Below are 115,343 nucleotides of genomic sequence, written 5' to 3' on the forward strand. Positions count from 1 at the left end.
ACATGGTCGGACTCGATAGGGTCAGTCTGTTGAGTAAATCCCATCTTAACCGGGTAAACTGTTATTCGGAAATCACCCTATCGCCTGGAGTCCGTGCGGAGCTAATTCAGTTCAGATGTACACTTTCGATTCAACCCAGTCATCGATTCAAACCGACCTCAAGGCGGCGCTGCCGCCCGCTGAGGTCATCGCCGCTCAGGTGAGCGCGGCGCTTGCCGAAGACCTTGGGGACGGCGACTTGACCGCCCAGCTGTTGCCGGTGGGTCAGCGCTCGCGCGCCGAACTCATCACGCGCGAGGATGCTGTCCTTGCCGGCTGCGCTTGGGCTGAGGCGGTGTGTTACGCCTTGGATCCAGATGCCCGGATCCGCTGGGAGGCCTGCGACGGTGAGCCTGTCGCCGCGGGTCAGCGGCTCTGCGTCATCGAGGGGCGGTCGCGAGCCCTATTGAGTGCCGAGCGCACGGCGATGAATTATCTGCAGACGCTCTCAGGGACGGCGACGCGCGCGCGGCGCTACGCCGACGCGGTCGCCGGCTTGCCGGTGGAGGTGCTGGATACGCGCAAGACGCTGCCCGGACTGCGGCTGCAGCAGAAGTACGCCGTGCTTTGCGGCGGCTGCCACAATCACCGCCAGGGGCTCTTCGACGCCATCCTCATCAAGGAGAATCATATCCTTGCGGCTGGCTCCATTCCCGCGGCGCTGCAGGCGGCCCGGGAGATCGGCGGCGGGGTTCCGGTCGAGATCGAGGTGGAATCGCTCGCAGAGCTTAAGACCGCCTTGGATGCCGGGGCGCGCGTGGTCCTGCTCGACAATTTCTCGCTCGAGCGCCTGCGTGAGGCCGTGGCCGCGAACGCGGGCCGCGCCCGTCTCGAGGCTTCCGGCGGCGTGACCCTGGAGACGATCCGGCCGATCGCGGAGACCGGAGTCGACCGGATCTCTGTGGGCGATTTGACCAAGGACGTGATCGCCGTCGACCTCTCGATGCGCTTCGTCGTGGTTTGAGCTGGGTCGCCTCGAGCCGCTGGCGGCGCGGATTAGATGCCGAGGTGCGCGCGGGGGTTGAATGCTAGCTTCTCGGCCATTTGCCGATAGAACTCCCGCGCCGTCTCCGTGTTGGCGGGCGGTGCGACGATCTCCAGCACCACGATCTCGTCGCCCGCTGGGGAGCCGGGCAGGCCTCTGCCCTTGAGGCGCAGCTTCTTTCCGGATTGGGAGCCAGACGGGACCTTCACGCTCACCGAGCCGCCGAGGGTAGGGACCCTGATGGTCGCGCCCAGCGCGGCCTCCCAGGGCGCGATGGGAAGTCGGAGCTGGATGTCCTTACCCTCGGGCGTGAAGTGGGCGTGTGGTTCGAGGTCGATCTCCAGATAGAGGTCGCCCGCAGGGCCACTGTGACGCCCTGGCGAACCTTGCCCGGTCAGTCGGATCTGGCGCCCCTGGGTGACGCCGGCCGGGATGCGTACGTTCAGGGTCTTGGAGCGCTGCGACGGTTGTCCCTGTGCGCCATGCTCCGGAACCTCTACCTTGATCTGGCGCGTCGCGCCTTGGAAGGCGTCTTCGAGGCTGATGGTCAGCTTGATGCTATGGTCGCCGCCGCGCTGCCGCTTCGCTTCTCGGCCCTCGCCACCAAAGGCTCGGCCGAAGATGCTGGAGAAGAAGTCGCTGAAATCGCCCGCCTGGCCGCTATTGAAGTTGAAGTCTCGATAGGCGTCAGCCCCAGGCGGCGGGCGAAAGTCGTCACCGGCGCGCCAGTTGCTGCCGAGCGCGTCGTAGGCGGAACGCTTTTGAGGGTCACGCAGGACTTCGTTTGCCTCGTTGATCTCCTTGAAGCGGACTTCGGCGTTGGGCTCTTTGCTGACGTCTGGATGATACTTGCGCGCGAGCTTGCGATAGGCGCGCTTGATCTGCTCCTGGCTCGCGTCGCGCGCCACGCCGAGCATCTTGTAGTAGTCCTTGTATTGCATTGATGTGTCTTGGGTCCTGCCCTTTGAGCATGCGGATCTGGTTGTGCGTGCGACATTTGGGGGCGCAAGTGCTGGATTGCATGCGCCGCTCTGCCGCCATGGTCATGCGATTGTATTGGAAGTGCGGCTTGCAGGGGTGGTCGGCGGCCGTAGCGTGAGCGGGTGCCGTCGCCGTGGGAGCTTTGACAGATCCCGTAGGATGGGCAAAGCCCTGGCGATGCGCTTCTTTCGGAGTGCCGAGGGTCGCGGGGCGTGCCCATCATCCCCGCTCAGCGCTTTGAAAGTGTCCATCAATTGTTTCCCGATGCGAGCGATGCCGCCCGAAATCCCCCTAGCCCCCCTTTGCGAAAGGGGGGAAGTTGTTGATGGACAGTTCCTTTGCAGGATGGGCACGTCCGCCCAGCGCCGAGGTGACGCTCAAGCCCCGAGTGCGGACTTTGCCCATCCTACTGACCCGCGCCTTTTGGGTAGGGTCATTTCCGGAGTTCGCCTTATAGCGTCGCGCCGCTCGACGCGGTGGCATGCGCCGGGACGGTGCGCTCGCTCGCCCAGGCGCGGAGTCTCTGGATCTGAGCGTCCATGACGACGGAGAGTGGCTGCGTGCTCGCCATCTCGGCGAGCAGTGTCTCGGTGGAGACTGTGCTGTTCTCGCCGGAGTCGGCAAAGAGCGCGGAGACCACGGCTTGCTCGATGCCGGCCCCGGTGAAGCCGTCGCTCGCCTCGGCGAGGGCGTCCAGATCGAAGGCTTGGGTGTCGAGATTGCGCTGCCGTAGATGAATGGCGAAGATATCACGCCGTACGGCCTTGGGGGGCAGGTCGACGAAGAAGAGTTCGTCGATGCGGCCCTTGCGGATCAACTCTGGCGGCAGCCGCGAGATGTCGTTTGCGGTTGCGGCCAGGAAGACGCGCGTCTTGCGCTCCGCCATCCAGGTCAGCAGTGTGCCGAGGACGCGTCGGCCGACACCGTCGTCCTCTGAGCCCGTGGCAATGCCTTTCTCGATCTCGTCGACCCAGAGCACGCAAGGGGACATGAGATCTGCGGTCTCGAGTGCCTTGCGCAGGTTCTTCTCGGTCTCGCCAATGTACTTGTCGTAGAGGGCGCCGAAGTCGAGCCTGAGCAGCGGTACGCCGAGTCGGCCCGCGACCGCCTTGGCTGCGAGACTCTTGCCGCCGCCTTGGACCCCGAGCAAGAGGATGCCGCGCGGATGGTCGCGGTCGCGCTGCGGGTCGAGAAAGGCGTCGCGGCGACGGTCGATCCAGGCCTTGAGGTTCGAGAGGCCGGCGACGTCGGCAAAGGAGCGGGTGTCGTATTCGAAGCTGATGACGCCTTCCGGGCTCAGCAGCTCGTACTTGGCGCGCTTGACGGACTCGACGTCGTTCTTGGTAATGGCGCCATCGTTGCGGATGGCGTTGCGAATCAGGCGCCGCGCGTCCGACTCGGTGATGCCGAGGAGATTGTCCGCGAGCTGGTTGAGCGAGTCGCGACTTGTGCGCACACTGCCCTGTCCGCCGACCTGCTGCCACAGTTTGGCCTCCTCGCGGATGAGCGCCATGAGACGAGTGCGGTCTGGCATGCGCAGGGAGAAGCGCACGCTGAGATGACGTAGCTCAGGGGGGACCTCAAGCGCATGGCTGACGAAGATGAGGGTGCGGGGAAGACCGACGTAGCTCTGGGCAATCTCCTTGATGAGTCGCACGTGCAGCGGCTTATCCAAGTAAGGATGGAAGTCGAGCATGAGGTAGATGCCGCGCTGCGTCGTCAGGCGGATATGGCGCAGCACCTCGGTTGGCTCCGCCAGCATGCTCTGGGGCTCCGTGTCATACTCGATGCGAGCAAGCCCGTCCGTGACCGTCCAGCGAAAGGCGGGCTCGGTGAGCCGCAGGGCGAGTCGAGAAAAGAGTTCGATGACACGCATCTCCTCGATCGACTCGATGAGGACGATCGGCGTGTCAGAGCGTAGCAGCAGCTCGAGGTCGTGGAGGTCCGGTGTCATCGCCTGGGCATCTTGTCCTGCAGTGCGACCAGGAGTATCAAGAATCGATGACCGGCTCAAGGAGCGGCGGGCGATTCTGTGAACGCCATTGTCAATTGCCTTGTCCGCTCAGCCAGGGTCTGGATCGCCTAGAATCCTCGAGGGCGCAAAATGCTTGCAGATGAGTCAAATTTCGATGAAGCGTCCGACTATCCAAGGCCGTCGGTATCGGTATCGGTATCGGTATCGGTATCGGTATCGAGCCGACGATGGCGATACCGATTCCGATAGCGATCCCGATGGCATGACGTGTCGGTCTGAGGCGAAGCCTCGCTAGAATAACGCGCGGGATTCTATCGGCACTCAACTGCGCGCGCGCGCCCCGGGCGCTCGGCCAGCAAAGTCCGGCTCGTGCGGTGAAATCCTGTCCATTCCGTCCCTTTATACTTGGGGTGCCGCGCACGGCCCCAGATCGAGGCGGGGCGATCCCCGCGCCTGTCCAGCGTCCCGATTCGCTTACACGAGATCATCCATGACTGTAAAAGACCACCTCATCATCTTCGACACCACACTGCGCGATGGCGAACAGAGCCCGGGCGCCTCCATGACGCGCGACGAGAAGGTTCGCATCGCCAAGGCGCTGGAGCGGATGCGTGTGGATGTGATCGAGGCCGGGTTCCCCATCGCCAGCCCAGGCGACTTCGAGGCCGTCAAGGCCGTGGCGGCGGCGGTGAAAGAGAGCAGGGTCTGCGGCCTGGCCCGCGCGCTCGACAAAGACCTGGACCGCGCCGGCGAGGCGCTCAAGGGCGCGAATGCGGGGCGCATTCACACCTTCATCGCGACCTCTCCCATTCATATGGAGAAGAAGCTGCGCATGTCGCCCGACCAGGTGCTGGAGCAGGCCGTCTATGCCGTGAAGCGCGCCCGTCGGTACACGGACGACGTCGAGTTCTCGCCGGAGGACGCGGGACGCTCCGACCTGGACTTTCTCTGCCGTGTGCTGGAGGCGGTGATCGATGCCGGCGCCAGCACGCTCAATATCCCGGACACGGTCGGCTACAACATCCCGGATCAGTTCGGCAGCCTCATTGCCAACCTGCGCGAGCGCATTCCGAATTCGGACAAGGCCATCTTCTCTGTCCACTGTCACAACGATCTGGGCTTGGCGGTCGCGAACTCCCTGGCTGCGGTGCGCAATGGCGCGCGTCAGGTCGAGTGCACCATCAACGGCCTGGGTGAGCGCGCCGGCAACGCCGCGCTGGAGGAGATCGTGATGACGGTGCGCACGCGCCAGGATCTCTTCGAGTGTGAGACGACGCTCGACACCACGCAGATCATGAATTGCTCGCGCCTGGTCTCCGGGATCACGGGCTTCGCCGTTCAGCCCAACAAGGCCGTGGTCGGCGCCAATGCCTTTGCGCACGAGTCCGGCATTCACCAGGACGGCGTGCTCAAGAACCGCGAGACCTACGAGATCATGCGCGCCCAGGATGTCGGCTGGAGCGAGAACCGCATGGTCTTGGGTAAGCACTCCGGCCGCAATGCCTTCAGGGCGCGGCTGCAGGAGCTGGGCATCGAGCTGGGCTCGGAGGAAGAACTCAACTCAACCTTCTCGCGTTTCAAGGACCTGGCGGACAAGAAGCACGAGATCTTCGACGAGGATCTGCAGGCGCTGGTGACGGATACGACGCTGGATGCGGCCAACGAGCGGGTCAAGTTGATCTCGATGCAGGTGTGCTCGGAGACGGGTGAGACACCGACCGCCAATCTGGTGCTCTCTCTCGACGGTTCCGAGCGCAGCGGCACGGCGACCGGCGGTGGTCCGGTGGATGCGACCTTCAAGGCCATCGAGACCATCGTGCAGAGCGATACCACGCTCAAGCTCTACTCGGTCAATGCCATCACCAGCGGAACGGACGCCCAGGGTGAGGTGACCGTACGCCTGGAGAAGGGCGGGCGCATCGTCAATGGCCAAGGCGCGGATACCGACATCCTCATCGCCTCGGCCAAGGCCTATATCAACGCCTGCAACAAGGTCATGCACCCGGCAGAGCGCGCGCACCCGCAGACCAGCGACGTCTGAGGGCGTGCAGATGCAGGAATGGCGCCGCCGCGCCTATCTCGAGGCCATGGGCGTCAGCCTCTGGGAGCCGCGGGACAGCGAGGCCAAGGGGGGCGAGGCAGCCGCAGAGCGCCCTTCCGTCCCTGAATTGGCGATGGCATCCACGCAGACCGAGCCCGTCGCTCCCGATCCGAGCGCTTCGCGAAAGGCCAAGGTCCCGGCAGCTGGCGCGCCGCAGCCTGCGGTTGCGCGCGATGAACGTCCTCCGCTCGACGACTTGCTGGACTCCGACCCGACCACGGGTGACTGGGTGATGGAGCGTCATGACGTGGGGGCGGTTGACCTGGTTCCGCCCAGCGCCGTCGCGCCGCAGCCGGCCCAGGACGTATCGAACGAGGTGGCGCAGATGGACTGGGCGGCGCTCGCGCGTGCCGTCGTCGAATGCCGCGCCTGCGGCCTCTGCGAGACACGCACCCAGACTGTCTTCGGCGTCGGGGATCGGCAGGCGGAACTGATGATCGTCGGCGAAGCGCCCGGAGCTGACGAGGATCGCCTTGGCGAGCCCTTTGTGGGGCGTGCCGGCCAGTTGCTGACGCGCATGCTGGCGGCCATCGGCCTCGCGCGCGAGCAGGTCTATATTGCCAATGTGCTCAAGTGTCGGCCGCCAGGGAATCGCAATCCCACGTCGGAAGAGGCCTTGCAGTGCGAGCCCTTCCTGCTGCGGCAGATGGCGCTGATCCAGCCCAAGCTGATCTTGTCGGTCGGGAGTGTCTCCGCGCAACATCTGCTGCGAACGGACACCAGCGTGGGCCGGCTGCGCGGGCGCTGGCTGGATTTTGGGGAGCCTGGCATTCCATTGCGAGTCACCTATCATCCCGCCTACTTGCTGCGCTCGCCAGCGCAGAAGGCCAAGGCTTGGGAGGATCTGACGGAGGTACGCCGCCGCCTTGACGCCCTCCGCGCGCGCCGCTAGACAGTGGCGCAGATGCCCGAATTGAGTGGTTTTACGGATTCTTGGGGTAAGGTCGGTTTGGTTAGCTTTAGGGGCGAAACAGGTCATGACGCTGTTTGAACCTGAATCCGGAAGGTGGAACCGCAAAGGCTCGAGCGGCGCGAAGAAAAGCCAAGGGCCTGTTCCGCATGGGCGCTTCACCCAGTGGGCGAGCCCCCGAGTGCCGGGATTCGACATCGAGAGCCTTCGTGCGCTTGGCGGTTCAACGGGTCTTTTTGGTTGAAGGCTTTTGACGCACATCCTCTCAATCGGCTCCGTGGCAGCCGCGTCCAGATTGAGATGGCGTCTGGGTGAATCAGTCGCCGATAGGGAGGGGCGATTGGTCAGAGGGTAATGATAGCTAGCTTTAGTTTGCTATTTAATTATTTTCTAATATAATCCTCCCCGTGGTCGCAAGAAACGGCCACGCTTGCTGCCAACAATACAAACGATCTGGAGAAAACAGATGAAGAAACTTGCTACTGCTGCCGCTGTTGCCGCGCTTCTGGGTGCTTCCGCTACCGCTTCCGCATGGTGGGGTCCGGGCTGGGGTGGTCCTGGCTACGGCTCCGGCATGGGCGATTTCATGGATGACTTCTTCGGCGACGGCTACGGCGACTTCAACATGAGCATGAGCGGTGGTGGTCGCGGTTACGGTCGTGGCTATGGCCGCGGCTATGGTAACGGCTACGGCTATGGCTACCCCTACGGCGGTTACGGCTACCCCTACGGCGGCTACGGCTACCCCTACGGCGGTTACGGTGCCATGCCTTACGCCATGCCTTATGGTGCTCCTTACGGCGCGATGCCAGCGGCTCCGGCAGCTCCTGCGCAGTCCGAGTCCAAGTAAGATCGGATCTCTTTCCGATAAAAAAGCCAGGCCCAGTGCCTGGCTTTTTTTATGCGTGGATTTCGGCCATGTTGCCGTCAACCGACCAAAGCCCGGTTCTGAGATTCGGCGTTGGACGCAATCGCAATGGCTATTGTGCCGAATGCCAGCTGGTCGTTCTCTGGAGCCTGTGGCAGGAGGTTACCGCTTAATCGCTACAAGGCCGAGCAACCACTGTGCAACCTGTGTTACCCCCCGCTCATTAAGAAAGCGTCCATCAACAACTTCCCCCCTTTCGCAAAGGGGGGCTAGGGGGGATTTCTGGCGGCATCGCTCGCATCGGGAAACAATTGATGGACACTTGCTAAGGTCACAAGAGACCTTGATATCCGGCCTTGATCATCGTGGCCCAGCTGCTGGCCATCCCTGCGTAGTCAGGGCTTCCAGCCCTGATTCTGTCAGGCCAAGATGGCCTGACTACAGCGGTCCCCGCTAACTTTAAAATACTTTTATTATCAGTTGCTTGGAAATTATATTTTCGCAGGCCCTTAGGATTAATATAATTTAAAATTCAATGGTTTATCTGTTTTCTGAGCGGGAATAGTACGGTTGATTGCAAATGGTCGAACCATTGATGCCCTCTAAGCCGAAGTTCCAGAACCGATTTTCGGAAAACCAAGCCATGAATCAGCATTTAACGCTAGGTTTTGCTGCATCCGTCTGGCTAATGTCGCCATAAATCGGTCGATTTCTGACCAACGCTGGGTTTATGGTTTGAAACGCGGATCAACGACTTACATGGTGCCCAGGCGAATAGGCGATATAATTTTCTAAATCTTCTGATTCGGATGTGCTTTTCTTGATTACACCCTGGGCCTTCGGTTTAAGGCGTTGATGACGGCCGAGCCCAGCGTCGTCGAGCGGTGTCTGCGCGAGGAAGACGCTAAGTTGGGGGGCGTGGATCATGGTTGATCTGAGCCGAACAGAACCTCAGCTTCGCTCAAAGCCAGCCGCTTGAGCCTCGGCTTCAACCCATGCAGAGTGATTTGCCGTGCGCTGCTTGGCTGTTGGGGGAGTCGGATTTCCCTCGAGCCTGTGTCGGGGGCATCCATGCCCGCCGCCGCTTGGCAAGATCAGCCGTCGTCTCTGGGCTTGGTGCAAGATGCCGCGATCTGCTTTTTCGGCAATGACGTTTTTTCGTAGTAATTGACGATTTCCGCCTTCATCACCCGAGCTGGTGATGTGCCGCAAACCTCCGCCGCTTGCTTGTCGAACAGCTCGCAGCTGAACATTTGTTTCTTGTCACCTGGATTGGCGGCAGATGGTACCGGATAGTAGTTGAAGCTCTTGCACCGAGTGATGTCGATCGCCTGACAGGCGAAGGCGCAGGCTCCGATGGTGGTGTTGTAGAGCGTCTTGTAGGGCGAGGCGTTGCGCAGCGCTGCGTTATTGGTCATACGAAAGAACTGGTCTGGAAACGCCTTGGAGCCCGGAATGTCGAACATCGTCGCCGGCTCGCCCTCCTCGTAGGTCGGCCCCCAGACCGTGCCTCCAAGCTCGAGCTTGCGGTAGTGAGAGGGTGCGCCAACGTAGAACACCTCTTTCACGTCTGGGATTGCGAGCGTTGGGGCTCCACCGGCCGCAGCGCCAGCCGTTCCGGCGATGGCGCTGGCGATGACCCCGCACCCGGTCCCCGCGGTGCCGACACAGATTGCAGCTCCCGCCACTGCACCGACGCCGGCCGCGGCGATCTTCGTCGTCCAGTCAGCGATATCACCACCGACGACGCGGACGAGGGCCGTCCGCGTCACGGTCGCATCATCACCACAACTCTCTTGGCCGACCGCGATCTTTTCGCTCTTGACCGGGGCTTTGGTGCTCCCCTCAACCTCGAAATCTCCAGTCACATTGTTGATGCCACCGACCACGCTCCCGTACTCGTACCAATCAACCTTGGCCACATAGCCGATTCCGAATGCCGCCTTGACGCACTGTCTCGCTTGTGCGTCATTGCTGCTCAGGTCGGCCCCAAGTACAACGCCAAGACCGACGAACGCCGTCCACAGATGTCTCTCTCGCTTCGTCATCGCTTACCCCCCCAGTGCGCAAAGTGCGCGTGAGTTGAATTCGGCCAAGCTTCGGATGGCCAGGCAGCAACGCTGAATCAGCGCTTGCCCTTTTCAACGGCCGCTGCGATTGCACGGCCAGCGAAACACCGAACAGAGAGCCTGGGCGACGTGATCGGCGATCGCATACAAGACTGCTCTGAATGCCCCCCGCGATGGTGGGCGTCGCAACTCAACCAAGTAAACCCGATGGCTAAGGGCCCAGAAGAAGGGGTCATCGTCCGCAATGCAGCCGCGAGCGGCGCGGCATTTCAGTGCGGGGCGAACTCCCTTTTACCTGACTCTGTTGGTATGTTATTCGAGCCTTCCCGGGAAATCAAAGTCCTTCGGCATCAGGTCAGGGGGCTCGATTGCCAGAGCAGGTTGCTAGAAAGGCCGCAATCGCCTTGGATTCAGAGGGGGGAAGCGCGATGCTCGGGCCGCCGGCGGCGCGCAAGTAAACCTCGTCGCCACGCTGTAGCGTCCACCAAATGGGATGGCCGAGGCCGACCTGCGAACGGACACCCGGATAGGTCTCGCGCCCCCTCGACACTTCACCCGAAATCCGCAGATTGATCGCGCCGCTTTCGACCAGGAGATCGATCGTCTCGGCTTCTGCGCGGTCGCCGATATCCACGACAGCGACCAGCGTGACGGACTGCTCTGGGCGATCTTCCTCGCACGTCGCTTGCAGGGCGACGGCATCGGTCTCGGGGATTCCGAACGTCAAGCGCGTCAAGCGATCGGGGCTGTCTCGGTCCGCGGGCGGTGTGACGTACCATTGCGCACCGTCATCCCTGGGGAGCACTTGTGGCCCCGACTTTGGCTTGGGGGCGGCATCGTTGATCGCTAGGTTTCGTTCGCCATCATCTGACTGGGCTTGATGCGGATGCCAGTGGCATGCGCGATCGAAGCCCTCCAAGGCCGCTGCGAACCCTTGTAGGCCGATCGTCGTGATGATATCGCCGAAAGTCACCTTGACCGCCGTCCCTCGCCGAAGGGCGGCAAGCAATGGGTCTCCAGGCCCTAGCTCGAGCTGGGGGACTTGGCCGAACTGACCGAAATACATGGTCTCGGCCATGCGCGAAAAGACTTGACCCGAGACCTCGAAGACGACTGGTCCAGCAATGCGCTGGTCTGAGTCGACAGCAGCCCAGTAAAGGCTGGCGAGTGCGGGCTTGCCGCGCGCTTGGCATTCCAGCAGCAGGCCGATGTCGTCGCCGCAGTCCTCGCAGTCCAGCAGCGCGATGAAGTCGCTGTGCCGGGACAGACTCCACTGGCGTCCTGGCTCCGCAGGTGGTGCGGGAACGGGCGAAGCGGCATCCGCCTGTGGAGCTTGAGCGATGTCGATAGCCAGCTGTGCGTCGGCGGTCGCCGCATGGGGCGCCGCAACGATCGCCGCTAAGAGTAAGGCTCGAATGCTTGCTGAGCGATGCTGTGAAGCACTGTCAAGGCGGAGTGCGTTGGACATAAGCAGTGAGACCTCAAGCGTTGCGAAAGATATGTTTCGACGGGGTCGACTTTATCATCGCAGGATCATTCACCGTGGTGGACCCGCGTCAACAGTGATCAAGCGCGATCTCACCACCTATCGGTTTCCCGAAATCAACCGGAACAGCCGCTCCAAGCCTGCGTAGCCAGGCCATCCTGGCCTGGTTTGCCAGGGCTGGAAGCCCTGGCTACATAAAACCGATAGGTGTTGAGAAGCGCGACAGTTCGGGTTGACAGGTGAGCGACCGAGGATGGCGGGCCATCAAGCCGCCGTTGCCCGAGTCGCCGCTGGCTCAATCGCTCACCGCGTCTCAGCAAGGGTTGTCGAGCGTCTGATGCCGACTACCCAAACCTGAACACCTCTGGCGATGCTCAAGCTGATGGCCAACCGACTGCTTTGAATTCCAGGGTTTCAAGCCGCTTCTTAGGTGATTTCAGGGAACGAACAGACCCGCAGTTCCGATCCCGATGGGCAAAGCCCTGGCGATGCGCATCTTTCGGAGTGCCGAGGGTCGCGGGGCGTGCCCATCATCCCAGCGCAGCGCTTGGCAGGATGGGCACGTCCGTCCAGCGCCGCGGTGACGCTCAAGCCCCGAGTGCGGACTTTGCCCATCCTACCGCCCCGCGCCTCTTGGGTAAGGGGATGTCCGGAGTTCGCCTTAGACGAGGACTGAGATCCCGGCGTAGGCGAGGCCCAGGCCGATGAGGATGGCGACGAGCACGTCGCTGGGATAGTGCAGGCCGAGAACGATTCTGGAGCTGGCGACCAGGGTCGTGAAGGGTACGAGCAGCCAGGCTAGCTCGGGAAAGTAGTGGATGGCCACGGTCGAGAAACTGACCGCATGGAGGGTGTGTCCGGATGGGAAACTGTAGTGGTCCAGCGGCGGTACCAGCGCAGGCAGGTCTTGGGCGTGGTGACAAGGCCGCTCGCGTCGCGTGAAGCCCTTGAGCGATTTGTAGAGGATAAGTGCCGCCCCGCCCGTGGCGAGCATGTGCAGACCGGCCTTGAGTCCGGTGACGCCGTAGATCAAGGGTAGAAGCGCGATCAGGCTATACCAGAAGACCCCGTCTCCAAGCCGGCTGACGATGGCGAAGCCGCGCTGGATCCAGTGTCTTTCGCGGGAAAGCCGGCCCCAAGCGTGGCAGATGGATACCTCGAACTCATTTAGATGATGTAGCCATGGCTGCATGACAAGCCTCCGTTCCGCGCCGTCGCGCGATCACTTCGAAGAGACGCTGTTCGACTTTGCCTAGAACCCGCTCCCAACTGATGCCCTCTGCGGTTGACCTCGCCGCGGCGCCCATGCGCCGCAGAGACTCAATGTCCGACGCGGCGTTGCGGGTTGCCTCAATGTAGCCGTTGCGGTCGTCTAGCGGAATGGCGATTCCATTGACCCCTGATTCTACGTGCGTGTGGGCAGCTGCGTAATCAAAGGCGATGACCGGAAGTCCGCTCGCCATCGCTTCGGTGACGACATTGCCAAAGGTCTCGGTCAGGCTCGGAAAAAGGAATAGATCCCCTGAAGCATAGTGCGCGGACAGTTCCGCGCCGACTTTTGCGCCCGTAAAGATAAAGTCGGGCCGCTCACGGTGCATCTGGGTGAGTTCGGGGCCATCGCCAACCAGGACGAGCTTTGCCCTGATGCCTAGGCTTTCGATGGCCTCGAAGGCATCACGTGCGAGGTCGAGGTTCTTCTCTGCGGCGATGCGTCCAACATAGAGTGCGACCAAGTCAGTCTCATGGCAGCCCCAGCTCCGTCGCAGGTCCGGGCTGCGCCATCGCGGCGAGAAGCGCTCGACGTCGACGCCGCGTCCAAAGACATGCAGGTTTTCGAAGCCATCGGCGGAGAGCTGGGACTTGAGGTCTGCGGTGGGCACCAGGGTCGCATCTGACCTGTTATGGAAGTGGCGCAGCGTCTCGGCAATCTTGTGCGAGAGGATACCGAGCCCGTAATGCTGACAGTACTGATGGAACTGCGTGTGGAAACCAGTGACCGTCGGGATCTTCAAGGCGCGGGCAGCGGAGAGCGCGGCATGGCCGAGTGGTCCCTGAGTCGCGATATAGATCAGATCCGGCTTGCTGCGATGCCAAATGCGTCGCAGCCGCCAATACACGGGAAGTCCAAACCTCAGTCCACGGTACCCCGGAATTGGTAGTCCAGGCACCAAGCAAAGGTCGATCGGGCCGGCTTGGATGTCGCCTTGGTCGGCCTGCTGCCGAGGTCTGACCAGCTGAACCTCATGGCCTCTGTCTTGAAGCCCTTCGGTTAGGTGGATCATGGTGTTAGCGACACCATTGATCTCCGGAGGATAGGTTTCAGTGACGATCGCGATCTTGATCGCCGCGCGCGCGTCCTGCGCGGGCGCTGCGTCTTTGTGCAGATTGCTCATGATGCGCGGGCCGGGTTTGGATCAGGTTGCGGCGCGTTGCGCCGGGTCTGCTTTGCCGCCAAGGGTGGTTCCTTGGTGGAGACGCACTGCGGCTCGGGCGGCAGGTCGAGCGCTGCGAGCACGGCGGCGCGCGCCCGCTCGGCGAGGACGCGACGCTGCTCGCCTTCCCTGTGCCGGATGGGCGGCAGAAAGCGGATTCTTGCGACCAGCGCCGGATGGCGCATGAGACGCCAAAGATTGGCGATCAGGGTGTCTTCGCCGATGTAGGGGACGTCTTGGTCCGGGCGTGGATCCGTGCCCTTGTGGTAGCTGATGGCGATGGGCTGGAGATCAGCCCCGGCTCCTTGTGCGGCGGCCAGCAACCTGGGATGGAAGCGCTTCACGGCGCGTCCGTCGGTGGTCGTGCCCTCGGGGAAGATCATGATGGCGCGGCCCTGCGCGAGTTCAGTGCGCAGATTCTCGAGCACCTGATCGGATTGATTGCCGCCGCGCTCGATGAAGCAGGTTCCGGCCACTGCTGCCATCCAGCCGATCAAGGGCCACTTGCGCACCTCGGCCTTGGAGAGGAAGCCGATCTCTGCCTGAGCGCCGATTGCCGGGATGTCCAGCCAGGAAATGTGGTTGCCGACGAGCAGGCATCTTGGGGCGAGGCTGCCTTGGACCTCGAGCCTGACGCCCAAGGCGCGACAGAGGCGTGCATGCCACCAGCGCACCAAGGCCGACCGCCATTCAGGCGCCGCCCCACTGCCATATCTGGCGCGGATGTAAAGCGCGACCACGGCGCCTGTCATCAAGTGCTCCGCGACCCTCAAGCCACGGTAAATCACAGCTGCGGTCATGGGTGCGCAGTCAGCTCGAGATGCGATCGAGAAAATGCCGCGAATAGGCGGGGCTGAGCGCGTCGACATCCAGCAGCATGAGCACGTCGGCGACGCCGAAATCCGGGTCTCGACACGGCTCACCGCACGCCTTGGCGCCGAGGCGCACATAGGCGCGTACCAAGGGCGGCAGCGGTGCATCCAAGACGTCACCGGACAGCTGTGCGGTCAGCAGGGGTGCCCGAGGCGTCACGCGCAGCGACTGCGGTGCCATGGCCTGTCGTCTGAGCCGGTTCATGATGGCCGCAGCCTGAAGGTCTTGCTCGCCGAGTGGGACGCTCGCGCAGCCGAAGAGGTAGTCGAAGCCATGTATCTGGACGAAGCCGGCCAGTCCGGACCAAAGCACCGCGATGGCGGAGCCGGAGCGGAATTCCGGTGCGATGCAGGTGCGCCCGACCTCAAGGCGGCGGCCCGGGAGTTGCTTGATGGCGGCAAGCTCGAACTCGCCCTCCGAATAGAAGCGACCGAGCCGCGCGGCGCTGTCATCGGTGAGGATGCGGGTGCACCCGACGACCTGGCCTGACTTCGACTCACGGACCAAGAGGTGATGGCAGTGGTCGTCGAGTTCGTCGCTGTCCAAGCCTTCGGCGCCTTCGAGCTTGGCTCCCATCTCCAGGCCAAAGACGCGGTACCTGAGTCGTTGGGCCTCGCGCACTTCCTGCGCGGATGTTGCGATCTCGACGAACAGGCGCTCGCCGCGCTTGGCGGTCGAGGCAGAAGCAGACGCGACCATTGCATTCCCTCTGAGCGAGTTGGTGTGTAGAGGGCTATGGTATTTCGCGTGTGTTGCGGGCTAATGTGGACATGATGACGGCACCATGACCGTCTCTGGCTGGTGCCGCTAATCGCGCAGCGAGATGACTGGCCAACCGCGCGCATCGGCGGTCTGGCGCAGCCGGCTGTCGGGGTCGACCGCGACTGGGCGATCGACGCGCTCAAGCAGCGGAATATCGTTGTGAGAGTCGCTGTAGAAGGTGCTGTCGTCAAGGGTCATGCCTTGGTTCGTGAGCCATGCCTCCAGCCGAATCACCTTGCCCTCGCGGAACGAAGGTACGCCCGATACCTCTCCCGTGTAGACGCCATCCCGCTCCTCCGGCAAGGTCGCGATCAGGTGCGGGACTCCAAAGCGCGCCGCGATGGGGGCGGTGACGAAGGCGTTCGTGGCGGTGATGATGAGCAGCGTCTCTCCGCACGCCTTGTGCCTTGCGATCAGGTCACGCGCGGCTGGCAGCATGATGGGCTCGATCTGCTCCGCAAGGAACCGCTCGCGGAGCGCTTCCATTTGGCTGCGCGGATGCTCACGCAAGGGTGCCAGTGAAAAGCGCAGGAACTCATTGATATCCAAGGTTCCTGCCTGATACTCGCGATAGAAACGCTCATTCTCGCGCTCGTAGACTGCGCCATCGACGATGCCGCAGCTCGCGAGGAACCGCCCCCACAAGTGGTCGGAGTCCCCATCCAGTAGGGTGTTGTCGAGATCGAAAATTGCGAGTGCCATGCGGGGCTCCGGGGAGTGGGGCTTGGGGTGAACGACGGGTAGCGGCTTGTCGCGCCGACTGCAACGAAAATGGTCTGGTATTGTAGCGAGGCTTTCAAGTCAGGCTTTCAAGTCGACCGCCTGTCAGCGAGGGCGCGCAGGCCCGTCATGCTTCCTGAGCTTCAGGTGTTGTGACCAAGCTGTTGATTGGAAATCCCTTATGGACTGAGGCTGGCTTGCCGCAAACGCGTAGTCTATGGAAAAATGCCGCAGGCCACGCCAATGGGATGAGTATCCTTGATCGACCGTGACGGTTTTCGACCCAATGTCGGCATTATCCTGAGCAATCAGAATCGTCGCCTATTCTGGGGGCGCCGCGTTGGTCAGAACGCATGGCAGTTTCCGCAGGGCGGTATCAATCCCAGCGAGACACCGGAAGAGGCGATGTATCGGGAGCTCGAGGAAGAGGTTGGCCTCAAAGCGTGCCAAGTAACCATCCTCGGCTCGACACGCGGTTGGCTACGCTACCATCTTCCCAAACGCTATATCCGCCGCCATTGCGGCCCGACCTGCATCGGTCAAAAGCAGATCTGGTTCATGCTGCGCGTGGATTGCGGCGAAGACGCCTTCTGCCTCGACCACACGGATAAGCCGGAGTTCGACGCCTGGCGCTGGGTGCTTTATTGGCAGCCCTTGCACGAGGTCGTCTATTTCAAGCGCCATGTCTATCAGCAGGCCCTGGAGGAGCTGGCTCCGGTGCTTTATCCGGAAGGCGTCCCGGAGCGCGTGCAGCCCTACCGGGATTCCTCACGGATGTTGCGTCAGCGCTACCCATGAAGGCCGCACGCCTTCGTTGGGATGCGGGCGCCACTGGCGGCGATGACAATGTGCGCTCGTCGCCGCAAGCATGAGTCGCCGGCATGCCGATCGACGGGCCTGCGTCGGAGCGCTGCTCACTGGCGCATCGGCGCGCCAGCGTGCCGCGCGCAAAGCCGCGTCTCTCATTGTCGTTCTGACGACGCCGTTCCGAGCAGGTGGCCCAGATCAAAGATCGAAAGCTCGAAAGACAAGTTTCAGGCGCGCGAGTGTCGGACCTTCCTCCCAACCCCGTCGAGGTCCCCTCCTTGGATATGCTTGATGCGCTGAGGCGCATCGTCCAAGAGGTCAACAACGCTTCTGACCTGGAGCAGGCGCTGACGATTATCGTACGGCGTGTCAAGCAGGCGGTCGGCGCGGACGTCTGCTCGGTCTACCTCAATGATTTCGACAATCGTCGGCACGTCCTCCATGCCACCGAGGGATTGCGCAAGGAGGCCGTGGGGCGGGTTCGTCTGGAGCTTGGTCGCGGCCTAATCGGATTGGTGAGCGAGCGGGCCGAGCCGATCAACCTCGACAACGCCTCCGCGCATCCGCGCTACGAATGCATCATCGATAGCGGCGAGGAGCTCTTTCAGGGCTTTCTCGGCGCGCCCATCATCCAGAATCGCACTGTGCTTGGCGTGCTGGTGCTGCGGCAGCGCCAACGGCGTCACTTCGGGGAAGATGAAGTCACCTTCGTGATGACGCTGGCCTCGCAGCTGGCGGGTGCAATCACCTTCGCGCGCACCAGCGGCGAGCTGGCGCGCCTTCAGCACGACGGGATCCCGCAGCGCTTTTTGCCCGGCTTGGCGGCCTCGCCGGGTATCGGGATCGGGACGGCGGTTGTGGTTTATCCGCCGGCGGATCTGGATGCGGTCCCGGACCGCCAGCCGGAAGACCTTGACGCTGAGGTCGCGGACTTCAAACGCGCAGTCAAGAATGTTGCGAACGATCTGGGGCGTTTCGCCGCGCGCACTCAGGCCCATTTGAGCGCCGAGGACATGGCGCTCTTCGATGCTTGGCGGTTGATGCTCGAGAGTGACACCCTGATCGACGGGACGCTGTCGCGAATACGCGCGGGGAACTGGTCGCAGGGGGCCTTGCGCGACACCATCGCCGAGCACGCCAAGGTCTTCGACAACATGGACGATGCCTATCTGCGCGAGCGCGCCTCGGACGTGCGCGACCTCGGGCGCTGCATCCTCATGCATTTGCAGAATCAGTCCGCAGCGCCCATCCAATACCCGGCTGATACCATCCTGGTGGGTGAGGAGATCAGCGCGATGCAGATTGCCGATGTGCCGCGCGAGAGCCTCATGGGCCTGGTCTCGACGACCGGGTCCGGATCCTCGCATGTGGGTATTTTGGCGCGTGGCATGGGGGTTCCTGCCGCCATGGGCGTTTCTGATCTGCCGGTCAGCCGCGTTGAGGGTCGCGAGATTGTCGTCGATGGCTACCGGGGCCGCGTCTACGTCTCGCCGGGCCCTGCGGTGCGCTCCGAGTATCAGCGGCTCGCGGCGGATGATGCGGCGCTGACCAGTGAGCTTCAGGCCCTGCGCCATTTGCCCGCCGAGACCACGGACGGCTATCTGATTCCGCTCTATCTCAATACAGGCTTGGTCTCGGAGACCCGGCCGCTCGGCATCGAGGAGTCAGCGGGCGTTGGTCTCTATCGGACAGAGCTGCCGTTCATCGTGCGTGACAGCTTTCCGGGCGAGGGCGCGCAGATGGCGAATTACCGGCGTGTGCTGGAGCTTTTCGCGCCGCGTCCGGTGACCATCCGCACGCTTGACATCGGTGGGGATAAGCCCCTGCCGTATTTTCCGATGCACGAGGCCAACCCCTTTCTTGGATGGCGCGGTATCCGCATCACCCTGGACCATCCCGAGATCTTCCTGACCCAGGTTCGCGCCATTCTGCGCGCCGCCATTGGGCTCGACAATTTGCAATTGCTGCTGCCCATGATCAGCACGGTCAGCGAGGTCGATGACGCCATACAGCTGATCCAGCGGGCTCATGACGAGCTGCTCGAGGAAGGTTATCAGGTTCGTATGCCTCCTATTGGCGCGATGATCGAGGTCCCGGCCGCCGTCTATCAGGCGGAGGCGCTGGCGCGACGGGTCGATTTTCTCTCCGTCGGGACGAACGACCTCACGCAGTACCTGCTCGCCGTCGATCGCAACAATCCCCACGTGGCCAAGCTCTACAACGAGTATCACCCGGCGGTGCTGCGGGCCCTGTTGCAGATCCTCACGGGTGCCAGGCTGCATGGCAAGGAGGTCAGTGTCTGTGGCGAGATGGCCGGCGATCCCTTGGCGACCTTCTTGCTGCTTGGCATGGGTGTTCACAGTCTGAGCATGGGCGCGGGTAGCCTGCTGCGCGTGAAGAAGGTCATTCGCAGCATTAGCCGGGCGCGGGCCCGCGAGGTGCTCAAGGTCGCGCTGCAATGCGAGGAGGCCGATGCCGTGCGGCGCTTGCTGCTAGATGCGCTCGAGGCCGTGGGGCTTGGTGCCCTGGTGCGTCCTGGGCGCTAGATGGGCCTCAGCGCGGCATTGGCAAGGATTTTCCTGGGCTCAGGATGCCTTTGGGGTCGAAGCGGCCTCTGATCTCGTGCATGAGTCTGAGTGCCACCGGGTCCAGCTCGCGATCCACGAAGTCCCGTTTCTCGAGGCCGACACCGTGCTCGCCCGAGAGGCTTCCATCCAGCCGCAGCACCAGCGAAAAGACTGCATCCAGGCACTCGGCCGCCCGCGCCACCTCTGCGGCGTCGTCTGGGTTGATCAGCAGATTGACGTGGATGTTGCCATTGCCGGCGTGGCCGAAGTTGACGATGCGGATGCCGGTTTCCCGCGAGAGGCCCTCGAGTGCATTGATGAACTCGCCCATCCGTGAGACGGGCACTACGACATCCTCGTTGATCTTCTTGGGCGCAATATGGCGCAGTGCGGGAGAGAGCGCCTTGCGGGTCTTCCAGAGGGCTGCGACTTCTGCGGCGCTTTGGGCGAGCCGAAGCTCGAGCAAGCCCTCTCCGCGCGCGGCTTCGCCCACGGCGGCCTGCGCCTCATGGATACAGGCCGCTGGGCCGTCGACCTCGATCATCAGCAGTGCGCCAGCGCCCTTGGGCAGGTCGAGCCCGGCATAGCGGCTCACCATGTCGATCGCCGAGCTGTCCATGAACTCCAAGGCGCAGGGCGTGACCGGCTGGGCCATGATCGCGGAGACCGCCTTGGCGGCGGCGTGGATGTCGGCGTAGGTCGCGCGCAGGGTGCGTTTGGCCTCGGGGAGCGGTGTGAGCTTGAGCGTGGCCTCGGTGACCAGCGCGAGGGTGCCTTCCGAGCCGATGATGAGCCGTGTGAGATCGTAGCCGACGACGCCCTTGGTGGTTTGCACGCCGGTTTTGAAGATCTCGCCAGTGCCGCTGACCGCCCGCAGACCGAGCGTGTTGTCGCGCGGCGTTCCATACTTCACCGCACGTGGGCCAGCGGAGTTGTAGGCGAGATTGCCGCCGATGGTGCAGGTTGCGGCGCTGGTGGGATCGGGCGGCCAGAAGAAGCCGGCTGTCTGGGCCGCCTTTTGCAGTGTCGCGTTGATGACACCCGGCTGGACCACCGCGAGCCGATCACCGGGGGCGACGCGGAGGATGCGATCCATGCGCTCGAAGGAGAGGACAATCCCACCGCGGTCCGGGACAGTGGCGCCCGTGGTCCCGGTGCCGAGGCCGCGTGCCGTGAGCGGGACCTCGGCGTCGGCGCAGAGGCGCACCAGGGCGCTGACCTGCTCCTCGCTCGTCGCGAAGACGACGGCTTGGGGCAGCGCCTGACGTCTCGAGTTGTCGTAGCCGTATGGCCAGCAGTCACCGGGATCGGTCAAGAGACTGCCGTTGCCCGCGACCTTTGTCAGGCGCTTCAGAAAGCCCTTGTTGAGCTCAGGTGCTTGCGGGATCGTATTCAAAGAGTTTGACCACTTGCTGGACGCCCGGGACATAGCTGATCTGCTCGGCGGCCGCGGCGGCCTCTGCGGGGGTGACGAGCCCCATGAGATAGACAGTGGCGTCTTCCGTGACCACTTTGACCCGAGTTGGGTTGAAGCCTGGGAGTTCAACCTTGGTCAGCGCGAGCTTTGCGCGTGAGGTAATGAGCGCGTCCTCGGATTCCTGGCCGAGCGAAATCGGTGGGCCAATGCGGATCTCGTCAACGACACGCTCAACCTTGGGAAGGCGGCTGACCAGATCCGCCGCGCGGGCCGCGACTGCCTCGGGGTCTGCCTGACCGGTCAAGAGCAGGGTGCGGTTGTAGCTGGTCGCCGAGATCCGCGAGCTCGGCCCGACGATCGCGTCTTGCGCCAAGGTGTGCATGGCTGCCAGCTCGATCTGCTGATCATCAATGACGGTCTCATAGTGGCGGCGGTCGTAGGCCGCCGATGCGCCAGCAATGGTGCCGCCGACGAGGATGGGCACACAGCCGCTGAGGCCGCTGGTTCCCATGATCGCGAGTCCGAGCAGGATCGTCAGGCTCGTGCGATTTGAGTCGGCAGGGCGTGGTGATAGGTCCCGGCGGATTTCGCAGCGGTGCTGATCAGAACGTCTCAAGAGCGAAGGCATGACGAATCCAATTGATGTGATCCTCTCCATTGATGGCGACCACGTCGAACCGGCAGGGTAGCATGGTGGGGGTGCGCTGCAGATAGTGGCGGGCGGTCTTGATGAGTCGTTGCTGTTTTCGTGCATCGACTGTCTCCGCCGCCGTGCCGAATCTCTCGTTGCGGCGGTAGCGGACCTCGATAAAGACCAGGGTGTCGCCGTCGAACATGACGAGATCGATCTCGCCGAATCGGCAGCGATGGTTGCGCGCCTGAAGCTTGAGTCCCTGGCTGACCAAGAACTTCTCGGCGAGACGCTCCTTGTCTCGGCCGATCGCGGTAGTCTCTTTGGTGGTCGCTGGGGTTTTCACCTTAGGTGTTCGTCCGTCCATGGATAGAAGCGGCCCGTCTTAGCGGCTCTTGGCCTCCACTGCGAATGGATCGGCGAGACGGGGACCATCCGCGGTGAACTGGCCGAGATTCAGCTGGCGCGTCACGCGACCCAGCGAGTCGATCGCAAGACCCCCGGTCTGGCCGGGATAGTAGGCGCCTGGGTTTTTCGCCAGCGTGCTCAAACGGGGTGCCAATCGATAAGCGTCGATTCCCATGGCGTAGAGTCGCCCCAAGGGGCTGGATGCGGATGCACCCTTCATGGCGCGCCGTGATAATGGGCCCGAGCTGTCAGCATCCAGTATCCAGGGGATGTCGACAAAATAGAGGCCCTCCAGGACTTTGTCCGCGGGCTTGAAACTGCCCGCGTAGACATGGGAGGTCGAGATGATGGGCGCTGGCTTGGATGCCGTGCTCGTGATCTGCGGATAGATCTTCCTTGCCATGGTGTTGGTCGCGACAAAGAACACCAGGTCGTAGTCGGCGCCACCGAAGAGTTCATTGAGCGTCTTGTCGTAGGTTGACCAGGCTGGATCGAAGGTTGCCTGTCCGGCGACGGTGCCGCCGAGATTGCGCCACTGACGCTGGAATGCTTTTGCGAGGCGATCACCCCAAGCGCCTTTGGGAGAGAGGATGAGGGCGCGCTTCGCGCCCATTGCCGCGCCCTTGCTCGCGACCTCTGCGGCCTCGTTCTCAGGCGAGAGCGAGAATTGGTAGAGGTTGACCGCGCGATTGTCCCGCGTTGCTTCGTTTAGGGCCAAGGTTGGGATTGGCAGGCTCCCCGCTGAGACCAGCTTGTCGACCGCAGGCTTTTCCAGGGGTCCGATGGCGTACATGGCTCCATTTTTTGCTGCCGTGGAATGCAGGGTGCGCACGCGTCCCGCATTGGTGCTGTCCACGAAGCTCAGCCTTGGCCGCTTGTCGCCGGAGTCCACGCGGCTGGCTGCTTCGATGCCATCTCGGATAACCTTGGCGGCCGCGGCAAAGCGTCCGCTGCGTGGGAGTAGGACTGCAAGCTTGTCGCCCGCGGCATAGCCGCCGGAGAGGGTTTCGGCATAGGCGCGGCCGAGATCGGGAAGCGCTGGGTGTCCGCCATGGCCTTGTTTCCATTGGCGGTAGCGACCCTCGAGCTGTGTGGGGTCGGCGCCGAGAGACTGCGTCAGCAGTGTGACCTCGGCCCAGCCTTTCATGTCGCTTCGGCCTTGGCGGGATAGCTGCTGGAGCTGGGATTGGCTGACCAGACTCAGGGTGGAGATGAGCGAGACCTGGTTGTCGAGACGGGCCTCAGGATCGCTCAGTAGACGATCCAGCTCGCTGAGCGTCTCGGCGGCGGCGATCGGGTCGCTTTCGAGGCGCTGCGCCGAGGCTAGCATACCAAGGCGCTGTGCCTTGAGATCCTGCGTTAGGCCGCCCGCGCGCATGCGCTCGAGGTAATCGATGGCGGCCTTGGGGCGATTCGTCGCCAGCGCCAGCTCGGCTTGCGTCAACAGAAGTAGCTGCTGTTGACCAGAGGTTAGACTTGGCTGCGCGATGGCGCCAATGCTGCGATTCGCCTCTGCTGGTTGGCCTGCAGCCAGGTAGGCTTGTGCGGCCTTCATTTGAAGCTGCGCCTTTGCGGGAGGCTGCGCCTGAGTGGCGAGTGTCGTATAGATCTTCGCAGCGTCAGCCGGTTTGCCCTTGCTTTCCAAGTCCTTGGCGCGAGCGAGTTCGGTGCTCGAAACGGGCGCGAGAATGACGGACTCGTCTTGGATCTGAGTGACCGCGCACCCGGATAGGCCAATGGCTATCAAGAGTGGCGCGAGGATCAACCGCTTGAGCGAGCGGCGAAGGTGTCTGTGAGGCTTAATCATGATTCCGTTCCCTAGCTGCGGGCTGACGGGGGAGAAGATGCTGAGCGAAGCCGGGATACTATACGTGGTCGCCACGCCGATCGGCAATCTAGGCGATATCACTGAGCGCGCGCGTAAGCTGTTGACTGAGGTTGACTTGATCGCTGCCGAAGACACGCGTGAGACGCTCAAGCTGCTCAGGCACTTCGGCATAACGGCCAAGCTTGTTGCTTACCATGATCACAACGAAGAGGCCATGGCAGCGCGGCTGGTCGGCGATCTGGAGGCCGGGCGTAGCATTGCGCTGGTGTCGGATGCCGGTACCCCCTTGATTAGCGATCCGGGCTACAGGCTGGTCGCAGCGGCGCGCGCGCATGGGCTGGCTGTGGTCCCGATTCCAGGTGTCAGTGCCCTCATCTGCGCGCTCTCCGCGTCGGGTCTCCCGAGTGATCGCTTCCTCTTTCTGGGCTTTCCTCCACGCGGCGGAAAGCAGCGTCGCGCCCTGCTCGAATCCATTGCCCATGAGCCCGGGACCCTGGGCTTCTACGAGAGCGGCAAGCGCATCATCGCGACCCTCAATGATCTTCGCGACACCCTCGGTGCCGGGCGGCGTGCTGTCATCGCGCGCGAGCTGACCAAGCGCTTCGAGACCTTTCTTAGCGGATCTGCGGGCGAGCTGATCGAGCGGTTGGAAGCGGATGCGGCTCAGCGCCTGGGCGAGATGGTGCTTCTGGTCGAGGGTCATCAAGCAGCTGTCGACTTGGATGGGCGTGTCGAATCGGAGCGGGTGCTGGGCATTCTGTGCGACGCACTGCCGTTGAGTCAGGCGGCGGCGGTTGCAGCCCGCCTGACTGGCGCCAAGAAAAATCAGCTCTACCGGCTTGGTCTCGAGCTGGGGTTGGGACAGATTCGTGAGAATGACAATCGCCTCGAGTAGGGGCCTGTCCGACTTGGGGGGATCGAAGCGAGGAAGTGGGAGAGCGAGGCCATTTCGTTCCGGTTTTGAGGCGCATAGTGGTTATATGTAACGAAAAAGCGGGGCGAAAGGGACCCTTCTCCCGATTCCGCAGCCGATTCATCCTAAGAAAGTGTCCATCAATTGTTTCCCGATGCGAGCGATGCCGCCCGAAATCCCCCCTAGCCCCCCTTTGCGAAAGGGGGGAAGTTGTTGATGGACGCTTTCTAAGTCGGACAGGCTCCTAGGGGATTACGCGAGACAGAGGCCCCTCTTCTTAGTATGATCCCCAATCAGGAGTCAGCCAGGCAGTCGCTTCTTCTCGAACGGGAAGAGGAGGAAAGTCCGGGCTCCATCGGGCAGGGTGCCAGGTAACGCCTGGGGGACGCGAGTCCACGGAAAGTGCCACAGAAAAGATACCGCCAACCCCGTCCTCGTGACGGGCGGTAAGGGTGAAATGGTGTGGTAAGAGCGCACCGCGCTGGTGGCAACATCAGTGGCAGGGTAAACCCCACCCGGAGCAAGACCAAGTAGGGGGCTTGCGGTCTCGACCGCAGCGCGCGGCCCGCGCGTGTCCCTGGGTAGGTCGCTTGAGTCGCGCGGCGACGCGCGACCTAGATGAATGACTGTCCTCGACAGAACCCGGCTTATCGGCTGACTCCTTCCTATCCCGCCGCGTTTTCTAGGCCCCTCTCGGGCCACCTCTGATTCAATATATTTTTTGTCGACTTACGGTACTTTCCTAAGCTGGCTTGTGAGCTTTTGCTCTGACCGGGCTGATTGAGCTTGTCTTTTTGCCAGCTTTCCCGTTAGGCCAACTTTGGTCTGTAAGTTGCTGACTATCAAGAATAAAGCGCGAGGATTTCTTGACGTTGGCGTAAGCTCTCTCTAACATGAGGCTCAAGTGGGGAAGAGTGGGGAGTCAGGGGGCTTTTTGCCAAAGGCGGGCGGCAGAGGGGTGCGCCGGTGTTTCGGGGGGTTTCCATTGTCAATCTGGATGCCAAGGGGCGGCTCGCGATTCCATCCAAGCATCGCGAGCGCTTGCAGGAGATGTGCGACTCCCATTTGGTCGTAACCGTCGACCGGGACCGTTGTCTGCTTCTGTATCCAGAGCCTGAGTGGGAAATCATCGAGCGCAAGTTCTCTGCGCTCCCCTCTCTCGATCCCACCGCGCGTGCGCTGCAGCGTCTCTACGTCGGGAACGCACAAGAAGTGGACGTCGACGCTCAGGGCCGAATCCTTCTGCCGCAGTATCTGCGCGAATTCGCTTCACTGGAAAAACGTGTCGCTTGTGTTGGGCAGGGCATCAAGTTCGAGCTCTGGGACGAGGACGCCTGGCATGCCCGTAACGAAGCGGCCTTGAATGATGCGGCGATTGGTGAATTGGCGCTTGAGGCGGGGCTTGGGTCTCTCACCCTCTAGCGTCGATGGACGTCTGGGGTTCGTGCCCTGCCTTATTGGTCCCTGGGTTGAGATGCGGCAAGTCTTTCCGGAAGCCTTCGGAGTGGCCCGGTTTGCTGCGAAATCATAAATAGAGAGCACTTGCTTGCAGCATCGGTCAGTTCTTCTGGAGGAAAGCGTGTCTGCCTTAGTGGTCCGTCCCAACGGAATCTATGTCGATGGCACCTTCGGCCGAGGTGGGCATAGTCGCGCCATCCTGGCGCGCTTGGGTGCTGGCGGGCGCTTGATTGGCATGGATCGGGATCCACAAGCCGTCACCCTGGGCGCTGCCCTTGAAGGGGAGGATGCGCGCTTCTCCGTCTTGCACACCTCCTTCGAGGCGATCGGTGATGTGCTGCTCAAGGCTGGTGTCCTTGGCCGGGTCAACGGGATCTTGCTGGACCTCGGGGTTTCTTCGCCTCAGCTGGATCAGCCTGAGCGTGGATTCAGCTTCAACGCCGACGGGCCCTTGGACATGCGCATGAATCCTCGAGCAGGCATGACTGCGGCGGCCTGGCTCGCATCGGCAAGTCAGGAAGAGATCGAGGTCGTGCTGCGCGATTATGGCGAAGAACGCTTCGCCAAGCGCATCGCTCGGGCGATCGTCAAGGCGAGGGCCGAGCGGCCCCTTGAGACGACATCTCAGCTTGCCGAGCTGGTATCACGTGCCATCCCGACCCGCGAGCCGGGCAAGCATCCGGCTACCCGGACGTTTCAAGCCGTGCGGATCCAGGTCAACGATGAGTTGGGCTCCTTGCGCCGCTGCCTCGATCAAGTCTGTGGGTTGTTGGATACCGCCGGGCGTTTGGTGGTCATCAGCTTCCACTCTTTGGAAGATCGCATCGTCAAACGCTTCATCCGTGACGAGGCGCGCGGGCCTCTCCTGCCGAAGGGCCTGCCTGTCCAGGCGTCGCAGACCCAAGGGCGCTTGCGGGCTCTGGGCAAGGCGCTGCGACCGGCAGCCGACGAGATTCGCAGCAATCCGAGGTCGCGGAGCGCCGTGATGCGCGTGGCGGAGAGGCTGCCATGACACGCAGCAATATCGTGACGCTCGCCGGACTCACCTGCGCCGTTCTGCTCACGGCGATTGGTGTCGTGCACACCAAGTACCTGACGAGAATCCATTTCGCTCAACTGCAGGACCTGAGGTCTCAGCGTGACGCCATTGATGTCGAATGGAATCGCTTGCGCCTCGAAGAGGCTGCTCTTTCCACGCATGCGCGCGTCGAGCGTAAGGCTCGGCGCGAGCTCGGTATGTTCGCTCCGAGGGTCGGTGACGTACTGCTGATTGAGGAGACTGGTCATGGCCACCCATAGCCGTCGCGGACGACGAGTCGCGAGTCGGAGGTCGAAGCCAAACCTGGTGCTGAGGCGCAGGGTTCTGACGGCCGCGTTGTCATTGGCCTTCGTGTCCTTGTCTGCCGGAGTCTTCTACCGCCAGATCATCGAGACCGATTTCCTCCAGGAGCAAGGTGCGCTGCGCTATCTCCGGGCCGCGGAGATCGCCGCCCGGCGCGGCATGATCACGGACCGCAATGGCGAGCCCCTGGCTGTCAGCACGCCTGTCGAGACGGTGTCGGCGAATCCAGGCAAGCTGCTCGATGATTCGGCCGCTGTTTCTGCCTTGGCGGGAGCCTTGGACATGGATGCCGAGAGGCTTCGGGCTAAGGTGATCGCCAACAAAGATCGTCAGTTCATCTATGTAAAACGCCGCGTGACCCTCAGTGAGGCGGAGGCCGTGAAGGCGGTCGTCGCTGAGCGGAAGTTGGAAGGAATCGGTTTCGAGAAGGAGTATCGCCGCTACTATCCGGGGGCCGAGTTCTTCGCGCATGTCATTGGCTTTACTGACATTGAGGATCGCGGTCAGGAAGGCATCGAGCTTGCCTATGATGACGCCCTCAAGGCTGAGCCCGGTCTCCATCATGTGATCCGTGATGGCCGCGGCCGCGTTGTCCAAGAGGTGGAGCAGATTCGGCCGCCGCGTCCGGGCACTGACTTGACCCTCAGTCTGGATCGACGCCTGCAATTCCTTGCGCATCGGGAGCTTGCGGCGGCCGTGAAGGAGCACCGCGCGAAGGCGGGCACTGCCGTGGTGCTGGACGTTGCCACCGGCGAAGTGCTCGCCATGGTCAATCAGCCGAGCTTCAATCCCAACATGGACCGCAGCGGCGGCAGTGAGCAGCGGCGAAATCGTGCCCTGACCGACGTCATGGAACCCGGCTCGACCATGAAGCCCCTGGTTGTTGCCGCAGCGCTTGAAAAGCGCCTGATCTCACCCCGCACGCCTATCGCGACCGCGCCTGGCTACTACAAGGTCGGTCGGAATACGGTGCGCGATGTCCACAACTACGGCTCGCTGGATGTCACCGGTGTCATTACCAAGTCCAGTAACGTGGGGGTCGTCAAGATCGCGCAGCGCATGGCTTACAGCGACCTTTGGCACATCTATGACCAGGTGGGATTCGGTCATCCGACCGGTGTTGGCTTTCCCGGCGAGAGCGGTGGTTTGTTGCGGCACTACAGCAACTGGCGGCCATTCGAGCATGCCACCATGGCCTTTGGCTACGGTCTCTCCGTCACGGCGCTCCAGTTGGCACAAGCCTATAGCGTGATCGCCGCAGATGGCGTCAAACGGCCTGTAACGCTCGTCAAGCGCGACGCAGCGTCCTTGGCTGCACTGAAAGGCACTTCTGTGTTGAGTCCGGCAACCGCGCGCAAGGTGCGTGCGATGATGGAGACGGTGGTGTCCGATAAGGGCACTGCGGCCAAGGCCCAGATCACCGGCTACCGGGCTGCCGGCAAGACAGGGACGGCCAAGAAAGCGGGCAAGTCGGGTTATCGCGGTCGGCGCTACCAGTCCGTATTCGCCGGTTTTGTCCCTGCCGGCCAGCCGCGCCTGGTTATGGTCGTGATGATCGACGAGCCGGGCGGCAAGTCCTACTACGGCGGCACGGTGGCAGCACCGGTTTTTCAGAAGGTGATGCAGGGGGCGTTGCGGCTCTTCAATATCCCACCGGATGATCCCATGCCTTCCATGCTGCTGGCGCATCGGGAGTCTGCCCAATGACGGCAGTGGCTCATCTCAGCCATGCCTGGAAGCTCGGCGATTTACTCGCCGGGCTGGTGGATCCTCAGATTGCGGAAGGGGATCTCGCCGACCGTCAGGTTTCCGGTCTCGCCTTTGATCGGGACGATCTCGCGCCTGGCTGGCTCTTCATCGATCGGGGCGATTCAGCTGAGTCCAGGGCGGTCGTTGCGGCCGAGGCCAAGCGCCGCGGCGCTGTCGCAATGATGGTGGATGATGCTCAAGGATGGCGTCTGGACAAGCCTAAAGAGCCGCAGGGCCGCATTGGACTGCCGGTGATTCCGGTGGCCAATTTCAGTCAAAGCCTTGTCACCATTGCAGACCGCTTTTATGGGGCGCCAAGTCTTCAGCTCGAGGTGTTCGGCGTTAGCGGTCGCCTCGGCAAGACAACGCTTTGCCACCTCGCGTCCAGAGGGTTAGAGGCCGAGCTTCCTTGCGGCGTTATCGACGCCTCCGTCGGGATCGACCTCTTCGCCGCCCATCGCCGCCTCGATGCCCTGCGTGCCCAAGGTCTACGCGCCGTCTTGGTTGAGCTTGCGCCAGATCGCTTTGCGGACGTGGGCGCTGGGGCTCTGCGGCTGAGTCACTTGCTGTTGACGCATTTGGGTCCGGGGCCTTCGGCGGGCGGACTGGCGCAATCGATCGCGCAGCGTCTTGCCTCCCCGCCAACTCCCGGTTGGGTGATCGCCAATCTCGACGACCCCGCTCAGCTCGGCCTTATAGAGTCGCTTCCGGCGTCGATCTGCGTGGCAGGCTACGCGCTTGGCTCAAAGGCGCCGCGCCCCTCGCGGTGCGACCTGCTGCTGGAGGCAGTGCGCGTCGAGACCATGCCGCGCGGCTTGCGGATTCAGGTCAGGTGCCTCGGCGGGGAAGGTGCGCAAGCGGCGGAGCTGGAGGTTGGTCTGATCGGCGAATTCAATGCGGCCAACCTGCTCGCCGTGCTGGCGCTCAAGTGCTCGCGTGGCTTGCCGCTCGAGCGTGCCGCGCAGGAGCTTGCCTCGGTCCGTGGTGTCGCAGGGCGCATGGAGTGCTTTGGCGGTGAGAACGCGCCCCTGATCGTGGTTGATTCCGCCCAGACGCCGGCCGAATTGGAGCGGGCGCTGTCGAGTCTGAGACGACACGGGTTTCGTCGCATCATGACCGTCGTCGGTTGTGACGGCAGGATGGCAGCGGATCAGCGTGCCTTGGTCGGTGGCCTTGTCGAGCGTCTCAGCGACAAGGTCATCCTCACAGACAACAATCCGCGCGGTGTTGCCGGGGAGCGCATCGTCGCCGATATCCTGGCGGGCATGACGCGGGCCGATAGGGTCAGCGTCGAGCGTCAGCGTGGACTTGCCATCCGTATCGCCGTCGCGCGAGCCGCTGTCGGCGATGCCGTCCTCATCGTCGGAAAGGGGCAGGAGAGGGTCCAGGACATGGGCGAACTCAAGGTCCATTTCAGCGATCGGGCCCAGGTGGTCGAGGCGCTTCGCGAATGGCGGGAGGGCCACCACTGATGTGGACGCTGAACCAGGCAGTCGATGCGGTGGGCGGTGCCATGCAAGGTGGCGATGCTGCCTTCACCTCTGTGGGCACGGACTCCCGCGCCGATTGCAGCGGGCAGTTGTTCATCGCGCTTCGAGGCGAGCGTTTCGATGGGCACGCCTACGTCGCTGCGGCGCAGGCTGCCGGCGCGGTCGCCGCCATGGTGGATCACGCGCTGCCCTTGGATATTCCCCAGTGGGTCGTCGCAGACACGCGCCTCGCGCTTGGGCGCTTGGCCGCGGCCTGGCGCGATCGCTTTGCCGGTAAGGTGGTGGCGATCACGGGCAGCAATGGCAAGACCACGGCCAAGGAGATGGTTGCAGCCATCCTCGCGCGCTGCGGGACGGTTCGGGCCACCAAAGGCAATCTCAATAACGACATCGGTATGCCGCTGACGCTGCTGAGTGCCCGCGGCGAAGACTACCTCGTGCTGGAGATGGGCGCGAATCATGCCGGCGAGATCGGCTATATGACAGAGATCGCCCGCCCGGATCTGGCGCTCATTACGAATGCTGGGCGCGCCCATTTGGAAGGTTTTGGCAGTGTCGAAGGGGTGGCCCATGCGAAGGGCGAGATTGCCCGAGGTCTGGATCATGAGGGTGTCTTCGTAGTCGATGGTGATTCCCGCTTCTTGCCTGTTTGGCGTGAGCTGGCGGCTGGGTGCCGGCTCGTCACCTTCGGTCTCAATGACGCGGCCAATGTCAACGCAGATCCCGCACAAGTGAGCGTTGACTGGGGTGCCGAAGGCTTTCGGAGCACCTTCATCGTGCATCGGCAAGGCGGCGACTTGCCTCTGTCCCTCCGTCTGGCCGGTCAGCACAACGTGCGTAATGCGCTTGCTGCGGTCGCGGTTGCGACCTTCCTTGGTGTCGAGGATTCCGCCATCCAGGACGGCTTGGCCGCCTTGACGCCGGTGAAAGGGCGTTTGTGCCCGCGCCCATGCGGTGGACGCGGCGTGATCGACGATACCTACAATGCCAACCCCGACTCCATTGCTGCGGCCATCGAGGTGCTGGTCGGGCTTGGCGGCCTGCGTTGGCTGGTCATTGGTGATCTTGGTGAACTCGGCGCGGACGCAGAACGGCTGCACGCAGAGATCGGGGAGCGGGCGCGTGCCGCAGGCGTGGACCGTCTTGCGAGCGTTGGGGAGCTGAGCGAGGCGACGACAAGTGCTTTTGGCGAGGGTGCCGCGCATTTCGCCGATCAGCCCGCGCTCGTCGCGCATTTGCGCGCGGAGCTGGGGCCGGCGGACTCGGTGTTGGTCAAGGGATCGCGCTTGGCGCGGATGGAGAATGTTGTAGAGGCGCTTTGCGCCGGGGTAGAAGCTTAATGCTGCTTTATCTGACCGAGTGGTTGGCCGAGACCTATAGCGGATTCGACGTCTTCCGCTATCTCACCCTGCGTGCAATCTTGGGTGTGCTCACGGCGTTGTCGATTGCTCTGCTCGTCGGCCGCCCGATGATTCGTCGGCTGCGCTCCTACAAGATTGGCCAAACCGTGCGCGACGACGGTCCGCAAAGCCATTTGTCGAAGTCGGGTACGCCAACCATGGGGGGCGCCCTGATCCTGGTCGCGGTCGGGATTGCGACCCTGCTCTGGTCCGACTTGAGCAATCACTATGTTTGGATCGTCTTGCTGACGACCCTGGGCTTCGGCCTCATCGGACTGGTCGACGACTACAAAAAGCTGGTCATGCGAGACCCGCGCGGGCTCATCGCACGCTGGAAGTACTTCTGGCAGACCGTCTTCGGTTTCGCGGCGGCCTTCGCCTTTTACAGTGTCGCCAGCTCGCCGGCCGAGACGGCTCTGCTCATTCCCTACACCAAGAATCTAGCCATTCAGCTCGGCCCCTGGTTCATCCTGCTGACCTATTTCGTCATCGTCGGGGCCAGTAACGCGGTGAATTTGACCGACGGATTGGACGGGCTGGCCATCATGCCGACGGTCCTGGTCGCTGGGGCCTTGGCGATCTTCATCTATGCGGCCGGTCATGCGCAGATCGCCAACTATCTCCTGATTCCGCACAATCCGGCGGTTGGTGAGCTGGTCATCTTCTGCGGCGCGCTCGTCGGCGCAGGTCTTGGCTTCCTCTGGTTCAACGCCTATCCGGCACAGGTCTTCATGGGGGACGTCGGCGCGCTGGCGCTCGGGGCAGCCCTTGGTGCCGTTGCGGTCGCGGCGCGTCAAGAGCTGGTGCTCTTTATCATGGGCGGCGTCTTCGTCATGGAGACGGTCTCCGTCATGCTTCAGGTGCTGTCTTTCAAGCTCACTGGTAAGCGAATCTTCCGCATGGCCCCGTTGCACCATCACTTCGAACTCAAGGGGTGGCCCGAGCCGCGCGTGATCGTGCGCTTTTGGATCGTCACCGTGATCCTGGTGCTCATTGGGCTCGCGAGCCTGAAGATTAGGTAACTGGCAATGACGCCTCCAATGAGCGCACTGCAAACGCCACCCTCTGTCGCGCCCCAAGGCAAGATCCTCGTGGTCGGCCTGGGTAAGACCGGCCTCTCGTGTCTGCGCTATTTGCAGTCCAAGGGCGTGGTCGCCGCAGTGACCGACAGTCGTGAGCGGCCGCCGGGCTTGGACACCTTGCAGACCCAGATGCCGGAGGTTGCCGCCTTCATCGGGGGGTTCGAGCCGGATGTCTTCGCCTCCGCGTCGGAGCTGGTCGTGAGTCCGGGCGTTGCGGTTGCGGAGCCTCTGATTCAGCAGGCCGTCGCGCGCGGTGTGCCGGTTGTTGGCGATGTCGAACTCTTCGCGCGCGACGCGCAGGCTCCTCTCTGCGCCATCACTGGGTCCAATGGCAAGAGCACTGTGACCTCGCTCGTGGGGCTCATGGCGCGATTGGCGGGGCGTGCTGTCGCCGTCGGCGGCAATCTCGGGGAGCCCGTCCTAGACCTTATCGATGACGCGGTTGACCTCTATGTCGTCGAACTCTCGAGCTTTCAGCTCGAGACCGCACCCGGCCTGCGGCCCGATGTCGCCGTCGTTTTGAACGTCTCGGCCGATCATCTCGACCGCTATTCCGACTTGGCCGCATACGCGGCGACCAAGGCGCAGATCTATCGCGGCGCGCGCGTGGCGGTGGTGAATCGAGATGATCCCATGGTCTCTGACATGCCCCGCGCGGCCAAGCAGGAGATCGGCTTTACGCTCGGTGAGCCAAAGCTTGGCGACTTCGGCCTGTGCGTCTTCGAGGGCGCGTCTTGGATCTGCCGTGGCGGCGAGCGCCTGATGCGGGCCGACGAGGTGCTGATCCCTGGGCGTCATAACCTTGCCAACGCCTTGGCGGCGCTTGCCCTGGCAAGCGCCAGCGGCATTCCCATGACAGCGGGCTGCGAGGCGCTCAGGCGCTTTACCGGGCTTCCCCATCGCAGCCAAGTGGTCGCGGATCACGGCGGCGTACGCTGGTACGACGATTCCAAGGGGACCAATCCCGGCGCAACCATTGCTGCGCTGGACGGCTTGGTCCCGGAGGGTGCCAGCGGTCGAGTGGTCCTCATTGCCGGTGGTGATGGCAAAGGTGCGGACTTCGCTCCCTTGCGCCCTGCGATGGCGCGCGCGGCGCGGGCTGTGGTCCTGATTGGCCGCGACGCGCCCTTGATCGAAGCTGCGATCGAGGGCACGACACGCATTGCTCGCGCAACGGATATGGCCGATGCGGTCTCTCAGGCCGCGACACTGGCCGAGCCTGGGGACGCTGTCCTCCTGTCGCCTGCATGTGCCAGCTTCGACATGTTCGACAACTATGAGCATCGTGGTCAGGTTTTCGCAGATGCCGTCAGGAGGCTGAGCGCATGACCGCCGCTGTTCGCTCGAGGAATCCCGGCAAGCGTCGGCGGGAGAACCGCGCCGCCCTGGACTATCCGTTGTTGGTGTGCGCGCTCGGACTGCTCGCCTTCGGCTTGGTGATGGTGTCCTCGGCCTCGATGTCCATTGCGGAGCGGTGTTGCGGAGACCCCTTCTTTTACACCATGCGTCACGTCATGGCGCTGACCTTGGCCCTGACGGCCGGCTTCGTGGCCTACAAGGTTCCAACGGCATGGTGGGAGCGTTATGGCTCCTGGATCTTCCTCGCGAGTATCGGCATTCTCGTCCTGGTGCTGATTCCCGGCATCGGCCGCGAGGTGAATGGCGCGATCCGCTGGATTCCGCTCGGGCCGCTGAATTTGCAGCCATCGGAGCTGGTCAAGCTCTTTGCGATCATCTATGTGGCAAGCTACATGGTGCGTCACGCGGACAAGATGACCAGTCAGATCTCGGGCTTCATCCGGCCGATGGTGCTCATCGGCATTGCTGCGGCGCTGATTCTCATGCAGCCGGACTTCGGGACGACGGCCGTCATGATCGCGACCGTGATGGCTTTGCTCTATCTGGGCGGCGCCAGCTTGATGCCCTTCGTTTTCCTCCTGGGCGTGATCGCAACGGGGCTAGTCGCCTTGGTCGTGCTGTCGCCCTACCGCTGGGCGCGGGTCACGGCCTTCCTCGATCCCTGGCAGGATCCTTATGCCTCCGGCTATCAGCTCAGCCAGGGGCTCATCGCCTTCGGTCGCGGTGAGTGGCTCGGCGTCGGGCTGGGCAACGGGATCCAGAAGCAATTCTTTCTTCCCGAGGCGCACACGGACTTTCTCGCTGCGGTGATCGGTGAAGAGCTTGGACTGCTTGGCATGATGCTCCTGATCGGGGCCTTCGCCTTCGTGACCTGGCGAGCCATCTCCATCGGGATGCGCGCGGAGGCGGTCAAGCGTCCCTTCGAGTCCTACGTCGCCCAAGGAATCGGCATTTGGCTGGGACTTCAGTCCGTCGTCAATATCGGCGTCAATGTCGGCATCCTGCCCACGAAAGGCTTGACACTGCCCTTCCTGAGCTATGGCAGCAATAGTCTGATCGTCGGCTGTATGGCGATCGCCATTCTGCTGCGGATCGACGCCTTGGTGCGTCAGCTCGAGCGCGAGGCCGGACCAAAACGGGGGCTGCGATGGGCACGCGCATAGCCATCATGGCCGGCGGGACCGGCGGTCACGTCTTTCCAGCGCTCGCGGTGGCGGAGCAACTGCGCCAGCAGGGGGCGGAGGTGTTTTGGATCGGCACGCGCGCCGGGATGGAGTCGCGGTTGGTGCCGGAGCACGGCATCGACATGGAGTGGGTGAGCATTGAGGGTGTGCGTGGCAAGGGTCTGGCGCAAGTGCTCAAGGCGCCGGCCAAGCTGCTGGCTGCGCTCTCCCAGGCGCGTGGGATCTTCCGGCGTCGGCGTCCTGATCTGGTGCTCGGCATGGGGGGCTTCGTCTCGGGTCCAGGCGGCTTGGCGGCGCGCACGCTGGGTTTGCCGCTGGTGATTCACGAGCAGAACTTCGTTCCCGGCATGACGAACCAATGGCTCGCAAGGATGGCCACGCGCGTGTTCGAGGCCTTTCCCGGTAGTTTCCCGGCCGCGCGGTGTGCCGTCGTGAGCGGTAATCCGGTGCGACAAGCCATCGCGGCGCTGCCTGCTCCGGCTGAGCGTTTTGCCGCGCGAGCGGCCCCGGCGCGTTTGCTCGTGCTGGGCGGCTCTCTGGGGGCGAAGGTCTTGAACGAGATGCTTCCGCCCGCGATTGCGGCCTTATCCGCGACGCAACGTCCGCAGATTCGTCATCAGGCTGGCGAGCGCACGCTGGAGGTGGCGAAAGCGGCCTATGCAGCTGCAGGCGTGGATGCCGAGGTCATGCCCTTCATCCGCGACATGGCAGAGGCCTACGCCTGGGCGGATTTGGTGGTCTGTCGCGCCGGTGCTCTAACGGTGTCTGAGCTGGCTGCGGCCGGGGTTGGCTCCGTGCTCGTGCCCTATCCCTTCGCGGTGGACGATCACCAAGTCGGCAACGCGCGCTATCTCACGGATGTGGATGCCGCACGTCTGGTCATTCAGCGCGATCTAACCCTGGAGGGCTTGAGGGCCCTGCTCGCCGAGTTGCTCGAGGATCGTTCGCGTCTCGTCACCATGGCCGAGGCCGCGCGGTCGCGCGCGCAGCCCGAGGCGACGGCACGAATCGCCGCTGCCTGTCTGGAGCTTGCCAAAGGCAGTGGGGCGCGTGCCAAAGAATCGCTGCAAGAGGTGCAAGACTCATGAGCGCGCACCGCCAACATACGGCGGCCAGGATGGGTCGGGTGCGCCGTCTGCACTTCGTCGGAATCGGCGGCGCAGGCATGAGCGGGATCGCCGAGCTGATGGCCAACCTGGACTATGAAGTTGCGGGCTCTGATCTGCGTGAGAGCAATGCGACGCGGCGTTTGCGAGACCTTGGGGTCGAGGTCTTCATCGGACATCGTGCCGATCAGGTGAGTGGTGCAGACGCCGTTGTGGTTTCGACCGCGATCGACGAATCCAACCCAGAGATCCAGGAGGCCCGTGCCTCCCGGATTCCGATCGTTCGTCGCGCCGAGATGCTCGCGGAGCTGATGCGGTTCTACTACGGCGTTGCGATCGCCGGCACGCACGGCAAGACGACCACGACCAGTCTGGTCGCTAGCGTGCTCGCCGAGGGCGGCTTGGACCCGACCTTCGTGATCGGTGGTCAGCTCAACAGCGCGGGCGCCAATGCCAAGCTGGGGACGACCAAGTATCTGGTGGCGGAGGCCGACGAGAGCGATGCCTCCTTCCTCTACCTCCAGCCCATGATGTCGATCTTGACCAATATCGACGCAGACCACATGGGCACTTATGAGAACGATTTCAGTCGCTTGCGCGGCTCCTTCATGGAGTTCCTTCACCACCTGCCGTTCTATGGCCTGGCGGTGCTCTGCATCGATGATGACGAGACACGCGCCCTCGTACCTCAGGTCCCCCGTCCGGTGCGGACCTATGGTACGCGGCCCGAGGCGGATGTCCGTGCCTCCAGCATCCGCCAGGTGGGTATGCAGACCTCATTCCTGGTGCATTGCGAGGATCTCGATAAGCCGCTCCCGGTGACCCTCAATCTGCCCGGTCGTCACAATGTCTTGAACGCATTGGCTGCCGTGTGCGTTGCCTTGGAACTCGGCGTTGACGGGGAGGCCATCCGGCGCGCGCTGTCGGAATTCCAGGGAGTCGGCCGACGCTTCGTTGCGACGGAGATCACGGACGCTGCGGGGCGTCGCTTACTCGTCGTCGATGATTATGGGCACCATCCGCGCGAGCTGGCGGCGACTCTGCTGGCCGCGCGCGAGGGTTGGCCTGGACGTCGGGTCGTCCTGGTGTTTCAGCCGCATCGCTACAGCCGCACGCAAGAGCAGTTCGAGGATTTTGTCGAAATCTTGTCGACGGCGGATGCGCTGGTGCTTTGCGAGGTCTATCCGGCGGGTGAGACCCCGATTACTGGCGCCGACGGGCGTGCCCTGAGTCGGGCCATTCGTACCCGAGGTGCGGTCGATCCAGTCTTCGCTCAGGAGCTTGAGGTCGTGCCAGGGCTGGTTGCGAATCTCGTTCAAGACGGCGACATCGTCATCGTCTCCGGGGCTGGAGACATCGGCGGGCTCGCCGCACGATTGCCGACGCTGCTGCAGGAGGGTGCCCGATGACCAGGCTGGTCTGCACTCATGCTGCTCGTGCGGTTGTCGAGGCATCCTTGATTCGACGCTTGTCGATGGGGTGCGGGGAGTCGCTGAGGGTCTTTAGTGGGGGCGCGACCTTGTCTGCGGCAGCGGTTCTTCAACAGCTGCGGGGCACGGCTGAGCGTCCGCAGGAGCACGCCTCCGCACAGCCTCTTGAGTCGTCTGTGAGGCGCTGAATGACGACTAGCCGCGTGAAAGACCTGAGGGGCGAACTGCTGGAGCAAGTGCCTTTGTCACGCTACACCAGCTGGCGGGTAGGTGGTCCTGCGCGGCAGCTGTATCGCCCCGCGGATCTTGAGGACCTTGCCACCTTTTTGCGTCAGCTGGATACGGCTGAGCCGCTGCTCTGGATTGGCTTGGGGAGCAATCTATTGATTGGCGATGAGGGTTTTCCGGGAACCGTCATCCTGACCCAGGGTTGCCTGACGACAATGAAGCGAGTTGACAGGGGACGCGTCTATGCAGAAGCGGGAGTGAGCTGCGCGAAGCTCGCGCGATTCGCGGCCCGCCATGATTTGGTTGGCGTGGAATTCCTGGCGGGGATTCCTGGCACCTTCGGTGGAGCGCTGGCGATGAATGCCGGTGCCTGGGGCGGAGAGACTTGGCCGCACGTGCGGCGTCTGTGGACCATTGACCGCTCGGGCACCGTCCGGGAGCGGGATGCCGCCGAGTTCTCGTCGGGCTATCGCGAGGTTTCGGGGCCGGAGGGCGAATGCTTTGTTGCCGGCGAACTCGGGCTGGCTCAGGGCGACGGAGCGGCCGGCATGGCGCGGATGCGCGCGCTGCTGGACGAGCGCGCGGAGAAGCAGCCGATCGGCTTGCCGAGCTGCGGCTCCGTATTCCGAAATCCACCCGGTGACCACGCGGCTAGGCTCATCGAGTCCCTGGGGTTGAAGGGGCATCGGATCGGTGGGGCTCAGGTCTCCGAGAAACATGCCAACTTTATTATCAACACGGGTGACGCGACCGCATCGGACATCAACGCACTCATCACCCATGTCCGCGACGCCGTGGAGCGTGGCACGGGTATTCGGTTGATCCCAGAGGTCAAGCGGGTTACGGGAGAGATTTCATGACGATAGAGACGGCTGAGCAGGCGCGGAGGCTCGGCAAGGTGGCGGTGCTGCTCGGCGGTCGTGCGGCCGAGCGTGAGGTTTCGCTCAAGAGCGGCACAGCGGTGCTCGAGGCCCTGCTACGCTGTGGTGTGAGCGCTCAGCCCCTAGATCCGGCAGAGCACGGGCTCGAAACATTGATCTCGGAAGGGTTTGACCGGGCCTTTATCGTTCTGCATGGGCGAGGCGGTGAGGACGGTCAGATTCAGGGTGCTCTCGAGACCATGGGTATCCCTTATACGGGCTCTGGGGTGATGGGGTCCGCGATCGGTATGGATAAATTCCGCACCAAGCTGGTCTGGACCGGCGCTGGTCTGCCGACGGCGGATTCTGTTGTCTTGAAAGTGCCTGAGGATTTAGCGGCGGCTGAGGCCTTGGGCTTTCCGCTTATGATCAAACCCGTCCACGAGGGGTCGAGCATCGGCATGGCGCGGGTCGAAACGGCCGACGGGCTCGAGCAGGCTTGGCGCGCGGCCGCCGAATTCGATGCCTTGGTGCTGGCCGAGCGCTGGATTCAGGGCGCTGAGTTGACCTGTGCGGTCCTCGGGCGCGAGGCCCTGCCGATGATTCGCCTCGAGACACCAAACAGTTTCTATGACTACGACGCCAAGTATCAGGCGGCGACGACGCGCTATCACTGCCCGAGCGGCCTTGATGAGTCGCTGGAACAGAAGCTCCGTCAACTGGCAGTCGATGCCTTCGAGGTCGTGGGTGCATCCGGTTGGGGGCGCGTCGATATGATGCTGGACGCATCCGACCGGCCGTACTTGTTGGAGGTCAACACGGTGCCTGGCATGACGGATCACAGTCTGGTTCCTATGGCTGCGCGTGCGGCGGGCATCGACTTCGACGCCCTTGTGATGCGGATCCTAGAAACGAGCTTGTAACGTGACTGAGCGCAAGCGCAAAGAAAAGCTCGAGAAACGCGCGTTCAGCCCTGCCCGGCTGCGCGCGGTGGTTGGGGTGCTCGCCTTCTTGGCGATGGGGGCTGCACTCTGGCTTGTCGGCGAATGGGAGCCTCGACTCTTGCCCATCCGTTTGATCGAGGTGGAGGGCGAGTTGCATCATCATTCCTCCCGTCTGCTGCAAGAGCGCCTGAGCGAGCGTCTGAGTGGGGGCATCCTGACGGCAGACCTCGAGGAGCTGCAAAGCGTCGCCGAGGACCTTCCCTGGGTAGGGCGCGCGAGTCTACAGCGGGTGTGGCCGGACACGATCAAGGTGCGCGTCGAGGAGCACCGTCCCATTGCGCGCTGGAACGCCGATGGGCTTGTGACCTCCGAGGGCGTGGTTTTTCGCCCGACCGGTGGTGCCGTTCCGGCCGGGTTGCCACTGCTGGAAGGTGATGACCAGCGCGCGCCCGATGTCACATCGCGCTATCTCAAATGGCGTGACGATCTCATGCTGGTGGGCCATCTGATTCAGACCCTGTCCGTGGATCCGCGCGGTGATTGGCGCGTCGACTTAGTGATGGGGACAGAGCTGCGGCTTGGGACCGGACCTGTTGAAGAGCGCCTCGCCCGCTTCATTGCGAGCGCGCGGCAGATCGAGGCAGCCGGGCAGCCCCAAGTCGTTGACTTGCGCTACAGCAATGGCTTCTCGGTGAAATGGACATCGCGCACGGACTCCGAGCGTCGTGCGCAAAGCGATCGCCTCGCGCGATCCGGTAATCGAGGTTGAATTTGGATGTCGCGACGAAATGACAAGAATCTGCTGGTCGGTTTGGATATCGGCACGTCGAAGATTGCCGCCCTGGTCGGCGAGCTGAAAGACGACGACCAGATCGAGATCATCGGCTTCGGCACACATCCTTCACGCGGGCTTAAGAAGGGCGTCGTCGTGGACATCGAGTCCACCGTCCAGTCGATCCAGCGCGCTGTAGAAGAGGCTGAGCTGATGGCTGGGTGCGAGATCCACTCGGTGCATGCAGGGATCGCGGGCAGCCATGTGCGTAGTCTCAACTCGCACGGCATCACGGCGATCAAGGAAGTCGAAGTCTCGCAGTCCGATGTCGACCGCGTCATCGACGCGGCGCGGGCCGTGGCCATCCCGGCCGACCAGAAGATCCTGCACATCCTCCCTCAGGAGTTCATCATTGACGAGCAGGAGGGGATTCGCGAGCCCATCGGCATGTGCGGTGTGCGTTTGGAGGCACGCGTCCACATGGTGACGGGGGCCGTGAGTGCGGCGCAGAACATCATCAAGTGCATCAGGCGCTGCGGCCTCGAAGTCGATGATTTGGTACTGGCCCAGCTCAGCTCAAGCTATTCGGTCCTCGGCGAGGACGAGAAAGAGCTTGGTGTCTGCGTGGTCGATATCGGTGGTGGAACCACGGATTTGGCGGTGTTTACGGACGGTGCCATTCGGCATACCGCGGTCATTCCGATCGCGGGCGACCAGGTCACCAACGACATTGCCGTCGCGCTGCGAACGCCGACCCAGCACGCCGAGCAGATCAAGGTGAAACATGCCTGCGCGCTGACGCAGCTCGCGGCCAACGGCGACACCATTGAGGTGCCGAGTATCGGGGATCGCCCCCCGCGCCGCCTGTCGCGTCAGACGCTGGCCGAGGTCGTCGAGCCGAGATACGAGGAGTTGCTGACGCTCCTACACAACGAACTGCGGCGCAGTGGGTTCGAGGACCTCGTTGCCGGCGGCGTCGTGCTGACCGGGGGCAGCGCCAAGATGCAGGGGCTGATCGAGCTTGCCGAAGAGGTGTTCCATATGCCGGTGAGACTGGGCGTGCCGAGTCACGTGATTGGCATGGAGGATATCGTCAATAATCCAATCCACTCAACGGGTGTGGGTTTATTGATGTATGCGCGCCAGCATCGTTTCGCGCAGCGACCTGAGCTGACTGAAAATCTGAGTTTGAAGGAAATGCTGGCGCGCTTAAAGCGCTGGTTTCAAGGGAATTTTTAAATGTAGTCAACGGCGCCTCCCATGCAAGACCTAATGGAGGGCCGATGAATCTTTTGATGCTGGAGGCGCAGTAACTGCTTCCGGTTGCCAGCAAGAGATGGGGCATCTGCTTGTGGGGTCCCATCGAAAACAGAGGTCGCTGCAAGCGGTTTCGGGTCGAGGTTGGCTGGCACCTCGGTCAAAGTCGGGGGCGGCTGCACGGATAGCCTATGCAGCCGAGGGCGTTAAGTTTTCAAGGTGGCGCACCAAGTGCGCTCGAGGAGAGAAATCAATGTTCGAACTGATGGATACCCACAGCCAGAATGCCGTTATCAAGGTCATCGGTGTCGGTGGCGGTGGCAGCAACGCGGTCAATCATATGGTCGCGTCGACCATTGAGGGCGTCGATTTCATCTGTGCCAACACGGATGCCCAGGCGCTCAAGAGCTCGAACGTCAAGACCATCCTTCAGCTGGGTGCGGGGATCACCAAAGGCCTGGGCGCTGGCGCTGATCCCGAGGTCGGTCGCAACGCCGCGGTTGAGGACAAGGATCGCATTCAGGAGGCACTGGAAGGCGCCGACATGGTCTTCATCACCGCCGGTATGGGTGGTGGTACTGGAACCGGTGCGGCACCCGTGGTCGCGCAGGTCGCCAAGGAGCTTGGCATCTTGACCGTCGCGGTCGTGACCAAGCCCTTCCCGTTCGAGGGCGCCAAGCGTCGCCGGATCGCGGAGGAAGGCATCTCCGAGCTGGCTAATCACGTCGATTCGCTGATTACCATCCCTAACGAGAAGCTTCTTGCCGTGTTGGGCAAGGACATGAGTCTGCTCGATGCCTTCAAGGCGGCCAACGACGTGTTGTTCAACGCGACTCAGGGGATTGCGGAACTCATCACCTGCCGCGGCTTGATCAACGTCGACTTTGCCGACGTCAAGACCGTCATGTCCAACATGGGTGTCGCCATGATGGGGACAGGCTCGGCCAGTGGGGAGAATCGTGCCCGTGAAGCTGCGGAAGCCGCAATCAAAAGCCCCTTGCTCGAGGATATCGATCTTGCCGGTGCCAAGGGCATCTTGGTCAACATCACCGCCGGTCTCAGTCTTACGATCGGTGAGTTCGACGAGGTGGGCAATACGGTTCGGGACTTCGCCGATGATGATGCGACGGTCGTCGTCGGTACTGTTGTGGACCCAGAACTCGACGAAGAGTTGCGTGTCACCGTGGTGGCGACCGGGCTTGGTGAGCGTCGTGTCTCGGTCAAACGCCCAAGCAGCGAGCCGGCGATGCGCCTGGTGAGCGGCGACAGCGACGACAGCGCCCCGGACTATCGTGAGATGGATCGGCGGCCCGCCATCTACCGCAAGAGCGGTGCGTCGACTCCGGCTGAGTCATCCGAGGAAAGCGACCTCGACTATCTGGATATCCCCGCATTTCTGCGTCGCCAAGCCGATTGATGAGGGCTTTCCCTCTCCCATAGAATCTTTTAAAAACAAGGAGATCGTGCTTGATTTAAAGTAAAGCTTGAAAAAATTTCGGGAAAACCCTAGGCTATCACTGTCGCGCGGCGTCACTGTAGCGCGCAGCACGCGTGCAACAGATGATGATCGCCTGTCCTGGCTCAGCATGATTCGGCCGTGACGGCGGCAGATGTTGATTCAGCAGGCTGATATTCCAAATTCAGCCGCCAGGGATTGCTAGGGGGTCCCGACCGATGCTCAAGCAGCGTACCTTGAAGAATGTGATCCGGGCCACCGGTGTGGGCTTGCATACGGGCGAGAAGGTCGAGATGACGCTTCGCCCAGCGGCACCTGATACCGGGATCCGGTTTCGTCGCCTCGACTTGGACGCAGCGGTTGAGGTCAAGGCTACGCCTTTCACTGTGGGTGATACGCGACTCTCGACCACGCTCATTGAGAATGGCGTGAGGATATCCACGGTCGAGCATCTCTTGGCGGCCTTCGCTGGGCTTGGTATCGACAATGCCTATGTCGATCTGAGTGCGGCGGAAGTGCCCATCATGGACGGTAGCGCCGCGCCCTTCGTCTTTCTCTTGCAGTCAGCGGGCGTGGAAGAGCAAAGTCAGGCGAAACGCTTTATTCGTATCAAGCGTCCGATCGAGGTGCGTGATGGGGATAAGATCGCGAGATTTGCACCTTATGACGGCTTTAAGGTGGCATTCGCGATCGATTTCGATCATCCTGCGTTCAGCTCGGAGACCAATCAGGCGCAAATCGACTTTTCAACCGCGTCCTTCGTGCGCGAGCTGAGTCGGGCGCGAACCTTTGGCTTTTTGCGCGAAATCGAGGCGCTCCGCCAGCAGAATCTAGCGCTTGGCGGAAGCTTGGACAACGCCGTTGTCGTCGACGAATACCGGGTTTTGAACGAAGAAGGGCTCAGGTACGAGGACGAGTTCGTCAGGCACAAGATCTTGGATGCGATCGGTGATCTCTATTTGCTAGGCCATACGCTGATCGGGTCCTTCTATGGGTACAAGTCCGGGCACGCCCTGAACAATGAGTTGCTACGGCAACTGGCGTTGGAAGCGTCGGCGTGGGAAGAAGTGGTTTACGAGGATTCTTCTGCGGCGCCGATTTGCTACGCTCAGCCTGTGCCTGCAATCTAGGGCTCTGTAGTTGACTTATGGCGCGCATTGCGGCGAGCGAGGCGTCGATAGGCATCGCTGAGTCGCGGATCCATCTGGTGCGCTGCGGCCTCGTAGAGGTGCTGAACGACTTGCTCTGAGAGTCGCGGCCGCTGATCGCAATTTAGCTGAGCAGGCGGTGCTGGCAGCTTAGGTCGTGTCTTGAAAACAGCTTCTTTGATTCCTCGAGTACGCAAGGCGGCGAGAATCTGATCGGAGAAGAATCTGGCCTTGGTCTGCCAAGCCGGAGAATCGAGGAAGATGGTTAGCGTGTTTCCGCTCACGACCCCTTCGACAACGTGTGGGCTTATTGCCGCGGGCAGGGATTCTCGTATCGCGCCGTCTATTTCCAAGTCTTCGCGGGCCTGATTCAGTAGAGGGCGGGCGAGCTTGCTGGCCTTCAAGACATCCCGAACGTGTGAGAAACGCGTGCGCACAAGCGGGGGACTCCTCATTGTTTGCCGTTTCTGAAGCGATGATACTCCCCAAAACGACAACGAACTCGTGATCTGGCTGGCGCACTCTATGTGACGCAATGGATCCATTGCCCAATGGATATATTGGTGACTGTGCGTGCATTTTCGATAATCGAGCAGCAGAGATACCACATGTTTCACACCCACAAGGCTCGAAGGAGTCGCGGCCATGCCGTGGTCATCATTCTAGCCGTTTTGGCTTTTTCCCTCGCTGGTGCCGGGCTTGGTTTCTGGGTCGGGCAGCAGGCCGTCACTCCCAATGTTGCCAGCATCACGATCGACCGATCTGACCTCGTCAAGCTCGTGACTCAGTTTGACTCAGCGTCGCAGACATCCAGTGACATGGATGCCATCGTCGTTCGTTTAGGGGAGATGCAGGCGCAGTTGATGCGTATCAACGCCCTGGGCGAGCGGCTGGTCGAAATGTCTGGGCTCAACGCCGATGAGTTCGACTTCGAGAATCCACCGCCTCAAGGTGGACCTGAGCAAGGCCCGGTGAAGGACTACACCATCAAGGAACTGGCGAGTGAGCTGACCAGCGTGGTGAGCTTGATTCAGGACCGTGAGCGCAAGCTCGACCTGATTCAGGACTTCATTATGGAGAAGGATCTTGCGACCAAGGCCCTTCCTGCCGGCTGGCCTGTTCGCTCGGGCTACGTCTCCTCGAAGTATGGTTTCCGGATCCACCCCGTGAAGAAGGTGCGCCTCTTCCACGACGGTGTCGACTTCGCGAGTCCACGGGGTTCTCCGATATTTGCGGTTGCGGACGGCGTCGTCACATTCAGTGGTCGTAAGGGCGGCTACGGGAAAGTCGTCGACATTCGTCACATTGACGGTCTTGTTACCCGCTACGCCCACAATTCGCGCAATCTGGTCAAGGTGGGGCAGATGGTTCACCAGGGACAGAAGATCGCGAGCGTGGGTTCGACGGGGACCGCCACCGGCCCCCACGTCCATTTTGAGGTCCGGCGGGGCGACAAGGCCATCAACCCCATGCCCTACCTGCGCTCCAAGCCGAGACAGACGCTTGCCGCCAGCGGGGCCGATCTAGACAGCTGAGCGTCGCGCACCAAGCGCTGATTCTGCAACAGGGGTGTTTCGACTGATGAAACGCCCTCCCACCTTCGTCAGCGAAATCCGGTATCATCCGCCGATTTCTCCGACAGCTTTATTCTCATTCGATGGTTACAAGCATCTTTCGGAAGATCTTCGGCAGCCGTAACGAACGGCTCGTCAAGACACTCATGAAGACAGTTGCGCGGATCAACGCGCTCGAGCCAGCGCTGGCGCAGCTGTCGGACCAGGACCTTGCCGGCAAGACGGCCGAATTCCGCCAAAGGCTTAGCGCCGGCGCCGATCTCGATAGCTTGCTTCCCGAAGCCTTCGCTGTGGTTCGCGAAGCCAGTAAGCGGGTGCTGGAGATGCGCCACTTCGACGTCCAGATGGTCGGCGGCATGGTGCTGAACGACGGTAAGATCGCCGAGATGCGCACCGGCGAGGGCAAGACCCTAGTCGCAACCCTAGCCGCCTATCTGAATGCGCTGCCGGGCAAGGGCGTGCACGTCATCACGGTCAACGATTATCTGGCACGCCGCGACGCTGCTTGGATGGGGCGCCTCTATTCATTTCTGGGGTTGTCGGTCGGCGTCATCAACTCGTCCGGTGGCATGGGGCCAGATTCTGCCTCCTACCTCTACGATCCAGATTTCGAGCCGAACGGCAGTGGCGGCTACCGTCACCTCAAGCCGGCGACTCGGCGCGAGACCTACGCGGCCGACATCACCTACGGCACCAATAACGAGTACGGCTTCGACTACCTGCGCGACAACATGGCGTTTACGCCGGAGCAGCGTGCTCAGCGTGACCCCTTTTACGCGATCGTCGACGAGGTGGACTCCATCCTGATCGATGAGGCGCGCACGCCGCTCATCATCTCCGGGCCTTCCGAGGGAAGCACGGAACTCTACAAGCAGATCAACGGCTTGATCCCCCGTCTCAGCCGGCAGGCACCCATCACGAACGAAGAGGGGCAGCCGGATTTCGGCCCCGGTGACTACTCGGTCGACGAGAAGCTTCGCCAGGTTTATCTCAGCGAAGAGGGGCACGAGCAGGTTGAGCAGATGCTGGTCGAGATTGGGCTCCTTGATGAAGGGGCCGGGCTCTACGATCCCAGCAATATCGTTCTGATGCATCATGTGTATGCGGCGCTCAGGGCCCATGTGCTCTTCCAGAAGAACGTCGAGTACATCGTGCGCGATGGTCAGGTCATCATCGTCGACGAATTCACTGGCCGCACCATGCCAGGCCGCCGCTGGTCGGAAGGCTTGCATCAGGCCGTCGAGGCGAAGGAAGGGGTTGCCATCCAGCCCGAAAACCAGACGATGGCCTCCATTACCTTCCAGAATCTCTTCCGTCTCTACCCCAAGTTGTCGGGTATGACGGGTACGGCGGACACCGAGGCCTACGAGTTTCAGCAGATCTACGGCCTGGAGGTCGTGGTCATTCCGACCAACCAGCCCATGGTCCGCGACGACGGGGGTGATCTGGTCTACCTCACGTCGGACGAAAAGTACGAGGCCATCATTGCGGACATTCAGGACTGCGTGAAGCGCGGCCAGCCTGTTCTGGTGGGAACGGCCTCGATCGAGACGTCAGAGCTGGTATCGGGCCTGCTCGAAAAAGAGAAGATCCCGCACGAGGTCCTGAACGCGAAGCAGCATGAGCGTGAGGCTGGCATCATTGCTCAAGCCGGTCGTCCGGGGGCCATCACCATTGCGACCAATATGGCCGGTCGCGGTACGGATATCGTGCTCGGGGGTAACCTCGAGGCCGAGCTTGAAGAGGCTGGTCCTGACGCGGATCGTGAGGCCATCAAGGCAGGGTGGAAGGAGCGGCACCAAGAGGTGCTCGCGGCGGGTGGTCTGCATGTCGTCGGGACCGAGCGGCATGAGTCGCGCCGCATCGACAACCAGCTGCGCGGGCGTTCTGGCCGTCAAGGCGATGCGGGCTCGTCTCGCTTCTACCTCTCGCTCGAAGACAACTTGATGCGCATCTTCGCCTCCGACCGTGTCGGGAAGATGATGCAGCGTCTTGGCATGCAGCGCGGCGAGGCCATCGAGCATCCCTGGGTCACCAAGGCCATCGAGAATGCTCAGCGCAAGGTCGAGGGCCGCAACTTCGATATTCGCAAACAGCTCCTCGAGTACGATGACGTCGCTAACGATCAGCGTAAGGTCATCTATCGTCAGCGCCGGGATCTCATGGATGCGGTGGATGTCTCGGATACCGTCGATGCCATGTGTGCAGATGTCCTCAAGGGCTTGATCGACGGCTTCATTCCTCCCGATAGCCTCGAGGAGCAGTGGGACGTGCCCGGATTGAGCGAGGCCTTGGCCGATCACTTCGGTGGCGACTGGCCGCTGCAAGAGTGGCTGGACCAGGATCACGATCTGCACGAAGAGAACCTACGCAAGCGTATCCAAGACACCCTGCTCGATCGCAATCGCGCTAAGGAAGGGCTTATCGGCGCCACCAATATGCGGCAGCTCGAGAAGGCGATCATGCTGCAGACGCTCGATACCCACTGGAAGGACCACCTTGCCGCGATGGACTATCTGCGCCAGGGGATCCATCTGCGCGGCTACGCTCAGCGCAACCCCAAGCAGGAGTACAAGCGCGAGGCCTTTCAGATGTTCTCCAGCATGTTGGACGGCATCAAGCAGGAGGTCGTGACGACGCTTGCGAAGCTGGAGATTCAGGCCGGAGGCGTCCAGGACGGTCTCGCCGATCAAGGGAGACGCGCACCGGCGGACGCCGGCTTCGAGTTCAAACATGAGGTCTTCGAAGGCTTTGGCGAGGGCGAGTCGGATGCCCTGTCGGAAGATGCGCAGCCTCAGGGCGACGCCGACTCTGAGCATCAGCCATTCGTGCGCGACGGCCGGAAAATTGGTCGGAATGAGCCCTGTCCGTGCGGCTCGGGCAAGAAGTACAAGCAGTGCCACGGCCGAGTGAGTTGAGATGTATGCTGTCGCGATCCTCACGCCGGGGTCGCGACATCGGGCGCCTCGGGTCGAGGATCAAACATCGCCCGCCATCTTCGTCGCCGCCCTGCCGCTATCCTTGCGGGCTAGACTCCTAAGATCCTCGCTTTGAGCGGGGCTGATCCAACGGGCTTCAGTCGTTGGGTCACGGACCGAATGATGCACTCAAGCGAAGAGGCTTCTTGTTGGCGGCTGGCGGTTCTTCTTCAGGTCTATCGAGGTTCAACGGCTCATGAGTGCCTCAGATCTCCCCTTTGCTCCTGTCTCGGGTGTCCGTCTCGCGGCGGCGGCGGCTGGCATACGCTATCGAGACCGGGACGACCTGGTCGTCTTGGAGCTTGAGCCCGGGAGCACTTGTGCTGCGGTGTTCACGCGCAACGCCTTCTGCGCGGCCCCCGTCACCATGGCACGCAATCACCTCGCCCAAGCGGCGCCACGCTACTGGCTCATCAATGCGGGCAATGCCAATGCCGGGACTGGACAACAGGGTCTCGCGGCCGCGCGAGCCTCTTGCGAGGCACTTGCCAAGGTCATGGGCTGCCAACCGCAGGAGGTGCTGCCGTTTTCCACTGGGGTCATCGGCGAGCATCTCCCGGTCGAGCGCATTGCCGCTGCCTTGCCATCGATGGTTGGAGCACTCTCCTCCGGCGCCTGGCCTGATGCCGCCCGCGCCATCATGACCACGGATAGCGTCCCTAAGCTGCGGACTCGGCGGGTCGAGATCGCGGGACGAACCGCGACGCTCACCGGGATCGCCAAGGGGGCGGGGATGATCTGCCCGGATATGGCGACCATGCTTGCCTTCATCGCAACCGATGTCGCTGTGGCGCCAGATCTGCTCAAGCAGTGCCTTCAGACTGCTGTCGATCCTTCCTTCAATAGCATCAGCGTTGACGGTGATACCTCGACGAACGATGCCTGTGTCATCGCCGCGACGGGCGCGCTCGGCAATGCGCGCATCACTGACGCTGGGAGCCCGGACTACGCGGCCTTATCCTCGGCCCTCGAGGGCCTTTGCGTCGAGCTTGCAACCGCCATCGTGAGAGACGCCGAGGGTGCGACCAAGCTCGTCACCGTTGACGTCCAGCAGGCCAGAGACATCGCAGAGGCGCGCCAGGTTGCCTATACCGTGGCCCATTCGCCCTTGGTCAAGACAGCGCTCTTCGCCTCGGACCCGAATTGGGGCCGCATTCTTGCGGCCGTCGGCAGGGCGGGCATTGCCGATCTCGACATCGATCGAATCAAGATCTCCCTGGGTGACGTCTTGATCGTTGAAGACGGAGGCCGGGCGCAGGGCTATGAGGAAGCGCAGGGTGCGGCGGTCATGGCCGAGCCAGAGATTCTGATCCAGATCCTGCTGGGTCGCGGCGATACCCAGGCGCGGGTCCTGACCTGCGACTTCTCCTATGACTATGTCCGGATCAACGCCGAATACCGCACTTAGCAAGATGCGGATTCACGTCATGGCGGGTGCCATCGCGGACGTCGACGGCCGCATTCTGGTGGCGAGGCGTCCGGATCATGTACACCAGGGCGGCCTTTGGGAGTTTCCCGGCGGCAAGCTGGAGCCGGGCGAGACTCCGGAGCAGGGGCTGAGCCGCGAGCTGCGCGAAGAGCTGGGCATCGAGGTGGAAGCCAGTCGTCCGCTGATACGCATCCATCACGACTATGGCGACCGGCATGTCCTGCTCGACGTGCACCGCGTCGACGCCTACTCAGGGACTCCGGTCGGCCGCGAGGGGCAGCCGCTTGCCTGGGAGCGTCCAGATGCCATGGACGCCGCACGCTTTCCCGCGGCGGATCGCCCCATCATCAATGCCTTGCGGCTACCCGAGCGGCTCATGATTACGGGTGAGGACCCGACGCAGCCTCATGTCTTCCTGGCACGGTTGGAGCGAGCCCTGGCCGACGGGATTCGGCTCGTACAGCTGCGCGCTCACAGACTCTCGGATGATGCCTTTCGCGACCTGGCGACGCGGGCATACGCCGTTTGCGAGCAGGTCGGGGCGCGTCTGCTGATCAATCGCGGTCTCGACGTTGCCGGCCAGGTGCCGCGCCACGGGATTCATCTAGGCAGCGGACAGCTCATGGCGCTTTCCTCGAAACCGGGGTGCGCCGATGAGCTGGTCGGCGCCTCCTGCCACGACCTCGGGCAGCTGACGCGTGCTGCCGAACTCGGTTTGGACTACGCCCTACTGTCGCCGGTCAAGCCGACGCTGAGTCATCCTGACGCTGCACCCCTTGGATGGGATGGCTTCACGGCGCTTGTCGAGCAGGCGGCACTCCCCGTCTATGCCCTCGGGGGGCTCAGTGCCTCGGACTGCGCCGAGTCCTTCCGGCGGGGCGGGCAGGGCATTGCCGCAATCCGCGGTCTTTGGCCCGCCTGAGCTGGTCCTAGCTTCAATGATGGGCCGGTCCGTCCTCGGATGGCGGTGGGTCGTCGCTCGGGACATCTGTCGGGTCGCTGATTCTGTGGTTCTCTTCGATCCAGTCGCCGAGATCGATCAATCTGCAACGTTCGCTGCAGAAGGGGCGCCAGCGCGCCGCCTCGGTCCACTCGACCGGGCGTCCGCAATGGGGACATGCAACCACTTTAACCATATTTCTATCGAAGTACCGCTATTGGCAGCCAGGGCATGGCCCGGTCTCGGGTCTATGCGCTCGACTTGCCCTAAAACACGCAGCAGGTGAGCTTGAAGTCGACATCGTCGAAATGCTGTGTCGCGCGCCCGCGGGCCGCTGCGTTCATGAAGCGAATGCTGAAGCGGTTCTTGTGGCCGCTGATCTCGGGGAAGATATTTTGATCAGCGGCAACGGCGACACGCACCATTTGGGCCGGGGCCAGGGAGTCCAATGCCTCTTGGTAAAATCCGCCTTCGGCGCTGACCTGTCGCGAGGCCGAGCTTGAGCGCACCAGGGAGAGCGCGAGCTGGATGGCCTCGATTGCGGGCTTGAGGTCCTCGAGCCACTCCGTGAACCTGGCCTGACGCAGCTCGGCGTCTTGAATCACCCAATAGTGGAAATGGGGGAGATCAAAGCTACAGGTGCCGCCGGGGATACTGCTGCGCTGGGCGATGGCCTTGAGGAACTCGTCCTCGCGGGCCATGTGGCCGATCGGCCCGTTCAGCACGTGGATGGCATCACTGGCCCGCCTGAGGTCGTCCATCACCTCGGTCAAGGCGGCCTGATCCACGCCGCGCTGCGATGATAGGCGATCGAGGCTACTGATGTGACGGTCGAGCTCCTTGAGCAGCTCATTGCGAACATCGGCGCGTGCCGTAACGGCGACGATGTCAAGCAGGGTCGCGATGGCGCTACGCGATCCGCGCGGATCCTCTTGATGAATGCAGTAGTCGAGCTGCTTGAACAGATGCTCGAGCCTGAGGAAGGTGCGGATCCGCTCGTTCAGCGGATGTTCAAAGGTGATCAATGTAGACACAGCCTTGTCTCGTGCCCAGTGAGTCGCGGTGACTAAACCTGCGGCTTGCCAGGCGACCAAGTGAGAATTCCGGCAGTACCGACCTTGTCGGACTGCGTGCCGGCCAGTGGGTGCGATCGCTTCATACCACCCGGAGGCTCCGAGGGGCCTTCGTCACCTCTGGTGGATCCTTGCGTGCCTCTCGCCACTGCAGATGGTGGCTCTTGCGCGCGCTCTGCCGGTCTTTAGCGTGCTCTGTACTTGGATGTCAGTCCAATGCCCGGTTGGGATTGTCCTGATTTCAGCGGTCGCTGTCACGGGGATCGCTACGATGATGGCCCGATTGAAGGCCGATTCGTCTCAGAAATCGGCGATTCGCTTAGGGATCGGCTCGGTTCGTCGGAGCAGGTCGGACTTTCGATGGGTGCTGCAGGTGACGAAAGTCCGGCCCCCTCAGCCGAGCCTTAGGGCCTGTTTATAGAAGCGGGGCACGGCATCCGCATCCGTCGTCATCAGGATCTGGTCGATCAGCCAGGACGGAACACGCTCTTGTCGCGCCATTTGGGCGAGCTGTATGCGCAGGCCCTCCCAGTAGAAATCCCCCCCCGTGCCATCGAAAAAGACCAGCGGACCCGTCTCGATGACGCCAAGCTTCATGTCGGTGAGGGTCAGACCGATCTCCTCCAGGGTGCCTACACCGCCGACCAAGAAGAGATGGAAGCTGGCGATCTCGAACCAGCGTTGGCGGGCTTGTCGGCTGCGGGCTTGGAATGTCTGGTAGAACTCCGCGCTCTGGTTGGTGGTCTGGTCGACCGTCTCGATGAAGCTCGAGCCCACCATGAGCCCCAGTCGATGGGCGATATCCGTGACCTGCTGCATGGCGCCAGGCCCGCCGCCGGTGAGGATGCCGATATCGCTGCCGAAGAGTGCACGCAGGTTCTCGAGCAGACGCTCGATCTGCTGCAATGCTTGCTTGCTGACTGGCTTGATCGAGCCGTAAATGGCGAAGATGAGGCAAGAGCTGAATCTGTCGACCTTGTCAGGCGTGGTGAAATAGCCGCGCAGTCCGCGGAAGACATGGCGGACGATGTGGCCGCGGTCTTCGTTGCACCAAAAGACCTCGAGCCCGAGGCCCTCGTAATCCGCGAGGCGTCCATGGTCGCGGGACGATAGGAAGGGGCCGTGCTCGAATGAGGCACGCCGAAACACGACGCGCCGGATGGCCTTGCGCAGCCCTGCGGCGCAGATCTGGCTGTGCTCGATCAAGTTTGGGAAATAGCCGAGCAGCAAGGTCGCCTCCGCGCCATCCGGGAGCTGCGCGAGGATCTGAGTTCCGTACTCGCTGTGCGTATCGATCTCCAAACCTTCGGCGACCAGGCTCGCGGCAAGATCGGTTCCACCGCGCGGGTCTCTCGGGCCGCGCGGTTGCGTCCAGAGCAGTTCTGGATTGTCGCCACGCAGCAGGCCTCGAGGATCGCGCGCGACCGCGACCATGCGATGTGAATAACGATCATGCACGGGCATGGCTTCGAGGCGCTCGAAGATGTCGAGCAAGGCTTGGCAGCCGGTCTGATCCGAGGTCTCGCTCGCATCCGGGTGCGCGGTCGAATGCCCGTGCCAATAGCGGCGCCTAGGCTCGATCCGGATGGCCTCATGGACGGAGGCGGCGACGCTGGGATTGATGATGAGCTGCTCGGTGCGATTGATGAACTCCAGATAGACGTTGGTCCCGCGCGTGGAGACGGGGTCCAGCACGGTTGCCTGCAGGTGGAAGCCGAGCGATTCGTCGAGGTTCCTGAGCACGATGTAGTGGCGGTGCAGGAACATGGAGCAGGCAGTCACCAGGCCGTCGTTGGGCAAGAGTTCGATGTGGTCGACCGTCTCGCGAATCTGTAGCCGATTGAGCAGGTCCTTGCCATCCGCGTGGGTCGCGATGGCCGTGACCTCCTCGGTTGTCAGCGGTTTCTGGAAACGAAAGATCTGCTGTTGCGGCCGGATGATGAGGTAGCCATTGCCGTCGAGCGAAAAGCCGGCTGGCACTTGCAGGCGGTTGTCGCGAATCAGCGCATGAACGCTTGCGGAGTCCAAGCGATTGTCGGCTGGGCAGAAGACCAATCGTCCCACGCGCAACCCGGGCACCACGATACGCGCGAGATGCTCGCCAATATCGTATGAGCGGATCGCGGCGATGATGCGTAGCTGCAGGTCGCAGTGATCGCTATCGAAGGCCGGCGTTCCCAGCGGCAGGATGTTGATTCCGAGGCGCGCGAGCCTGCTGCGGGCCGCGAAGACGAGGTCTGCCTCGCGGCCTCCGGCCAGCTCGCGAAAGGCGCTCGAGATGGAGAAGCGCGCGGCGACGGTGAAGCCTGTGTCGTCGGCGGAGATGACTTGGGTGATCCAGCCGTCGCCGGTTTCCGGGGTCGCGTACATGATGGGTCCTGTCGAGATGGGTCCGATCGAGGCGCTTCGGCACTGCTGCTGCGCGGCGAATGGGGGCTGGAGATTACCACAAGTCGGCGGCAGTGCAGGTGAGGTCGCGAGTGATTTCAGTCGCTTACCTTGAATGCCGAGCCTGGTGTTAAACTATCAGGCTAAACGAATTTCAGGACGTGCGCGGCCCCTTCACCTACGGCCAATGCATCGGCTTACCCGAGGTGTCGGTCCAAGACACAGTGGTTGGCGCGCCCCAATCCGAACGCTCACGCAGGAGACGCTATTCATGGCCGGGCACAGTAAATGGGCCAATATCAAGCATCGCAAGGCGGCGCAGGACAAGCAGCGCGGCAAGGTCTGGACCAAGCTGATCCGTGAGGTGACGGTCGCCTCACGCGAGGGTGGACCAGATCCGGCGGCGAACCCGCGTTTGCGCCTCGCCATGGATAAGGCCTTCGCCGCGAACATGCCACGCGACACCGTGGATCGCGCCATCAAGCGCGGCGCCGGTGATCAGGACGGGGATAATTATGAAGAGATTCGCTACGAAGGCTATGGCCCAGCGGGCGTCGCCATCATGGTGGATTGTATGAGTGACAACCGCAACCGCACCGCGTCGGAAGTTCGGCATGCCTTCACCAAACGCGGCGGCAATCTCGGTACGGACGGCTCTGTGAGCTATCTCTTCACCAAGCAGGGCATCATCAGCTTCCAGCCGGGGACGGATGAAGATACCGTCATGGAGGCCGCGCTCGAGGCGGGCGCCGAGGACGTGGTCGTCAATGAGGATGCGTCCTTGGATGTCATCACCACACCGGAGAGCTTTGGGAGCGTCAAGGACGCGCTGAGCCAGGCTGGCCTGGATACTGAGGTTGCCGAGATCACCTACAATGCCGCGACTCAGGTCGAACTCGACCAAGAGACCGCGGAAAAGCTCCTCAAGCTGGTCGAGCACCTTCAAGACCTGGACGACGTCCAGGACGTCTACCACAACGCTGACATCGCCGACGAGATCCTTGAGGCGCTGGATGCCTGAGAGGCGCGCATCGGGCTCCGTGCATGACCTGTCCGCTGATTGGGCTGGCCAGGCCTGACGCATGCGGCTACCGCATCGTATCCTTGGCATCGATCCGGGCTCGCGCATCACGGGGTTCGCGGTCATCGATACCAACGGACATCAGAGCGCACGCGTCGCGAGCGGCTGCATTCGTGTCAGTGAGCAGCCTTGGCCCGATCGGCTGGGGCTCATCTTCGACCGTGTCGCCGCTATCGTCTCTGACTATCAGCCGCACGAGATGGCGGTCGAGCAGCTCATCTTTGCGCGTGACCCGACCGCAGCCCTCAAGATCGGTCAGGCGCGCGGTGCCGTGCTCTGCGCCGGCTTGAAGGGCGGGGTGACGGTGCACGAGTACAGCCCCAAATCGGTCAAGCTCGCCGTTGTCGGCACGGGAGGCGCTGAGAAGTCTCAGGTTCAGCACATGGTGCGGGTGCTCTTGGCCTTGAGTGAGCGCCCCACCGAAGACGAGGCGGATGCCTTGGCCATCGCCCTCTGTCATGCGCATTCGATGGGCATCCCGGCGCGTAAGCGGGCCGCTGCCTCATGGCGCGACTGGAGACCTTAGAACGTGTCCACCAATTGTTTCCCGATGCGAGCGATGCCGCCCGAAATCTCCCCCAGCCCCCCTTTGCGAAAGGGGGGGCGTTATTAATGGACGCTTTCTCAGCATCATGATCGGCCGTCTGCGTGGCGAGATTGTCAGCAAGCAGCCCCCGCAGCTGCTGCTAGACGTCGGTGGTGTCGGCTATGAGCTGGAGGCCCCGATGTCGACCTTCTATGACCTTCCGGCCGTGGGCGAGACCGTCACCCTCATCACCCACCTGGCGGTGCGCGAGGACGCCCAAGTCCTCTACGGCTTCATGCGCGAGCACGACCGCGCGCTCTTTCGCGCCCTGCTGAAGGTCTCCGGCGTTGGCGCCCGGATGGCGCTGGCGATTCTCTCCGGGATGGACGCGGCGCGTTTTGCGCAGTGCGTCGAGCAGGAGGATTCGACCGCCTTGACCCGGATTCCTGGCGTCGGCAAGAAGACCGCGCAGCGGCTGCTGATCGAGATGCGAGATCGAATCCCAGGTCTCGATACGGCCATGCCCGGGCTGTCGAGGCCGAGCGCTGCGCCTGTCGATGACCGTGACCAAGCCATGGCGGATGCGGTGAGCGCGCTGGTGGCGCTCGGCTACCGCCCGCCCGATGCCAGCCGTATGGCCCGCGCGGTCGATGACGGGGCGAAGACCTCGGAGGAGATCATTCGCGCCGCGCTCAGGTCGGTCAGTCTAGGCTGAGGCCGCGCTTGCGCTTGCGCTTGCGCTTGGCGCCTGGCGCCTGGCTCGGGGCTCAGGGGTTGGGTTGTCGCTACCTGCCCCGACTTCCGCAAAGGCGAGCAGGCCATACAGTCCCTGTGTGCCCCTGAAACCCCGATGAGGCCGAGCGTGGAAAAGGATCTGACAAGTCAGCTTCAAGATCGCATCAGAGCGGCGGCGGTAGACGCCGAGCCGCTCGCCGTCGTGGGTCAGGGGACCAAGTCCTTTCTTGGGCGTGACGTCGAAGCGACGTCGCTCGCCGTCGCGGAGCACGCCGGCATCCTCACCTACGAGCCCAAAGAGCTGGTCGTGACGGCCCGCTGCGGGACTCCGCTCGCGGACATCGAGGCAGCCTTGGCCGAGGCCGGCCAGATGCTCGCCTTCGAGCCCCCCCATTTCGCCAATGCCGATGGCGCCGCGGCGACACTTGGCGGCACCATCGCTGCCGGACTCTCCGGGCCGGCGCGCCCCTATCAGGGCTCGGCTCGAGATCTCGTGCTGGGCGTGCGCGTACTCACGGGCCGTGGTGAGGTGCTCAGGTTCGGGGGCGAGGTCATGAAGAACGTCGCCGGCTATGACGTATCACGGCTTATGGTCGGCGCGCTCGGTACCCTCGGCGTCCTCTTGGATGTGAGCCTCAAGGTCCTGCCGGCGCCCGCAGTGACGCGCACGCAGGTGCTCGAGTGCGACGAGAAGGGGGCGCTCGAGCGGATGAGCGCCTGGTCCGCCAAGCCTTTGCCCCTGACCGCAACTTGCTTTGATGGTGAACGGCTTTGGATCCGTTTGTCGGGCGCGGCCCAGGGTGTCGAGGAAGCCGTGGAGCGGATCGGCGGCGAGGCCGTCGAGCCAGGCGCCGCAGCGCGCTTTTGGCGTGACGAGCTGCGCGAGCAGCAGCATCCCTTTTTTGCCGGAGACCTTCCACTCTGGCGGCTGTCGCTGCCGCAAAGCGCACCTCGGCCGGCGCTCGAGGGTGTCATGCTGATCGAATGGGGTGGCGGGCAGCGCTGGCTGCGGAGCGCGGATGCGCCGGAGCAGGTCCGGGCAGAGGTCGCCAAGCTGGGCGGTCATGCGACACTCTTCCGCGGCGGCGACCGCTCCGGTGAGGTCTTTCACCCCTTGCCCGCGCACCTGATGCAGCTGCACCGCCGCGTCAAGAGCGCTTTCGATCCGCACGGCATCCTCAACCCTGGCCGGCTCTACCCGAGCCTCTAGGAGCCCCCAGCGTGCAAACCGAGATTCTGCCGGACTTTCTCGCGACGCCCGAGGGCCAGGAGGCCGATGCCATCCTGCGCGCCTGCGTGCACTGCGGCTTCTGTACCGCCACCTGCCCCACCTATCAGCTGCTTGGCGACGAGCTGGACGGTCCTCGCGGTCGCATCTATCAGATCAAGATGGTCCTGGAGGGGCAGGCGCCGACACGCGTCACCCAACAGCATCTGGACCGCTGTTTGACTTGCCGCGCCTGCGAGACCACCTGCCCGTCCGGGGTGCGCTATGCACGGCTGGCGGACATCGGGCGGCACTATGTGGAGGAGCGGGTCCGGCGCCCAGTGCGCGAGCGTCTGCTGCGCTGGCTGATGCTCAGGGTGCTGCCCTACCCGCGACGGGTCCGACCCTTGCTCGGGCTTGCCCGGGCGTTGCGTCCGGCGCTGCCGCACAGCCTCCAGGCCAAGCTTCCCCAGCCGCGTTCGGCGGGACCTTGGCCGGCCTCGGCGGGGCAGCGTCGGATGCTGGTGCTCGGCGGCTGTGTGCAATCGGTCGCGACGCCAGGGACCAACGCGACGGCGGCCCGTGTGCTGGCGCGCCTTGGAATCGATCTGCTCGAGGTGCCCGAGGCAGGGTGCTGTGGGGCGCTGGCTTACCACCTCAACGATCGCGAAGCCGCATTGGACGCCATGCGGAGAAACATCGATGCCTGGTGGCCCGAGATTCAAGCCGGCTGTGAGGCGATTCTGATCACGGCCAGCGGTTGCGGCACCATGGTGAAGGAGTATGGCGAGGTCCTTGCCGAAGACCCGAGCTACGCGGAGAAGGCGGCGCGGGTGGCGGCGCTGGCGCGCGACCCAGTGGAGATCCTGGCCGCCGAGGATCTCGCTCCGCTCGGTGCGCCAGGCCGAGGGCGCAAGGTTGCCTTCCATTCGCCCTGCAGTCTGCAGCACGGCCAGCAGCTCAAGAACCTCGTCGAGCCCGTGCTAACGCGCCTCGGCTTTGCCCTCACGAGCGTCCCGGATGCGCATCTTTGCTGCGGCTCTGCGGGAACCTACTCCGTGACGCAGCCGGAGCTGTCCGCCCAACTCAAGGCGAGAAAACTGAGTGCATTGACCTCCGGCGCTCCGGAGATGATTGCAACGGCGAATGTCGGCTGCCAGCTCCATTTAGACTCTGGCACGGAGGTCCCGGTGGTGCACTGGCTTGAGCTTCTGGACGCCAATGAGGTGCCTGCTTATGAGTGAGATCCTGGGATTTATCGGCCTCGGCATCATGGGGCGTCCGATGGCCCTGAATCTTCTACGGGCGGGCCATGAACTGCAGGTGCATGCGCGCCGAGCGGCATCCATGCAGCCACTGGCGGATGCCGGGGCGCAGACCTGTGCCAGTCCGGCCGAGGTGGCTCGGCGGGCGGATGTCATTTTCACCATGGTGGCGGATACGCCGGACGTCGAGGCGGTGATCCTGGGCGAGCAGGGCGTCATCCAGGGCGCGCGGCCTGGCTCGGTCATCGTCGACATGAGCACCATCTCAGCGTCGGCGACGCGCCGCATCGCCGAGCGGCTCGGTGAGCGCGGCGTCGAGATGCTGGACGCACCCGTCTCGGGAGGCGAGGCTGGCGCCATTGAGGGCAAGCTCTCCATCATGGTCGGCGGCTCGCAAGGCGCTTTCCGGCGTGTGCTGCCGCTGCTCCAGGTCATGGGCCAAAACGTCGTCCACATCGGCGATATTGGCGCCGGCCAGGTGTGCAAGTCCTGCAACCAGGTCGTGGTTGGCGCGACCATTGCGGGCGTCGCCGAGGCCATCTTGTTGGCGCAGGCCTCGGGCGTTGATGCGGCTCGGGTTCGCGAGGCCTTGCTCGGTGGCTTTGCGAACAGCCGGGTCTTGGAGGTCCACGGTCAGCGCATGATCGACGATGACTTCAAGCCTGGCTTCAAGGCCCGCCTCCATCAGAAAGACATGCGTATCCTGGGCGAGGCGGCCGCGGAGCTTGGGCTCTGCTTGCCCTCGGCGGCCATGATCTCGCAGTATCTCAACGCCCTGGTCGGTCAGGGGCTGGGCGATCTGGATTCCGCGGCCATCGCCAAGATCCTGCAGGCGCTGAACGGCCGCGAACCCTCAGGCTGAGTGCAGCCAGGCAGCAAATTCATCGCGCGTTAAGGCGCGGCTGAAGCGATCCCTGAGCGTCATCGACGCCGATCTCGATCTCCTCCAAGATCTCGAGCACCTCGGTTTTAGGCGATTTCTGTCAAAGCGCATCTCCGCTGACTTGTCTCGCACCTCGCCTTCCGTGTTGCTCCGACGATCGCAGGGCTCGGCGATGCTCCCACTGGATAAACCTCGATCCGGCGCCCGCTCACCCCTGTGGTGTCTCAGGTTCGGTATCTTTCGGATTGGACCCGCAGCCAGTCGATGCGTGCTGCCGGATACGGCCTATTCGAAGACTTCTTTGGCGATGCCGTTGACGACGACGACCTGGCTCATCCCGCCTGTCTCGATCGGGCAAACGTAGTTGAGGATTGAGATGCTCTGGACCTGCTGGCCGGCCTGATCGGTCGACGATCCAATGGTGTACCGCGATTGTCTGTTCGCTGAGAAGCAGCCGCAGCCCGCCAACTCCGTGGTCGTCATTCCCGGCTTTGGTCTGCACTCTTCTTTCTGCTTGGGGTTGTTCGTTTGGCAGCTCGCGAGCCCAACGGCCAATGCGGCTGCGAGCGCTATCTTCGGCCAGGCTCGCTTGGGGGCTCTGTTCACGCGGTTCCTTGGATCTTTGATCAATGCGGATCTCTAATCAATCTGGACCTTTGATCAATGGTGATGGGCTTGCGCGGCTGCAGCCCACGCGAACCCGGTTCGGGGGCTCGGGCGCATGGCGCCCGAGCCCCGTTTGGGACCTCAGTCTATTGGAATTCTACCTTTCCGCTGATCACGCGCATGTAGCTCGCCTCGACGCCGTCGCCAACGGCCAGGGAGTCTAGCAGTGCGGGGTCCTCAACCTTGAGGGTGACGGCGCGGTTCGGGCCTTGAATGGTGACTGTCGAGCCTGCTTTGTCCACGGATTCGACACGCCCACTGATGGTGGCTGTGTCGACGATCGCGCCGGACGGCTTGGTGCCGGGGTCGCGCTCGGCGGTGATGTTCTGGGACATGCCGATCGTGCCGGCTCCGGAGCCCTTCTTGAGGTCCACGAGGAGTGCTTCGGTCTCGGTGATGGTCAGCCGGTTGCCGATCTTGATCTCATCCAGGCGCTTGACCGCTGGGGGAACATGCAGGACCTCGAAGCGCCCATCCGAGGTTTCGATGGTCAGCATGCGCTTTTCCTGATTGACGATGGTCACGGTTCCTGTGAGCTCGGTAGAGGTGGCCGCTCCGGCGATTGGCATGGTTTCAGTTTGCGCCGAGGCAGCGCTCGCGAGCGTGATAGCGAGCAGGCTGGCAGTTAGGGTCGGGAAACGTAATTGGCTAGTCATCTTGATGCTCCTGAGGGATGTTGAGGTCGTTACTCGGATGGATGAATGCGGAGACGCGCTTTGTGTAAGAAAGTCTCCATTAACAACGATCCCCACCTCTTGAAAAAAGAGGGGGGGGGCGGGTGTTTCGGGCGGCATCGCTCGCATCGGGAAAACATTAACGGACACCTTCTAAGCCTTTGCGGTTCCGCTCGCTTCCTTTGGGCCCTCGTCCAGGTCTTGAGTCATGCGCTTGAGGTTCTTTAAGTCATGCGCTTGAGGTGGATGTCGAAAACGGACGGCTCTGGCGCGACCTAACCAAAAGTTAAGCCGACGTTAAGCCTGCTGCAATGGAGTCAACCCGATACTGACAGGCGATCGAGGCAGCTGCAGGCGCGTTCCGAGCAAGGCGTGCGCAGCGCCTCAACTCCACTCGGCATCGAGGTTATTGTGCAATGATTGAACATCCAGGTCCTCTCCAGGGTAATCGAAATGCGGCCAAAGGTGGCAGAGTCAAGCGTGCGCTCGTCGTCGCAATCGCCTGCTCACTCGCGGGCGGCGGGGCTCTTTTGGCACATGCCAACAGCCCTCTCCCTGCGCCGGTGACCAGCTCGGCCGGTGCAACCGCCAGCGTGCTGCCGGGATTTGCCGACGTGGCTGAGCAAGTGACGCCGGCCGTCGTCAATGTCAAGGTCACGGCGGAGCCTGGTAGCCCCATGAGCGGATCTGGGGATGGCGTCTTTCCGCGGGGGAGGGCGCTGCCCGAGCCATTCCGCCACTTTTTCGAGGAGCAGGGGCGCCTGTCTCAGCATCAGGTTCAGGGTCAAGGATCCGGCTTTCTCGTCGACTCGGACGGCTACATCGTGACCAACAATCATGTCATTGATGGCGCGACGGCCGTGAGCGTGGTACTGAACGACGGGTCGGAATATCCGGCTCAAGTCGTCGGGCGGGACGAGAAGACGGATCTGGCGCTCCTGAAGATCGATGCGGGGTCTCCGCTCCCTTATGTCGCGCTTGGTGATTCCTCCAAGGCGCGGGTCGGGGATTGGGTGCTTGCTGTGGGGAATCCTTTCGGACTCGGGGGCTCCGTAAACGCAGGTATCATATCCGCTCGGGGTCGTGATATTCACGCTGGCCCCTATGATGACTATTTGCAGATTGATGCGGCGATCAACCGTGGCAACTCGGGTGGGCCGCTGTTCGATACCAAGGGGCGCGTCATTGGCGTCAATACCGCGATCTACTCGCCTACTGGTGGCAACGTCGGGATCGGCTTCGCGATTCCAGCGGAGACCGTGCAGCAGATCGTTGCCGATCTGCGCGAGGATGGTCGGGTGGAGCGCGGCTGGCTCGGCATCCAGATTCAGGCCGTGACCCCAGAACTCGCGGCTGGCCTGGGGCTTGATCAGGCGGAGGGCGTTTTGGTCGCTGATGTGATTCCCAACGGACCGGTCAGCAACACTGACTTGCGTGCCGGCGACGTCATCATTCGCGCCAAGGGTGAGCCTTTGAAGGACTATAAGGATCTTCCTAAGCTTGTCGCGAGCACCAAGGCTGGCTCCGAGATGTCACTCGAGGTGGTCCGTAACGGCAAGGTGCGCACGCTGAGTGTGACCGTTGGCGCCATGCCCGGTGATGAGGGAGCCCTCGCGCAGCAAGATGCGGGCGCCGATGCCAATCAGCCTCGCTTGGGCCTGCTCCTGGCTCCCTTGACCCCAGAGGTGCGGATGCAGTACGGGTTGGGCGCCGATCAGAAAGGGGTTTTTGTCGCGCGGGTGGAGCCAAGTAGTCCGGCCGCCAAGGCGGGCATCAAGTCGGGGAGTCTCATCTCCATGGTCGGCGCGGAGCTGGTCGAATCGCCGGATCAGATCGTCGCGGCCTTGCACCGCGCAGCTGAGGAGCAGCAGCAGGCCCTGATCATGCGCGTGGAGCAAGGTGGGCGAGCGCGCTTCGTTGCGGTTCCCTTGGCCGCTTAAGGGTGCGGGCGAGCGGAGGGCTCATGCGAATCCTGTTGGTGGAAGACGACCGCCAGATGGCGGACTATCTGCACAAGGCCCTCGCGGAGTCGGGTGCCGTCGTGGACCAGGCTGCGGATGGTCGGGAGGGGCTCCTGCTCGCTGCCAGTGGCGAGTACGACGTTCTCATCCTCGACCGGATGCTGCCTGGCCTTGACGGGCTCGGCATCGTCCGAACGCTGCGGGCCTCTGGCAATCAGACGCCCGTGCTCTTCCTCAGCGCCCTCGGCGAGGTCGACGACCGCGTCGAGGGGCTGCGTGCCGGGGGAGACGACTATCTCATCAAGCCCTTTGCCTTCTCGGAACTCCAGGCCCGTGTCGAGGCACTGCTGAGACGCGGCAGTCCAGATGCGCCCGAGACGCGCCTGCGTGTGGCTGATTTGGAGATGGATCTTCTCAAGCGGGAGGTCAATCGAGCCGGTACGCAGATTCTGCTCCAGCCAAGGGAGTTCCGCTTGCTCGAGTGCCTGATGCGGCATGCCGGTCAAGTCGTCACCCGGACCATGCTGCTCGAACAGGTGTGGGATTATCACTTCGATCCCCAGACAAACGTGATCGACGTGCACATCAGCCGGCTGCGGGGCAAGATCGACAAGGACTTCGATGCACCCTTGCTGCAGACGGTTCGCGGCGCGGGCTATATGCTGCGTGCCGCATGATGCCGCCTGATTCGCGCGCTGGCGCTTGGGCTCAGTTGCGCACGGGGGCTGCCAGGATTCTGCGCAGCTCGACCTTCCGGCTCGCGCTTCTCTACGTCCTCCTGCTGAGCGTTTCCGTCGCCATTCTGCTTGGTTATATCTACTGGTCGACGGCCGGCTACATGGACCGCCAAACGACGGCGACCATTCAGGCCGAGATCCGTGGCCTTGCCGAGCAGTACCGCCGGCGCGGCTTGGGTGGGCTGACGGCCCTGATCACCGAGCGGGTCGCGCGCGACCCCGTGGGTGCGAGCGTCTATCTGCTGGTCGACAGTGGCTTGGAGCGGGTCGTCGGCAATCTTGACCGTTGGCCCCCGGAGTCCCCGGACGCGGACGGCTGGATCGGCTTCAGGCTGCGTGAGTGGGGTCCCGCGCGCACTGAGGAGCATGAGGCGCGCGCTCAAGTGTTTGCGCTGCGCGGTGGTCTGCGTTTGCTGGTTGGGCGTGATGTTCGGGATCTCGAGGCGACGCGCGCCTTGATTCTCGACGCCCTGACCTGGGGTCTAGCGATCACGGCCGCCTTGGCGCTGCTTGGCGGCTGGCTGATGAGCGCGGGGCTGGTGAGGCGGCTGGAGTCGATCAACCAGACGAGCCGCGAGATCATGGCGGGTGATCTGTCCAGACGCATCCCTCTGAGCGGCAGTGGCGACGATTTTGACCAGCTTGCTGCGAGTCTCAATGCGATGCTCGACCGGATCGAGCAGCTGATGGCGAGCGTGCGTCAGGTCTCCGACAACATCGCGCATGATCTGCGGACCCCGCTGACGCGCTTGCGCAACAAGCTCGAGCTGTTGAGCGCCGAGCTGTCGGCCTCGGGGAAGGCGATCGATCTGGCGGAAGAGACCATTGGTGACGCCGAAGAGATGCTCTCGACCTTCAATGCCTTGCTGCGCATCGCGCGCATTGAGTCGGGCAGTCGGCGCGCCGCCTTTGCCGAGGTGGATCTGGCTCCGCTGGTGCAAGATGTGGTCGAACTCTATGAGCCGCTTGCCGCCGAGCGCGGGCAGCAGCTCATCTACTCGAGCGCAGGTCCGGGGCGCGTTTTCGGTGATCGGGATCTCTTGTTCCAGGCGCTCGCCAATCTGGTCGACAATGCGATCAAATACACGCCTGCGGGCGGTGAGATCCAGATTCTGGTTGACGCCGAGCCAGGCGGCGGTGCTCGTGTCGAGGTGGCCGACGATGGGCCTGGCATTCCGGCCGAGCTTCGCGATCAGGTCTTTCGTCGCTTCTTTCGCGCTGACGATAGTCGTTCCACCCCTGGTAGTGGTTTGGGCTTGAGCTTGGTGCAAGCCGTCGTCCAGCTCCACCGGGCGTCCATTGAGCTTTCAGATCACCAGCCTGGTCTTCGCGTGATTCTCAGGCTTGGCGCTGGCCAGTCAGTCGATGAGCCAGTCCGCAAGCTTCCTGCATGAGAGCCCTGCCTCACCCATAGACGCGATGCGGAGCGCTGGCATCTGCCCAGCTCGACTCGTCTCTATTCAAACGCTGCTCCAGATCGTCCGGCCCTGCCTCGGGGTCGTCGACCCATTCACGCAAGAAGGATCCACCGGCCAGCAGGTCGATCGCGAGCCGCTCGGTCTCGTACTCATAGTGGAAGTCACGCCAGAGCGGATAGTCCGGGTATTCGGCGCGCAGGCTCTTGAACAGAAGTGCCATCAAGCGGTAGGGGCGGAACTGCTCGTGCTGATAGTGCGCATTGTCGGTGTGCATCTGCAGCCCAGCGCAGAGCTTGCCGGCATGCTTGTGGAAGGTCGGCTCGAACCAACAGGGCCGAATCAAGGCACCTTGGGTCCATGCTGCCTGCTCTTGACGCATGCGCCCTAGAATGCGCTCGAAGTCCAGGTCGGGCGCGCCGACAAGCTCGAGTGCGGTCGTCGTCCCGCGACCTTCCGACAGCGTCGTACCCTCGAGGAGCACGGTCCCCGGGAAACAGCGCGCCATATTGAGGCTGGATGCGTTAGGACTTGGATTGACCCAGGAGATCTCCATGATGGGCCAGCCATAGCCAGGCCCTTCCGCCGGGCGATAGTCCTCCATGGCAACGAGGTGCAGGTCTAGATCGAGCCCGCGCTGGCTCACCATCCATTTGGCGAGTTCGCCGAAGGTCAGGCCATGGCGCATCAGCATGGGTCCAGCACCAACGAAGCTTTCCCAGCCGGGCTCCAGAATGGTGCCTTCGATGGGGCGCCCAGCCGGATTCGGCCGATCGAGAATCCAAATGCTCTTCCCCGCTGCCGAGCAGGCCTCGAGGAGGTAGGCGAGGGTCGTTACATAGGTATAGATGCGCGTGCCGATGTCTTGAAGATCCACAAGCAGAACATCGAAGCTGTCTAGCATCTCCGCGGTGGGGTAACGGACCTCGCCATAGAGGCTAAAGATGGGGATGCCATAACGTGGGTCGACCTCGTTCGTGGTCTCGATCATGTTGTCTTGCTTGTCGCCCTTCATGCCATGTTGAGGACCGAAGGCAGCGGTGATCTTCAGCTCCCCGAGTGCCATGAGCGCATCAAGGCTGTGGACTCCCGCCGAGGTCATTGATGCGGCGTGTCCAAGCAGGGCAGCCCGGCGGCCCCAAAGCGGTTTTCTAAGATCGGGATTGTCTAGCAATCGATCGATGCCGAGCTTCGTCATGGGTGGGAATCCTGTACCTAATCTGCTGTCTGAGCGATGAATTCGCTCGCGTTATCGGCTGTGGTGTTGAATAGGGGGCATTCGCGCGACTGGCGTCGGGCTCGCGTGAGCGTGGCGGCCCTAGGAGGACCGCATTCGTGTGCGACAGGTCTAGCGGTCGAACATGATAAACTTTCGGGGATGCGTCGTTCCGATTTCTATTATGATCTCCCGCCCGAGCTGATCGCTCAGTATCCACTCGATGAGCGCTCGGCCTCCCGATTGCTGGCGCTGGATGACTTGGAGGCCGCTCCACGCGATCTCGTGTTCACAGCTCTTCCTAGCTTGCTGCGGCCGAAGGATCTGCTCGTCTTCAACAACACGCGCGTGATGCGCGCTAGGCTCTTTGGTCATAAATCGACCGGAGGGCGCGTCGAGCTTCTGGTCGAGCGCCTGTTCGCATCCAACGAAGCCTTGGTGCATATCAGGGCGAGCAAGCCGCCCAAGACTGGAAGTCGAATTGAGCTTGAAGGCGGCGTGCAAGCGGAGGTTTTACAGCGCGAAGAAGGCCTCTTTCGTCTGCGTTTACTGCAGTCCGCCTTTGCGGACGTCATGGCGACCTACGGGCATTTGCCTTTGCCGCCCTATATTCGCCGGCCGGATGAGGTCTCGGATGAGGCCAGGTATCAGACCGTCTTCGCGCGCGAGATGGGTGCTGTTGCGGCGCCGACGGCGGGCTTGCATTTTGATGAAAGCCTATTTGCTGCATTGAAGGCATTAGGCATCGGTCACGTCGAGGTCACTCTGCATGTCGGGGCAGGGACCTTTCAGCCGGTCAGAGTCGAGGACCTCGATCAACACGTCATGCATGCCGAGTGGCTAGAGGTCAGTGAGGCAGCCTGTGAGCGAATTTCCGAGGTGCGTCGCTCGGGTGGACGGGTCATCGCAGTCGGGACAACGAGCGTGCGCAGTCTCGAAACCGCTGCGGCGGGAGGCTGTCTTCAACCTTTCCGCGGAGAGAGCCGGTTGTTCATTCGTCCTGGATATCGCTTTCGGGTTGTCGATGCGATGATCACGAATTTCCATTTGCCCGAGTCGACCTTGCTGATGCTGGTTGCGGCCTTTGCTGGCTACAATCGCATCATGACGGCTTACAGGCATGCGGTAGCCCAGGGGTATCGGTTCTTCAGCTATGGCGATGCCATGTTTCTCTTGCCCGAGCGCCGTGGTTGATTCGCGTGCGATGGTGAACCGCTAGCGAGGCTTCGCCTCAGACCGACGAGTCATGCCATCCGGATCGCTATCGGAATCGGGATCGCTATCGTCGGTTCGATCCCGATCCCGATCCCGATCCCGATCCCGATCCCGATCCCGACGGCCTTGGATGGTCGGACGCTTCATCGACATTTGACTCATCTGCAAGCATTTTGCGCCCTCAAGGATTCTACTAGGCTCGTGCCGCGCTCTGGGCGGGAAGGCTATCTTGGACGCCTCGATCCGCTTCCTCGAGTTCTTGTGCCTTCGCTATCCCAGCATTGGTCCGCCGCCGCTCTTCTGTGCCGGATGGGTGCATCGACCTCTTTGTGGGTAAGGCCGAATGGAGACGCCCGGCCATCGCCTCTGTCTTTGGGTATCTGCCCCTGGCGACCTATTGGCCATTGGCCACTTGGCTTCTGACGAGGGCCTTGACGTTGGCTGTTAGGTGATCTTGATTCGAGTCCGAGGTGGTTTCTTGTGCTCCATGCGTGGATCTCGGGTTGATCCTGGTTCGTCTCAGATGGAGACTGGTCTTCGTGTTTCTTGCTCGCCTTTCTTGCCTTTGCGGCTCCAATAGTCGGATTTAGGAGAGTGCCTTTCAGGGCAAGGTGAGTTCAGTGCGGGGCTGATGAGTTGTTCTCTTGAGGTCTCAAGCGGTGTTGCCTCTTCGTGCATGAACACTTTTTGTGATCTCTGTTCTGTTCTCCTGCTGCGCTATAGGAAGTCGCTGAAGGCGGACCAATTCCTTAGGCGATTTCTGTCAAAGCTCATACCCGCTGACGTGCCTCGAGCCCCGCCTTCCGTGTCGCACTGGCGGCCACATAGCCCAGCTATGCTTGCGCAGGTGCTCCTTGAAGGCAAACCTCGATCCGCCGCCATCTGGTATGAGCTTTTCCGCCAATCGCCTTATCAGTGTGCAATAAAGCGTATCTTCCTTGACATCAGGTATGTCCCGCATCCATGATTACGTTAAGCCAGTGATGGTCGATTTTTATTCTCGTGTCTTTACTACTAGGAGGTATCGCAAGTGGAGTACGCTGACCTTAGCGTCGAAGAAATCCAACGGCAGCTCGAAGAGGCCGAAAGCAAGAAAGCGCAGTTGAGGCAATTGCTCGAAGTGCGCCATGAGGAGCGTAAGGATGACGTTGCTCAGCAAGTGAAAGATCTCATCCTCAGCAACGGCTATGAGCTGGATGAAATTATCTCCATGATTGCGCCCCGGCGTCGGCGTGGTCCCGGAGCGCCGCGGAAGCTCGTCAGTAGCCGGCAATATAAGCGCTATGTCGATCCCGAAAATTCCGAGAACGTCTATGTTCGCGGCGTGCTTCCGGGATGGATGAAGCAGAAGATGCGCGATGAGGGCTACGATCCTTCTTCCAAGGACGACCGTGAAGCCTTTAAGGCGAAGTCACTGCGTCTGGTCGAGGGGTGATCGTGAGCGCTGTGACGCTCTAGCGAGCCGCTTGGGCTTGTGTCTTCGGGGGATTTTGGTAATCGCAAGGTTGCGCTTGGCGAGTGCTTGAATCGCTCGATGTAGCCCTTAATGTGGCTGAGTCGCGACTCGCAAACCTCGTTTTCGAGTCGCGTGCTTTTTTCAAAGACTTCTAGTCATTGCTGGTGCCGCACAGGTCGGTGATGCTGGAAGTGCTTTCCTTTTACATCGCCGCGTCATCCTCCGCTGGGCGATGCGCGGGCTCTTCATGAGTTTCTCGACAAAGGGCCGCAGGCGTTGGCCTTGCGTCCCGTTTCCGCCTGATCCTTTCAGTCTGTCTGATTCCGCTGTCTTCCGACGCCGTCGCGCGCCCGTCCTCCGGCTAATATGCCTTGGGTATTGATGACGCCATGCAGGGAGAGACTGCTTGATCTGGGTGCGGATGCGACTTGCCCTCGCGGGCTTAGGGCGATTTCCGCCGAAGCTCATACCCGCTGACTTGTCTCGGGCCCCGCCTTTCGTGTCGCATCGGCGGTCAGAAAACGCGACGATGCTCCCGCCGGTGTTGCTTGAAAGCGAACCTCGCTCCGGTGCCATCTGGCATGAGATTTCTCCGCAATCGCCTCAGCCTGCCGCTCGGGAAGGTTTCGATCCCGTCCGACGCCGATAAACTGAAGCGTAGATGTACGGATAGCGGGACGCCGCGCGATCTACTATTGTCCTCGCCGAAGATAAGTATTGGGCTTGTCTGTCTGGCTTGGCCTCTGTCTTTCAGAGAGCCAAGGGCGGCGAAAGCGTTCGGCATTGGCGTTTCGACCACTCTCTCCGTTTTTTCAATGCGCTCTCCTATGGGATTTGAATGATGAACATTTACGTTGGCAACCTGTCCTATGGCGTAACTCAAGATGAGCTTCGCGAAGCCTTCGGTGCTTACGGCGAGATTTCGAGCGTCAATCTCATTACCGATAAGTTCACTGGCAGTTCCAAGGGTTTTGGATTCGTCGAGATGCCGGACAACGCCGAGGCAGATGCCGCCATCAAGAGCTTGAACGAAACCCCGCTGAAGGGACGCAACATGCGCGTCAATCAAGCCAAGCCGCGTGGAGAGCAGGCAGCTTCCGGATCTCGCTGGTAGCTCATCCGGCCGGCTCCGGGCTGCCTGCGGCCCGGAGCGCTCCCGTCCCTCGTCTCGCCCTCCGCTTGCATCAACATTGACCGCCTGAGCTGCCTACGGGATAGTGGCGCTTTCAGTGCGGAGACAGCTGCCATCCTCCTGTCCGAGGGTGGCGCGGCTCGAGATGTTTAGCCGTATCGCGATCTCTCCGTCCAGCCTCAGTCAAGGTGGGACCTGCCATCTCGGGTGCCGCCCAGCGGGAATCGAGCGGAATGTCCGAGCCAACCCCAGACGCTAGCGCCGTCACCTATCGCATTGCCCCATGTCGTCCACGTGCTCATCTCTTTTGTGTTGAGCTTGTGATCGCAGGGCCGCTGCAGGCGCCACTCGAGCTGAGCATGCCGGCCTGGATTCGCGGCAGCTACATGATTCGGGATTTCGCGCGCAACATCGTCAGCATCGCCGCGACCGACGCGGAGGGGTGCCCTCTAGCGCTGCAAAAGCAGGACAAGCAGACTTGGCTGTGCCCGGGTGTGGGGGCAGTGCGTGTTCGCTATGAGGTCTTCGCTTGGGATCTTTCGGTGCGCGCAGCCCATCTGGATCTGACGCACGCTTACTTCAACGGACCGAGTCTACTCCTGCGAGCAAAGGGGCTGGGCCAGCAGCCATGTCGTGTCGAGCTGTTAGCGCCCGATGACGAGGCCTGCGCGGGCTGGCGAGTGGCGACCAGTCTGCGCGCGCTTGAGGTCGATGGCTCCGGGTTTGGTCTCTATGAAGCGGATTCCTACGAAGACCTGATCGACCATCCCGTCGAAATAGGACACTTCGAGCGGCTTACTTTCGACGTCGGTGCGGTGCCGCACCAGATGGTCATCAATGGCGGGCGTCATGTCGACAAGCCCCGCCTGGAGCGGGATCTCGGCAGGATTTGTGCGGAGCATGCAGGGTTTTTCGGCGAGCTGCCGATCGATCGCTACCTTTTCTTGGTGACCGCGCTGGGTGAAGGATACGGCGGCTTGGAGCACGCCTTCTCGACCAGTCTCCTCTGCTCGCGGGATGATCTGCCGCAGCTCGGGACCGAATCCTCTGCTGCCTCCGCCGATTATCGCCGTTTTCTCGGTCTCTGCAGCCACGAATACTTCCATCTTTGGCACGTCAAGCGCATTCGACCCCAGGTCTTCGCGGAAGCCACCCTGGAGCAGGAGGCGCACACGCGTCTGCTGTGGGTCTTCGAGGGCATCACCTCCTATTACGATGAGCTTGCCCTAGTCCGCAGTGGTTGTGTCGATCAAAAGGCCTATCTGGGCATGCTGGCGGAGACCATCACCCGCGTCATGCGCACACCCGGCCGCCGGCTGCAGACGCTCGCCGAGTCGAGCTTCGATGCCTGGACCAAGTTCTACAAGCAGGATGAAAACGCCCCGAACGCCATCGTGAGCTACTACGCGAAAGGGGCCTTGGCCGCCCTCGGACTCGATCTCGAGATCCGGCGTCAGACGCAGGGTCGTTCGTCGCTGGACGAGGTGATGCGTGCGCTTTGGCAGCGTCATGGCAAGACCGACCTCGGCCTGCCCGAGCGCGGCTTCGAAACCCTTGCAATGGAGGTCACAGGTCTGGACCTTCGAGGGTTTTTCGCGCAGGTGGTTGATTCAACCGAGGACTTCGACCTGGCCAGCTTACTGCGCAGCGTCGGTATCGAAATGCGCTTACGACCGCAGCTCGACGCGAAGGACCTTGGCGGCTGCGTCGACCAGTTCGAGCCGATCCAGCCCAGTCCGACGCTGGCCCTGCGTCTGCGGTCCGGCGTCGCCGAGGCGATCGTACAGAACGTCTTGAGTGGCGGCGCGGGAGAGGATGCAGGCATCGCGCCCGGCGATGTCTTGATTGCTGTCGACGGGTTGCGGGTAACGCCGGCGAATCTCGATGCCTTGGTCGCGATCGGCGCCAAGGCGGCCGGCGAGATCCAAATCCACTTGTTCCGTCGCGACGCGCTGATGCAGGTGATGGCGCGCCCCCAACCCGCAGAGCGAGATACCTGCGAACTGCAGATCCTGGAGCCGGTCTCTGAGTCCGTTGCGCAGGCCCGCAGCGCCTGGCTGGCAAGTCGCGCCTGAGGTTGCTATGGAGCGAAACATCGCGCTCATTGAACTCTTGGCTGACGGTGCCTTTCATTCCGGGGAGGCCATCGCCGCTCATCTGGGGATCACGCGCGCGGCGGTGTGGAAGGCGCTCAGGAAGACCACCGACGAGCTGGGGCTTGCGCTCGAATCCGTCCGCGGCCGCGGCTACCGTCTGCTGACGCCACTCGAGCTGCTGGATGCGGAGCGACTCTTGGGCGCTATGAGCGATCACGGACGCCATCTGGTAAGCCGTCTGGAGCTGCACCGCCAGATCGACTCGACCAACGCCTTTCTGATGCGCGCCGCGGCGGCTGGCGCTCCCGCTGGCGCGGTCTGCATCGCCGAGCAGCAGACCGCTGGCCGTGGGCGTCGGGGCCGCTCCTGGCAGTCGCCCTTCGGCGTCAATCTCTATTTGTCGGTGCTCTGGCGCTATCCGACCGGACCTGGTGTTCTGGGTGGGATGAGCCTGGCGGCCGGCGCGACCCTTGCTGAGGTGCTAGCGGCTCATGGCGTGCAAGACATCGCCCTGAAATGGCCCAACGACATCCTTTGGCATCGGCGCAAGCTGGCGGGCCTGCTCCTGGAGGTGGCCGGCGAGTCTCAGGGGCCAAGTCATCTTGTTGTTGGCTTGGGTCTCAACCTGAGCATGCGGCAAAGCCAGGCGCCCGACATCGATCAACCTTGGGTCTCGCTGAACGAGATTCTGGATGGGGCTCCGCTGGGCCGAAATCGGCTCGCCGGTGCCCTTGTCGAGGCCCTCGTCCATGCGCTTGAGCGGTATGGTCGTGAGGGGCTCTCACCTTTTCTCGATCCCTGGCGTGCTTTCGACCCCCTGGCGGGCGAGCCCGTGCGTGTCATCTTTGGCGATCAAGTGATCGAAGGGCGTCATGCCGGCATCTCGGACGAGGGTGCCCTGCAGCTTGAAACCTCGACTGGCCTACGGCGCTTCCAGGCCGGCGAGGTCAGTCTGAGACCCATTGAGCGCCCAGAGACTCCTGCCCTATGAATCTCCTGATCGACATCGGTAACTCGAATTTGCGCTGGACTTGCCATGGCCAGGACTGCGCCTGGGACATGGCGGTTGTCCGTCACAGCGGCGGGGTCCCGCTCGACCTCCTGGCGCAGTGGGAGCAGTTGGAGCCGCCGGAGCGCTTGGTCGTCAGTAATGTGGGCGGCCAAGAGGTCGCCGACGCGCTCGAGCGTGTTACCCGGGCGCTGTGGCGGCGCGCCCCGGAGTATCTGCGCACAGAGGCAGTCTTTGGCGGCGTCCGTATTGCTTACGAGGAGCCCTTGCGTCTGGGGGTCGACCGTTGGCTGGCGTTGATTGCTGCGCACGAGCTGTGTCAGCAGGCCTGCCTAATCGTCGATGCGGGGACCGCAGCGACCTTCGATCTGCTGCTCGCTGACGGCCGTCATCTCGGCGGCTTGATCCTCCCGGGGGTTGAGATGATGCGCAAGAGTCTGCTCATGGGCACGCGGATACCTCGCATCGAGGCGGACCCGGCGGGCGAGCCTTGGGCGACGGATACGGCGCCGGCTGTGGCCGCGGGGAGTCTCCAAGGACTGGCCTCGCTGGCGACTCGGCTCTTTGATCGGCTGGCTGCCGAGGCCGGGCAGTCCCCGAGGCTGATCTTGACCGGGGGCGATGCCGAGCGCATCCAACCAGCCCTGGATCGGCCGGCACAGCTGGTTCAGGACCTCGTGCTGCGGGGCATGCGGTGTGTCGTTGACGCAGGCGCCTGACCGGCTGGCTCGGCGGCATGTGCTGGATGGGTGTTTGGTGTCTCGACATCTACCGAAAAAGCATCCCATCTGATTGACTGAGAAGCGAAATCGTCCGGACGGTCCTTGCTGTTACCCCTCACGCATCACTGCATCCCTGCAGCTTCGGTCATCGGTGGAAAGTCATCACTGACAGGTGGTTAGCGTCTCACGCTACCTGGTTGGATGCTTCATCGCAGATCAGTTCCAGGGTATCGAGCGGCTTGATCGCGTTGCCGGAGAGCAGGACATCGTTGAGGATGGCGCTTGCCAGCCCCGGCTCGCTCAGGCGCTGGAGAAAGTAGGGATTGGTGCCGACCAAGCGGCAAAGCGCGTCGAACCCGTACTCGTTGAAGCCGAGCCCATGGGCGCCGTCACCGAGGGTGGCGTCATCCTGGAAGCGGGCACCCCGTTCGAGAAAACTGCGGAGCGGCAGGCGGTAGATGTGTTTCTGCTCCTCCCCGGCGAAGTCGATCACCGCATCGAGGTTCTCGAAGCGCTCCTGGTGTGCGTCCTGAACGATAAATGCCATGCGATTCTCCTTGCTGACAAGCGTTCGGTCGGTGAGAGCCGTCTTTAGCGGCGGTCAATCAAAGCTCGCCTCTGAAGGCGCGGTCGAGGATGGAGGGGATCAGTGCGTCGAGTTCCGGCTGAGTATCGGCGTAAGTCTGACTGATGCTGGCGAGCCAGTTGCTCGTTTGTTTGATCTTTTGTTGCCATTATGATCTCCATCACCCGCCGCTCCTTCTCCAGAATTTCCAAAATCAATGCCTCCGGCGACCGATGCTCCAACGCCTCCAGGCTATGCGGATTCTTGATGTCGAGATTGAACAGGGGCCAGTAGAGGCCATCGCCGATGCCCTGCTCCTCCTTCTGTCGGGCGCGTAGCACGGATAGCCGGCTTTTCAACTCGCGGATCTCGCGCGCGGCCTGATCCTGTTCCGCGCGCGAGTGCTCCGGCCGCTCCTTCCAGATGGCGAGCCGCTTCTCCAGATCCCGCAGCGTCCGTTCGGTCTCCAGCACCTCCTGCCGTGCCCGCTCGGCGGCGTCCCAATGGGGCTGGGCCTGCTCGCGGGCGGCGGCCAGCTTCTCGCCGAACGGGAGCCTCCACGCCTGGGCGTCCTCTTCACGCTGCCTCCACCAGGCCAGGCAGGGCTCGAACTCGGCTTAGTCCATGGGCTTGGTCTTGCTGTACTTCTTACGGCCCTCGGGCGGTGGGATCTGGTAGAACCAGATGTCCTGGGTCGGTCCCGAGCGGTCGAAGAAGAGCAGATTGGCGGGGATGTCGGTATAGGGCGAGAAGACGTCCTCGGGCAGGCGCACGATGGTATGCAGGTTGAAGCCCTTGACCAGGGCCTCCTTGATCCGCGCCGCGATGCCATCGGCGAAGAGGGTGCCGTTGGGGACGACCACGGCGGCGCGACCGCCGTTCTCGGCTCCCTGACCTGGCCGTTTCAGCTTGCGCATGATGAGCTGGAGGAAGAGCAGCGCGGTTTCGGCGGCTTGCATGTCCTGCGGGAAGCCGCCGAGGATGCCCCGCTCTTCCTCGCCGCCGAAGGGCGGATTGGTGAGGATGACATCCACCCGGTCGCGGTCGCCGATCTTGTTCAGCTCCACGTCCAGGCTGTTGCGGGGGTCGATCCGGGGGTATTCGAGCCCGTGCAGCAGCAGGTTCATCTGGACCAGCAGATAGGGCAAGGGCTTGGCCTCGCCGCCCTGGAGCGTGCTGTTCTGTAGGGTGGCGCGGTCTTCGACCCTGTGGCATTGCGCCTCCAGATGACGCATCGCCTCGGCCAGAAAGCCACCGGTCCCACAGGCCGGGTCGAGGATGGTCTCGCCCAGGCGTGGATTGGTCGCCTCCACCATGAAACGCACCACCGGGCGCGGGGTGTAGAACTCGCCCGAGTCGCCCGCCGCGTCGCGCATCTCGCGCAGCATGGTCTCGTAGAGGCGGCTCAGGGTGTGCATCTCGTCGGAGGCGTTGAAGTGGATGCCGTTGACCTTGTTGATGACATCGCACAGCAGATAGTCGTTCTGCATGCGGTTTTGCAGGCCCTTGAAGACGGTGGCGATCACGTCGCGGCGGTCGCCGCCATTCATCCCCTGAAGGTTGCGCAGATAGGTGAAGAGGCCGGGGCCTTCGCGGCCGTCGGGCAGGACGGCGCGCTCCTGGTTGATGAAGGCGATCAGCTCATCGCCGGTGATACCGCCTTCATCCGCTGCCCAGTCGCGCCAGCGGTAGGGCGGGACGATGGCCGGCTGAAAGGGTTTGCCGCTTAGAAAGTGTCCATCAACAACTTCCCCCCTTTCGCAAAGGGGGGCTAGGGGGGATTTCGGACGGGATCACTCACATCGGGAAACAATTGATGAGCGCTTTCTTAGGAGGGCGTCGGTCTCGCGCCGCTGCTCCAGGTCGTCGAGGAACTTGAGGAACATGACCCAGGTGAGGATTGGCAGGCGGTCCAACTCGCCCGAGAGCCCCTTGTCCTTGCGCATGATCTGACGGGCGGATTTGACGATTCCGCCCAGTTGTTGGGCGGTGGTCATGGGTTGGTCGGCGGTCTTCTTCTTGGGCATCGGTGTTCGTCTGGCTCAGAAGCTGTCTGGAAACTCCTAGGGAGGCTTCGCCTCAGACCGACGAGTCATGTCATCGGGATCGCTATCGGGGTCGGAATCGCTATCGTCGGTTCGATCCCGATCCCGATCCCGATCCCGATGGCCTTGGATGGTCGGACGCTGCATCTAAATTTGACTCATCTGCGAGCATTTTTCGCCCTCAAGGATCCTAGGGATCTCTACGATGATTTCCAGACAGCCTCTCAGGCGTGAGTTGCAATGGGACCGGAGTGGCGCCTATCGCTGTCGTTGGTGGCGCGCTGTGCGGACTCACGAATGAGGACATCGGCGGAGATGCCAAGACCCGCGCTGAGCCGGCGGATCATGTTGAGACTGAGTGGCCGTTTGCGGTTGAGGATTTCGGATACCTTGGACTTGGAGCCGATGTAGGGCACGAGATCCTGATGTTGGAGCCCCATCTGGTCCATGCGGAAGCGAATCGCCTCGATGGGATCGGGTGGCGCGATGGGGAAATGCTCCTGCTCGTAGTGCTCGATGAGTAGAGCGAGCAGATCGATCTCATCGGCGTCAGGGGTCTCGGGCGCGGGGTCCAGATCCATCAGATAGGTCAGTCGCTCCAGGGCCTGGCGGTGCGCCTGGTCGGTCTTGATGATTCTTGGCTGGTTCATCGTCTGTCCCCGCTCAGAAGCGTTGCTTGTCGTACTCGGCATGGGTTCCGACCCACTCGATCACCACCAAGCCTTGCTGGTAGCGCACCTTGACGACGAGGCGATAGTGGTTGCCCTTGATGTTGAAGATGACTCGGTTGTTGGGCAGGAAGTCCGCGCTGCGGTGCCGGTTCCTGATGTCTTGCGGTGTGGACCAGGTGCTGCGGGAGACCTCGTCGAACCATGCCTCCAATGCCGCCTTGGCGTTGGTGCGCTGCTCCCAGAATGAGACGAGCTTGTCTCGGCCTAGGACTTTCATTGTAGGCCAATAGTTCCCAAAATGGGAACAAAGAGATTGATCCCGTCATGGACTTCATCGGGGCTATGGCAGGTCGGCGGCATGCTCAATGCCGATACAGCAAGGATTGCATCCGATCTACCGCCTGTTTCATCTGGAGTGCGCCGCCGAACAGGCCCGCGATTTCCATGGCGTTGCCATAGGCGGAGATGGGCTGAACTCCCAGGGCATCGGGGATATTGAACTGGCTTGGACTAAAATCACTGTATTTGTCGAGCAAGGCGGAAAGGATGTCGCGCGCTTCGGGTCCGTACTGGTCGAAGAGATCGAGATGCGCCTTGCGCAGATGCGCGGCGCGTTCCTTCCGCGTCCGCAAGGGGGTCTCAAAGGCGAGGTGACAGAGCAAGTCGAGCGGATCGGCATCGGGCCGTCCGGTGACTTCGCTCAATTCCGCGAAGGTGATCCCGCGCGCCTCCAACTCCAGGATGACCTCCTCCCGCTGCACCGGATCGGCCCAGCGGTCCTGTAACTCATCGACCGAGGTGAAGAGGGTGCGGATCTTTTCGGCGGTGTAGTCGGTGAACTGCACCACGCGCAGTTGGTTGCCCTCGGCATCCAGCTCATAGACGACGTGAGCGATGATCTCGACCTGACCGCCATCCACGTAGAACTTCCGAGGCGGCGGCGGGGGCGGCGGAGGCAGCGGCGGAAGTTCGTCGGGCTCGTCCGGGGCGACGACGGTCGTTTCCGGTTCGTAATCCTCTGGCTCCTCGGCTTGCGCGTTGACCCCCGTGGTATCGATGAGCGCCTCTTCCGCGATCTCGCTTCCGTTCCCGTCGATGGTGATCTCCTCTTCGAGATCGGGAAAGCCGTCGAAGTCCGGATCGGCGAAGTTGCGGGTCGCCGAGCCGGTGTAGTCGAGGATGTTGAACCAGGTCTTGCCGTAGTCCTCGCGCATGCGGGTGCCGCGTCCGATGATCTGCTTGAACTCGGTCATGGAGTTGACGACACGGGCCAGGACGACGTTCTTGCAGGTGGGCGCATCCACGCCCGTGGTCAGTAGCTGAGAGGTGGTGAGGATGACCGGACTGGTGGTTTCCAGCTCCTGAAAGCGGCTCAGGTGGCCTTTGCCGATCTTGCCCTCTTCCGAGGTGACGCGGACGACGTAATCCGGGTATTTCTGAACCAGGTCGGCGTTGAGGTTGTTCAAGGCACGGCGCATCGCGTCGGCGTGCTCCTGATCGACACAGAAGACGATGGTCTTGGCGAAGCGGTCGGTGCGCCGCATGAAGTCGCTGAGATGGCGGGCGATGGCATCGGTTCGCGCGCGCAGGGCGATGACCCGCTCGAAGTCCTTGGTCTGGTATTCCTCGTCGGGAATCGCGCGGCCATACCGGTCGACCTCGCCCTTACTCGGACGCCAGCCCGTGGCATCCGCCTGGGTGACGACCCGATGCACGCGATAGGGGGCCAGGAAACCGTCCTGGATGCCCTGACGCAGACTCTAGGTGTAGAGCGGATTGCCGAAATACTCGTAGGTGTCGCGGTTGTCCTCGCGCAGCGGGGTGGCTGTCATGCCGAGCTGATAGGCGGGCGCGAAGTAGTCGAGGATCTCGCGCCAGTTGCTGTCGTCGCGGGCGCTGCCACGATGGCATTCATCGACGATGATGAGATCGAAGAAGTCCCGCGCATAGCCACGATACAGACCGGGGCGCCGGGCATCCTGGGCGATCGCCTGGTAGATGGCGAAATAGACCTCGCGACTCTTGATGACCTCGCCCTCGATCTTGTGGCGGGCATCGCCGAACGGGGCAAAGGTCTTGTCCTTGGGGTCGTCGATCAGGACGTTGCGGTCGGCGAGAAAGAGGATGCGGGGCTTACGGTGCGCGCCCTCTCGATTCCAGCGGGCATTCCAGAGCTTCCAGCAGATCTGGAAGGACACCATCGTCTTGCCGGTGCCCGTCGCCATGGTGAGCAGGATGCGCCGGACGCCTTGCAGGATCGCCTGCACGGTCCGGTTGATGGCGATCTCCTGGTAGTAGCGCGGGGTGTAGCCAACGACATGGTGATAGGGGGTCAAGAGCTTGTCCGCGAGACGCGGCTCGATCCCCAGTCCAGCCTGTAATCTGGCGAACAGTTCGGCGGGCGTCGGAAAGGCGGAGAGTTCGGATTCCCGTCCGGTCAGATAATCGAACTCGATGATCCAGTGGCCGTTGGTGGCATAGGCGAACTTGAGGCCGAGGATCTCGGCGTAGTCCTTCGATTGCTGCAAGCCGGTGCCGGGCGGATCGGATTCCGGCTTGGCCTCGACCACCGCGATCAGGAAGTCGCGAGTAAAGCGAAGCAGGTAATCCGCCCGTTTCTGTGCCAAACGACGGATGGTACTGCCCCGGATCTCCACGCGCCCATCCGTAAAGGTCTGTTGCTCGGTGATGGCATGGGGATATTGTTCCCACCCTGCTTGCCTGAGTCTCGGGGTCACATAGACCCGGCAAGTATCCGCCCCATTCCTGAGAGTGACTTCAGTAGCGGCGCCCAGGCAGAAGGACGCTCAGCAAGCGGGATGCGCTCTTGATGAGGGCATCATCGGACGAGAAAAGACTAGGCTGGATGGGTATTTGGTGCCCTCGACAGGATTCGAACCTGTGACCTATCGCTTAGGAGGCGATTGCTCTATCCAGCTGAGCTACGGGGGCAGTGCGATTCTTTGGCAAAGATTCCAGATGCTCAGTTTTCTGGCTCACGGCCTCGGCCGCATTGTGATGCTCAAAGCGCACGACGAATTTTAGCGCAGCCGGGACTTGGGGGCTATGGTTGGCTCGGTGTTACTTGTGAGCCGGGTGCGCGCTGACCTTGGATACTCCATCTAGCCTGAAGAAAACCGCTTTGGTTTGATCGAAGGGCGTTTGCTTAGAAAGTGACCATCAACAACTTCCACCCTTTCGCAAAGGGGGGGCTCGGGGGGATTTCGGGCGGGATCGCTCGCATCGGGAAACAATTGATGGGCGCTTTCTTAGAGGCTGTCTGACAAACCTCGAGGCGACTCTAGTCGTCCTTAACGCTGGCGAGAGGGCGAATGAATTCGCCCCAGCTCGGGCGATTGCAATCTTCAGACAGCCTCTTGGGGCGTCTTGGGGCTTTGCGTGCGCAGCCGAGGGGTGTATCGGGCTATCTCGAGGCTTGGCAGCCCTGTCCGAATGGCCAATCCCTTCCAGTCGAGTATAGGATCGCCCGTCTTGGCGAGGGCGTTGGACCTCGGGCGCGGTCTGCAGCGCAGCGAGGCACTGCGCTGTAGCGCGCGGGTGACCATCGCAACGCCGCAGCAGCGCTTGGGTTTGAGTCGTCAGGGTCTTTGTGTGAAGCTGCGCGCATAGGGTCTGGAGCCAGATCCGTCGAAGAACAACAATCTCAGCGATTGAGGATGGGAGGCCGTTTCATGTGAGCTTCGGTGCTTTTCCGCCGCCCACAGGTAGGCAGGGCGCTGTCAGCGGGATGCGTCAGCGCGGGAGGTATGATTCCACCATTCAGTCGTGCGCGGCCTTGCTGGTCGTGCGCGAGGCTGACTTGACCGTCACTCATGCGAGTGACAACGCCGCGCTCTTCTTAGGTGTCGCCGAGGATCTTATCGGCTGTGGGCTCGCGGAACTCGGGCGGGATCTCCATGATCGCGTTCGCGCGCATCTGGATCATGCGCTCGACGGGGCCCCGGTGGTGCTGCGTTGTCCGGTTGGTGAGGCATGCCGCGAATGCGATCTGCTCTTGCATCGGCCAAGCTCAGGCGGACTGGTGATCGAACTCGAGCCGGCGGGTCCAGCCGTCGACCTGTCCGTCCAGATTGAGCGGGCGCTGGATCCCCTTCTGTCGGCGGATTCCGTCGAGCGTCTCTGCGATGCCTCGGCCGGCGTCTTTCAAGAGCTGACCGGCTATGATCGTGTGCTCGTCTTTCGCTTCGATGAGGCGGGCTACGGGCAGGTCGTCTCCGAGCAACGCAAAGCGGGTGTGGCCTCTTGTCTCGGTCAGCATTTCGGCGATTCCGAAGCCCCTCCCAACGCGCATTCGCTCATTGAGCGCAATCGCATGCGTCACTTGGTCGATGCCCATGAGCCCCCGGTGTTCGTGCGGCCGCTAGGCAACGCACAGAGCGGTCTCGATCTGGACCTGTCGCGATGCACTTGGCGCAGCCTCTCGCCGCTTCATCTGCAGTTCCTTGAGCAACTGGATGTGCGCGGGACCCTGGTCGCGCCGCTCTCGGTCGGCGCCCGGTTGTGGGGCTTGGTCGTCTGTCATCATCGCACCCCGCGCTTCGTACATTACCCGGCGCGAGCTGCCTGCGAGCTGCTTGCCGAGACCGCTGCGACGCGGATTGCGGCGCTCGAGGCCACCGCGGAGCGGGTCGCCGAGGCTCGGGTTCGCGGCCTCGAGTCACGGTTGATCGAGGCTATCTCGCGACACGGCGATTGGCGCCCGGCCTTGATGGACGATGCGTCCTTGCTCTTGGGTCTCGTTGAGGCTGCTGGGGTTGCACTGACTTACGAGGGTCAGGTCACTGCTTTTGGGGAGACGCCATCTGAGGGCCGCCTTCGCGAGATCCTGGCTTGGCTGGACGCGCGCACGCCAAAGGGCGTTGTTGCTGCATCCGTTGTTGGTCATGAGCGTCGTCCGCGAACTTTCATCGGGCCTTCGGCATACGCCTTGCTCGCCGCGCCACTCTCGCGCGCCGATGGTGAATATTTGCTCTGGTTTCGCGCTGCCGCCAAGGAGGAATTGGGGCTCCACCCTGAGCCGGCCTTGTCGGCGGTCGTTTCTAGGCATCCATCGCAATGGCTCGGCCATGGCTTTGCGGGCTCGGCCATGCTGACGACCGGGCGGCTGCCGCGCTGGTCGTCGCTCGATCGCATCACCGCGCGGCTGCTTGGAGACAGCATCGGGGATGTGATTCAGCAGTTTCGCTCCGTGCGTGTCTTGATCGCGCAGGCCCAGCTCGCCCAGGCCAAGTCCGAGCTGGATCTCGCGAGTCAGCCCATTTTGATTGCAGATGCGCAGGGCGGGGTGCTGTGCACGACGCCGGCTTGGGATGCGACCCCAGGATTCGTGGGGCAAGGCTTGGCGGCTATTCAGGACCTGGCATCGCTGTGCATGGAGTCGTCTGATGTCGAGCAGCATCTGCGCGATCTCTTGGCGCAGCATCGGGCTTGGCGGGGACGGATCAGGCTGCGCGGTGATAACGGGAAGATCGACGCTTATCTGATTCGAGCCGACGCCATCTTCTCCGCTCCGGGACAAGTGATCGGCCTGGTTGTCATTCTGACGCGGACCTTCGAGCAGGATAAAGCGCCGCAAGCCGAGCGAGCTAGGGTTGCGCCTGAGGGGGTGGCGGCAGCATCAGCTGGCGTCTCAGGTCCTTATTCGGGTATCGCTTCACTGATGACAGACAACCGGAAACAGGTTGCGCGAGCGCTGAGTCAGGGCGGTGACTGCGCGCAAGGTTCTCCACGCTGCGATGGGGCGGAACGCGCTGCGGCACGCGCGCTCGAACTCTTGGGGCGACTCATTGCCTACGGTCGTACTGAGTCCCGCAGTGGCTTTGATGCCAATGATTGATGCCAGCACAGCGCGCTTGCAGGCTCGGCTCAGGTCGCCGCGGGTTCGGTCAACGCCCGCCGATGTTGGCTAGAAGGCTGGGCATCGATCATCCCTTGGTCCAACCGCGCGGTCGGTGTGAGCGGCGCCCCGCCGCGACGGACGCGCGATCGCGGCGAGGCGCTGCTCCCACAAGAATGCGAAGAAGATCCTCTGTGTGCAGGATGCCGATGAGGATGAAATCGACGAGCTGGCTGCTGTAGAAGAAGTCCCTTTGCTGTGCCGGCTCGCCTTAGGGGCCTTTATCGGTTGCTGGGTACGACGCCAAGCAGGTGCGCCATATCCTTGAAGAAGATGCGGAAGTGCGCTCCAGGTCGCGCCTTGACCAAGCGCTTGTTCATGTAGGCTTCCCAGGTCAGATACTGGATATCCGGATCGGCGCACAAGCTGACGAACCGCTCACGACGCTTGTCGCTGGAGTACCAGAACTTCTGCATGATGCCCAAGACCCAGAACACCTTGCCGTGCGCCTTCATGAAGCGCTGGCGCGCCTTCTTGAGTGCTTTGGGGTTGCCCGAGGTGCAGAATTCATTGACGGCCTCTGCCGCAAGGCGTCCGCCGGCCAAGGCGTAGTAGATACCTTCTCCCGATGCGGGCGCGACGCAGCCGGCTGCATCTCCAGCGAGCAGGATGTCGCGGCCGTTGTCCCAGCGCTTGAGCGGCTCGAGTGGAATGGGGGCGCCTTCTCTTCTCAGCGTCTCGGCTTGCTCAAGGCCGGCGCGGCGGCGCAGCTCGGTGCAGGCGGTCCTTAAGGAGAACCCTGGCACGGCAGTGCCCACGCCGACGCTGATGGTGTCGCCATGTGGGAAGACCCAGCCGTAGAAATCTGGGGAGATGTCGCCCTGATAGTAGACGTCGCATCGGGTGCCGTCGAAATCCGCCCCGGAGTCGTTGGCGGGCGCGCGGACGATCTCGTGATAGGCAGAGACGTATTTGACGGTCTCATAGCCTGGAACATAGTGCTTGCCGACGAAGGAGTTAGCGCCGTCGGCGCCGATGATCGAGCGCGCTCGGACGGTTGCGGTCTCCGTGCTGCTGCGGCCTTGTCCCGGGCGGTAGTGCACCACGGCGGTGCCATCGCTGTCGCGCTCGATCTTCTCGAAGGTGCCAGTTTGGCGCGTGGCGCCGTTTTCGGCTGCACGCGTCCTCAGCCACTCGTCGAAGTGCTCGCGATCGACCATGCCGACATAGCCACCGTCGATGGGCATGTCGACCTCGCGGTCCGAAGGCGCGATCATCCGCGCGGAATTGACTTTGGCCGCAAGAACCGACTCCGGAATATCGAAATCCCGCATGGCTTGCGGTGGAATGGCGCCGCCGCAGGGCTTGATGCGGCCGGCCCGGTCGAGCAGGAGGACGGAGCGGCCCATCTTGGCCAGATCGTTGGCGGCAGTGGCTCCAGCGGGTCCGCCGCCGATCACGACGACGTCGAAGGTATCGGGGTTTGACATGGGAGGTCTCGTCGAAAGCAAAAGGGCTCGCGCAAGATGCGCGGGGGGTTACTGGATCAGCCCGCGCACGGCGAAGGCGCTGATCATCATTCCAGTGACATAGACGCTGACGCCCAGTCCGCTGAACCAGGTTGCGCGCTCGCGCGGACTGCCGAGGAAGCGGATCATGAGGGCGACCTGGATTAGCAGCACCACGCCGACGGCAATGGCGTGGGTCGGCTTGTCCCAAGCGAAGAGTAGCGCAATAACAACGGCTTGCGGTAGCCCCATGACCAGGCACAAGAGGCGCGCGGCGCCGTCAACGCCGAGCTGTACCGGCAGCGATCGGACGTTCATTTGCGTATCGCCTTCAATCGCCTTGAAGTCGTTCAGGGTCATGATGCCATGGGCGCCGAGGCTATAAAGCAGGGCGAGGATGAGGATTTTCCAGTCGGGAAGCGCTCCCCCAATCATGACGGCCGCGCCCGTGACCCAGGCCAGTCCTTCGTAGGAGATGCCGGCGGCGAGGTTGCCCCACCAGCCATTGCCCTTGAAGCGGAAAGGCGGTGCGCTGTAGCCCCACGCGATAGCCATGCCGATCAGGGCGATGCCGAAGACCCAGGGGCCCAGTGCGTAGGCCAGTGCCAGCGAGACGGCTGACCAGATCAGCGAGAGGTAGAAGCCCCAGCGGCCGGGGATGCGACCTGAGGGAATGGGGCGATTCGGCTCGTTGATGGCATCGACGTCGCGGTCGTACCAGTCGTTGACGACCTGGCTGGTGCCGCACATCAAGGGTCCAGCGAGGATGATGCCCGCGATCACGACGAGCCACTGCTCGAGGACGGGGGCGCCAGAGGAGACCACGCCGCAGCTGAAGGCCCACATGGGTGGGAACCAGGTGATCGGATGCAGGACTTCAAAGATTGCGGAAGGCGCGGGTAGGGTCGGGGTCTCAGACACCGTGGTTTGATTCATGCCGGGAACCTGCGTCTGGCCGATGAGGCCAGTCTTTGCTGTCGATTAAAGTTGATACGAGAACTCGACTGGCCCTAGTTGCACCCAGGCCTTAGATACAGACGCTCGTGCCTAAGGCACGCTATCCGGTCGCAAAGCGCTCCGGATGCGGGCTGCCAGTCGGGAATTGGGCATGCCATCCGTGACACGGATGTAGGGTGCCTCCGCCGCGAGCCTATTTCTTGCCCGAGCCCGATGACTCGGAGGCGTGATCGGCTACGATGCCGTAACGGTCGATTTTGACGTAGAGGCTTTGCCGACTCAAGCCTAAGAGTTCGGCGGCCGAGGCGCGGTTGTCCCCGGTCAACTTGAGTGCCGCCTCGATGCACAGGCGCTCAATGGTGTCGGTGGATTCCCGTACCAGCTCCTTCAGGGGCACGCGCCCCACGCGCTCGGTCAGCTGATCGAGCCAGCGTGTCTGCTCGGGGCTGGTTGGCTGCTCGGCGCTGAGCCGCCGCCCGACGTCGCGAATGAAGAACCCGAAATAGGGGCGTTCGCCATTGCGGACGGCTGCGGCGGAGATCTCGACCTCCGTCGTTGATCCGTACTCGCCGCGCAGCGTCGTTGCGAAGAGCCTCACGGTGGTGTGCTGGCGAAGATTGGCCATGAGCACGTTCAGATCGACGCCCGGTCTGCCTAACCAGCGGTCCAGGCTTTCGCCGCGCGCCTGCTGCTCGGCCGCGATCTCGGTCAAGCTGAGGAAGGTGCTGTTTGCGGTGAGGATCGTGCCGTTGGTATCAGTGATGACGACGCAGTCGGGGGCGCTCTCGAGCACGCGGAGATAGCGCGCCTTGATGTCTGGCATGGATGCCGTTTTGGAGGCATCCGGGATGACGGGTGATAGCCGCACCAGCAGAAAAGAGGCGTTCTCTTGGCGCAGCAGGGATGCCGAGACGAGGAACTCTTGCGTGCTGTCCAGCAGGATCGCTCGGACGTCGTCCGCCCGCCCAGCGGCTCGCACACCAGCGAGTAGGCCGTTGATCGACTGCGTGCTGTCGTTGTCGAAGCCTTCGGGGAAGGGTCTGCCGATGATCCGCGTCGGTGTCTCGCCGAGCATCTGGCCGGCGGCAGGGTTGGCCTCGACGACGCGCTGCGTTGGCGCATCGATGATGAGGATTGCCTCCGAGACCATCCGGAAGAGCAGCCGATAGCGCGTCTCGACTTGTCGAAAGCGCCAGTAGTCACGCTCCAATGCCTGCTGCGCGTCGACGAGCTGCTGCTGCAGGGCCGCCATGCCTTGCAGATTCCGCCCGACAGCGATGATTCGGCCGGATTGATCGGCGCGGAGTGCGCGATATTGCATCGGAATGTCGGCGCCGCGCCGAGAGGGGTGCGTCACCTGGCGCCAGCGTGTGACGCTGTGCTCGGCGGCTTCGTTCAGCAAATCCTCGAGGTTCGCGCGCGTCTCGGGTGATACGGTCTCCAGCCAAGGTTGGCCGATCCAGTCGGGGCTGAGTTCGGCTGCGAGGTCATCACTACCGTAAGCGATATCGCTAACGACGCCCTGGGCATCCAAGACGACCGCGACGTCAGCCATCCCTTCAACCAAGGCCGCCGTCGTCTCGGCGTCTAGGACGCCGAGGCTCTCCCTCGGGGCTCTGAACGAACTCACGGCGACCAGATCCTCCAATGCCACATGGGCGCACTTTCAAAATCAATTCAGCACTCCGCCTCAGGTGGCTGGCTTGCCGTACTCGGGGCGGGGCACATCCAGGCGTCATCGCACGCGCGGGCACCGAACACATCAATTAAACCGTTTTTCGTTCCAGGCGGCGCGGCGGCGCCGAAAGATGGGGGCCGACGCCTACGACATCGCCAAGAGGGTGCGGGATCTGCGCTCGATCACGAGAGTCTTGCAGGTCTCGCAGTGCCGCTTGGCGCGGTTGACGAGCCGCTGTCACCGCCTCAATATGCCCGGCCAAGCGCGTCAGGTATTCAGGCCTGCGTTCATGAATGACAGCAAGGGTTTCGGGTGTCTCCTCGCACATCACTGAAGTGGCTTGGCTGTATGCCGCCGTGACAACATGGGCATGGTCCCTATTGTGGTTGCTTGCCCGAGGTTGTCAAGTCAGGTTTACGTAAAGTTTGGTTGACGCATGCGTGAAAGCGGACTAGATTTCTGCATGTAACTTAAGTGAAGATCGTAAAGATCTGAAAGCGGATTCGGCCCGAGAAGCATGACCCACCACTCAACCGAGAAACCCCAGCGCAGTCCTCTCTATACGCCAGAAGAGCGTCAGCGGCGAGACGAGTCGCCGTGGACATTGGTTCAGGGTGTGCTCGCTCCCCTGCAGTTCGTGGTTTTTCTTGTCAGTCTCTACTTCGTTCTGCGCTATCTTGCGACGGGCGAAGGGGCCTTTGCGGCGACCATCTCAGTTGTTGTCAAGACGATTGTGCTCTACACCATCATGATCACAGGTGCAATCTGGGAGAAGGTGGTGTTCGGGCGCTATCTCTTTGCGCCTGCGTTCTTCTGGGAAGACGTGTTCAGCATGCTGGTGTTGGCGCTTCACACAGCCTATCTGGCGGCGCTCTTCACGGGTTTCGTCGACACGCGTGGTCAGATGCTGATTGCTCTGGCGGCCTATGCGACCTACGTGATCAACGCGGGGCAGTTTCTCATTAAGCTGCGGATGGCGCGCTTGGAAGGTAATCGGCGTCGTGCCGAGGGTGGTGCGCTCGCCGAGGTTGCGGAATGAGTGCTGTCGAAGCTGCGGCGCCCGATCAGGTGTCGGTGACTTGCGCTGGTCCGGAGATTACTCGCGAGCGTGGTCAGCGGCAGGTCTTTTGCGGGCTTGCTGGTATCGTCTGGCTCCACCGTAAGATCCAGGACGCCTTCTTTCTCATCGTGGGCTCGCGCACTTGCGCTCACCTGATGCAGTCTGCCGCAGGGGTGATGATCTTCGCCGAGCCGCGTTTCGCGACCGCGATTTTGCAGGAGCGCGATCTCGCTGGTATGGCAGACTGCAATCAAGAACTTGATCGCGTTGCCGCAGAGGTGCTGGGGCGTCGGCCAGACATCAAGACCCTCTTTCTTGTTGGCTCCTGCCCTTCCGAGGTGATCAAGCTGGATCTGGCAAAGGCAGCCGAGCGGCTGTCGGACGTCTACCAAGGTCGTGTGCGGGTGATCGACTATTCGGCCAGTGGGCTTGAGACGACCTTCACGCAAGGTGAGGATGCCTGCCTCAAGTCGCTCGTTCCGCAGATGCCGCAGCTGCCTCCTGAGTCGCGCTCGCTACTTGTGGTTGGGACTTTGCCTGACGTGGTGGAGGATCAATTCGCGCGGCTCTTCAAGGATCTGGGTATCGGTCCCGTACACTTTCTCCCGCCGCGGCATGCCACGGAGTTTCCGCCGGTCGGAAGTGGTACCTCGGTCCTGCTGGCGCAGCCTTTCGTGGGCGAGACACTGCGCGCGCTTGTTGAGCGCGGCGCAACGCTGCTCAAGGCGCCTTACCCCTTCGGAATCGAGGGGACCCTTGCTTGGCTTCGCGCCGCGACTGATGCCTGGGGTATCTCGGGCGAGACCCTGGAGTCCGCGACCGCTCCGGCGATCGCGCGCGCCGAGAAGGCCCTGGCGCGTCAGCGCGAGCTGCTGGCCGGCAAGCGCATCAGCTTTCTTCCGGACTCTCAGCTCGAGATCCCGATGGCCCGCTTCCTCCAGCGGGAATGCGGCATGGAGCTGGTGGAAGTGGCCACGCCCTTCCTGGATCGTCAGCTGATGGAAGCGGAGCTGCCGTTGCTGCCCCAGGGTCTGCGTTTGGTCGAAGGTCAGGATGTGGAGCATCAGCTCGATCGCGTGCGCGCGGATCGTCCGGATATCACCGTCTGTGGTCTTGGCCTGGCAAATCCACTCGAGGCCGAGGGGCTGTGCACCAAGTGGTCGATCGAGCTGGTCTTTACGCCTGTCCACGGTTTCGATCAGGCCGCCGATCTCGCAGAGCTTTTCGCGCGTCCCTTGGTGCGCGGCTCGCTGTTGAAGGTTTGAAGTCATGCAGCTGACCCTTTGGTCCTATGAAGGTCCCCCGCACATCGGCGCGATGCGGATCGCCGTCTCGATGGAGGGTGTCCATTTGGTGCTGCATGCGCCTCAAGGTGACACCTACGCCGATCTGCTCTTCACCATGATCGAGCGACGTGGTCAGCGTCCTCCGGTGACCTATACGACCTTCCAAGCGCGCGAGTTGGGGGGCGATACCGCCGGGCTGGTCAAGACCACGATTCAAGAGGCCTACGATCGGTTCAAGCCACGCGTGCTCATGATCGGCGAGTCTTGCACTGCGGAGCTGATTCAAGATCAGCCTACGGCGCTCGCTCAGGGGATGGGGCTGCCGGTGCCTGTCCTACCGCTGGAGCTGCCTGCCTACACGCGGAAAGAGGGGTGGGGGGCAAACGAGACTTTCTACCAGCTCGTGCGGGGCCTGCTGAAGAGTCGAGTGCCGACTCCCGGCGCTGAGTCCGAGATGCGCGCATCTGGCCCGCGGCCCAAGGCGAATCTGCTCGGCCCGACGGCGCTGGGTTTCCGTTGCCGCGACGACGTGGTCGAGGTAACGCGCCTCTTGGATTCGATTGGCGTCGACGTCAACGTGATCGCGCCACTTGGGGCTACCCCGGAAGACCTGCTCAGGATCCCCGAGGCCGACATCAATCTCTGTCTCTACCCAGAGGTGGCCGACCAGGCCTGTCACTGGTTGGAGCGCATGTTTGGTCAGCCGACCATCAAGACAGTGCCCATCGGTATCGGTGCGACGCACGACTTCATTCAGGAGGTCGGGCGTGCGCTCCAGCTCGATCTCGACGCCACAGCGGATCCGATCTGGTCTAGAATGCCGTGGTACTCGCGCTCAGTGGACTCGACCTATCTGACTGGGAAGCGGGTGTTCATCTTCGGTGACGCCACGCATGTTGTGGCTTCAGCGCGCATTGCCTCCGAGGAGCTGGGCTTCAAAGTCGTCGGGCTCGGCACCTACGCCCGTGAGTTTGCTCGGGAAGTGCGAGATGCGGCCAAGCATTACGGTGTGGAGCCGCTGATAACGGATGACTACCTCGAGGTGGAGAAGAAGGTCGCCGAGCTGCACCCGGAACTCGTTCTGGGCACGCAGATGGAGCGCCACATCGCCAAGCGTCTGGGGGTCCCCTGTGCCGTGATCTCCGCGCCGGTGCACATCCAGGATTTTCCGTCGCGTTATGCCCCGCAGATGGGGTTCGAAGGCGCCAACGTCATCTTCGATACATGGGTCCATCCCCTGATGATGGGGCTGGAAGAGCACCTTATTACCATGTTTCGAGAGGACTTCGAGTTCCATGATGCGGCGACGCCTTCGCATCTTGGGTCGAGTGCGACCCCAGGTCGCTCGCAGCCGCCTCCGGCGGAGCCTGCGGAGGGCGATGGGGAGGCTGGTGAAACCATTATGGCCTGGGCACCGGATGCCGAGCAGGAACTGAAAAAGATTCCCTTCTTCGTGCGTGGGAAGGCGCGTCGGAATACGGAGCGCTACGCGCAAGAACAGGGGATCCAGACAATTACTGTGGAGACGCTTTACGATGCCAAAGCGCACTTCGGTCGCTAAAGCGACGACCAAGGCTCCGGATGCAACTCCGGTCCGTGTCGTCATCATTAACCTCGACGGGCACCTGGCTGGGACCACCCAGCGCGCGCTGCCCGTGGTTCGCCGCGACCTCCCGGGGCTCGAGCTGAACCTGCATGCCGCGACCGAGTGGGCGGACGATCCCGAGTCGCTGGAGCGATGCCGCAAAGACATCGCCCAGGGCGATATCATCATGGTCACCATGCTCGTCATGGAGGACCATTTTCAGCCTATCCTTGCGGACCTTGCCGCGCGCCGCGACAGCTGCGATGCCATGATCGTGTGCATGTCCGCGAGCGAGCTGATGAAGAAGACCCGTATGGGCGGCTTCGCGATGGATGGCTCGCCGGGCGGGCCCATGGCCTTGCTCAAGCGTCTGCGCGGCAACAAAGAGCGCAAGCAGAGCACTGGTGCGCAGCAGATGTCCATGCTGCGGCGTATCCCCAAGCTTCTGCGCTTCATCCCTGGAACGGCCCAAGACGTCCGCGCTTACTTCCTGACCCTGCAGTATTGGCTTGCTGGTTCGGATGAAAATCTGGCGAACATGCTGCGGTTCCTCGTTGATCGCTATGCCGATGGCGAGCGTCGGCACCTGCGTGGCACCCTCAAGGCCGCCCCGCCGATCGAGTATCCAGAGACCGGACTCTATCACCCCGACATGAAGGGGCGGATCAGCGAGAAGCTCGCTCAGCTGCCGACTAAGAAGGGCTCTCAGGGTCGCGTCGGTTTGCTGTTGATGCGCTCCTATGTCCTTGCGAGCAATTCGGGACATTATGACGGTGTCATCCGGGCCCTTGAGGCGCGTGGTCTCCAAGTTGTCCCCGCCTTTGCCAGCGGTTTGGACGCGCGGCCCGCGATCGAGAAATTCTTCATGCGGGACGGCCAGGCGACGGTCGACGCCGTGGTCTCCCTGACCGGCTTTTCCCTGGTCGGTGGGCCTGCCTATAACGACTCGCGCGCGGCCGAGGAGATGCTGACGCGGCTCGATGTTCCCTATCTGTCGACGCTCGCGGTCGAATTCCAGACGCTGGACCAGTGGCAGGACTCCGATCAAGGGCTGCTGCCGGTCGAGGCGACCATGATGGTTGCCATTCCAGAACTCGACGGTGCCGCCGGCTCCCTGGTTTACGGTGGCCGCAACGGCGGCGGCGCGGAAGACGGCGCGCGCGACATGCACTCCCACCAGGAGCGCGCCGAGATGCTCGCCTCACGCACCGCGAAGCTTGTGGCGATGCGCCGGGCCGAGCGTGCCGAGCGCAAGGTGGCCATCGTGCTCTTCAACTTCCCGCCCAATGCCGGTAACACGGGCACGGCCGCTTATCTGTCGGTCTTCGCATCCCTCCATCGCACCCTGATCGCCATGGATGCTGCCGGCTACAAGGTCGATCTCCCTGAGGACCTCGACGACCTGCGCGAGCGCATCGTCAACGGCAACGCCTCTCGATTCGGTGCCCATGCCAACGTACACGCTCGAATCCCGGTGGACGACCACGTCCGGCGCGAGCGCTACCTTGCCGAGATCGAGAAGCAGTGGGGGGCTGCGCCTGGTAAGCAGCAGAACGATGGCGCCTCCATCTTCGTGTTGGGAGCCCAGTTCGGGAACGTCTTCGTTGGGGTTCAGCCGTCTTTCGGCTATGAAGGCGACCCCATGCGCCTGCTCTTCGAGAAGGGCTTTGCGCCGACGCACGCCTTCTCGGCCTTCTATCGCTACATCCGCGATGACTTCGGCGCGCATGCGGTCCTGCACTTCGGGACGCACGGTGCGCTTGAGTTCATGCCCGGTAAGCAAGCTGGTCTCGGGAGTTCCTGCTGGCCGGACCGCCTGATCAGTGATTTGCCGAACATCTATCTCTACGCCTCCAATAACCCCTCAGAAGGCACCATTGCCAAGCGACGCTCGGCAGCGACGCTCGTCAGCTACATGACGCCACCCATCGCCCATGCCGGTCTCTACAAGGGCTTGGTCGAACTCAAGGGCTCCATGGAGCGTTGGCGCTCGCTGCCACCGGATGACGTGGATGAGCGCGCCACGCTCGCCGAGCTGATCCAGGTCCAGGCGGCTGAGCTGGAGCTGGTGGACCCGGAGCCGCAATGGAGCGATGACGTCGATGCGCGTGTCGCGAAGCTCAACGACGATGTCCTGGAGCTTGAATACACCCTCATCCCGCACGGGCTGCATGTCGTCGGCGAGGCGCCGACCGAGGAAGAGCGTGTCGATCTCCTGATGGCGGTCGCCGAGTCGACCAAGGATATCCGTCCAGAGCAGGCAGCTCTGGAAGCGCTGGTTGCTGGCAAGTCGCCTGAAAAGGCACTCAAGGTGGGCAAGATGAAGGCGACCGAGGAGAACGTCGCCCTCTTCCGTGAGCTTGCCGAGACCAATCGACTGCTGGCCCAGGACACCGAGATCCCGGCGATCTTGCGTGCACTCGACGGGCACTTTATCCCGCCTGCGCCTGGTGGCGATCTCCTGCGCACGCCGGCGATCCTGCCGACAGGCCGCAACCTGCATGGCTTCGATCCCTTCAGGCTGCCGAGCGTTTTTGCCGTCAAGGATGGTGCTCAACAGGCGGCTCGGCTGGTCGAGCGTCACCTCTCGGAGGGCAACGGTTATCCGGAGACGATCGCGCTCGTGCTTTGGGGCACAGACAACCTCAAGACGGAGGGTGGTCCCATCGGGCAGGCGCTGTCGCTCATCGGTGCTCAGCCGCGCTTCGACAACTACGGGCGTCTCGCCGGTGCGACCCTAATCCCTCTGGAGGAGTTGGGGCGCCCGCGCATCGACGTTGTCATGACCTTGTCGGGCATCTTCCGCGATCTGCTGCCGTTGCAGACCCAGCTGTTGGCCGAGGCATCCTTTTTGGCCGCCTCCGCCGATGAGCCAGTCGAGCAGAACTTCATTCGCAAGCATGCGCTTGCATACCAGGAGGAGCACGGCTGCGACCTGGAGACCGCGTCACTGCGTGTCTTTAGTAACGCTGACGGTGCCTATGGTGCCAACGTCAACCATCTCATCGACAGCAGCAGTTGGGATGACGGCGAGGAGTTGGCGGAGACCTACACCCGCCGCAAGAGCTTCGCCTATGGCCGCTCGGGCAAGCCGGTGCAGCAGGCGGAGCTGCTCAAGAGCTGCCTCGGCAAGGTCCAGCTGGCCTATCAGAACCTCGATTCGGTCGAGCTGGGAGTGACGACTGTCGATCACTACTTCGACACCCTCGGCGGAATCGCGAAGGCGGTTGGTCAGTACAAGGGCGACGAGGTTCCGGTCTACATCGGTGATCAGACACGCGGGGACGGTGTCGTCCGCACCCTGGCCGAGCAGGTTGCCTTGGAGACCCGCACGCGTATGCTCAATCCCAAGTGGTATGAGGGCATGCTGAAGCATGGCTATGAGGGTGTGCGCCAGATCGAGGTGCATGTCACCAACACCATGGGCTGGTCCGCGACGACCGGTCAGGTCGCGCCCTGGGTCTACCAGCAGCTGACCGAGACATTCGTGCTCGACGAAGAGATGCGAAATCGTCTCGCACAGCTCAACCCCACGGCCTCGGCCAAGGTCGCAAATCGACTCATCGAAGCCCATGAGCGGAACTACTGGTCGCCGGACGACGCGACGCTTGAAGCGCTGCGGCGCGCAGGAGAAGAATTGGAAGATCGGCTAGAAGGCGTCATCGAGGAGGCTGCCGCGTGAGCGTGCCGGAACTCCCCGCTGATATGTTCGGCAGCTTGCCCAAGCACCCGGATGGCGAAGGCAGTGTTCAGGTGCAGCTCGATCCGGACATTTGCATCGACACCGCCAAGGTGTTTGCGATCTACGGTAAGGGCGGAATCGGCAAGAGCACGACCTCCTCTAATCTGTCGGTTGCCTTCTCGAAGCTCGGTAAGCGCGTGCTGCAGATCGGCTGCGATCCCAAGCATGACTCGACCTTCACCCTGACCAAGTGTCTCGTGCCGACCGTCATCGACGTTCTCGAGTCCGTGGATTTCCACGCCGAGGAGCTGCGTCCGAGCGACTACGTCTACGAGGGCTACAACGGTGTGATGTGCGTCGAGGCCGGTGGACCACCGGCCGGAACCGGCTGTGGTGGCTATGTGGTCGGGCAGACGGTCAAGCTGCTCAAGCAGCACCATCTGCTCGAGGATACCGATGTCGTCATCTTCGACGTGCTGGGTGATGTGGTCTGCGGTGGTTTCGCTGCTCCCCTCCAGCACGCGGAGCGGGCGATGATCGTGACGGCGAACGACTTCGACTCGATCTTCGCCATGAACCGCATCGCGACCGCCATCCTCGCCAAGTCGAAGCACTACAAGGTTCGCCTCGGCGGCGTGATCGCCAACCGCAGCGTCAAGACCGACGAGATCGATCGTTTCACGGATGCCGTTGGGCTCAAGCGGTTGGCACATCTACCAGATCTGGACATCATCCGTCGCAGTCGGCTGAAGAAATCGACTGTCTTTGAAATGGAGCCGGAAGCAGGCTCTGGCCTCGAAGAGGCCCAGCAGCAATACTTGCAGCTCGCCGAGCGGCTTTGGGAGGGTGTGGAGCCCTTGTCTGCGCAGCCGATGCGCGACCGCGACATCTTTGACTTTCTGGGGTTTGATTGATGGAGAAGGTCTCTTACCAGGAACGTCGCGGTGAGATCGAGCACTACTTCGATCGCACGGCGGCAGATGCCTGGCGCAAGCTCACCTCGGATGCCAAGGTCAGCAAGATCCGTGAGACGGTGCGCGCCGGGCGTGACGACATGCGTCGGACACTGCTCGAATGGCTGCCGGACGACCTGACTGGCAAGCGTCTCTTGGACGCCGGCTGCGGCACTGGCGCGCTTGCTGTGGAAGCGGCGCGGCGCGGCGCGGATGTCGTCGCCATCGATGTCGCACCAACGCTGATCGAGATCGCGCGCGAGCGTGCTCCAACTGACCTAGGTCAAGGTTCGGTGACATTTCAGGCCGGGGATATGCTCGATCCTGCTCACGGACAATTCGACCATGTAGTCGGGATGGATTCGCTCATTCATTATTGCCCCGCCGATGTCGTGAAGGTGCTCGCGGGTTTGGCTGATCGAACGAGCGGCTCGATTCTTTTCACGTTTGCGCCGAGAACCGTGCCGCTCGCGATCATGCATGCCGTCGGGCGCTTCTTCCCTCGCGGAGACCGTTCTCCAGCGATCGAGCCGGTTAGCATGCGAGCACTGACGCAGCTCATCGCGAACGAGCCGGGTCTGCAAGGTTGGGCGCCGAACCGAACACGGCGAATTGCCGTTGGGTTCTACACGTCCCAGGCGCTGGAGCTGTTGCCGGCCTGAGGCGTTTGCTAGTGCGTCTCGAGACACTCGAGGCGAGATCGATCGAGCGCTTTTCAGCGCTGTGGGGCCACGGCTCGGGTCGTGGCGATGCGCTTGTCAGTTTCAGGGGGAGACGGCGCCGTCTCGCCTTGGCCTAGCAAGGGTAATGGGCCCGGTATCCAACGGATCTGGGGTCGTCTATTGCACTGAGGTCGTTTTGTTTTTTGCCACGCTGATCGCCATTGGTCCGTCCGTGTACGCCGCGAAAGGATTCGGTCCACGGCGGTCATCGCGTAACTGTCTAGCTGACTATTCTGGCTAGCCATTTGTCCTACGGAGGTTACATCATGTCTGCTGCCATCACTGACTACATCGACGTTGCACAACTAACGATTTGGGCCTTTTGGTTCTTCTTTGCTGGACTCGTTTACTACCTCCGCCAGGAGGATAAGCGCGAGGGCTATCCGCTCGATTCCGACCGCACCGAAAGGTCCGGCGGACGCGTGAAAGTCGTTGGTTTTCCGGTCCTGGCCGAGCCCAAGACCTTCATCATGCCTCATAACATGGGGACCGTGCAGGCACCTCGCCAAGAGGCTCCGGCCACGAATTTGAAGGCGACGCCTGCTGCTCCCTTCCCGGGCGCTCCCTTCGATCCGGTCGGTGATCCAATGCTTTCCGAGTTCGGCCCCGCCGCCTCCCCGGATCGTCCGAAGCACTGCGATCTGACCTTTGAGGGTCAGGCAAAGATTGTTCCGCTGCGCGTCGCTACCGACTTCAGCATCTCCGACAAGGATCCGGATCCGCGCGGAATGACCGTTGTTGGCCTTGACGGCGAGACCGCAGGTACCGTGACCGACGTTTGGGTCGACCGCTCCGAGCCGCAGATCCGCTACCTCGAGATGAAGGTCGCGAAGGGCGGCAAGCAGGCTTTGTTGCCGATCAACTTCTGCCGCTTCAACAAGAAGGCTCGCTCCATCAAGGTCGCTGCGATCAAGGCCGAGCACTTCGCGAACGTCCCGGGTTTGGCGAAGCCTGACCAAATCACCCTCTATGAGGAAGACAAGGTCTGCGCCTACTACGCAGGTGGTAAGCTCTACGCAACCGCTGAGCGTGCTGGTCCCTTATTGTGAGAGAGTATGACTTCGAGCCCATTCAGGGCTTGCCAGAGCGCCTTCCTCCTGGTGAGGAGGTGCTCTGGCAGGGCAAGCCGCGCTGGGGTTCCCTGGCGCGGCGGGCCTTTCATGTCCGAAATATCGCGATTTATTTTGCGGTGCTCGAGGTCTTGGCGATTGCCGTGGATTGGTCGGACGGCCTTTCCATGGCGAGCGTCCTTTCAAGCCTGACGTGGATGCTGCTGCTCGCGGGTATCTCGATCGGTGCCCTAGCGCTCTTGGCTTGGGCGATGGCGCGCACGACCATCTATACCATCACCAATAAACGGGTGGTGATGCGGATCGGTGTGGCGCTGCCGATGATGATGAATCTACCCTTCAAGCAAATCCGCTCGGCCGATCTCAAGACCTACGAGGACGGTACGGGTGATATCCCGCTGCTGCTTGCGCAGTCGGCGAAGCCGTCTTATGTGATTTTTTGGCCTCACGCGCGTCCCTGGCATTTTTCGCCACCACAGCCGATGCTGCGCACGGTCCCTGACGCGACAGAGGTCGCTGGGATCTTGGCGGGGGCCCTGAAGGCATACTCGGAAGAAGTCAATCAAGAGTCCTCTGCGCACCATGACCCGATCGGAACCGCCCCCGCGCATCAGCTGGCCTCCGCAGACGAATCCGTTTCCTAAGAGGTTTTCCTGTGAGTGATCCTTTCGAGGAGCGCGCCTTTCCCAAGGGCGTTCTCATTGCCGTCGCCGCTTTGCTGAGCTTCACGATCATCATGATTGCGATCGCCCGAATGACAGGCGTCATGCTCCCGCAGGCGCCGGTTACGGCGGCGTTGGAGTCGCGGGACATCGTTTTCGTCGACCAGGAGGATGGCTCTACGGCCGTGAAGGATGTGAGTACGGGCGAACTTATTCAGGTGTTGCCTCCGGGCGGCGAGGGCTTTATTCGCGGGGTGTTGCGAAGCATGGAGCGCCAGCGGCGCGGCTATGACGCGACCCTGGCGGAGCCTTTCCGTCTGGCGCGCCGAGAAAGCGGTGATGTGACGCTTGAGGACCCGGTTACCGGTATCCTTCTTGATCTTCGGGCCTATGGTGAGACGAACCAAGCCTCGTTCGCCGAGCTGCTGCCTGCAGGCTCAGGTTCGGACTGAGCCAAACCCCGCCATGCTCGCGAAGTCGCGGGCGTCTGTTCGCGACCGATTTCAGACGTCGTTGAGACTGAGGATCGCGATCGAGTTCAACGGCCGATCCTTGGTGCTCAGGGATCCATCTGCTCGAGAGTTGGGTCTAGTCGATGTCTGATTTCGGTTTTCCAATCCTGTACGCGCTTGGGTTGTGGTGGTTTAGCACCGGAGTTGTCCTTTACCTAGATAACCTCCCCGGCCGGACCTTCCGCTGGACCCTCCTCGGCGGGACCATCGTCCTCGCCATTGCGATCTTCGGGCTGGTCGTCACCAGCGCTTCGGATACCATCTTTGCGACTTACCTAGCCTTTTCTTGCGGTGTCGTCATTTGGGGCGTCCTGGAGATGAGCTACTTCACCGGATTTGTCACCGGACCGCGAAAGACGCCTTGCCCGCCGGCGTGCTCCGAATGGAAGCGTTTCGGCCTGGCGATCTTGACCAGTCTCTATCATGAGCTGGCGATTCTAGGTACCCTGCTGTTCATGGCCCTCGTCACCCTCGAGGAGCCGAACCAAATCGGCACATGGACTTTCGTGGTCTTGTGGCTGATGCGCTGGAGCGCAAAGCTGAATCTCTTTCTCGGTGTTCCGAATCTCAACGAAGACTGGCTTCCCGAGCACCTGCGCTACCTCAAGACCTATATGTCAAAGCGGTCTATGAACCCGCTCTTCCCGGTGTCTGTGACGATTGCGACTGTGGTCGCCGTGCTCATCGTTCTCAAGGCAATGGCCCCGGAGATGACTGGCGCGAGCGCAGTCGGATTGATCCTTGTGGCGACTTTGCTGTCGCTGGGGATACTCGAGCACTGGCTCCTGGTGCTGCCCTTGCCGGACGAGGCCCTTTGGGCCTGGGCGCTGCCGTCGCGCAAGCATGACGACTCGACGGGTGAAGGTCATTCGGAGGCTGGGGTGGATGATTCGTCCGCATGTATTCGGATGCACCCACGCGCCGAGAGCGCGCAGTCTTCTGCCGATACAGAGCGCCGATGCCGGATTCAGGCGGATTCCAGACTCATCTCCAACCTGTAACTTGCATTTGAGCTGCTAAGGCGTTGTCTGTCACAGCTGACAGCCGCTGACCGGTCTCGAGGCCCGCCTTCCGTGTCGCGCCAGCTGCCACAGAGCCCGGCGGTGCCCCTTGAAGGCAAACCTCGACCCGGCGCCAGCTGGCACGAGATGTTCCGGCAATCGCCTAACCGCTGCTTTCTACGCCCTCAATCTGGTTATGCGCGAAAACATCTCGGCGCCATTTGCGCAGGACGTTGGTGATTGCTGTGGTACACTTTTCGTAGTTTTGCGGAACTTTAGGATCAATCGCTCTTGCTCCCTGGAGCTTCAGTGCCTCTCCAAGTATACTGCTCACGCATCATCGCCCGAGCCCAATGATCAACGAGCACAACTTCCCAGCGTCGCATTTCTCCAGGACCGTCATGCTTTTGCGGATGGCGGGACGTCTATGCTGTTGCACCTATGTAGCAGACTGGCTGCGGTGAAATGTTGATAGGCCAGAACACCCTGGCCTAGGCTGTTTGTCTCTTGGGTTTTGAATCCAGGTCGGCAGGCTCAAAGACTCGGTTTCCGTTTTTACGGCTCGTTCGATGCAGTTGACCATGATCGGTGGGGCCTACAAAGAGGTCGTGCCACGGGTGACATCGCTTCAATTCGACTAGGCGGGTGAGTTCTATGGCGCTTCCCATACCCTCGAGTCTGCCGCTCGACCTCCTCGAGCGCTACGGCCATTCGACCCATGGCTGTCCGACCTCGATTTCGGGCTTTATCGGGGACCAGCCGTTTACTGAGTCGCAATACAAGAGGGCCCTGCAGGGTGTGAGGCAGGATCCGGATGCGTCGCTTGCCGTCTACGTCCATGTGCCCTTCTGCCACGTACGCTGTCTCTATTGTGCGTGCAACACGACGGTGACGCACAGCATCGAGAAGGTGGACCAATATCTCGACGCACTCGAGATCGAGATGGACATGGTCGCGGACGAGATCGGCTGCGGTCGCAGAGTGGAGCAGCTGCACATTGGCGGCGGCACTCCGAATCATCTCAACGAACCGCAGCTCGCACGTCTCATGGAGATTGTGGAGCGGCATTTCGCGCTCGCGCCAGATGCCTGTGCCTCGATCGAATGCAATCCGCGCCGTGCGTCGGTCGGGCAGCTCGAGTTGCTGTACGGCCTGGGCTTCCGCCGTGTCAGCTTCGGTGTTCAAGATTTGAACACGGATGTCCAACGGGCCATCGGGCGGGTGCAGTCGCTCAACATGGTGCGTGATGTCTTCCTGACTGCCCGCGCGACGGGCTTCGAGAGTATCAATCTCGATCTGGTCTACGGGCTGCCTTTCCAGACTCAGTCCAGCTTTCAGGCAACACTCGACCAGGTCTTGGATTTGGGCCCAGATCGCGTGGCCTGTTTCAGCTACGCACACGACCCCTCCAGTCGCCCCCACCAACATGCGATCAGCAAGGCGCATCTGCCGTCGGCAAGCGAGAAGCTCGCACTCTTTCACGACGCCGTGAAGCGCTTTACGGAAGCCGGCTATCGCTGGGTTGGCTTGGATGTCTTCGTGCGCGAGGATGACGAGCTGTTCGATGCCCAGGCGAAGGGTCGGCTTTGTCGGAACGCAATCGGTTATACGCCGATGCCCGCCAAGCAGGTCCTTGCCTTCGGTCCTAGCGGAATCGGCGAACTCGGGGGGGCGCTGGTGCAGAATCAGCCGGACCTCAGGCAATGGCAGAAGCACGTCAATGCACGCGAGCTACCTGTCGCCTGGGGACGCGTCCTGACCGAGACGGACAGGCGCCGACGCGAGGCGATTCTCTATCTCATGTGCAACCTCCAGTTGCCCGCGAGTTCCGCCGCTGACCTCGATAGCGAATACGAGCGTCTCTGCAGGGAGGCCGAGCATGGTCTCGTTGAGGTCTCGGATGAGGGTATTCGAGTCACTCCCCAGGGGCGCTACTTGTTGCGTGGCCTCTGTGGGGCGCAGGATTCATTGGTAGACTGGGGAAGCAGCCAGTGGCGCTTCAGGGTGTCGACGTGAGTGAGAAGTCGAATCACGGACGTGTCGGGCCAAACGCGATCATCCGCGTCTTCGAGGCACTGACGGCGCATTCCGGGGCGGGCGATGCCGAGGCGGTCTTCAAGGCGGCCGGATTGGAGGCTTACCTCAAGGCGATGCCGACCGAGATGGTCGACGAAAGTGAGGTGATTGCGCTACAGGGTGCGCTGCGCCAGCACCTCGGTGTCACGGATGCGCGCCTGATCGCACGGGATGCCGGTTTGCGCACGGGCGATTACCTGCTCGCGAACCGCATTCCCCGACCAGCACAGGTGCTGCTCAAGCTCTTGCCGCCCAAGCTGGCTGCGAAAACGCTCTTGAAGGCGATCCGAGGCAACGCCTGGACCTTTGTCGGGACCGGGGTCTTCGACGCTGATCCTGCCTATCCGCCCCGGATTAACATTCAGAATTCTCTCCTCTGCCGAGGCGCCTCATCGGACCAAGCGCTCTGCGACTTCTACGCAGGGACCTTCGAGCGACTCTTCCGCGAGTTGGTCCATGCCCAAGCTCAGGTGACGGAGACAGCCTGCCACGCCATGGGTGCGCCTAGCTGCGTCTTCGAGGTTCGCTGGTCGATTTAGACGCGCAGCGCGACGTTTCGGCCTTGGACGAACGTCGACTCAACGTCCCTTGCATGCTCGACTTGCCCGATTTCTCGGCGGCACCCTGGCAGTGGGGTGCGTCATGCGCGCTTGCCCAGGGAGCCGACAGGCTCAGCTACGCTGGTCTCCACGCCCAGGTCATTGAACGCGCGCGTCGACTCGCGTCCGGCGGGCTGAAGCCGGGCGAGGTCGTCATGGTGCCAGACGCGCCAGCCTGGGACCTTGTCATCATGCAGCACAGCCTGGCACGTTCTGGGGCGGCGCTGTTTCCATTCCGCGCCGACCTTCCAGCCTTCGAGCTTGCCAAGCTGAGCCAGCTCGTGGGCGCCGAATGGCGATGGCATCGACAATCCGCCTGCCTTGAAAGGACGCATTGCTCCCTCATTCAGTCTGCCTCTGCGGACTCAACCGAGGTTAGGGCGCTTATCAAGACGAGCGGCAGCAGCGGCGAGCCCAAGGTGGCGATGCTGACCGGGGCGAATCTGCTCGCCTCCGCGCTGGCCGCGAATCAACGGCTCGGTCTGGGCGCGAGCGACCTCTGGCTCGCATGCTTGAGGCTGAGTCACATCGGCGGCCTCGCGATCGGTTACAGGTGTGCGCTTGCTGGTGCGACCCTGTTGCTCCATGACGGATTCGATGCGGCCGCGGTCGCGCGGGATCTGGCCCAGTGGCCCGTCACCCATCTCTCGCTGGTCCCCCCTATGCTGGCTCGACTCCTTGATCTCGGGTGCCTGCCTCCAGCTCAGCTGAGCGTCTTGCTCGTGGGTGGACAGGCGGTCAGTCCGAGTCTCGCACGACGGGCCTTGGGGGCCGGCTGGCCGCTCCATCTCACCTACGGCATGACGGAGACCACCTCTCAAATCGCGACTCGCAAGGTGACCGCGATCCGTGAGCCGGATGCCACGCTGGCCGGTGAGCCTTTGCCCGGTGTCGAGTTGGACCTGCATGGCTGCGATGCGGCGACGCGCCCTCCGCGCCCTCTGCGGGTTCGCGGTCCCATGGTGATGGCTGGCTATGCTGGCCCGGACCGTCTTCCGGGGCGTGGCCTGCAGCCCGGCGGTTGGCTGGAAGCGGCGGATCTCGCCTGTCTGTCGAGCGATGGTCAGCTGCGCATCCTGGGGCGAGCGGACGACGTCTTGGTGATCGGAGGCGTCAATGTCTCACGCGCGGCGGTTCAGCGACGCGTCTGCGAGGCGCCGGGCGTGCGAGATTGCGTCGTGGTTGGCCTTCGAGAGGCGGTTTGGGGCTTCCGGCTCGCCCTTGCCTACGAGGGTGAGGTGACTGAAGTGGATCTGGAACAATGGTGTCGCTCGAGCCTGATGAGCCATGAGCGTCCAAGGGTCTTTATGCGGGTTGAGCAGTTGCCCTTGCTCGCGTCTGGAAAGCACGACCGTGTGCGTATCGGCGCGATGTTGGAGGCTATGAGCGGGGGCTCCGGCGCGCAGCCCGCTTGATCGAGACCGTCAGGATGAGTGCAGGCCGACGCGCATGACGTGATCGCCATGCGCGCCGTTGAGCCTAAAGCTCAGTTGAACCGCAAAGCTCAGTTGAGCCGCCACGAGCCTGAGGCGCACATGGGCTTCCGATGCCTTGTGCCAGCGGTTCCAATGAGCGTATTGAGGTTAATGCGGACTCTGCTGTTCGGCGCTCTGGCCCCCTGGCGGTCCCATCTCTCGCTCGCTGTAGCCTTCCGGCACTTCGAACATGGCCGCGGGCATCGGCTCTTGGCGAATCACCTTGACCTCACTTTCGGTCTCCATGTTTGCGCCCATCATCTGCATCTTGGAGATCGTCAGGATGGGATAGCCCGCAATCTTGTCCATCTCCTCACGCTGGGCCTTGGCCGCCGGGGAGTCGCCGAGCAGGCCGTCTGGTCCTGACATGCTCATCAGATTCGTGAAGGGCTCGAGGTCGATGTCGACATCTTCGGTTGCCCAGACCTCCTGCTCGATGTCCATCATTCCCGTCTTGCGGACGAGGTACTTTCTGCAGTTCCAGTCATTGATCTGCTTGGTCTCGTCGGTGCGCTCGACGCTGACCTTGGTCTGCTCCATCATGGCACGCATCTGATCGATGCCGGGCTGAGACATGCCCGCCATCATGCCCTTGGTGTCGATTGTGTAGAACTGCTTGGCCTCGTCGTTGATGAAGGTCAGGACTCCCGTCTCGGGGACAATGATCATGTCAGTCCCTTGAGGATCAGAGCTGGCCACTTTCATCTTGCCGTAGGCGACATAGGTCTTGCTGATCTCTTCGCGGGGTGCCTCGCCGGTCAGGCCCTTGCTGCGGTTGACGGTCTCGATATAGAGCCCCTGATCGTCAGCGACCGCGGCAGATAGATTGAATGCGGCCGCGAGCAGGATGGCGACGCCAAGGTGGATTCCATACTTGGATAAGAGTCGTCGATTCTTCATTGTCGATTCCAGTCTAGTGGTGAAGTTGGCCTTGCCCTCAAGGCCGGTGTATCAGGGTAGCTCAGGATGCTGGGTCGCTGAGGCCGCGTTTGTCCAGCACGCGCTTGGCCTTGCCGACGAAGCGCTCGATGCTGCGTGGCTCGACCAGGTCGACATGGGCGCGGATCCCCGCGACCCTATTGATCTCCCGCCCGATGCGCTCACGCAGCCTCTGCATGCGATCCATGCGGTCGGAGAAGATCTCCGGATGGATCTCGACCTTGACGTGGACCTCGTCGAGTGTGCCAGGGCGACTGACCTCGATGAGGTAGTGAGGCGTGGTGCCCTCGACACGCAGCAGGGCCTCCTCGATCTGTGACGGGAAGACGTTCACGCCCCGGATGATCAGCATGTCATCCGTGCGTCCGGTGACGCGGCTCATGCGCATCGTGGTGCGACCGCAGGCGCAGGGTTCACGGGTCAGTCGGGCGATGTCACGGGTGCGGTAGCGAAGCATGGGCATGGCCTCGCGGGTCAGAGCGGTGATGACCAGCTCGCCGGGCTCGCCCTCCGGGACCGGTTCGAGGCTTTCCGGGTCCAGGCATTCCACGAGGAAATGATCCTCTTGGATGTGCATGCCCGCGCGGGCCGGGCACTCGCCGCTGACTCCGGGGCCGATGACCTCGGACAGACCGTAGTTGTTGAAGGCTGAGATATCCAGTTCTTGCTCGATCTCGCGGCGCATGTCCTCGGTCCAGGGCTCACCGCCGAAATGACCGATCCGGATGGGCAATGCGCGCGGGTCGATGCCAAGCTCCCGCGCGGCGTCCGCGATGGTGAGGGCGTAGCTCGGCGTGCAGATGAGGACCTCCGGGTTGAGGTCGCGCATGATCTCGATCTGCCGTCTGGTGTTGCCGGCGGCCGCCGGGATGACGGTTGCGCCGACCCGCTCCAGACCATAGTGCAGCCCGAACCCGCCCGTGAACAGCCCATAGCCGAAGGCGACTTGTGCGCTGTGCTCCGGCCGCACTCCGCCCGCCGTCAGGAAGCGGGCGCAGAGTTCGGACCAGGTTTCCAGGTCCTTCGCCGTGTAGGCAACGAAGGTCGGCTTTCCGGTGGTTCCGGACGAGCCGTGGATGCGCGCCAGCGCCTTGCGCGGAACCGCCAGCAGCCCGAGCGGGTGCTGGCGGCGCATATCGGCCTTGGTCGTGAAGGGCAGTTTGCGGACATCGGCGAGGTCGCGGATGCCCTGCGGCCGGATGTCTCGGTGGCTCAGTTGATCGCGATAAAAGGGGACCTGTGCAAGACGGGAGACCAGGCTCCGCAACCGCTCCAGTTGCAGCTGTTCCAGTTCTGGCCGGGCCAGCGTTTCGCCGTCTGGGTCCCAGATTGGATACTCGTCTTGAGCCTGGATGTCTCTGTGGAATGCGGACATACCTTGGCGCTCGCGGTCAGGGCACCAGGCTGATGAGTTCTTCGCCGTCAACGACGTGCAGGCCCTTGTCGAGCAGAACCTGAACGGCGCGATCCGGATCCTCGAAGCGGAAGATCAGAATGGCCTTGTCGCCGCGGCGCAAGGAGAAGGCATACATGTACTCGATATTGAGATCGGCGCCTTCCAGAATCTTGAGTGCCTCCGCGAGGCCGCCGGGCCGGTCGGGCACGTCCACGGCCACCACCTCGGTCAGGCTGACCACCCAGCCGGCCTTCTCGAGCACCTCCTTGGCCTTGTCCCACTCGCGTACGATGAGCCGCAGGATACCGAACTGGGCGCTATCCGCTAGCGAAAGGGTCAGGATATTGATGCCCTCCGCCGCGATGGCCTCCAAGGGTGCATCCAGGCGCCCGGGCCGATTCTCGAGGAACAGAGAGAGTTGCTGCAGTTTCATGGTCTTGAGTCCTCGCTTGAGGCTGATGGAGCGGCCAGCCGCCGTTGTCTGCATGTCAACCTCCGACAGGCAAAGGCGCGGCGGGGAACGGTCAGGCAAAGCCAGCCGTCAGCCACTGACAACTGACAACTGACAACTGACAACTGACAACTGACAACTGACAACGTCAATCGTTGCGCCGATCGATCACGCGCTTCGCCTTGCCCTCACTGCGCGGGATGCTGTGCGGCTCGACCAGTCGGAGTTCGACCCGGATGCCGAGGATGTGCTCGATCGCCTGGGCGATGCGCGCGCGCACCTCCTCCAGGCCCTTGATCTTGTCGCTGAAGACCTCGGGCGTGACTTCCACTTCGACCGCCATGCGGTCGAGCCCCTGGTCGCGGGTAAGGATGATCTGATAATGCGGCAAGGTCCCTTCGACTTGCAGCAAGGCCGCCTCGACCTGCGAGGGGAAGACATTGACGCCGCGGATGATGAACATGTCGTCCGAGCGGCGGCCGATGCGGCGCATACGCCGGATGGTGCGTCCGCAGGCGCAGGGCTCTGTGATCAGCGCGGTGATGTCGCGGGTCCGATAGCGGATCATCGGCATCGCCTTCTTGCTCAGGGTCGTCAGGACTAGCTCGCCCTCCTCGCCGTCCGGCAGGGCCTCGCCCGTCTCGGGGTCGATGATCTCGGGGTAGAAATGGTCCTCGAAGATGTGCAGTCCGTCTTGCGCGTCGCATTCGCTGGCGACGCCGGGGCCGATGATCTCGGAGAGTCCGTAGATGTCATAGGCCTTGATGCCCGCCTCGCTCTCGATGTGGTGGCGCATCCCGTCGGTCCAGGGCTCAGCGCCGAAGATGCCGACACGCAAGGGTAACTCGCGCAGGTCGACGCCTAGCTCGCGCGCGCGCTCGACCATGTGGGTGAAGTAGCTCGGCGTGCAGCAGAGTGCGGAGACATTGAAGTCGCGGATGAGCATGATCTGCCGATCGGTGTTGCCGCCGGAGATCGGAATCACCGTCGCGCCGAGTGCCTCGCCGCCGTAGTGGGCGCCCAGTCCCCCGGTGAAGAGGCCATAGCCGAAGGCGTTCTGCAGGATGTCGCCGCGATGCAGGCCGCAGGAGGCGAGGGTTCGCGCCATGACCTCGCCCCAGACGTCGACGTCCTCGCGCGTGTAGGCGACGACGATCGGCTTGCCCGTGGTGCCGGAGGAGGCATGCAGACGCACGACATCGCTCATGGGACTGGCGAAGAGGCCGAAGGGGTAGGTGTCGCGCAGGTCGGCTTTGACGGTGAAAGGTAGCTGCTGGATGTCTTCCAGCGACTGGATGGCGTCGGGCGTCAGGCCGCGCTCCTCCATGCGGTCGCGGAACAGCTCCACGTTCTGGTAGGCGCGCGCCACCACCGCGCGCAGCCGTCTCAACTGCACCTCTTTGAGGGCGCGCTCGGGCAGAAAATCGGGGGCGCTGGCGGGGTGGAAGCCGCCCTCGGCGTCGTTCCAGAGCTCAGTCAGCATGGGGAGTCCTCGTGCTATCTGTCGGCAGTGTCTTGCTCGATTGCCGCAGAACGGCCGAGCGCAAAGGCCTGCTCGTTGATGGTGTGGAGCTTCTCGGCGAGGTTGGCGTACATGGCCGCCAGCCAGTGCTCCTCGGGAATATCCAAAGCGGTCGACATGGCTCCCAGGAGGGCGACGTTGAGGCTTTTCTTGTTCTTGAGGGCGCCGGGATCCAGCACATCCGGCCCGATGAGCACGCCGCCAGGCCGCAGCGTGGGGCGGTTGATCTCGACCTGCGTCGCCTCCAGCACCAGCAGCACATCGGCCTCGCCCGGCGGCACCATGGGGCTCAGCACCAGGTCGCCGAAGCGCACGTCGCTGCTCACGGAGCCGCCGCGCTGGCTCATGCCGTGCAGCTCGCTCTTCTTGACGTCGAAGCCGGCGCGGAAGGCCGCGTCGGCCAAAATATCGGAGGCCTTGAGGACCCCCTGACCGCCGAGGCCGGCGATCACCACGTTCTTCACCTTGCTCATGCGCTCAGCCCTGTCAATTCGCCGCTTCCGCCGTGCAATGCATTTGAGATGCTTGCTCCGCCGCCGCCTTTTCGTAAAACCGGATCTTGGGTGCCGCCAGCACGCAGGGCTGCCGAGCGACTAACAGTGAGGTCTCGGGCTTGGCGAGGAGGCTCGCGATGAGGTCCTTCAGGGACTGATCCTTGTCCTGCGAGCTGATCACATGGACGTTCTGCACACCCATGGACTCGGCGAGCGCCTCGAAGCTGATCTTTCCGGTTGGCGAATGGTCCAGCAGACGCCCGGTGCCTGGGTGCTCCTGCTGTCCGGTCATGGCCGTGGTCCCGTTGTCCAGGATCAGGATCAGGTGCCCGGTCGCCGGAGGGTTGTAGACCATCTCGGCGATGCCAGTGATCCCTGAATGAACGAAGGTCGAATCACCGATGACGCTGACCACCCGTCGCGCCTGGTCGTCGGGCAGCACATGACGCATGCCCAGTCCGACGCCGATGCTCGCGCCCATGCAGACGCAGGTATCCATGGCCGAGAAGGGCGGCAGCACGCCGAGCGTGTAGCAGCCGATATCGCCAGCGACGATGCAGTCGAGATCCCGCAGCGCCTCGAAGACCCCACGGTGCGAGCAGCCCTGGCAGAGTTCGGGCGGCTTGCCCTTGGGCGGCACGGGCTCTGGGCTGTTATCGCCGGCCAGGATGCGGCGCACGCGAGCCACGTTCAGCTCGCCGAATCTGTACATCTCGGGCTTGCCCTCGGCCGGGATGCCGGCGGCACGCAGGGTGTCGGCGAGCACGGGATCGCCTTCCTCGACCACGACCAGACGCTCCACGCCGTCGGCGAACTGGCGGATGCGCTCCATCGGCAGCGGATAGGTCAGGCCGATCGTCAGTTGACGCGCCTCGGGGGCGGCCTCGCGCGCATGCATGGCCGCGATGCCGGTGGCGACGATCCCCAGCTCGGAGGCGCCGTCATCCAGCCGGATCGGGCCCTCGGTCTCGTTCCAGGCCGCGATCTCGGCGAGCTTCTGGCGCAGTCGATGATGAGCCGGCTTGGCGTAGGCGGGGATCATGACGCGTGCCGGGATGTCGCGTTCGAAGGTGGGCTCGGCGGTTGCGCTCGGCGCGGTGCGCGGTCGTACGACCGTCTTGGAATGGCAGACGCGGGTGGTCAGACGCAGGATCACCGGGATCTTCCAACGCTCCGAGATCTCGAGCCCCAGCCAGGTGAAGTCATAGGCCTGCTGGGAGTCGATGGGCTCGAGCATCGGCAGGGCCGCGGCGCGGGCATAGTGGCGGTTGTCCTGCTCGTTCTGACTGGAGGCCATGCCAGGGTCGTCGGCGGAGACCACGAGGAGGCCGCCGGTGACATCTGTATAGGCTGCGGTGAACAGCGGGTCGGCCGCGACATTGAGACCCACGTGCTTCATGGTGACGAGGGTGCGTGCGCCGGCAAAGGCGGTTCCAATGCCGACCTCCAGTGCGACCTTCTCGTTCGGTGACCACTGCGCCCGGCCGCCTAGCTGGTCGAAGGTCTCGAGAATCTCTGTGGAAGGGGTGCCTGGGTATCCCGTCCCAAGCCTGACGCCGGCATGGAGTGCCGCAAGGGCGACGGCATCGTCGCCGCTCAGTAGGAGTCGTTCGGAAGTCATGCGCCGCGTGGGGCCTCGCTCTCAGAGGGAAGTGTGACGGGCGCATTATCGGCGTGCTTGGTTGATGGCGGCAAGGGCACGGCCGTGTCCGACTCTCTGTTGCCCGGATGACGGGGCTCCAGACAATGAGTCGTGCAAGCAGACTCTAAACGCCTTGCTTATCAATCGGCTAAGGCGGTTTTTCGAGAGTTTGCAGGTCAGATTCGTACACGAAAAAGCAGAGACCGCGATCGCCTGGGCCTCGCCTCCGTTCAATAGATAGGATTGGCGCGGGCTGCCGGTCTTGATGTGGGTCAGCTCGAGTGGACTCTGGGCAGCGAGGTCGTCTGATGAGGCGCGTCTCGGCGATCCTCTGGAAGCCCCTAAACCACTTGGTTTTCGCATGAAGCAGGGATTGGCGGGAGGCAAGGCGCCAGTTCTTGATGAGGTCGCCCCAAGGATGGATGAGCCGGTCTTTGGCCAGCTGCGCAGCGCCCGACCCAAACCAAAACGCCCTCGATTCCTCGAGGGCGTCAGGGGAAGACCGATGCGCGGGCGTTGAGCGAGCGACGTTTGGCTAGCAATCCACGATTACGTCAACGCCTTTATGTCGACGCCTTCAGTGCCTTGCGACGGTAGCCAATGCCCGCCAGACCGAGCATTGCGGAGCCGAAGAGCCAGGCGGCTGCGGGCAGCGGGACTGGGTTTGGGCCAGTCACCCAATTCGACGAGTTTGGGGTTTGGTTGGGATGGCTGAACGGATCGACGGAAATGACCCCGAAGATCGGCGAGGGCTTGTTGCTGTTGGTCGTCGCGAGGGTCGAAAAGTTGTCCTCGATCGTGGTGCCCCTGATCCGCCAAACGCTGGTCTGATCGACAGTGAAATCGCTGGCATTACCTCTTTTCCAAGTCAGCTGCACGGTGCCGCCGCCGCTCTTGTAACCGGATTCGATGTTGTCATCGCTCAAGTCCCCGAAAAAGCTCTTGGCGATCACTCCGGAGACGTACTCGTAGGCGGTTGAAGCCAGGTCGCTGCTCGCTGTGAAGGCGAACGATAAATCGTTGACGGTGGAGGGCTTGCGTGAATTTCTGTCGTACCCCGGGTTAGCCTCGTTGGGGTCCAATGTAAAGAGGACAAAGTTTCCATCCCCGTCACTTCCATCTTGCAGGGTCAAGGTGGCCACGGAATCATAGGGCGGATTCTGGCTAGAGGTGGAGGGTCGATTGAACTCCCAAGTGACCGTAGCCGCCTGTGCGGCACTCATCATGGTTAGAATCCCGCCGATTGCAGCGGCTTTCAGGATCACGGATATCGCTTTCATGGACTTCCCCTCTTGCACCGGATCGTGCAGCTTGAGGTTTTAGAATGCAGTTATTGTACCAGAGTTTTTTTCTGGGTGTTCCCTGTGCCAGCCTTCTCCTTGGGCACTCCGATGCTCAAGCTCGTCTAGAACCGCCTCAGTTTTGTGACTCCCATTGTCTCAAGTTGGACGTCCGATTTTTGTGACATAGGTGGATCTGCTGAGTTTCCCGGGGAGGCTGTGGATGCCTTGTCGCCCCGTGCGTGATCACACCGATCGCCGACCAGGTTCGGCGACAGCGGGGAGGACTACCAAGCGAGGACGACCTCCACCCTGACGAAGAAGGAATCATCCCGCCGGTTCTCGGCGTAGTAATCCCCAGGCAAGAGGTACTCCCCGACCAGATGCCCCGAGACGTGCTCGTTGAGCTTGGTCTTGAGCCAGGTGGTGAAGAGATGCCCGCGAAAGCGGTCATCGCCGCTGATGTTGACCATCTGGGCCTCGGTTCGCGTGCTGTTCTGATCCGCCCAGAGTGCGTGGTAGTCGACCATGAGCTTGGTTGTGGGGTGGACTTGTGCGTCCCAGCCGACGTTGAGCCGCTGCAGGTTGGTTGCCTCGCCGACGCGGCTCTCTAGGGGCCACTGGTAAATCATCAGCTCGCTCCACTGCGGCCAGCGGCCCCAGAGTGGGTCGAAGGCCTCGTCGTTGCTGGTGCTTGGGTCATCGCCGGAAAGGAACTCATAGCTGGCGTGGAACTGATTCTTGAGCCTGTCGTCAAGGCTGTAGGTCAGCCGGCTATTGAGGCCGAAGGCGCTGAGGTCGCGCTGGTTACGGGTGCCCCATTCGTAGGCGCCCTCGGCGCGCAGCGACCAGGCGGGTGCCAGCTTGGCGTCGGCGCGCAGCCCCGCGGCATAGATGTCGCCGGAGTCGCTGGGCGAGGGGAAGGGGGCGCCATTGTTGACGCGGATGTTGTTCGGCGTGAGGTTCGGGCGGTCATGCTTGTAGATGAAGTAGCCGTCCAGATCGGTGTCCGGCACCAGTGACTTGTTGCGGGCGTAGAGCACGATGCCCGTCTCGTACTGTTCGATCTGATCCTCGAGCTTGCCGTTGAGCGACTGTGGGAAGCGGCCGGTGTTCGCGCTCTGATTGATGAAGATGAGGTCGAGCATGGTGTCGGCCGACGCTAAGGCGTAGGTGGCGCGCGCGGCATCGAAGTAGATGGTGCGCGAGCCGTCGAGCGGCGTTCCTTCGAGGACCAGCCAGCCGTTGCCGAGGATGAGGTCTTGCCGGCCGAGCTTCACGGACAAGGGCGAGCCGCCGATCTGCTTGAAGTCGACGGCGAGCTGATCGAAAAGGATACCGCCGCTGTACCAGGTCTCGAAGCCGGGCACGGGCCAGTCGGACGCATTGGGAGCCTGATAGTGGCGCCCCTCCCAGATGAGGCGCGCGCTGGCGGAAATCTGGTCGGTCAGCTGGTAGCCGCCCCAGAGGCGGGTTCGGTAGCGCTGGAAGGTGCGGTCGGCGGTGGGACTGGCAGCGTTGAGACCGACGTTGTCGATCCAGACCTGGCGTAGCCGCAGGTCAGCGCCCCAGCTGAATGGGCCGCTGGTGTTGTCGGCGCTCAGGGCTGGAGCCGCGAGCGTGGCCGACAGGCCGGCGGCGATCAGGGTTTTCTTAAAGGCCATCTTCGACCTCCTGCGCTTCGCGCGCCCAATGGCGGTCTTCTTCCGTGACCAGATCGAGTGCGGCGTTGCGGCGGACAAGGCCGTAGATGACGCTGACGATGGCGACGAGAATAGTTCCGAAATAGGCAAACAAGACGTATGGATCGTCGATGCCGATCATGGGGTGTACCTCGATTCAGTCGGTGTCAGGGCTCAGGAGGCCCGCTCGGGAAAGCAGCGCCGCAGGTGCTCCGCGTTCGGCGGGCGAGTGACTGCGCTGACCAGGATGAGGGTTACGAGGGCGGCGGGCAGGGCGACCACAATGGGATCCACCGAAGGCCAGTTCGGGTGGTCCTGGAGGATGCTGCTCTTGCCGTCGGTGAGGATTTGCACCAAGCCGATCGCGGAAGCCTCTTTCGCCTTGACGAGCAGCAGCCAGAACATCGACACGCCCGCCCCGACGATCATGGAGGCGAATGCTCCTGCCCGCGTGACGCGGCGGAAGAAGAGGCCGCCGATGTAGGCGGGCAGGAAGCTCGCGGCGCAGAGTCCGAAGAAGATCGCCGTGAATCTCGCGATGACGTACTCCTGGCGCAC

General features: G+C 62.6%; 99 protein-coding genes, 1 tRNA gene and 1 other RNA gene (1 of these 101 running past the window's edge). 59 read left to right on the forward strand and 42 right to left on the reverse strand.

The genetic code is table 11. The annotated features are described in order from the left end of the window. Positions 1–115: 115 nt before the first annotated feature. Positions 116–1,003 (forward strand): carboxylating nicotinate-nucleotide diphosphorylase, encoded by an 888-nt coding sequence (gene nadC, locus G3480_RS00655; protein ID WP_164651728.1) that lies wholly within the window; start codon positions 116–118, stop codon positions 1,001–1,003. 32 nt (positions 1,004–1,035) lie between these two features. Here the strand turns inward: nadC and G3480_RS00660 are convergent, their stop codons facing one another. After that, entirely contained in the window at positions 1,036–1,965 is a 930-nt protein-coding gene (locus tag G3480_RS00660) for a DnaJ C-terminal domain-containing protein (protein ID WP_164651729.1), read from the reverse strand. Between the two features lie 491 nt (positions 1,966–2,456). Beyond that, positions 2,457–3,959 (reverse strand): AAA family ATPase, encoded by a 1,503-nt coding sequence (locus G3480_RS00665; RefSeq protein WP_164651730.1) that lies wholly within the window; start codon positions 3,957–3,959, stop codon positions 2,457–2,459. Positions 3,960–4,470: 511 nt separating this feature from the next. Between G3480_RS00665 and G3480_RS00670 the strand changes: the two genes are divergently transcribed. The 3 genes from G3480_RS00670 (at position 4,471) to G3480_RS00680 (ending at position 7,841) form a co-directional block, all read left to right on the forward strand. Further along, positions 4,471–6,021 carry a 2-isopropylmalate synthase gene (locus G3480_RS00670; RefSeq protein WP_164651731.1) on the forward strand — a complete coding sequence of 517 codons (1,551 nt, stop codon included), beginning with the start codon at positions 4,471–4,473 and terminating at the stop codon, positions 6,019–6,021. Between the two features lie 10 nt (positions 6,022–6,031). Beyond that, positions 6,032–6,973, forward strand: coding sequence for a uracil-DNA glycosylase (locus tag G3480_RS00675; RefSeq protein ID WP_164651732.1), 942 nt, complete (start codon positions 6,032–6,034; stop codon positions 6,971–6,973). Positions 6,974–7,457: 484 nt separating this feature from the next. Further along, positions 7,458–7,841 carry a sulfur globule family protein gene (locus tag G3480_RS00680; RefSeq protein ID WP_164651733.1) on the forward strand — a complete coding sequence of 128 codons (384 nt, stop codon included), beginning with the start codon at positions 7,458–7,460 and terminating at the stop codon, positions 7,839–7,841. A gap of 1,112 nt (positions 7,842–8,953) precedes the next feature. Here G3480_RS00680 and G3480_RS00685 read toward each other — a convergent pair. The 7 genes from G3480_RS00685 to G3480_RS00715 form a co-directional block, all read right to left on the reverse strand. Next, positions 8,954–9,907 carry a PAN/Apple domain-containing protein gene (locus tag G3480_RS00685; RefSeq protein WP_164651734.1) on the reverse strand — a complete coding sequence of 318 codons (954 nt, stop codon included), beginning with the start codon at positions 9,905–9,907 and terminating at the stop codon, positions 8,954–8,956. Between the two features lie 376 nt (positions 9,908–10,283). Beyond that, complete coding sequence (locus tag G3480_RS00690; RefSeq protein WP_164651735.1) at positions 10,284–11,396, reverse strand: hypothetical protein; 1,113 nt, start codon at positions 11,394–11,396, stop codon at positions 10,284–10,286. 679 nt (positions 11,397–12,075) lie between these two features. Further along, positions 12,076–12,606, reverse strand: a complete 531-nt coding sequence (locus G3480_RS00695; protein ID WP_164651736.1) for a phosphatase PAP2 family protein — start codon at positions 12,604–12,606, stop codon at positions 12,076–12,078. Further along, entirely contained in the window at positions 12,578–13,807 is a 1,230-nt protein-coding gene (locus G3480_RS00700) for a glycosyltransferase family 4 protein (protein WP_164651737.1), read from the reverse strand. The genes G3480_RS00695 and G3480_RS00700 overlap by 29 nt, the downstream gene beginning before the upstream one ends. Continuing rightward, positions 13,804–14,646 (reverse strand): lysophospholipid acyltransferase family protein, encoded by an 843-nt coding sequence (locus tag G3480_RS00705; RefSeq protein WP_164651738.1) that lies wholly within the window; start codon positions 14,644–14,646, stop codon positions 13,804–13,806. The genes G3480_RS00700 and G3480_RS00705 overlap by 4 nt, the downstream gene beginning before the upstream one ends. Before the next feature lie 10 nt (positions 14,647–14,656). Beyond that, entirely contained in the window at positions 14,657–15,418 is a 762-nt protein-coding gene (locus G3480_RS00710; protein ID WP_164651739.1) for a GNAT family N-acetyltransferase, read from the reverse strand. Between the two features lie 108 nt (positions 15,419–15,526). After that, positions 15,527–16,183, reverse strand: coding sequence for a histidinol-phosphatase (locus G3480_RS00715; protein ID WP_164651740.1), 657 nt, complete (start codon positions 16,181–16,183; stop codon positions 15,527–15,529). A 276-nt stretch (positions 16,184–16,459) separates the two neighbouring features. Between G3480_RS00715 and G3480_RS00720 the strand changes: the two genes are divergently transcribed. After that, complete coding sequence (locus G3480_RS00720) at positions 16,460–16,999, forward strand: RNA pyrophosphohydrolase (protein WP_164651741.1); 540 nt, start codon at positions 16,460–16,462, stop codon at positions 16,997–16,999. Positions 17,000–17,292: 293 nt separating this feature from the next. Then, a complete protein-coding gene (gene ptsP / locus G3480_RS00725; RefSeq protein ID WP_164651813.1) occupies positions 17,293–19,554 on the forward strand; it encodes a phosphoenolpyruvate--protein phosphotransferase in 2,262 nt (753 codons plus the stop codon). 7 nt (positions 19,555–19,561) lie between these two features. Here the strand turns inward: ptsP and G3480_RS00730 are convergent, their stop codons facing one another. The 4 genes from G3480_RS00730 to G3480_RS00745 form a co-directional block, all read right to left on the reverse strand. Further along, on the reverse strand, positions 19,562–21,004 hold the full coding sequence (locus tag G3480_RS00730) for an FAD-binding oxidoreductase (protein WP_164651742.1): 1,443 nt from the start codon (positions 21,002–21,004) through the stop codon (positions 19,562–19,564). Beyond that, complete coding sequence (locus G3480_RS00735) at positions 20,946–21,503, reverse strand: BON domain-containing protein (protein ID WP_164651743.1); 558 nt, start codon at positions 21,501–21,503, stop codon at positions 20,946–20,948. Before G3480_RS00735 ends, G3480_RS00730 begins: the two co-directional genes overlap by 59 nt. A 91-nt stretch (positions 21,504–21,594) precedes the next feature. After that, positions 21,595–21,990, reverse strand: coding sequence for a YraN family protein (locus G3480_RS00740; protein ID WP_164651744.1), 396 nt, complete (start codon positions 21,988–21,990; stop codon positions 21,595–21,597). Positions 21,991–22,008: 18 nt separating this feature from the next. After that, positions 22,009–23,838: a penicillin-binding protein activator gene (locus tag G3480_RS00745; RefSeq protein ID WP_164651745.1), complete on the reverse strand. Its 1,830-nt coding sequence runs from the start codon at positions 23,836–23,838 to the stop codon at positions 22,009–22,011. 37 nt (positions 23,839–23,875) lie between these two features. Between G3480_RS00745 and rsmI the strand changes: the two genes are divergently transcribed. From rsmI to lpxC, 19 genes are all read left to right on the forward strand, one after another. Further along, positions 23,876–24,754, forward strand: coding sequence for a 16S rRNA (cytidine(1402)-2'-O)-methyltransferase (gene rsmI, locus G3480_RS00750; RefSeq protein WP_164651814.1), 879 nt, complete (start codon positions 23,876–23,878; stop codon positions 24,752–24,754). Positions 24,755–25,068: 314 nt separating this feature from the next. Further along, an RNA gene (gene rnpB, locus G3480_RS00755) (RNase P RNA component class A) lies at positions 25,069–25,438 on the forward strand. A gap of 300 nt (positions 25,439–25,738) precedes the next feature. Further along, positions 25,739–26,194 carry a division/cell wall cluster transcriptional repressor MraZ gene (gene mraZ / locus G3480_RS00760; RefSeq protein ID WP_164651746.1) on the forward strand — a complete coding sequence of 152 codons (456 nt, stop codon included), beginning with the start codon at positions 25,739–25,741 and terminating at the stop codon, positions 26,192–26,194. 109 nt (positions 26,195–26,303) lie between these two features. Then, on the forward strand, positions 26,304–27,242 hold the full coding sequence (gene rsmH, locus G3480_RS00765) for a 16S rRNA (cytosine(1402)-N(4))-methyltransferase RsmH (RefSeq protein ID WP_164651815.1): 939 nt from the start codon (positions 26,304–26,306) through the stop codon (positions 27,240–27,242). Then, on the forward strand, positions 27,239–27,529 hold the full coding sequence (ftsL, locus tag G3480_RS00770; protein WP_164651747.1) for a cell division protein FtsL: 291 nt from the start codon (positions 27,239–27,241) through the stop codon (positions 27,527–27,529). The genes rsmH and ftsL overlap by 4 nt, the downstream gene beginning before the upstream one ends. Further along, positions 27,516–29,279 (forward strand): peptidoglycan D,D-transpeptidase FtsI family protein, encoded by a 1,764-nt coding sequence (locus tag G3480_RS00775; protein ID WP_164651748.1) that lies wholly within the window; start codon positions 27,516–27,518, stop codon positions 29,277–29,279. The genes ftsL and G3480_RS00775 overlap by 14 nt, the downstream gene beginning before the upstream one ends. Beyond that, positions 29,276–30,793, forward strand: coding sequence for a glutamate ligase domain-containing protein (locus G3480_RS00780; RefSeq protein WP_240905500.1), 1,518 nt, complete (start codon positions 29,276–29,278; stop codon positions 30,791–30,793). Before G3480_RS00775 ends, G3480_RS00780 begins: the two co-directional genes overlap by 4 nt. Then, complete coding sequence (locus G3480_RS00785) at positions 30,793–32,151, forward strand: UDP-N-acetylmuramoyl-tripeptide--D-alanyl-D-alanine ligase (protein WP_164651749.1); 1,359 nt, start codon at positions 30,793–30,795, stop codon at positions 32,149–32,151. The genes G3480_RS00780 and G3480_RS00785 overlap by 1 nt, the downstream gene beginning before the upstream one ends. Continuing rightward, the gene (gene mraY / locus G3480_RS00790; protein ID WP_164651750.1) at positions 32,151–33,233 is read left to right on the forward strand and encodes a phospho-N-acetylmuramoyl-pentapeptide-transferase; all 1,083 of its coding nucleotides are present in this window, start codon (positions 32,151–32,153) and stop codon (positions 33,231–33,233) included. Before G3480_RS00785 ends, mraY begins: the two co-directional genes overlap by 1 nt. Before the next feature lie 18 nt (positions 33,234–33,251). Continuing rightward, the gene (gene murD / locus G3480_RS00795) at positions 33,252–34,622 is read left to right on the forward strand and encodes a UDP-N-acetylmuramoyl-L-alanine--D-glutamate ligase (protein WP_240905501.1); all 1,371 of its coding nucleotides are present in this window, start codon (positions 33,252–33,254) and stop codon (positions 34,620–34,622) included. Next, entirely contained in the window at positions 34,619–35,815 is a 1,197-nt protein-coding gene (gene ftsW / locus G3480_RS00800) for a putative lipid II flippase FtsW (protein ID WP_164651752.1), read from the forward strand. Before murD ends, ftsW begins: the two co-directional genes overlap by 4 nt. Next, positions 35,800–36,924: an undecaprenyldiphospho-muramoylpentapeptide beta-N-acetylglucosaminyltransferase gene (gene murG, locus G3480_RS00805; RefSeq protein WP_164651753.1), complete on the forward strand. Its 1,125-nt coding sequence runs from the start codon at positions 35,800–35,802 to the stop codon at positions 36,922–36,924. Before ftsW ends, murG begins: the two co-directional genes overlap by 16 nt. Beyond that, positions 36,921–38,351 (forward strand): UDP-N-acetylmuramate--L-alanine ligase, encoded by a 1,431-nt coding sequence (gene murC / locus G3480_RS00810; RefSeq protein ID WP_164651754.1) that lies wholly within the window; start codon positions 36,921–36,923, stop codon positions 38,349–38,351. Before murG ends, murC begins: the two co-directional genes overlap by 4 nt. Before the next feature lie 209 nt (positions 38,352–38,560). Then, on the forward strand, positions 38,561–39,460 hold the full coding sequence (gene murB / locus G3480_RS00815) for a UDP-N-acetylmuramate dehydrogenase (protein ID WP_164651755.1): 900 nt from the start codon (positions 38,561–38,563) through the stop codon (positions 39,458–39,460). Then, on the forward strand, positions 39,457–40,383 hold the full coding sequence (locus G3480_RS00820) for a D-alanine--D-alanine ligase (protein ID WP_164651756.1): 927 nt from the start codon (positions 39,457–39,459) through the stop codon (positions 40,381–40,383). Before murB ends, G3480_RS00820 begins: the two co-directional genes overlap by 4 nt. Before the next feature lies 1 nt (position 40,384). Further along, a complete protein-coding gene (locus G3480_RS00825; RefSeq protein WP_338114026.1) occupies positions 40,385–41,173 on the forward strand; it encodes a cell division protein FtsQ/DivIB in 789 nt (262 codons plus the stop codon). Between the two features lie 6 nt (positions 41,174–41,179). Further along, positions 41,180–42,415: a cell division protein FtsA gene (ftsA, locus tag G3480_RS00830; RefSeq protein ID WP_164651757.1), complete on the forward strand. Its 1,236-nt coding sequence runs from the start codon at positions 41,180–41,182 to the stop codon at positions 42,413–42,415. 271 nt (positions 42,416–42,686) lie between these two features. Beyond that, a complete protein-coding gene (ftsZ, locus tag G3480_RS00835; RefSeq protein ID WP_164651758.1) occupies positions 42,687–43,850 on the forward strand; it encodes a cell division protein FtsZ in 1,164 nt (387 codons plus the stop codon). A gap of 257 nt (positions 43,851–44,107) precedes the next feature. After that, on the forward strand, positions 44,108–45,019 hold the full coding sequence (lpxC, locus tag G3480_RS00840) for a UDP-3-O-acyl-N-acetylglucosamine deacetylase (RefSeq protein ID WP_164651759.1): 912 nt from the start codon (positions 44,108–44,110) through the stop codon (positions 45,017–45,019). Here lpxC and G3480_RS29395 read toward each other — a convergent pair. Further along, a complete protein-coding gene (locus tag G3480_RS29395; protein ID WP_420824601.1) occupies positions 45,016–45,684 on the reverse strand; it encodes a DciA family protein in 669 nt (222 codons plus the stop codon). The genes lpxC and G3480_RS29395 overlap by 4 nt on opposite strands. Here G3480_RS29395 and G3480_RS00850 point away from each other — a divergent pair. From G3480_RS00850 to G3480_RS00865, 4 genes are all read left to right on the forward strand, one after another. Further along, a complete protein-coding gene (locus tag G3480_RS00850) occupies positions 45,646–46,572 on the forward strand; it encodes a M23 family metallopeptidase (RefSeq protein WP_164651761.1) in 927 nt (308 codons plus the stop codon). The genes G3480_RS29395 and G3480_RS00850 overlap by 39 nt on opposite strands. 122 nt (positions 46,573–46,694) lie before the next feature. Next, on the forward strand, positions 46,695–49,529 hold the full coding sequence (secA, locus tag G3480_RS00855; protein ID WP_164651762.1) for a preprotein translocase subunit SecA: 2,835 nt from the start codon (positions 46,695–46,697) through the stop codon (positions 49,527–49,529). A gap of 256 nt (positions 49,530–49,785) precedes the next feature. Beyond that, positions 49,786–50,997 carry a bifunctional glutamate N-acetyltransferase/amino-acid acetyltransferase ArgJ gene (argJ, locus tag G3480_RS00860; RefSeq protein ID WP_164651763.1) on the forward strand — a complete coding sequence of 404 codons (1,212 nt, stop codon included), beginning with the start codon at positions 49,786–49,788 and terminating at the stop codon, positions 50,995–50,997. A gap of 4 nt (positions 50,998–51,001) precedes the next feature. Continuing rightward, positions 51,002–51,940 carry a Nudix family hydrolase gene (locus G3480_RS00865; protein WP_164651764.1) on the forward strand — a complete coding sequence of 313 codons (939 nt, stop codon included), beginning with the start codon at positions 51,002–51,004 and terminating at the stop codon, positions 51,938–51,940. 13 nt (positions 51,941–51,953) lie between these two features. Here the strand turns inward: G3480_RS00865 and G3480_RS00870 are convergent, their stop codons facing one another. From G3480_RS00870 to G3480_RS00880, 3 genes are all read right to left on the reverse strand, one after another. Continuing rightward, positions 51,954–52,154 carry a DNA gyrase inhibitor YacG gene (locus G3480_RS00870; RefSeq protein ID WP_164651765.1) on the reverse strand — a complete coding sequence of 67 codons (201 nt, stop codon included), beginning with the start codon at positions 52,152–52,154 and terminating at the stop codon, positions 51,954–51,956. Between the two features lie 70 nt (positions 52,155–52,224). After that, entirely contained in the window at positions 52,225–52,992 is a 768-nt protein-coding gene (gene zapD, locus G3480_RS00875; RefSeq protein ID WP_167752448.1) for a cell division protein ZapD, read from the reverse strand. A 432-nt stretch (positions 52,993–53,424) separates the two neighbouring features. Further along, a complete protein-coding gene (locus G3480_RS00880; protein WP_164651766.1) occupies positions 53,425–55,401 on the reverse strand; it encodes an LOG family protein in 1,977 nt (658 codons plus the stop codon). Positions 55,402–55,690: 289 nt separating this feature from the next. Between G3480_RS00880 and G3480_RS00885 the strand changes: the two genes are divergently transcribed. The 6 genes from G3480_RS00885 to G3480_RS00910 all read left to right on the forward strand — a co-directional run bounded on the left by G3480_RS00885 (position 55,691) and on the right by G3480_RS00910 (position 61,095). After that, the gene (locus G3480_RS00885) at positions 55,691–56,440 is read left to right on the forward strand and encodes a YebC/PmpR family DNA-binding transcriptional regulator (RefSeq protein ID WP_164651767.1); all 750 of its coding nucleotides are present in this window, start codon (positions 55,691–55,693) and stop codon (positions 56,438–56,440) included. 61 nt (positions 56,441–56,501) lie between these two features. After that, positions 56,502–57,026, forward strand: a complete 525-nt coding sequence (ruvC, locus tag G3480_RS00890) for a crossover junction endodeoxyribonuclease RuvC (protein WP_164651768.1) — start codon at positions 56,502–56,504, stop codon at positions 57,024–57,026. A gap of 106 nt (positions 57,027–57,132) precedes the next feature. After that, positions 57,133–57,741, forward strand: a complete 609-nt coding sequence (gene ruvA / locus G3480_RS00895) for a Holliday junction branch migration protein RuvA (protein WP_164651769.1) — start codon at positions 57,133–57,135, stop codon at positions 57,739–57,741. Positions 57,742–57,888: 147 nt separating this feature from the next. Beyond that, positions 57,889–58,971, forward strand: a complete 1,083-nt coding sequence (glcE, locus tag G3480_RS00900) for a glycolate oxidase subunit GlcE (protein WP_338114027.1) — start codon at positions 57,889–57,891, stop codon at positions 58,969–58,971. 11 nt (positions 58,972–58,982) lie between these two features. After that, positions 58,983–60,212: a glycolate oxidase subunit GlcF gene (glcF, locus tag G3480_RS00905; protein ID WP_164651771.1), complete on the forward strand. Its 1,230-nt coding sequence runs from the start codon at positions 58,983–58,985 to the stop codon at positions 60,210–60,212. Further along, a complete protein-coding gene (locus G3480_RS00910; RefSeq protein ID WP_164651772.1) occupies positions 60,205–61,095 on the forward strand; it encodes a 2-hydroxy-3-oxopropionate reductase in 891 nt (296 codons plus the stop codon). Before glcF ends, G3480_RS00910 begins: the two co-directional genes overlap by 8 nt. A 306-nt stretch (positions 61,096–61,401) precedes the next feature. Here the strand turns inward: G3480_RS00910 and G3480_RS00915 are convergent, their stop codons facing one another. Beyond that, on the reverse strand, positions 61,402–61,599 hold the full coding sequence (locus tag G3480_RS00915; protein WP_164651773.1) for a hypothetical protein: 198 nt from the start codon (positions 61,597–61,599) through the stop codon (positions 61,402–61,404). Positions 61,600–61,868: 269 nt separating this feature from the next. Continuing rightward, entirely contained in the window at positions 61,869–62,438 is a 570-nt protein-coding gene (locus tag G3480_RS00920; RefSeq protein WP_164651774.1) for a copper-binding protein, read from the reverse strand. Positions 62,439–63,070: 632 nt separating this feature from the next. Between G3480_RS00920 and G3480_RS00925 the strand changes: the two genes are divergently transcribed. Genes G3480_RS00925 through G3480_RS00935 form a run of 3 tightly spaced genes read left to right on the forward strand, consistent with a single transcriptional unit; the run spans position 63,071 to position 66,548 of the window. After that, on the forward strand, positions 63,071–64,396 hold the full coding sequence (locus G3480_RS00925; RefSeq protein ID WP_338114028.1) for a Do family serine endopeptidase: 1,326 nt from the start codon (positions 63,071–63,073) through the stop codon (positions 64,394–64,396). Between the two features lie 23 nt (positions 64,397–64,419). Continuing rightward, positions 64,420–65,094: a response regulator transcription factor gene (locus G3480_RS00930; protein ID WP_164651776.1), complete on the forward strand. Its 675-nt coding sequence runs from the start codon at positions 64,420–64,422 to the stop codon at positions 65,092–65,094. Then, entirely contained in the window at positions 65,091–66,548 is a 1,458-nt protein-coding gene (locus G3480_RS00935) for a sensor histidine kinase (protein WP_338114029.1), read from the forward strand. Before G3480_RS00930 ends, G3480_RS00935 begins: the two co-directional genes overlap by 4 nt. Positions 66,549–66,558: 10 nt before the next feature. On the opposite strand, the gene G3480_RS00940 is transcribed toward G3480_RS00935, so the two are convergent. Beyond that, positions 66,559–67,767, reverse strand: coding sequence for an exo-beta-N-acetylmuramidase NamZ family protein (locus tag G3480_RS00940; RefSeq protein ID WP_164651777.1), 1,209 nt, complete (start codon positions 67,765–67,767; stop codon positions 66,559–66,561). A 180-nt stretch (positions 67,768–67,947) separates the two neighbouring features. Between G3480_RS00940 and queA the strand changes: the two genes are divergently transcribed. The 6 genes from queA (at position 67,948) to G3480_RS00970 (ending at position 75,412) form a co-directional block, all read left to right on the forward strand. Continuing rightward, complete coding sequence (queA, locus tag G3480_RS00945; protein WP_164651778.1) at positions 67,948–68,979, forward strand: tRNA preQ1(34) S-adenosylmethionine ribosyltransferase-isomerase QueA; 1,032 nt, start codon at positions 67,948–67,950, stop codon at positions 68,977–68,979. Between the two features lie 1,051 nt (positions 68,980–70,030). Continuing rightward, positions 70,031–70,435 (forward strand): H-NS family nucleoid-associated regulatory protein, encoded by a 405-nt coding sequence (locus G3480_RS00950; protein ID WP_164651779.1) that lies wholly within the window; start codon positions 70,031–70,033, stop codon positions 70,433–70,435. An 862-nt stretch (positions 70,436–71,297) separates the two neighbouring features. Further along, positions 71,298–71,570 carry an RNA recognition motif domain-containing protein gene (locus G3480_RS00955; protein WP_164651820.1) on the forward strand — a complete coding sequence of 91 codons (273 nt, stop codon included), beginning with the start codon at positions 71,298–71,300 and terminating at the stop codon, positions 71,568–71,570. Between the two features lie 251 nt (positions 71,571–71,821). Further along, positions 71,822–73,663, forward strand: a complete 1,842-nt coding sequence (locus tag G3480_RS00960; RefSeq protein ID WP_164651780.1) for a M61 family metallopeptidase — start codon at positions 71,822–71,824, stop codon at positions 73,661–73,663. A 7-nt stretch (positions 73,664–73,670) separates the two neighbouring features. Further along, positions 73,671–74,675, forward strand: coding sequence for a bifunctional biotin--[acetyl-CoA-carboxylase] ligase/biotin operon repressor BirA (birA, locus tag G3480_RS00965; protein ID WP_164651781.1), 1,005 nt, complete (start codon positions 73,671–73,673; stop codon positions 74,673–74,675). Then, on the forward strand, positions 74,672–75,412 hold the full coding sequence (locus G3480_RS00970; protein WP_164651782.1) for a type III pantothenate kinase: 741 nt from the start codon (positions 74,672–74,674) through the stop codon (positions 75,410–75,412). Before birA ends, G3480_RS00970 begins: the two co-directional genes overlap by 4 nt. Positions 75,413–75,599: 187 nt before the next feature. Here G3480_RS00970 and G3480_RS00975 read toward each other — a convergent pair whose 3' ends face one another. The 9 genes from G3480_RS00975 to G3480_RS01005 all read right to left on the reverse strand — a co-directional run bounded on the left by G3480_RS00975 (position 75,600) and on the right by G3480_RS01005 (position 81,648). Next, positions 75,600–75,962 (reverse strand): hypothetical protein, encoded by a 363-nt coding sequence (locus G3480_RS00975; protein WP_164651783.1) that lies wholly within the window; start codon positions 75,960–75,962, stop codon positions 75,600–75,602. Between the two features lie 44 nt (positions 75,963–76,006). Next, on the reverse strand, positions 76,007–76,453 hold the full coding sequence (locus tag G3480_RS28160; RefSeq protein WP_240905504.1) for a hypothetical protein: 447 nt from the start codon (positions 76,451–76,453) through the stop codon (positions 76,007–76,009). 144 nt (positions 76,454–76,597) lie between these two features. Continuing rightward, on the reverse strand, positions 76,598–77,530 hold the full coding sequence (locus G3480_RS28165; protein ID WP_240905505.1) for an HsdM family class I SAM-dependent methyltransferase: 933 nt from the start codon (positions 77,528–77,530) through the stop codon (positions 76,598–76,600). Between the two features lie 243 nt (positions 77,531–77,773). Then, positions 77,774–78,007 carry a type I restriction-modification system subunit M N-terminal domain-containing protein gene (locus tag G3480_RS00985; protein WP_240905506.1) on the reverse strand — a complete coding sequence of 78 codons (234 nt, stop codon included), beginning with the start codon at positions 78,005–78,007 and terminating at the stop codon, positions 77,774–77,776. A 242-nt stretch (positions 78,008–78,249) separates the two neighbouring features. Next, positions 78,250–78,675 carry a helix-turn-helix domain-containing protein gene (locus tag G3480_RS00990; RefSeq protein ID WP_206171425.1) on the reverse strand — a complete coding sequence of 142 codons (426 nt, stop codon included), beginning with the start codon at positions 78,673–78,675 and terminating at the stop codon, positions 78,250–78,252. A gap of 13 nt (positions 78,676–78,688) precedes the next feature. Then, positions 78,689–78,973 (reverse strand): type II toxin-antitoxin system HigB family toxin, encoded by a 285-nt coding sequence (locus G3480_RS00995; protein ID WP_164651784.1) that lies wholly within the window; start codon positions 78,971–78,973, stop codon positions 78,689–78,691. An 85-nt stretch (positions 78,974–79,058) separates the two neighbouring features. Next, the gene (locus G3480_RS29710; protein WP_338114030.1) at positions 79,059–80,411 is read right to left on the reverse strand and encodes a type I restriction-modification enzyme R subunit C-terminal domain-containing protein; all 1,353 of its coding nucleotides are present in this window, start codon (positions 80,409–80,411) and stop codon (positions 79,059–79,061) included. A 45-nt stretch (positions 80,412–80,456) separates the two neighbouring features. Beyond that, a complete protein-coding gene (locus tag G3480_RS29715; protein WP_338114031.1) occupies positions 80,457–81,434 on the reverse strand; it encodes a DEAD/DEAH box helicase family protein in 978 nt (325 codons plus the stop codon). 137 nt (positions 81,435–81,571) lie between these two features. Continuing rightward, positions 81,572–81,648, reverse strand: a tRNA-Arg gene (locus tag G3480_RS01005). 540 nt (positions 81,649–82,188) lie between these two features. On the opposite strand from G3480_RS01005, the gene G3480_RS01010 reads away from it, so the two are divergent. Together G3480_RS01010 and G3480_RS01015 are read left to right on the forward strand one after the other, a co-directional pair. Continuing rightward, entirely contained in the window at positions 82,189–82,326 is a 138-nt protein-coding gene (locus G3480_RS01010; RefSeq protein WP_164651785.1) for a hypothetical protein, read from the forward strand. A gap of 118 nt (positions 82,327–82,444) precedes the next feature. Beyond that, the gene (locus G3480_RS01015) at positions 82,445–84,553 is read left to right on the forward strand and encodes a GAF domain-containing protein (protein WP_164651786.1); all 2,109 of its coding nucleotides are present in this window, start codon (positions 82,445–82,447) and stop codon (positions 84,551–84,553) included. Between the two features lie 281 nt (positions 84,554–84,834). Here G3480_RS01015 and G3480_RS01020 read toward each other — a convergent pair whose 3' ends face one another. From G3480_RS01020 to ppsR, 3 genes are all read right to left on the reverse strand, one after another. Next, on the reverse strand, positions 84,835–86,043 hold the full coding sequence (locus tag G3480_RS01020) for a geranylgeranyl diphosphate reductase (RefSeq protein ID WP_164651787.1): 1,209 nt from the start codon (positions 86,041–86,043) through the stop codon (positions 84,835–84,837). 48 nt (positions 86,044–86,091) lie between these two features. Next, positions 86,092–86,997: a chlorophyll synthase ChlG gene (gene chlG, locus G3480_RS01025; protein WP_164651788.1), complete on the reverse strand. Its 906-nt coding sequence runs from the start codon at positions 86,995–86,997 to the stop codon at positions 86,092–86,094. Positions 86,998–87,211: 214 nt separating this feature from the next. Next, positions 87,212–88,648 (reverse strand): transcriptional regulator PpsR, encoded by a 1,437-nt coding sequence (ppsR, locus tag G3480_RS01030; protein ID WP_164651789.1) that lies wholly within the window; start codon positions 88,646–88,648, stop codon positions 87,212–87,214. 565 nt (positions 88,649–89,213) lie between these two features. Between ppsR and bchF the strand changes: the two genes are divergently transcribed. From bchF to G3480_RS01095, 13 genes are all read left to right on the forward strand, one after another. Further along, positions 89,214–89,735: a 2-vinyl bacteriochlorophyllide hydratase gene (gene bchF / locus G3480_RS01035; protein ID WP_164651790.1), complete on the forward strand. Its 522-nt coding sequence runs from the start codon at positions 89,214–89,216 to the stop codon at positions 89,733–89,735. Then, positions 89,732–91,021: a ferredoxin:protochlorophyllide reductase (ATP-dependent) subunit N gene (locus G3480_RS01040; protein WP_164651791.1), complete on the forward strand. Its 1,290-nt coding sequence runs from the start codon at positions 89,732–89,734 to the stop codon at positions 91,019–91,021. The genes bchF and G3480_RS01040 overlap by 4 nt, the downstream gene beginning before the upstream one ends. A gap of 4 nt (positions 91,022–91,025) precedes the next feature. Then, the gene (bchB, locus tag G3480_RS01045; protein WP_164651792.1) at positions 91,026–92,603 is read left to right on the forward strand and encodes a ferredoxin:protochlorophyllide reductase (ATP-dependent) subunit B; all 1,578 of its coding nucleotides are present in this window, start codon (positions 91,026–91,028) and stop codon (positions 92,601–92,603) included. Then, on the forward strand, positions 92,578–96,309 hold the full coding sequence (locus G3480_RS01050; protein ID WP_164651793.1) for a magnesium chelatase subunit H: 3,732 nt from the start codon (positions 92,578–92,580) through the stop codon (positions 96,307–96,309). Before bchB ends, G3480_RS01050 begins: the two co-directional genes overlap by 26 nt. Positions 96,310–96,332: 23 nt before the next feature. Continuing rightward, positions 96,333–97,223 (forward strand): ferredoxin:protochlorophyllide reductase (ATP-dependent) iron-sulfur ATP-binding protein, encoded by an 891-nt coding sequence (gene bchL / locus G3480_RS01055; protein WP_164651821.1) that lies wholly within the window; start codon positions 96,333–96,335, stop codon positions 97,221–97,223. Then, positions 97,223–97,924, forward strand: a complete 702-nt coding sequence (gene bchM, locus G3480_RS01060; RefSeq protein WP_164651794.1) for a magnesium protoporphyrin IX methyltransferase — start codon at positions 97,223–97,225, stop codon at positions 97,922–97,924. Before bchL ends, bchM begins: the two co-directional genes overlap by 1 nt. 326 nt (positions 97,925–98,250) lie before the next feature. Beyond that, a complete protein-coding gene (gene puhA / locus G3480_RS01065) occupies positions 98,251–99,033 on the forward strand; it encodes a photosynthetic reaction center subunit H (RefSeq protein ID WP_164651795.1) in 783 nt (260 codons plus the stop codon). Next, positions 99,030–99,698, forward strand: coding sequence for a photosynthetic complex putative assembly protein PuhB (gene puhB / locus G3480_RS01070; protein ID WP_164651796.1), 669 nt, complete (start codon positions 99,030–99,032; stop codon positions 99,696–99,698). The genes puhA and puhB overlap by 4 nt, the downstream gene beginning before the upstream one ends. Positions 99,699–99,709: 11 nt before the next feature. Then, entirely contained in the window at positions 99,710–100,168 is a 459-nt protein-coding gene (gene puhC, locus G3480_RS01075) for a photosynthetic complex assembly protein PuhC (RefSeq protein ID WP_164651797.1), read from the forward strand. 143 nt (positions 100,169–100,311) lie between these two features. Further along, positions 100,312–101,229 (forward strand): putative photosynthetic complex assembly protein PuhE, encoded by a 918-nt coding sequence (gene puhE, locus G3480_RS01080; protein WP_164651798.1) that lies wholly within the window; start codon positions 100,312–100,314, stop codon positions 101,227–101,229. 654 nt (positions 101,230–101,883) lie between these two features. Next, positions 101,884–103,245 carry an oxygen-independent coproporphyrinogen III oxidase gene (gene hemN, locus G3480_RS01085; protein WP_164651799.1) on the forward strand — a complete coding sequence of 454 codons (1,362 nt, stop codon included), beginning with the start codon at positions 101,884–101,886 and terminating at the stop codon, positions 103,243–103,245. Then, on the forward strand, positions 103,242–103,844 hold the full coding sequence (gene bchJ / locus G3480_RS01090) for a bacteriochlorophyll 4-vinyl reductase (protein ID WP_338114034.1): 603 nt from the start codon (positions 103,242–103,244) through the stop codon (positions 103,842–103,844). Before hemN ends, bchJ begins: the two co-directional genes overlap by 4 nt. 23 nt (positions 103,845–103,867) lie before the next feature. Continuing rightward, positions 103,868–105,319 (forward strand): class I adenylate-forming enzyme family protein, encoded by a 1,452-nt coding sequence (locus tag G3480_RS01095; RefSeq protein ID WP_240905509.1) that lies wholly within the window; start codon positions 103,868–103,870, stop codon positions 105,317–105,319. A gap of 168 nt (positions 105,320–105,487) precedes the next feature. On the opposite strand, the gene G3480_RS01100 is transcribed toward G3480_RS01095, so the two are convergent. From G3480_RS01100 to G3480_RS01140, 10 genes are all read right to left on the reverse strand, one after another. After that, the gene (locus tag G3480_RS01100; RefSeq protein ID WP_164651801.1) at positions 105,488–106,279 is read right to left on the reverse strand and encodes a DUF4412 domain-containing protein; all 792 of its coding nucleotides are present in this window, start codon (positions 106,277–106,279) and stop codon (positions 105,488–105,490) included. 61 nt (positions 106,280–106,340) lie between these two features. Next, positions 106,341–107,693: a phenylacetate--CoA ligase family protein gene (locus G3480_RS01105; RefSeq protein WP_164651802.1), complete on the reverse strand. Its 1,353-nt coding sequence runs from the start codon at positions 107,691–107,693 to the stop codon at positions 106,341–106,343. Positions 107,694–107,709: 16 nt separating this feature from the next. After that, positions 107,710–108,147, reverse strand: coding sequence for an ACT domain-containing protein (locus G3480_RS01110; protein WP_164651823.1), 438 nt, complete (start codon positions 108,145–108,147; stop codon positions 107,710–107,712). Between the two features lie 166 nt (positions 108,148–108,313). After that, positions 108,314–109,648, reverse strand: coding sequence for a phenylacetate--CoA ligase family protein (locus G3480_RS01115; RefSeq protein ID WP_164651803.1), 1,335 nt, complete (start codon positions 109,646–109,648; stop codon positions 108,314–108,316). 14 nt (positions 109,649–109,662) lie between these two features. After that, positions 109,663–110,160, reverse strand: a complete 498-nt coding sequence (locus G3480_RS01120) for an indolepyruvate oxidoreductase subunit beta (protein WP_164651804.1) — start codon at positions 110,158–110,160, stop codon at positions 109,663–109,665. Between the two features lie 13 nt (positions 110,161–110,173). Then, positions 110,174–111,802 carry a thiamine pyrophosphate-dependent enzyme gene (locus G3480_RS01125; RefSeq protein ID WP_164651805.1) on the reverse strand — a complete coding sequence of 543 codons (1,629 nt, stop codon included), beginning with the start codon at positions 111,800–111,802 and terminating at the stop codon, positions 110,174–110,176. A 584-nt stretch (positions 111,803–112,386) separates the two neighbouring features. Continuing rightward, entirely contained in the window at positions 112,387–113,088 is a 702-nt protein-coding gene (locus tag G3480_RS27765) for a VPLPA-CTERM sorting domain-containing protein (protein WP_206171426.1), read from the reverse strand. A gap of 302 nt (positions 113,089–113,390) precedes the next feature. Next, complete coding sequence (locus G3480_RS01135; protein WP_164651806.1) at positions 113,391–114,767, reverse strand: alginate export family protein; 1,377 nt, start codon at positions 114,765–114,767, stop codon at positions 113,391–113,393. Next, a complete protein-coding gene (locus tag G3480_RS27600) occupies positions 114,757–114,927 on the reverse strand; it encodes a symporter small accessory protein (RefSeq protein WP_167752449.1) in 171 nt (56 codons plus the stop codon). The genes G3480_RS01135 and G3480_RS27600 overlap by 11 nt, the downstream gene beginning before the upstream one ends. 32 nt (positions 114,928–114,959) lie before the next feature. After that, on the reverse strand, positions 114,960–115,343 hold the 3' portion of the coding sequence (locus G3480_RS01140) for a sodium:solute symporter family protein (protein WP_164651807.1). The gene runs 1,455 nt beyond the window's last position; only the last 384 of its 1,839 coding nucleotides appear in the window; its start codon lies beyond the right edge, outside the window — the gene reads right to left on this strand; the stop codon is at positions 114,960–114,962.

Origin of the sequence: Thiorhodococcus mannitoliphagus (assembly GCF_010915725.1) — a bacterium.
In the GTDB taxonomy this organism is placed as follows: Bacteria; Pseudomonadota; Gammaproteobacteria; order Chromatiales; family Chromatiaceae; genus Thiorhodococcus; species Thiorhodococcus mannitoliphagus.

What these genes read in the sequence shown, in the direction of transcription:
- nadC (WP_164651728.1), top strand. Translation starts at nt 116, where the DNA reads ATGTACACTTTCGATTCAACCCAGTCATCGATTCAAACCGACCTCAAG.
- G3480_RS00660 (WP_164651729.1), bottom strand. Translation starts at nt 1,965, where the DNA reads ATGCAATACAAGGACTACTACAAGATGCTCGGCGTGGCGCGCGACGCG.
- G3480_RS00665 (WP_164651730.1), bottom strand. Translation starts at nt 3,959, where the DNA reads ATGACACCGGACCTCCACGACCTCGAGCTGCTGCTACGCTCTGACACG.
- G3480_RS00670 (WP_164651731.1), top strand. Translation starts at nt 4,471, where the DNA reads ATGACTGTAAAAGACCACCTCATCATCTTCGACACCACACTGCGCGAT.
- G3480_RS00675 (WP_164651732.1), top strand. Translation starts at nt 6,032, where the DNA reads ATGCAGGAATGGCGCCGCCGCGCCTATCTCGAGGCCATGGGCGTCAGC.
- G3480_RS00680 (WP_164651733.1), top strand. Translation starts at nt 7,458, where the DNA reads ATGAAGAAACTTGCTACTGCTGCCGCTGTTGCCGCGCTTCTGGGTGCT.
- G3480_RS00685 (WP_164651734.1), bottom strand. Translation starts at nt 9,907, where the DNA reads ATGACGAAGCGAGAGAGACATCTGTGGACGGCGTTCGTCGGTCTTGGC.
- G3480_RS00690 (WP_164651735.1), bottom strand. Translation starts at nt 11,396, where the DNA reads ATGTCCAACGCACTCCGCCTTGACAGTGCTTCACAGCATCGCTCAGCA.
- G3480_RS00695 (WP_164651736.1), bottom strand. Translation starts at nt 12,606, where the DNA reads ATGCAGCCATGGCTACATCATCTAAATGAGTTCGAGGTATCCATCTGC.
- G3480_RS00700 (WP_164651737.1), bottom strand. Translation starts at nt 13,807, where the DNA reads ATGAGCAATCTGCACAAAGACGCAGCGCCCGCGCAGGACGCGCGCGCG.
- G3480_RS00705 (WP_164651738.1), bottom strand. Translation starts at nt 14,646, where the DNA reads ATGACCGCAGCTGTGATTTACCGTGGCTTGAGGGTCGCGGAGCACTTG.
- G3480_RS00710 (WP_164651739.1), bottom strand. Translation starts at nt 15,418, where the DNA reads ATGGTCGCGTCTGCTTCTGCCTCGACCGCCAAGCGCGGCGAGCGCCTG.
- G3480_RS00715 (WP_164651740.1), bottom strand. Translation starts at nt 16,183, where the DNA reads ATGGCACTCGCAATTTTCGATCTCGACAACACCCTACTGGATGGGGAC.
- ptsP (WP_164651813.1), top strand. Translation starts at nt 17,293, where the DNA reads ATGCTTGATGCGCTGAGGCGCATCGTCCAAGAGGTCAACAACGCTTCT.
- G3480_RS00730 (WP_164651742.1), bottom strand. Translation starts at nt 21,004, where the DNA reads ATGTCCCGGGCGTCCAGCAAGTGGTCAAACTCTTTGAATACGATCCCG.
- G3480_RS00735 (WP_164651743.1), bottom strand. Translation starts at nt 21,503, where the DNA reads ATGGGAACCAGCGGCCTCAGCGGCTGTGTGCCCATCCTCGTCGGCGGC.
- G3480_RS00740 (WP_164651744.1), bottom strand. Translation starts at nt 21,990, where the DNA reads ATGGACGGACGAACACCTAAGGTGAAAACCCCAGCGACCACCAAAGAG.
- G3480_RS00745 (WP_164651745.1), bottom strand. Translation starts at nt 23,838, where the DNA reads ATGATTAAGCCTCACAGACACCTTCGCCGCTCGCTCAAGCGGTTGATC.
- rsmI (WP_164651814.1), top strand. Translation starts at nt 23,876, where the DNA reads ATGCTGAGCGAAGCCGGGATACTATACGTGGTCGCCACGCCGATCGGC.
- ftsL (WP_164651747.1), top strand. Translation starts at nt 27,239, where the DNA reads ATGACACGCAGCAATATCGTGACGCTCGCCGGACTCACCTGCGCCGTT.
- G3480_RS00775 (WP_164651748.1), top strand. Translation starts at nt 27,516, where the DNA reads ATGGCCACCCATAGCCGTCGCGGACGACGAGTCGCGAGTCGGAGGTCG.
- G3480_RS00780 (WP_240905500.1), top strand. Translation starts at nt 29,276, where the DNA reads ATGACGGCAGTGGCTCATCTCAGCCATGCCTGGAAGCTCGGCGATTTA.
- G3480_RS00785 (WP_164651749.1), top strand. Translation starts at nt 30,793, where the DNA reads ATGTGGACGCTGAACCAGGCAGTCGATGCGGTGGGCGGTGCCATGCAA.
- mraY (WP_164651750.1), top strand. Translation starts at nt 32,151, where the DNA reads ATGCTGCTTTATCTGACCGAGTGGTTGGCCGAGACCTATAGCGGATTC.
- murD (WP_240905501.1), top strand. Translation starts at nt 33,252, where the DNA reads ATGAGCGCACTGCAAACGCCACCCTCTGTCGCGCCCCAAGGCAAGATC.
- ftsW (WP_164651752.1), top strand. Translation starts at nt 34,619, where the DNA reads ATGACCGCCGCTGTTCGCTCGAGGAATCCCGGCAAGCGTCGGCGGGAG.
- murG (WP_164651753.1), top strand. Translation starts at nt 35,800, where the DNA reads ATGGGCACGCGCATAGCCATCATGGCCGGCGGGACCGGCGGTCACGTC.
- murC (WP_164651754.1), top strand. Translation starts at nt 36,921, where the DNA reads ATGAGCGCGCACCGCCAACATACGGCGGCCAGGATGGGTCGGGTGCGC.
- murB (WP_164651755.1), top strand. Translation starts at nt 38,561, where the DNA reads ATGACGACTAGCCGCGTGAAAGACCTGAGGGGCGAACTGCTGGAGCAA.
- G3480_RS00820 (WP_164651756.1), top strand. Translation starts at nt 39,457, where the DNA reads ATGACGATAGAGACGGCTGAGCAGGCGCGGAGGCTCGGCAAGGTGGCG.
- ftsA (WP_164651757.1), top strand. Translation starts at nt 41,180, where the DNA reads ATGTCGCGACGAAATGACAAGAATCTGCTGGTCGGTTTGGATATCGGC.
- ftsZ (WP_164651758.1), top strand. Translation starts at nt 42,687, where the DNA reads ATGTTCGAACTGATGGATACCCACAGCCAGAATGCCGTTATCAAGGTC.
- lpxC (WP_164651759.1), top strand. Translation starts at nt 44,108, where the DNA reads ATGCTCAAGCAGCGTACCTTGAAGAATGTGATCCGGGCCACCGGTGTG.
- G3480_RS00850 (WP_164651761.1), top strand. Translation starts at nt 45,646, where the DNA reads ATGTTTCACACCCACAAGGCTCGAAGGAGTCGCGGCCATGCCGTGGTC.
- G3480_RS29395 (WP_420824601.1), bottom strand. Translation starts at nt 45,684, where the DNA reads ATGGCCGCGACTCCTTCGAGCCTTGTGGGTGTGAAACATGTGGTATCT.
- secA (WP_164651762.1), top strand. Translation starts at nt 46,695, where the DNA reads ATGGTTACAAGCATCTTTCGGAAGATCTTCGGCAGCCGTAACGAACGG.
- argJ (WP_164651763.1), top strand. Translation starts at nt 49,786, where the DNA reads ATGAGTGCCTCAGATCTCCCCTTTGCTCCTGTCTCGGGTGTCCGTCTC.
- G3480_RS00865 (WP_164651764.1), top strand. Translation starts at nt 51,002, where the DNA reads ATGCGGATTCACGTCATGGCGGGTGCCATCGCGGACGTCGACGGCCGC.
- G3480_RS00870 (WP_164651765.1), bottom strand. Translation starts at nt 52,154, where the DNA reads ATGGTTAAAGTGGTTGCATGTCCCCATTGCGGACGCCCGGTCGAGTGG.
- G3480_RS00880 (WP_164651766.1), bottom strand. Translation starts at nt 55,401, where the DNA reads ATGTACGCGACCCCGGAAACCGGCGACGGCTGGATCACCCAAGTCATC.
- G3480_RS00885 (WP_164651767.1), top strand. Translation starts at nt 55,691, where the DNA reads ATGGCCGGGCACAGTAAATGGGCCAATATCAAGCATCGCAAGGCGGCG.
- ruvC (WP_164651768.1), top strand. Translation starts at nt 56,502, where the DNA reads ATGCGGCTACCGCATCGTATCCTTGGCATCGATCCGGGCTCGCGCATC.
- ruvA (WP_164651769.1), top strand. Translation starts at nt 57,133, where the DNA reads ATGATCGGCCGTCTGCGTGGCGAGATTGTCAGCAAGCAGCCCCCGCAG.
- G3480_RS00910 (WP_164651772.1), top strand. Translation starts at nt 60,205, where the DNA reads ATGAGTGAGATCCTGGGATTTATCGGCCTCGGCATCATGGGGCGTCCG.
- G3480_RS00915 (WP_164651773.1), bottom strand. Translation starts at nt 61,599, where the DNA reads ATGACGACCACGGAGTTGGCGGGCTGCGGCTGCTTCTCAGCGAACAGA.
- G3480_RS00920 (WP_164651774.1), bottom strand. Translation starts at nt 62,438, where the DNA reads ATGACTAGCCAATTACGTTTCCCGACCCTAACTGCCAGCCTGCTCGCT.
- G3480_RS00930 (WP_164651776.1), top strand. Translation starts at nt 64,420, where the DNA reads ATGCGAATCCTGTTGGTGGAAGACGACCGCCAGATGGCGGACTATCTG.
- G3480_RS00935 (WP_338114029.1), top strand. Translation starts at nt 65,091, where the DNA reads ATGATGCCGCCTGATTCGCGCGCTGGCGCTTGGGCTCAGTTGCGCACG.
- G3480_RS00940 (WP_164651777.1), bottom strand. Translation starts at nt 67,767, where the DNA reads ATGACGAAGCTCGGCATCGATCGATTGCTAGACAATCCCGATCTTAGA.
- queA (WP_164651778.1), top strand. Translation starts at nt 67,948, where the DNA reads ATGCGTCGTTCCGATTTCTATTATGATCTCCCGCCCGAGCTGATCGCT.
- G3480_RS00955 (WP_164651820.1), top strand. Translation starts at nt 71,298, where the DNA reads ATGAACATTTACGTTGGCAACCTGTCCTATGGCGTAACTCAAGATGAG.
- G3480_RS00960 (WP_164651780.1), top strand. Translation starts at nt 71,822, where the DNA reads ATGTCCGAGCCAACCCCAGACGCTAGCGCCGTCACCTATCGCATTGCC.
- birA (WP_164651781.1), top strand. Translation starts at nt 73,671, where the DNA reads ATGGAGCGAAACATCGCGCTCATTGAACTCTTGGCTGACGGTGCCTTT.
- G3480_RS00970 (WP_164651782.1), top strand. Translation starts at nt 74,672, where the DNA reads ATGAATCTCCTGATCGACATCGGTAACTCGAATTTGCGCTGGACTTGC.
- G3480_RS00975 (WP_164651783.1), bottom strand. Translation starts at nt 75,962, where the DNA reads ATGGCATTTATCGTTCAGGACGCACACCAGGAGCGCTTCGAGAACCTC.
- G3480_RS28165 (WP_240905505.1), bottom strand. Translation starts at nt 77,530, where the DNA reads ATGAATGGCGGCGACCGCCGCGACGTGATCGCCACCGTCTTCAAGGGC.
- G3480_RS00985 (WP_240905506.1), bottom strand. Translation starts at nt 78,007, where the DNA reads ATGCCCAAGAAGAAGACCGCCGACCAACCCATGACCACCGCCCAACAA.
- G3480_RS00990 (WP_206171425.1), bottom strand. Translation starts at nt 78,675, where the DNA reads ATGAACCAGCCAAGAATCATCAAGACCGACCAGGCGCACCGCCAGGCC.
- G3480_RS00995 (WP_164651784.1), bottom strand. Translation starts at nt 78,973, where the DNA reads ATGAAAGTCCTAGGCCGAGACAAGCTCGTCTCATTCTGGGAGCAGCGC.
- G3480_RS01015 (WP_164651786.1), top strand. Translation starts at nt 82,445, where the DNA reads ATGCGTCAGCGCGGGAGGTATGATTCCACCATTCAGTCGTGCGCGGCC.
- G3480_RS01020 (WP_164651787.1), bottom strand. Translation starts at nt 86,043, where the DNA reads ATGTCAAACCCCGATACCTTCGACGTCGTCGTGATCGGCGGCGGACCC.
- chlG (WP_164651788.1), bottom strand. Translation starts at nt 86,997, where the DNA reads ATGAATCAAACCACGGTGTCTGAGACCCCGACCCTACCCGCGCCTTCC.
- bchF (WP_164651790.1), top strand. Translation starts at nt 89,214, where the DNA reads ATGACCCACCACTCAACCGAGAAACCCCAGCGCAGTCCTCTCTATACG.
- G3480_RS01040 (WP_164651791.1), top strand. Translation starts at nt 89,732, where the DNA reads ATGAGTGCTGTCGAAGCTGCGGCGCCCGATCAGGTGTCGGTGACTTGC.
- bchB (WP_164651792.1), top strand. Translation starts at nt 91,026, where the DNA reads ATGCAGCTGACCCTTTGGTCCTATGAAGGTCCCCCGCACATCGGCGCG.
- G3480_RS01050 (WP_164651793.1), top strand. Translation starts at nt 92,578, where the DNA reads ATGCCAAAGCGCACTTCGGTCGCTAAAGCGACGACCAAGGCTCCGGAT.
- bchL (WP_164651821.1), top strand. Translation starts at nt 96,333, where the DNA reads ATGTTCGGCAGCTTGCCCAAGCACCCGGATGGCGAAGGCAGTGTTCAG.
- bchM (WP_164651794.1), top strand. Translation starts at nt 97,223, where the DNA reads ATGGAGAAGGTCTCTTACCAGGAACGTCGCGGTGAGATCGAGCACTAC.
- puhA (WP_164651795.1), top strand. Translation starts at nt 98,251, where the DNA reads ATGTCTGCTGCCATCACTGACTACATCGACGTTGCACAACTAACGATT.
- puhE (WP_164651798.1), top strand. Translation starts at nt 100,312, where the DNA reads ATGTCTGATTTCGGTTTTCCAATCCTGTACGCGCTTGGGTTGTGGTGG.
- hemN (WP_164651799.1), top strand. Translation starts at nt 101,884, where the DNA reads ATGGCGCTTCCCATACCCTCGAGTCTGCCGCTCGACCTCCTCGAGCGC.
- G3480_RS01100 (WP_164651801.1), bottom strand. Translation starts at nt 106,279, where the DNA reads ATGAAGAATCGACGACTCTTATCCAAGTATGGAATCCACCTTGGCGTC.
- G3480_RS01105 (WP_164651802.1), bottom strand. Translation starts at nt 107,693, where the DNA reads ATGTCCGCATTCCACAGAGACATCCAGGCTCAAGACGAGTATCCAATC.
- G3480_RS01110 (WP_164651823.1), bottom strand. Translation starts at nt 108,147, where the DNA reads ATGAAACTGCAGCAACTCTCTCTGTTCCTCGAGAATCGGCCCGGGCGC.
- G3480_RS01115 (WP_164651803.1), bottom strand. Translation starts at nt 109,648, where the DNA reads ATGCTGACTGAGCTCTGGAACGACGCCGAGGGCGGCTTCCACCCCGCC.
- G3480_RS01120 (WP_164651804.1), bottom strand. Translation starts at nt 110,160, where the DNA reads ATGAGCAAGGTGAAGAACGTGGTGATCGCCGGCCTCGGCGGTCAGGGG.
- G3480_RS01125 (WP_164651805.1), bottom strand. Translation starts at nt 111,802, where the DNA reads ATGACTTCCGAACGACTCCTACTGAGCGGCGACGATGCCGTCGCCCTT.
- G3480_RS01135 (WP_164651806.1), bottom strand. Translation starts at nt 114,767, where the DNA reads ATGGCCTTTAAGAAAACCCTGATCGCCGCCGGCCTGTCGGCCACGCTC.
- G3480_RS27600 (WP_167752449.1), bottom strand. Translation starts at nt 114,927, where the DNA reads ATGATCGGCATCGACGATCCATACGTCTTGTTTGCCTATTTCGGAACT.